The following is a 113,583-nucleotide window of genomic DNA, read 5'->3' as shown; positions in this document are numbered from 1 at the left end:
CCGATCTTCTTCAGGTGGCCGCGTATCAGGTCGGCCAGGTAGTTCAAGGTGGCGCTCGACAGCGGCAGCCGGGCGGTGCAGACAAGTCCGTCAGGCCCTTGACGGTTTCGTTGTTTTTCACACCAAACTCAACCGCCGCCGAGGGCTCGCTGGTTACGCCCTGCCCGGCTACTTCCCCCCGCCGGTCACGGGCGTGCGGTGAAATTTCCGTCGCCCCGCTTGTGCAGCCGGCCGCGGGCGGTGAGTTCGGACGGCTTCGCGCGCGATGGCTCCAGCTTGCCGCGCACCTCCACTCAAGCCCCAGCTTCTCGCCCACCGCCTTGACCTGCACCGGGCCGTCCGCCCCGCGCACGATCGCCAGGATCTATCGGCAGTCCGCGGGCAGCTCGGCCTCGTCAGGAGCTTCACTGCGGTGCGGGACCAGCAGCACCGCACGCCCCGCCACCGCGCGGGCCTCGGGGCGGTAAACGCGGCGGCCTCCTCCTCCGCCCGGTCCCGCTCGGCCAGCCTGTGCAGCACCCTCTCGGCGACCGCCAACTCCTCCGCTCGACCTGGACCTCGGCAAGCCGCGTGGTCAATTCCCCCGCAAGCGCGTCCAGTTCACTCCGGCGAGCCGTGATCCGCTCCATCTCCTGCATCCCCGCGTCCTCCCGCCCTCGCTCCCCCGGTGTACCGACACGGTCACGGATCGCAGGAGCAGCGCCGCGGCGACAGCGGCAGAACCCGAGAACAGCCACGACAGGACCGATCAGACGATCTACAGCGTGGACACCCGCCCACGACCAGCACGAGAATCGGCCTCGCCCCTCACGCCAGAGCCGTGACCTGCAGCTTCACCATGCACACCGCTCGTTGAAGGTTAAGGGTTGTCGCTGAAGGCTGACGATCAGTAGGTTTGCGCCATCATGACGACACGAATTCTGAGGTTCGGCTTGTACGCGGACACGCAGGGGCTGGCATGGGTCAGGGAACTCGTCGACGGGAACGCGGCTTCCCGGAGCGCCCGAATCATCAAGGAGGAGGTTGCACGCACCTATCCTGATAGCGGCCTGACCACCGCTGAAATGTACGATTCCCTTGCGGAACAGTGGGCCTTCGAACACCCTGGTCAGAACAGCGGCGAGCGGGAAGCCGTTGAGCTGCGCGTCAGCTTGGACTGTTCCCTGCGGACATGGCGAGCGATCCGCAAGACAGTGATCAGAGCTTTGTGTCCGGAAGGAATGGCGCCCCACACCTGCCGTGTTCCGTGGTTCGCTGCCTGAGCCGGTGCACGGTTCTCCGCAATGGCCCGAAGCACCGCGATGCCCCCTCAACCTTCGGTGACACAGGACATCTCCCCTATTCCTTCGGCTGATCCCGGCTGATTATTCACCCCAGTCGCCGGCGGCGGATCGCTGTCGTTCGACGGCGACGGCGACGGGGGTGTCGATGAGATGCGACGCCCCACCCCTGCAGCACCGCCCCCGAAGAACTGGGGACGGCTGACAGTTTCGTCCCTCTCACTCAGCTCATGAAGCAGAGCGTCATTCAGCGTCATACCAGGGCTTGTTCGCTGCCCAGTGCTGGACCCAGCCGGCGAAGCCAGGTTCAGCGGTGGTGGACCCGAACTGCTCACCGAAAGGGACAGCACCGACGTCAGTGATCAGCCAGACGTGCCCTCGGTGAGGTCCTGCGACAATGAGATGCCAGTTCATCGCGCATCCGTCGGTGCCGAGCACGATCGTGCCGTGGTTGTAGACATGTTCAAAGATCTCGTCGGCATCCTCGGTCCGGTCCGAGTCCTCCTCCCACATCCATGCCGCCGTCAGCGGGAACGGCTTGCTCAGGTCGCGTTCCTGCTCGTCATCGCCCCAGTCGTCGGGCAGCTCCGCCACCGGCAGCAGTCCGTACTCGGGCGGCCCGGAGTGTGAACCGTCCGCTATCTCAGCGACGAAGGTCCGATACGGCTCGGGCAGCACGATTCCGTGTTCTGCCTCGAAGACATGGACCGCCTCCCAGCCAAGAGCCGGCTTGTCACTTCTATCGACCTCGAACGCCGCACGAAGCGCCGCCAGTTCGGCTGGGTCAGCTTGATCAATGTTCATGTGGCATAGATACCAGCTCGTTGTGACAACGCCCTCGGATGCGTTGGTACTCGGCGACGGACCTTGAGGAGTCCCACACGTTTCGAATGACGCTCCCTGTCGGCCCCTTCCGCACCATGCGCCTACGGTGCCAACTGTGAAGAGGGCCAGGCGCGGCGGCGGACCAGGCATGGTGGTTCAGCTAGGCCGCTTCGGTTGCACGCCTCGCGGCCCAAGATCGGTGGACAGCCCGGTCGACGCCGAGCGCGGCGGCTGTCCAGAGCGATGACTTCGGCGAGAACGATCGCCGGGGTCAAGGTGAGATGCGGCCGGGGGCGGCAGATCAGCAGGACCTGCCCAGCCCCCGGGCCACCCTTGTGGAGCGCTCCGGGCAAGGTGCCGGCGTAGCCGAAACGCGCGTCTGTCAGCAGATCGTTCGCATCCGGCAGACCGACGACGTTCACATCCGGGGGCAGAACGGACTCCCGGACCGGTGTGTCGGCCACCCGACTTCCAAGGCATCCCAGGGGGATCGGACCCGCGACATGGATCTTCGACATGCCGCGGACCCTAACGTACGGAACTCCTCTTTCGTCAATACGAAGGTGAGCAGGAAGCCCCCCGCCAGCCCCGCTCCGGCCCGCTGCGACTTTCTTCGCACCATCCATTGCACACGCCTCACGCGAGAAGTCAAGTGATTCTTGCGCACTGCGACGGCCGCTTCGGATTCGGTCATTCTTCTCTGTGCACACACGGAACACTTTCGTGTCAAGAGCGATATTTCCCGCATCGGAAAGGTGCTCAGGAGCGGCGTTGACCAGCGGTGGCGCGGTGTTACCGTTGATTTTGGCCCGTTCTCCACACCACCCGAGGTTCATGAAGTGAGAAATCGGCTCGTTGTCAAGGGTGCCCGTCAGAACAACCTTCGTGATGTGTCCGTCGAATTGCCTCGGGACGCGTTGATCGTATTCACTGGCGTGTCCGGATCCGGAAAGTCAAGTCTGGCATTCGACACGATATTCGCCGAGGGGCAGCGGCGTTATATCGAATCCCTATCTGCCTATGCCCGCCAGTTCCTCGGGCAGCTCGACAAGCCCGAAGTCGATGCCATCGAGGGGCTGTCGCCCGCGATCGCCATCGACCAGAGGACGTCCGGCCGCAACCCGCGCTCCACGGTCGGCACCGTCACCGAGGTCTACGACCACCTGCGCCTGCTGTACGCCAGGATCGGCCACCCGCACTGCCCCGAGTGCGGCGAACCGGCCGGCCGGCAGACGCCGCAGCGCATCGTCGGCCTGTTGCTGGGCGAGGGCCACGGAACCCGCTTCCAGGTCCTCGCCCCGGTCGTCCGCGACCGCAAGGGCGAACACGCAGAGGTCTTCCGGCAGCTGACCGCCGATGGATTCAGCCGGGTCCGGGTCGACGGCAGGGTCCTGTCGCTGTCCACACCGCCCGCGCTGGACAAGCGCAAGAAACACTCCATCGACGTGGTCGTGGACCGGCTGGCCGTGAATCCGGGTGTCCAGCAGCGGCTGACGGAGTCCGTGGAAACCGCGCTGGGGCTCGGAGGGGGTGTCGTCCGCGTCGAGTTCGTGGACCGTGAACCCGGCAGTGCTGAAAGGGAGTTGATCTTTTCCGAGGCGATGGCCTGCCCGCGTGCGCACGACATCGGCCTGGAGTCGCTGGAACCCCGGCTGTTCTCCTTCAACGCACCCTGGGGAGCCTGCCCCACCTGCACCGGCCTGGGGTCGCGTCTTGAGGTGGACCCTGCACTTGTCGTTCCGGACGGCACCAAGTCGCTGGCCGAGGGTGCGATCGCCCCGTGGGCCAACACCAGTGGCGCCGACTACTTCACCCGTCTGCTGGAAGCCCTGGCCACCGACGTCGGCTTCAGTACCGGCACCCCGTGGGATCAACTACCGTCCGACGTACGGATGATGGTGCTTCACGGGGCCGATCGGCGGTTGCACCTCGCCTACCGGAACCGGTTCGGCCGTGAGCGCTCGTACCGGTCCCGCTTCGAAGGAGTGATCCCGCACATCGAGCGCCGCCATGCGGACGGCACCGAGTCCACGGCCGGCCAGACCCGTTTCGCCGGGTACATGCGCGAGGTGCCGTGCGCGGACTGCGGGGGCGCCCGGCTCGCCCCCGCAGTCCTGGCGGTCACGGTCGGCGGGCGCAGCATCGCACAGGCCGCCGCGCTGCCGCTCGGTGAACTCGCCGAGTTCGTAAGGACATTGAATCTGACGGGCAGTGAATGGCGGATCGCCGATGCGGTACTCACCGAGACCGGTGAGCGCCTGCGGTTCCTGCTCGACGTAGGACTCGACTACCTTTCCCTCGACCGGCCCGCCGCCTCCGTCTCCGGCGGGGAGGCTCAGCGGATCCGGCTGGCGACGCAGATCGGTACAGGACTGACCGGTGTGCTGTACGTCCTGGACGAGCCGTCGATCGGGCTGCACCAGCGCGACAACCAGCGGCTCATCGAGACATTGCGGCGGCTGCGCGACCGCGGCAACACGGTGATCGTTGTCGAGCACGACGAGGAGACTCTGCGGGTCGCCGACTGGGTCGTTGACTTCGGCCCCGGCGCCGGTACGCACGGCGGCAGGATCGTCTGCTCGGGAACCGTACCGGAGCTGACCGAGCACCCCGAGTCCGTGACCGGCGCCTATCTCTCCGGGCGCCGGGCGATCCCCCTGCCCGCGCAGCGCAGAAAGCCGAAAACCGGCCACTCGCTCACCGTGCACCAGGCGTGCGAGCACAACCTGCGCGACGTAACGGTGTCGTTCCCGCTCGGGGTGTTCACCGCGGTCACCGGCGTATCCGGCTCCGGCAAGTCGACCCTGGTCAACGACATCCTGCACACCGCCCTCGCCCAGCGCCTCCACCGAGCACACAAGGTGCCCGGCCGCCACCGCACCATCACCGGCACCGAGCACATCGACAAGGTCGTCCAAGTCGACCAGTCACCCATCGGCCGCAGCCCCCGCTCCAACCCGGCCACGTACACGGGCGTCCTCGACCACCTGCGCAAGCTGTTCGCCCGGACCCCGGAGGCCACGGTGCGCGGCTATCAGCCCGGCCGGTTCTCCTTCAACGTCAAGGGCGGCCGCTGCGAACACTGCTACGGCGACGGCACCATCAAGGTGGAGATGAACTTCCTCCCGGATGTCCACATTCCCTGCGAGGTGTGCAGGGGCGCCCAGTACAACCGGGAAACCCTCGAAGTGCACTACAAAGGAAAGTCCATCGCGGACATCCTCGCCATGACCGTCGCCGAGAGCCTGGACTTCTTCGACGGCCACCGGATCATCTCCCGGCACCTGCGGACCATGGACGATGTCGGACTCGGCTACGTGAAGCTCGGCCAGGCCGCCACCACCCTGTCCGGCGGCGAAGCCCAGCGCGTCAAACTCGCCGCCGAACTCCAGCGCCGCACCCGCGGTCGCACCCTCTACATCCTGGACGAACCCACCACCGGCCTGCACACCGCCGACGTCGCCCGGCTGCTGACGGCACTGCAACGTCTGGTCGACGGCGGCAACACGGTCGTCGTCATCGAGCACAACCTCGACGTGATCAAGGCGGCCGACTGGCTCATCGACATGGGGCCGGAAGGCGGACAGAGGGGCGGCGAGGTCATCGCCGAAGGCACCCCCGAACAGGCCGCGGCCGAGCCCCGGTCACACACCGGCCGGTACCTGAGCTCCCTCCTGGAGTCCCGATGAACGCCACAGACATGCAAGACCCCGAGGTGCTCCTGCTCGCCGAGCAGGACGAGAGCGACGCGCCCGCCCCCCGGCTCTCCACCGGAGGCGCCTCGGCCGACCCGGTGAAGGACTATCTGCGGCTCATCTCCACGTTCCGGCTGCTGACCGCCGAGCAGGAAGTGGAACTGGCCAAGCGCATCGAAGCCGGCCTGTACGCCGAACAGCTCCTCGCCGAAGAGCCCGAACCGGACCCGCGCTACCGCCGGGAGCTGAACCTCCTCGCCGAGGACGGCCGCCACGCGAAAAGACATTTCACCGAGGCCAACCTGCGCCTGGTGGTCGCCGTTGCCAAGCGCTACACCGGACGCGGACTGCAGTTCCTGGACCTGATCCAGGAAGGCAACGCCGGGCTGATCAGGGCCGTGGAGAAGTTCGACTACGCCAAGGGCTTCAAGTTCTCCACGTACGCGACCTGGTGGATCAAACAGGCGGTCAGCCGGGCCATGGCCGATCAGAGCCGCACCATCCGCATCCCGGTACACGCCGTCGAGGTCATCAACCGCGTGGCGCGGGTCCGCCACGAGTTGATCCGCGACTTCGGGGCCGAGCCCACCGCGCAGGAGCTGGCCGAGAAGGCGGAGATCTCGGTGGAACGGCTGACCGAACTCGACGCCTACGCAAGGGAGCCCATCTCGCTGGAATTCAGGATGACCGAGGGCGGGGACACCGCGTTCGGCGAGCTCATCGTGGACAGTGACTCGCCCTCCCCCTGGGACGTGGTCGCCTTCGGCTTCGTCCAGCGGGCGCTCCAGACCGTCCTGTCGGACATGACCCCGCGCGAAGCGGGCATCATCGCCCTGCGCTACGGCCTTCTCGGCGGCCCTCCCGAACGCTGGAGGAGATCGGGCGGGTCTACGGCGTGACCCGTGAACGCATCCGCCAGATCGAGTCCAGAACCATGAGCAAGCTGCGCCATCCCTCCCGCTCGCACGCACTGCGGGAGTACCTCGACAACGAGTGACCGCGCAGCCGAGGCCATGGCTGCGCCAACAGGCGTGCGGCGCCCCACCGAGCTCAGAGCCCGGTGACCTTCGCGCTCGCCGACAGCTCGTAGACCAGGGTGACCGTGCGGCGGCTGCCGGGCGGGAGGGTGACGTCCCAGCGGGCGATGCCTTCGGCATCGACCACGTCGGGCGCCGGGGAGCACGCGTCCTTGTGCAGGCGTATGTCCACCGCCGAGACCTCGGAGACCGGGATCCGCTCCCGAAGGGCGACCACCCGCTCGCCTTGCTCCCCGGGGGCGGAGAACCGGGACAGATGCAGCCGCACCGTTCGGGTGACCACGGTCCGCTGGCTGATACCGGCGGAGTCGCGGGACTCCTCGGCCTGCCGGACCACCCTGTAGTCGTCGCAGCTGCCGAAGGCCAGCTCGACGGGGGCGCCGGGGGCAGTGAAGTCCAGCGTGCCGCGGCCGCTGAATCCACTGGCGCGGACCAGGTCCACGGGCCCGGCGAGCAGCGCGTGGCCGGACCTGTTGTCGAACCGCACCACCTGGGTGACCAGGGGGGACAACTCCGGTGAGCAGGCGTACTCACTGGGCGCGGCCGTGGTGAACGCGGAGAGCGCCACTCGGTGGGCACGGCCGTCACCGGGCACCGAGACCGGCGCGGGGGATCTCAACACCCGTGCCTCGCCGCCGTCGTCCACCCCCGGCAGGCCGAGCACCGGGGCCGGGCCGAGGGCCCCGATCTCCTCCTCGCGCAGCTCGACGTCGACCGTGCGGCGCTCCGCCGCGGAGCGGTCCGTGAGCGTCAGCCGGTCCTCGCCCAACCATGGCGGATCGGTGGCCGGCGCCGAGCGGGCCGTCGACAGCGTCAGCCGTACGTCCGACCAGTCCTCACCGGTGCGCTGCCAGATCATCGCGTCGGTCTCCAGCGTCAGGGAGCCCCCGTCGAGCACGGCCCGGTAGGCGGGCCGCCACAACGCGCACGCAGTGAGGTGGCTCAGGCGCAGCCCGGCCGGCCCGGCGACCGCCGCCTCCACGGTCAGCTCGACATGGCCGACCAACTCGGCGGGCTCCTCCTCGGATAGGTTCAAGGCCCGCTGGACTTCTCCGAGTTCGGCGCCCAAGGCGGCCAGCCGGGCCTCTGCGCTCCGGAGTTGCTCGGCGTACGTCTCGCGCTCATCGTCCACCCGGTCCAGTTCGCGGGACCAGCGGGGCCGGTCGCTCTCCCCGGAGCCGGCTCCTTCTCCGATCTCCCGCAGCAGATCGGCGGCGAGGCGGCCGAGCAGGTCAAGGCGGGTCTGCAGCCGGTCGCGCCGCTGCCCCAGGGTCAGCCGCCCCTCTTCGAGGGTGTGTACGCGCCGGCGCAGTGCGGAGTCGTCGTCGGCGGACGGCAGCGGCCCGCGCGGTGTCCAGGTGCGGACGATCCGCACGTCGAGCACGGTCGCGGGGTGATCGGCGGTCAGTTCGGCATGGAGGGTCCGGTCGACGGCCAGCGCACTGACCGGCCCGAGACGCAGCCGCTGGACCCCGGCCTCCAGGTCGAGCACGACGGTGCGCTCGACGTGGGCACGATCTTCGAGGCACGTGACGGCGGTGACGGGGAGGGCGATCGGCTTCGGGGCCGTGGACATGGTGTGTGTCAGCTCCTGCGGTTGCCGCCGGCCAGGGCCTTGCCGGTCGGGATGCGGATCTCGTAGCCGCCGTCGAAGGCGGCAGTGGCACCTGCGGGCAGGTCCCGTCGCCAGACACGGGTGCCCGGCGCATGACGATCGGGCCCCGTGCCTTCGTCTGGTGCCGTCCAGTCGGCCCGTTCCTCTATCCGTACGTCCGGTTCCGAGGTGACCGGGACCCGCTCGCGGACTTCCACGGTGACGGGCCTGGCGAGCCGATTGGCCAGCTCCACATGGACGCGGTGGTCGAGCACGGTGGTGTTGTTGCGCAGGCCCGAGGTCGACTCGTGCAGGTTGGTACGCCGGGTGACCCGGATGCCCTCGGCCGGCCCGAGCCCCACCCGGCGGACGCCGCCGGGGGCAAGCGTGGGCAGTGCGGCGGTCAGCAGGAAGTCGTCGTCGACGGTGACCTCCACCGGGCCGGCCAGCAGTGCCTGGTCGGTGGCGTTGGAGAGCACCAATGTCGCGAACACGGTCTGCTCCACGGACGGCACGCAGAGATACTCGGTACGCAGGCCGACCGGGATCTCGCCGACGGTGACGGTGTGCCAGGTGCCGTCCGACGGGATGTCGGCGCGGGCGGTGGCATCGAAGCGGTGGTCGAATGATCCCGCCGATTCGCGGGGGCGCACCGCCTGTCCGGGCAACGACAGCGCGGCCACCGCTTCGGCGCGGCGGCGGTACTCGGCCGCCACCGGGTCGAAGGGGGAGTCCGGAAACAGCCGTCCTCTGCGACCGCCCTGCTCGTCGGGACCGCACAGGACAAGGGCGGCATAGTCGAGCTCGGCGCCGCTCGGCTGCGGCGGACCGGCCGCGGGTGCCGGAGGGGGCGGCGGCGCGGACCGGTCGGAGGCCGCTGGAGCCATGGCGGCCGGGGCACCCGCGAAGGACCTGCTACCGGTACGCGGCCTGCGGCCCTGTGGCACCCCGGCCGGAGGCGCGAGAGCGGGCGTCCCGCCGCCGAAGACTTCCGGTGCAGGGCCGAAGCCCTGCGGTGCCGACGGACCGCCGTAACCCGGCAGTGGAGGCGGCGGTGGCGGAACGGGACCGGACGCGGAGCCTCCTGCGGCACCCGCGGACGCGAAGCCGGCCCCGACAGCGACGGGTGCGGCGGATGGGGCGGGTGCGGCGGTCGTAGCTGGGCCAGGGCCTGCCGCGTCGTACCCGGAGAACAGGTCTACGAGCCCGGCCGGGGGCTCGCGCCAGCCGGAAGGCGTGGGGACGGGCTGACTTCGTCCGATCCGGATCGAGCGGAGCCTCGGCAGGTCGGTGCGGCGCCGAAGATCGGCGGTGGCCAGGGCGATGCGCACACCGGTCCAGTCCTCGCCGGTCCGCTGGGCGACCGAGGCGCGCAGCACCAGACGGCCGCTGCCGTCGCCCTGACGGTAGGCAAGACGGTAGGCCGGCACCCAGACGGCGCCCGGCACCCCGTATTCCAGCTCCAGTTCCACCTCCGCATCGCCAGTGCCGTCGAGGACCAGGACCGCGCAGACCTCGGTCTCCACGTGCGCTGACGGTGCGTCGGTGGTGGCACGGTCGAGCCTGTCGGCGGCGACGGTGAGGTCGTGCTCGACGTTGCGCAGTGCCTCCTCCGCCTCGGCGAGGCGGTTGCGCAGTCCCGTCAGCCGCTCGTCGACGAAGTCGGCGAGTTCCAGCCACGCGTCGACCGGGGTGCTGCGGTACGGATCCTCGCGCCTGCGGGCAGGTGCGACCGGATGCAGGGCCCTGACCTCCTCGATCAGGCTCAGCTGTCGGTCCCGGTGTCCCTGTGCCGCCGCGTACTCGTCGCTCAGCCGCTCGAACTCGCGCCGCGACTCGTCGGGCGTGCCCGTGCCGCGCGGCTCGGCCTCGACTTCCACCCGGGCCTCGGTGACACGCACACCGGGGGCGCTCAGGACCCGGGCCCGCAGCGAACCCGGGTCCAGCGAGCGGGGCAGTCCCGTCACCCGCACCCGGCCGTCAGGCGCCGCGCTGCCCCGGGCCAGACGTCGGCAGACCGCGCCCTGCGCGTACACCACGACCGAATCGAGGGTCGATCCCCACCTCTGTGCCGACTGAGCCGTCATCTGCTCCGCCCCGCCCCCTGTCGCGTCCATGCCGAGCGAAGCTTACGCCCGGACGGTCCGCGCGTCCGCGTGGAATCGGGAGGATGGCATCCAGGACGCCCTGCTGGCTGAGCAGCCCTTTCACGGCCTCCCGCGATTGCCCAGCGCTCCGAGGAAGGAGGGCGCTTGTCGTGTGGCAGGTGGCAGGTGGCAGGTGAGCTTTTACGCGGTGAGGTCAGGGACGTGTCAGCGGCCACCGCCCAGCAAACGTCGAGGAACAGCGTGAATCTGACGGCGGAGCGGACCTGGTCGAGCCGGGCCGCGCGCTGCGGACAGACTCAGGCAGGCAGTTTCGCGTCGACGACGAAGCTGATCTCGATGACCTGGCCCAGGAAGGTCAGTTCGGTCACGCCGAGGACCGTGCTCACCGGGCAGTGGCCGCCGAAGTACGCCAGGTTGCCCTCCGCCGCCGCTGCGGCGTTCTGCCGCAGGTTCACCACGTACAGGGTCTGCGAGACGACCTGGTTCCGGGTGACGCCGTAGTGGTCCAGGATCTTGTCCAGGTTGGCGTAGGTCCGCTTGAGCTGGGCGGCGAAGTCGTCCGTGTGGAGGAACTCGCCCGACTCGTCGAGCGAGAGCTGTCCGGAGACGTGGATCAGCTCGCCGGACTTGATCGCCTGCGCGTAGCCGAATTCACTCTCGGCCGGCACGTTGTGGTTGAAGACATCGATCGTAGCCATCGTGATCGCCTTTCCGCCTTGCTCTCTTGTGGTTACTCGGAAACTTTAGGAGAGTGGCGGCCGACCTGGAAGAACGTACTTTTCGGTGATTGAGGAACCTGATGGTGACCAAGCAGCTGCTCAAAGACCTGCCCGAGGACGCGGACCTGAGGCGCGCGGACTCCCTGGCACGGGAGATCTTCTCGGACGTCGCCAACAAGTGGGCGCTCCTGATCATCGAGGCGCTCGGCGAGCGCACCCTGCGCTTCAGCGAACTGCGGAACGAGGTCGAGGGCATCAGCCACAAGATGCTCACCCAGAACCTGCGCATGCTGGAGCGCAACGGCCTGGCCGCCCGGAAGGTGTATCCCACCGTGCCGCCGCGGGTCGAGTACACGCTCACCGAGCCGGGCCGGGCCCTGCGCGCCACAGTCGACGCCATGTGCGGCTGGACCCACCGGTACCTCGGTCACATCGAGGACTCGCGCGGTCGCTTCGACGCCTGACGGGCGCGCAACGCCACGCCCCCGTTGCGCGCTTCCTTGATCAATCGCAAGTTCGCCGCGGCGGCCGGGCGGGGCCCGAACGAATGGTGCTGGGCCCCGCCCGGCCGGTCGGCTGTTGCGGTCAGGCGGGAACGGGCTGGGGCACCGGCGCGGTGAGCCGCCCGGCGCGGGCCAGGGCGAGGACCGCGCCCGCGCAGCCGGCGCCGGTCAGCGTCAGAACGGTCCACACCAGCCACAGCGCCCGGTGCTGCTCTGCGTAGTCCCACAGGGCACCGGTGGCCAGGTTGCCCAGGGTGATGCCGATGCCCGAGACGGTGTTGTAGAGGCCGTAGTGGGTGGCGACGAGACGGTTGCCGGACAGGGAGACGACGGTGTCCATCTCGAAGGGGTAGACGATCGCGCTGCCGGCCGACAGGGCGATCACCGCGGCCGCCAGAGCGGCCAGCGTCATGGCGCCCGGTACGGCTGTGCCGCTCGCCGACGTCAGGGCGAGCGGTGAGAAGGCCAGACCCATCAGAGCGAGCCCGCGGACGAGGGCCTGTTCACCGCCGAAGCGTGATGTCACCCAGCCGGTCAGCCGCAGTTGCCCGGCGACGGCCACCGCCGCGGACAGGACGAACAGCAGGCTGGTGGCCTTCGTTCCCGCCGACCCGAACGCCTCGCCTGCGGCGAGCGGCAACGCGAGGTAGACCTGGAAGGTCAGCACGTAGGAGCCGATCATCGCGCACGAGAACAGCAGGAACGGCCGGTTGGCCACCACCGTGCGCCACTGTGCCAGCACCCCGCTCTCCCGCCCGCCGCTGTCGGCGGCACGGCGGGCGGGCAAGGCCCGGCCCTGCAGAACGGTCAGGGCGGCGAAGATGCCCGCGGCCACGACGCACACCAGGCGGAAGTCGGCCGCCAGCAGGGCGAGGCCGACCAGCGGGCCCAGCAGCATCCCGGCCTGGTAGTAGACGTTGAACGTCGCGAACGCCTCCACCCGCCGCTCCCCCGACTCGGCGGCGAGGTAGGCGCGCACGGCCGGGTTGAACAGGGCGCCGGCGAAGCCGGTGGCCGCCGAGGCGATCACGAGAACGGGCAGGCTGTCCACGACACCGAGCAGGGCGAACCCACCCGTCCGCAACACGCACCCGGCCATGATCGGGACCTTGTAGCCGTAGCGGTCGGCGATCGTGCCGCCGATGAGGAACATGCCCTGCTGGGAGAAGTTGCGTACCCCCAGCACCAGGCCGACCGCCCACGCGGCCAGACCGAGTTCACCGGCGAGGTGCGCGGCGAGGTAGGGCATGAGCATGTAGAAGGCGAGATTGATGGCGAACTGATTGGCCATCAACAGCCGCACTGCGGGCGGGAAGCTCAGGGTCGAGGTCCACAGTGTCTTCATCGGGTCGCTCCCGCCAGGCTCGCCGCACCCGTGTCGCAGGCCGGGGCCGGAGCGGGGTCCAGGACGGTCTCGCACCTCGTCCACCGCGTGACGACCCGCTCGCCGGGGTGGGCGATGCGGTCCGGGGCAGCGGCCGGCTCGCATCCCAGCAGCCGGCGTTCCCGGCACCAGGCGTCGTCGAAGACCGTACCGGCGTAACGGTGCGGGCCGTCGGGGAACACGGCCGCGATCCGGGCCTCGGCCGGGAGCGTTGTGGCGAGATGCCGGGCGACCAGGGCGACCGCGCCCACGCTCCACCCGCCGGTGGCGTACCGGGAGCGGGCCAACGCCCGTGCCGCCCACACCGCTTCACCTGCCGCAACCCAGTGGACCTCGTCGAAAAGGGTGTAGTCGACGTTGCGCGGATAGATGCTGCTGCCCAAGCCCCGCATCAGCCGTGGTGCGGCCTCCTGCCCGAAGATCGTGGAACCGCAGGTGTCGACGGCCACCACCTTCAAGGCGGGGAAGAATCCGCGCAGGACCGAGGCGATACCGGCGGAGTGTCCACCGGTACCCACACTGACCACCAGGGCGTCGATCCGCCCGAGCTGGGCGACGAGCTCCTGGGCAAGGCCCACGTACGCGGTCACGTTGTCGGGGTTGTGGTACTGATCCGGGCACCACGCATCCGGGTGGACCGCGAGGAGTTCACCGACGCGCTCGCGGCGGGCCTGCTGCCAGCCCCCGACGGGATGCGGCTCTGTGACGGTCTGCACATCGGCGCCGTAGGCGGCGAGCAGGCCCGATACCAGGGGCTCCATCCCAGGGTCGGTGACCACGGTCACCGGGTGGCCGAAGACGATCCCGGCCAGCGCGAGCCCAAGGCCCAACGTGCCGGAGGTGGATTCCACGATCCGTGCGCCGGGCAGCAGGTCGCCGCGCTCACGGGCGCGTTCCACCATGAAGAGGGCGGTGCGGTCCTTGATGCCGCCGGGGTTGTGGCCTTCGAGTTTGGCCCAGAATCCGCGCCCGGCCCTTGCGAAGGGCTCACCGACCCACAGCACGGGGGTATCACCGACCAGAGCGGCCGGGGTGTGGGCTCGGCGTGTGGCTCCGGACAGCATCTGGGCCGGGGCCAGGACGGAAGGGGGCATGAGGGATGAGTTCATCGCGCTGCTCTCCTGCCGGCCCGCAGCACCCGATCAGGGCGGGGCGGGCCGGGGTGTTCGAGGACGGAACCGCTGGGGACGATGACGCCACCAGGCTCGCGCGATCACAGGCGCGGCCAGTGGCGCGGTCCGCTCAGGTCCGCCACACCCCGAGTTCGGCGCGCGCACGGCTGTGCTCTGCAGGGTGCGCACCACCCGCGCGGCATCGTGCTCGGCCCTTCGCACCCTGCCACCGGGCACCCTCTCGCGGGAGGAGCCCGTCGTCGGCCGCCGGGGGCGCGGGCAGATCCGCCCGAGGGCCGGCCTCGGCGGGCTCATCCACCCCGGTGCACTCCGCCGCGGCCCCGTGGCCACACAGTGCCGGAGCGGCGACGACGGACGCCCCGGCGGGATGGGCGTTCGGCGAGGTGGTGGCCGCGACGGCGGCCACCGTGTCGGTACGGGGCATCCCGGCGGCTTGCGGACCGTGGGCGCAGCCGAGCACATGCAGCAGCCCGGCCAGCACCGTGATCAGCACCAGCAGCCGCGGCACAGTCCGGGGCACACGAAGACCCGCTCCCACCAACACAGCACACAGGGTATTCGAGTCGTTACATAAAGTGCTTGTTAGTCGCGGAGCGGCCAGCCTTCGCGACCACGGACGAGCCCCATGGGGCCGACGGAACCGGGGCCCGGCGGCAAGGGAATGCGATGCGGTATCCGACGGCGAGCACGAACACGTCGGCCACCCCCTTCGCCCCGTCGGCTGCCCAGCGCCCCGTCGCACGCGAGCTTGCCAGCCATCTCGCGGCGGTCGGCGCCGTGTTGGACCAGGCGGGTTCGCCAGCCGGTGATCGGTTCTCAAGCCCCTCCCCCGGCACGGCTGTTCGGTCACCGGTCGTGAACGAGTTCCGCCACCGCGACGGATGCGCCGGCAGCCGTCCCGATCACGCCCGTGATCGTCCACCGGCGCAGCGGGACCGTCCGTGGATCCCGCCTCGCTCTCCCCGGCCATCGTGCCGCCCGGGTGCAGCCGCGATCTTCGATACGGCGTGACTCTCAGCCGCCGTTCCGCAGGCCGGCCAGGACGAGGTCGACGGTGCGTTCGACCAGGGAAGCGTCCAGCGGGGCGTGTCGGAAAAGGGCCCGGTAGTAGACCGGTGCCGCGAGCGCGTCAAGGGTGAACTCCATCTCGGCGCGGTCGAGTTCGCGGATGTCGCCGCGTGCGGCGGCGGTGCGCAGCACGGCTTCGGTGCTACGCCGACGGGCGCGGAAGACGTCGTCGAGGAAGCTCTCGCGCAGCTCGGGTTCGCGGGCGAGATCGGCGACGAGCGCGGGCAGGACGGGGCCCAGGACCGTGGTCTCGAACGCGGTGACCAGGCTGCCGATGCCGACGAGCAGGTCCGCGCGCAGGTCGCCGCTGTCCACCGTCGGCGTGGTGCCCAGGACCGTGGCCAGCGCGTCGGTGACCAGGTGCTGTTTTGAGGGCCAGCGACGGTAGATGGCCGGCCTGTAGACGTCGGCGTTCTTCGCCACCTGCCCGATCGTGAGGTCGGCGTAGCCGACTTCGGCGAGCAGGTCGAGCGTCGCGGCGCGCACGGCGGCGTCGATCTGCGGATCCTTCTGGCGGCCGGCGGTGCGCGGGGGCGGGGGCACGAGTGAGTCCTTTCGGTCGACTTGCGGACTGTAGCCCGATTTTGAATTGATACAGGTCGTACTGTATCAATTCAAGGGTGACCCCGGCCCGAACCGGCCTCCCTCCATCGAAGGACCTCCTATGTCCACTCCGCCCCCGCGTCCCCCGACGCTCCGCGATACCGCCCCCACCTCCCCCCTGCCGATACCGGCGAGGACCGGTCCGGCGATCGGTGCCCTGATCGCGCTCGCCCTGGTGGCCCTCGATCTACGGGCACCGGTCACCGCGATCGCCCCGCTGCTCGGCCGCCTTCGCGACGACCTTGGCCTGTCGGCCGCGGCGGTGAGCGCGCTGACCGCGCTGCCGGTGCTGTGCCTGGGCGTGTTCGCGTTCGCAGGCCCCGTGCTCGGACGGCGGTACGGCGAGGCGCGCGTGGTGCTCGCGAGCCTGATCCTGCTCGCCGTCGGAGCGACGCTGCGGCTGCTCCCGGGAGCGGCGGCGTTGTTCGTGGGCACGGTGCTGGTCGGCGCGGCGATCGGGCTCGCCAACGTGCTGCTGCCCGGCCTGATCCGGCGGCGCTTCGCGGGCGCGGTGGCCGGGGTGACCGCGTTCTACTCGGCGTTCCTGACCCTGGGCGGCGCGACCGGTTCGGCGGTCGCGCCGCCATTGGCCGACGCGACCGGATGGGCCTGGCGCGGTGCCCTGGCGCTGGTGGCCGTCCCCCTGTCGATCGCGGCGATCCTGGCCTGGTGGCCGGGGGTCCGCGCGGACGCGCGGGCCGTCGACGCGCCGGCGCCGGAGCGCGTGCGGCTGTGGCGGGACGCGACGGCGTGGCGGGTCACGGTCTTCTTCGCGGCCCAGGCGCTGTTGGCGTACGTCGTGTTCGGCTGGCTGCCCACGATGGCCCAGGACCGGGGCATCGGCGAGGCACAGAGCGGCCTCCTGCTGTCGCTGACCAGCCTGGTGGGTGTCGCGGGGGCCGCGCTGCTGCCCGCGGTGTACCGCCGTCTGCCCGACCAGCGCGGGCCCGCCGTGCTCGTGGCGGTGCTCAGCGGGGTGGGTCTCACCGGCATCGTCCTGGCCCCCGCGCCGGCGGGCGTGTGGGCCGCGTCCGTGGTCCTGGGGCTCGGGCAGGGGGCCGGATTCGCAGTCGCGCTGAGCCTGATCGGGCTGCGTACCGGCAACGGCGACGAGACATCGGCGCTGTCCTCGATGGCCCAGGGCACCGGCTTCCTCATCGCCACGATCGGTCCGCTGGGCGCGGGGCTTCTGCACGAGGCGAGCGGCGGATGGGGCGTTCCCTTGGCAACGCTCCTGGCCGTGTGCGCGATCCAGGCAGCCGCAGGTCTCGGCGCGGGGCGCGCCGGGCAGGTCCGGGGCGGGTCCGGCCCGGAAGCGGCCTGACACCTGACAAGACACGGGCGGAGCGGAGCGAGAGCCTGGGCACGGCTTTCCGCCGCCGTCCCGGAGTGCGGGTCGGGGGCGGCCTGCCGCCCGTCCTTGTCGAGGTCGGTGGCGTAATTGAACTGGGTGACGAGGTCGTTGGAGGAGGCGAAGAACAGCTCGCCGGTCACGGAGTAGAACACGGCGGTGCCGTCGGGGTCGGTGACCGAGGTGACGTTGGCGACGATCAGGCCGACTTTCGCGCCATGGCCAGGCGCAGGGGCGATGATCGTCAATGTGCCCTGGGTGAACGGCACGTCCCGGAGTCCTGGTACGGGCAGGGAGGAGGGCAGGGCGCCCTCCGCACCGACGGTCGGTACCGCGATCCCGGCGGCGACCGTGATGACGGTGAGGATGACGGAGGAGTTCGCCGCCGCACTGCGCGAGTGTCTTGGGCACGCTCCCGCCCTCTGACGACACCGCACGACATCCGCGTGAGCATCGCGGCCGCCTGCCCTCCGGCCCCGGCCGGCTCGTTCAAGATCCAGTGCGGTTCCCCGCACCACCGAGGGCCCAAGCCTCGATGTCACGGTAGTGGATCGGTCCGCGGCTCCGGCCGACGTTGCTGCCGACCAGGTGCAGACGTTCGGCAGGCCATCGGCGGCCGGTGAATCCGGCGAACCCCTCGGCGATTTCTCCCGCCGAGGATCGATCTCCTCGGCGGGCACGGGCCAACGTCAGATGTGGGCGCAGCGGCCGATCCTCGAAGGCGACGCCGCAGCTACTGACCGCGGTACGCACATCGGCGGCGAGCATGTGCAGCTCATCGAGGTCTCCCTCGATCCCGCTCCACAGCACCCGGTCGTCGAAGGTTCCGCTGCCGCGCAGTGCCAAAGAGGGTGGCTGGTGGTTCGCTGCGAGGTCGGCGAGAGCCGGGCGCAGGTCCGGGACTGTCTCGGCCGGTAGCTCCCCGAGGAACGCCAGGGTGATGTGCCAGTCCTCGATGCGGTTCCATCGCATGTGAGGGTGCGTGTCATAGGCGGGGCGCAGTTCCTGGGCCAGTTCTTCTTTCGCGTGGTCGGGCGGGGCGAGGGCGATGAACACGCGAACGGTCGCGGGCTGAGTCTGTTCGTTCACACCGCACTTCGTACCGCACCCGGGTGGCCGGTGTGCACACCGGCCACCACCGCCGTGCGGTGGAGCGCCCGCACGGGATGTGGGACCGACGGCTGCGTACGACGGCGGTGCCGCGAGCGCGGGCCGCAGGGGACGGCAGGTTCCCTCACGCCGTCCTGGAGCTGGGCGGCAACCTGGATGAACCGTCAGGGGCCCCGCCACCGTGGCGGCGGGTCCAGAACAGCGGCGACAGCGCCCTGTGGTCCGCGTCGGCGAGTTGGTCCGCCCTGCTCCTGCTGCGGCAGAACTGGGCCTCGAAGTCCTTGGTTCCGCCGTGCCCACCAGCCGCCCGGCCCTCCCCGGGGCCGGCGGCTCAATGCGCTCGTTGCGGCACCGGGCCACCACCGCCGCCGCAACGCGATCCCGTGACAGCTCCACCCGACACCGTTCATCGGCCGGCCACTCCTGGTCCTCCTCGGTGTTCGCCCCGAACCCGTACACCTCCCGGATCGCCTTGCCGTGCCGCTTGATCCGGTCACGCTGCCAGTCGTAGTCCGCCAGGCCCCTGCCATGATCGTCATCATGGGGATACACATCGCGCCGGCCCAGGTGGCCGACTTCCACGAGGTCCTGGCTGATCACCCCCGCTACTGGGGCGAACGCGACCTTCGGTCTCTGCACCTTCTGGCACTGGTGCAGGAGTTCGGCTCCACCTGCCTGGCCGCCCGGGCCGAGGACGGAATCCGTGGGTACGTCTTCGGGTTCGTCACCCCGGGCGGCACCGGGTACGTGCATCTGATCGCCACGCGGGACGATGCCCGTGGCACCGGTCTCGGGCGTCGCCTGTACGCGGCGTTCGCCGAGGCAGCGGACCGTCATGGTGCACGGCGGTTGAAGGCGATCACGTCCATCGAGAACACCGGGTCGATCGCCTTCCATCGCAGCCTCGGCTTCGACATGAAGATCGTCGACGACTACGACGGCCCCGGCCGGGCCATGGCCGTCTTCCACCGAGATCTGCCGCTCGACGTCTGACGTCCCTGACCAGCCAGCAGTCGCCCAGGCGGGCGGGGCGGAGTTCGACGGCCGCCCGCCTTCGGCCTTCCCGCTCAGCCTGCCACCGGTGTTCGCGCCGTGGTCCGGTCGCCATAGCGGTGGGCCCACGGCAGAGCCTCCTCCAGTACGGCCGAGAGGCCGAACAGGAGATCCTCGCGGCCCCATCCGGCCGTGAGCGAGACCCCCAGCGGGAGTCCCTCGGAGCTCCAGCCCAGTGGCAGGCTGACGGTCGGATACCCGGTGGCGTTCCCGATGACGGTATTGCCGGTGAAGGCGGTCATCGCGGCCAGTTCCCCAGCCGGATCGTCATCGTCGCGAAGCCGGCCGATGAGCGTCGGCGGCGTGGTCACGGTCGGGGTGATCACGATGTCGGCGTCCGCGTAGTCGAGCGTCCAGGCTCGCGCGCGGGCCTGGACGACACCGATCGCGGCGGCCAGTTCACCCGAGGTGCACTGCTGCGAGCGGGTCCGCAGGTGGCGGACGATCGGGCGCAGGGCCGTCTCGTCGAACGCCATGACCCTGGCCCCGACCAGCGCGGTGAACATCACCCGGAATCCCTCGGTGAACTCGGGGTCCGGCGCCTGGTCCCGGGCGAACACCTGATGGCCCAGTCCGTCCAGCGTCCGGGCGGTGAGTTCCGCCGCGGCGGCGACCTCGGCATCCACCCGGGACCCCGAGACCGACCCCTGCGCGAGCGCCACGCGGAGCCGCGGCACGGGGGCGTCGCACGCGCGTTCGTAGCTGTCGACGCGGGGCGGATGCACGGTGCCGACTCCCGTACGGGTGGTCAACGCGTCGAGGAACGCGGCCGTGTCGCGTACGGTGCGGGCGAGCGGACCCCGTACGGAAAGCCCCATACCGTCGGAGCCGGCCGGGCCCGCGGTGACGAGGCCGCGGCTGGGCTTGAGCCCGATCACACCGCAGGCGCTCGCGGGGGAACGCACGGATCCCGCGGTGTCGCTCCCCTGCGCGAGCGGAACCAGCAGCGCGCCGACGGCGGCCGCCGCCCCGCCGCTGCTGCCGGCCGCGCTGCGGCTGAGGTCGAACGGGCTGCGCGCCGGTTCCGACACCTCGGGCTCGCTGTAGCAGGCCGCCCCGAACTCCGGAACGGTGGTCTTGCCGAGGCTGATCAGCCCGGCGTCAGCCATGACGTCGACGATCTCGTCGTTGTGTCCGGGAACCCAGTCGCGGAAGAGCGCGGAACCCAGTGTGGTGCGTACGCCCGCCGTCGCCTCCAGATCCTTGACGGCGGTGGGCACGCCGAACAGGCGTGGCAGTCCGGCGCGGTCGGTCGAGCGCAATGCGCGTTCGGCCCCGGACGCTTCCGCGCGGGCCCGGTCGGCCGACACCGTGATGAAGGCGCCCACCCGGTCGCCGCCTTCGATGCGGGCCAGCAGATGGTCCACGACTTCGGTGGGACTCGTTTCCCCGCACTCGTACGCGGCGGCCAGCTGAAGGGCCGAGAGGTCGTGCAACTCCGTCATGGGCACTCCCATTGATGTTTCGTTACGCGTATCGATATGGTGCGGGCATGGTGGGCGAGAAGGCAAGCACTCCGAGGAACGGCCGTCCCCGGGCGGTGACGCTCGACGTGGTCCTGGACGCGGCTACCGAGATGGCCGACGACCGGGGCCTCGACACGGTGACCCTCCGGGCGCTCGCCGACCGGCTCGGTGTGTCGCCGATGGCCATCCACCGCACGACCGGTGGCATCGAGGCCCTCCAGCACGCGCTGGTTTCCAGGATCGTCGGCGAGGTGACCCGGTCCGTGGTCTGGCCGGACGACTGGCGCGGTGTCGTCCGGCTGTTCGCGCACTCGCTCCACGACCTGCTCATGCGACATCCCGTCGTACTGGAGGCGCACCGCCGCGCCCCCCTCGTCGGGCCCGGCGCGGACGATGCCGCGCACCGGGTCGTCGCGGCACTGCGCTCCGCGGGACTCGACGACGAGTCCGCCGCGTACGCGTACGGCACCCTGCACGACTTCGTCACCGGCCACGCGGCGATCCGCCTCGGCCGCCGTGACCCGGAACCGCACCGGTCCCCGCCCGGGAGCGGGGCCCGGTCCGTCTTCGCGGACCACCACGACCACGACCGCCGGTTCGCCTTCGGACTCGACTTCGTCATCGGTGGAATCGCCGCCGCTGCCGCCACCCCCGTATCACCCGAGGAGCAGCGATGACCCCCTCCTCGCAGGACCTGCCCGCGACGGTCCGCCTGACGGCCCCCGGCGGGCGCCGTATCGCCTACTGCTCGTACGGGGACCCCACCGCCCCGCCCGTGATCGTGCTCCACGGCACCCCGGGCAGCCGTTTCGAGGGGGTCGCACTGCGGCAGGCGGCCGCGGACGCGGGCCTTCACCTGGTCTGCCCGGACCGCCCCGGATACGGCGAGACCGATCCCGTGCCCGGCCGGGGCTTCCACCGCTGGAACGACGATTTCGTGGCCCTGCTCGACCACCTCGGCCACCGGCGGGCACCGCTTGTGGCGATCTCGGGCAGCGGCGGGTACGCCCTGTCCGCCGCCCAGGCGCACCCCGTACGGGTGACGAAGCTGATCCTCGCGTGCGCCGCCGTCCCCGGAGCACCCCGGCAGACGTACGCACGCCGGATCCCGATCGTGAAGTGGCTGAACCGGCTGGTGCGCTGGGCCCCGGTGATCGCCCGGCCGATGCTCGCGGGGACGGGAATCCTCAAGCGCACGAGAGGCCGTGAGACGCACCTCGCCGCCTGGCCGCCGGCCGACCAACTGATCATGATGGAACCGGAGTTCCGGGCGTTCTCGGAGCTGGACACCACCGAGGGCAGACGCCAGGGCATGGATGCGGCCATGGCTGATCTCGCCGGATACGCCCGCCCGCTGCCGGAACCGCTGGGAACGATCCGGGTGCCGACCGTGTTCATCCACGGCGAGGCGGACGGCAACGTCCCCATCGAGGTGGCGCGTTGGGCGCACGCACAGATCGACGGCGCCGAACTGCGCTCGATCCCCGACGGCGGGCACCTCTTCCTCCTCATGGACGCGGAACCGCTCCTGCGGGAACTCGCCTGACCGGGGCGCAGCGGCGGAAGGGGATTGCCCCTGACTCTGCGTCAGGGTTGGAGCCTTGTCGCATGACGAACAACAGCACCTCCTCCGATCGGCTCGCTCCGCCGATCGGAGGATTCCAGCAGATCGACGGCCGCCGCGTCTTCGTACACCGGTCGGGCAGCGGCGGACCGGCCGTCGTGTTCCTGCCGGGCGCCAGCGCGGTCGGCCTCGACTATTTCGGTGTCCAGCAAGGGGTTTCGCAGTTCACCACCGCCGTCGTGTACGACCGCGGCGGCACGGGCTACAGCGACCCCCTCCCCCTGCCGCGCACTGCCGCCGCGGTCGTCACGGAGCTGCGCGAGCTGCTGCGCGCCCAGAACATCGCCGCCCCATACGGCTCGCGGCACACTCCCTCGGCGGCCTCTACGCGCATCGGTTCGCTCAGCTGTACCCCCAGGACGTGGCCGGGCTGGTCTGGTTGGACGCCCTCCACCGCGACTGGGACGACTTCATGCCTCCCACGGCGGGCCTGGCCGCGATCGAGCGGATGGCACCTGACCGGGAGCAGCTGGAACAGATGCGCCCGGCCCTGCGCGAGATGAGAGCTGAGCTGCTCGCTGACTACCCGGAGCACATGCGGCAGGCGCTGCTGGATGCCAAAGCGAGTGACGAATGGACCCGCTCCTGCATCGCCGAGCGCACCGAGCTGACCGAACTCGCCACCGAACTGCGGGCCGGGCCGAACGTTCCCGACGTCCCGGTGGTCGCTCTCACCGTGGTGGGAACCGACCCCGGCCAGCAGGCGCTGACGTCGGAGCGGACGTTGCGAGAGATGCGTGACGGCAGGACGAGAATGGACGCGGCCCTGGTGAGCGCGGTCTCGTACGGGCAACAGCGCGTCATCCCCGACACCGCGCACCACCGCCTCTGCTTCGACCGCCCCGATGCCGTCGTTCAGGCGATCCGCGACGTCGTCGACCGGGCCGGTCCGGGGCCGTCGGCCTCGCCGGCCTCGACCACACCGTCGTTGTGAGGACAGCCATACCCGGGACCCCCTGGGTATGGCTGTCGGCTCTCACCGTCCGGTCAGCGCCGGGTGGTGAGCAGTACTCTGGCGCGGTCGAACGCCGAGTCACGGTCCGCCGCGAATTCCTTCTCCGTGAACACCGGTGTGCGCAGGTGTGGGGGGATCCCCGGGCCCTCGAAACTGTGCCCGCGGCGGTTGGTGTACTTCTCGTTGGAGAGGGTGAACGTCCAGCCGTTGGGCAGCGAGCGCGCGAGGGTGTCGGAGAAGACCCCCTGGGTGTGCTCGCCGATCCGGACGGTGGGCGAAGGCCGTTCGGCCAGCGCCTGGGTGAAGGTCTCGCCGGCGCTGACGGTCGAGCCGCTGGTCAGCAGCGCGATCGGACCGGTGTAGCGGGGCGAATCGTCGGCCGGGACCACGCGCATGGTCTGGCGCGGGGTGAGCCGGGTGTCGTCCTGCGGGTCGTTGCGGGTCTGCTTGGCGTAGGCGGTGTACGGGTGGTTGGTGAGCCGGTTCGCGATCTGCAGCCCGAGCCCGTCCAGCCCGCCCATGTTGACCCGTATGTCGATGATCAGCCCGCGCCAGGCGCCGGGGCCCGAGGTCCGGGCCCGGGTGATGATCCGGTCCAGGACCCGGGCGAGCTCGGGGGAGTCGGTCGCGTGCCCGTACTCGCCGGTCGTGTAGGCGATGAAGCGGCTCACCCGCAGATAGCCGATGCCCCCCGGCAGTTCCGCGTAGCCGATCGCGCCGTTGGCGTGCCTTTCCAGCGGCTTTCCGCCCAGGTCACGCCGTTCGACGAACTTCCGGACGCGGTCGTCGTACTCCAGGGAGGGCGAGGTCGTGCCGGGCCGGATCGTCTCGGCGTAGCGGGTGAGTTCGGGGGTGGCCGCCTCAAGTGAGACATGCGAGTCCTGGAGCGGCGCGACCATCGCGGCCAGGATGTCGAAGAGTTCTCCGGGAGGCGTCGCGGCATTGACCCTCGGCCGGTACTTCGCGCGGGCCGCGTCCCAGTCGACCCCCCGGCCGGCAAAAAATGCGTAATTCTCCTTGAACGTCTGCCAGAACACGTCGAACGTCGCCACCGGGCCGGTCGGCTGATCCTGACCGCAGGGGGTCGGCAGGGCGCTGATCCGGCGCATCCGCTGGGTGCCCACCGCTCCGTCGTAGCTGTAGACGGCTCGCGATGCGGTCTGGGGCCGTACGGTCAGGACGGCGCCGTCCTGGGCGAACCGGACGGCACCGTCGGGGCCGGTCGAACCGTCCTGACGTACGGTTATAGCGGGCCGGCAGCTGATGGCCGTGGTGTCCCAGGTGCGCATCACCCCGTCGCTGATGGTGAGAGCGGTCCCGTAACCGTCCATCTGCCAGATCCCGTCCGCCGACAGGCTCTTGCGGACTTCGGGCGCCGAGGGCGCGGCGGCGGCCGTGCCCAGCGTTCCGGTCAGCGCGAGGACGGTCCCCGCCGCCAGGAGCACACCACGCCGGGCCCGCCGCCCAGGTCCTCCGGAGCCGCCGGGTCGCCCGGATCTCTCTGATTCCTCAGTCCCGACGGAAAGCGTCGATAACGTCACTCTGTTCCTCCCCATGGGTGCGGTCGGCCCTCATCGTCCCGTGGGCACTTCCGCCACCGCGTCACCCCAGGAGCACCGGGCCGGTCAACCCAAAGAGGTACAAGAGGGGTTGGAGACCCTTAAGGGCCGGCGCTCGGCCGACGCGGGCCGGGTCCGGCCGGTGGCCAGGACAATGCACTCCGGCGCTCCGCGCCTCAACTTGTTCTTCATCTACCAGGATCGGGTTGATCCGGTCCCGCGCCTGGGCTTCGGCCTTGCCGTAGTTCACGGTGTCGGTGGCCGTGGTGACCGCCGGTTCGGGCCAGGTCTCGGGTTTGGCGAAGCTGAACTCCGGCCCGTGCTTGGGCACGCGCCCGCCTTCCAACCGGGGCAGCGGCAACTCGGCGAGCAGCGCGCGCAGCCGCTCGACACGGCCTTCGGTTGATCCCGAATCTCTGTGACGGAGCACAGGACCGAGCGAGGGCCGTCCGCCTGTCCGGCGCATCCTCAGGTGAGTGATCCAGTTCGAGCACTGTTCAAGACCGGATCGGCTCACGCTCGCAGAACTCATGGTCGTAGGACTCACGGTCGGTCGATCCTGAACCTTTGGGCCGATGCCCCGCCGGGTCACTCCCCCATACGCTGCCGCATCCAGAACATGATTCAGGACGAGGAGCATGACATGCCCGCCACCGGCCAGAGCCATATCCGCATCGCCCGGCCGTCGCGTGACCTCGCCTCGGCGGCGCACTTCTGGGTCGGCGGGCTCGGGCTGAGCATACTTTTCCGGTCGGAGAGCGCAGGTCGGCCGGACAAGCACGATCTGTTGATGGTCGGCTGGCCGGACGCCTCCTGGCACCTTGAGCTCGTCCACGACGCAGCCGTCGAACCGCGACCTACCGAGGAAGACCTGCTCGTCGTCTACCTCGACGAGCAGGTCCCGCAAACGCTGCTCTCCCGCCTGGAAGCCCATGGCGGCAAGCGCGTGCGGGCCCGTAACCCGTACTGGGACACCTGGGGCACCAGCATCGAAGATCCGGACGGTTACCGGTTGGTCCTCAGTACCCGCCGCTGGACCAACTCCTGACCCTCAGAAGCTGGAGATCGTACGGCCCTCTCCCCCGGGGCGAAGGCTGAAAGTCAAGCTGAGGGCTGTCCCCCGTAAACTCATCGCGACCACGTTGCACGAAGATCCGAGGAGGACGGTGCTCACGATCGGCCGGCTCGCGGCAACCGCCGGCGTGACTGTGCGCACCGTTCGCCATTACCACCACGTCGGCCTGTTGCCCGAGCCCGAGCGCGATGCCTCCGGTTACCGCCGCTACAGCGCGCAAGCGGCGGTGGATCTCATCCGGATCAGGACCCTCGCCGACGCGGGGGTGCCACTGGCCCGCATCGACGCGCTGCTGCATGCGCGGCCGACCGAGTTCGCCGCGGCCATCACCGACATCGACGCCGAATTGCAGCGCAAGATCGACCAGCTCGCCGAATACCGCCGCAGGATCGCCGAACTGGCCGGAGGTGAAAGGCTTTTCCTGCCCCCCGAGGTGGTCGCCATCCTGAACCGGATGCGCGGTCTCGGGGTCAGCGAACTGCGGGTACGGCTTGAGCGCGACGCGTGGATCCTGATGCAGGCACTGGATCCGCAGGTCATGCCGCAGCGGATACGGGACAAGAACGCCGCCTTCGACGATCCCGAGACGACGCGCCTGTATCTCGCCTGTGATCAATCGGTCGACTGGGATCCGCACGATCCACGCCTGGACCGGCTCATCGACGACCTGGACGCATGGGAGATCACCCACGAACGAGACAGCAACCGGGCGGGGTACCTGAAGCTGGTCTCGTCCCGGATCTCCGAGGCCTCACCGGCATGGCAACGCATCCTCGATGCGCTCGCCCACCGCGCAAAGCAGCGCCGGTCCGCCGGGCACGACAGCTGAAACCGGCGCCTCCTGCCCAAGTGGTTGCCTTGTGGGCAGCGGCGCCGTACCGAGCCGCAGCTCTCCAGGAACAGGGAGCCCGGAACGTGGCTACCGTGCTGGAGGGATTCGGTAGACCGAGACGTGGGAACGCGACTCGGCGGTGAACGCGGCGCCCGCCCAGTCCGCGTGCCTGGTCTCCAGCTCGAATCCGGCCAGCTGAGCCATGAGGTCGAGTTCGGCCGGCCAGATGTAGCGGTGAGGGCTGCGGAACAGTGTGGCCCGCGTGGTCTCGTCGAAGCGGAAGTGGTGCGATACGACGTGCTGGCGCAGGACGTCGTAGGTGTCCAAACCGATGCAGTCCGGTTCGGACTGCCAGACAGTGGCCGTCTCGCCCGGCGGTAGCTTGCGCAGCTCGGGCACCCAGAGCTCGACCACGAATCGCCCACCGGGCGCGAGGTGGCGGGCGGCGTTGCGGAAGCACTCGACCTGCTCGGCCTGGGTGAGCAGGTTGGAGATCGTGTTGTAGACGAGGTAGACCAGTGTGTACTTTCCGGGCACGACCGTGGTCGCCATGTCACCGATGACGACGGGGATCGTCGCGTCGTCCGCCTTGGTACGCAGTCGCTCCACCATCGGCAGTGACAACTCGACGCCGGTGACGGGCACTCCTCGCCCGGCGAGCGGGACCGCTACCCGACCGGTCCCGATGGCGAACTCAAGCGCCGCTCCCTCCCCCCGCGAGATGGGCGAGCCGGTCCACGGTCGGGCCCAGGACCTCAGGTGCGGACATGCCGGATCCTGGCGTGTCGTAGCGGAGGGCGGTATCGGCGTCCCAGATCTTCTCCTGCCGCATGCCGCCAACGCTCGCCGTCTGCCCGAGCCCTGTCCAGCGATTATTCGCCCCGGCCTGCCGCGCTCTCGCCCGTCGGGTATGGCGCCGGGCAGGTGTTTCCCACCGAGAAACGTGTCAGTCGGTCGTACAGTCGACGCATGCCCGAGCTGAGCCACCGACGGAAAATGCTCGTGCTGGCGATCTGCTGCATGAGCCTCCTCATCGTCAGCCTCGACAACACCATCCTCAATGTCGCCCTGCCTTCCATGCAGCGCGAACTGCACGCTTCCGTATCCGGGCTGCAATGGACGATCGACGCGTACACGCTCGTCCTCGCCGCCCTGCTGATGCTCTCGGGGTCGACGGCCGACCGGATCGGCCGCCGCCGGGTTTTCAAGATCGGTCTCGTCCTGTTCACACTCGGTTCGGCGCTCTGCTCCATCGCGCCGAACCTCGAATCGCTCGTCGCCTTCAGGATGGTGCAGGCCGTCGGCGGTTCGATGCTCAATCCCGTCGCGATGTCGATCATCACCAATACCTTCACCGGGCCCCGTGAGCGCGCCCGCGCCATCGGCGTCTGGGGCGGCGTCGTGGGTATCTCGATGGCGGCGGGCCCCCTCATCGGCGGACTTCTGGTGGACTCCGTCGGCTGGCGGTCGATCTTCTGGATCAACCTGCCGATCGGAGCCGCAGCCCTGCTGCTGACCTGGCGGTACGTTCCCGAGTCCCGCGCCCCCAAGCCCCGTCGGCCCGACCCCGTCGGTCAACTGCTGGTCATCGGTGTGCTGGGCGCGCTGACGTACGCGATCATCGAGGCCCCCTCGGCCGGCTTGACCTCACCGCTGATCGTGTCCTTCGCCGCCGTGTCGGTCCTGTCTCTGACGGCACTCGTCCTGTACGAGCCGCGGCGTGCCGAGCCACTGATCGACCTGCGGTTCTTTCGCAGTGCGCCGTTCAGCGGGGCGACCGTCATCGCTGTGTGCGCCTTCGCGGCGTTGGGCGGGTTCCTCTTCCTGAACACGCTCTACCTCCAGAACGTACGAGGTCTGTCCGCACTGCACGCCGGGCTGTACATGCTCCCGATGGCTGCCATGACCTTCGTCTGCGCCCCGCTCTCGGGCCGGCTGGTCGGCAGCCGCGGCCCGCGCCTCCCGCTGTTGATCGCCGGGACCGCGATGACGGCGAGTGGTGTCCTCTTCGCCGCGTTCGACGCAGAGCGGACGACGGCGCTGATGTTCACCGGATACGTTCTGTTCGGCCTGGGCTTCGGCATGGTCAACGCCCCCATCACCAACACCGCCGTCTCCGGCATGCCCCGCTCCCAGGCGGGCGTGGCGGCGGCCGTCGCGTCCACCAGTCGCCAGATCGGCCAGACGCTGGGCGTCGCGGTGATCGGCGCGGTGCTGGCGGGCGGAGCCGTGGGCGCGGTGGGCTCGGCGCCGTACCGTACGGGATTCATCGACGTGAGCCGTTCGGCCTGGTGGATCATCACGGCCTGCGGTGCGTGCGTCCTGTTGGTGGGCGCGCTGACCAGCGGCTCGTGGGCGGGGCGCACGGCACGACGTACGGCGGAACTCCTGGAGCCCGCGAAGACGGCGGCTCGGACCTCGGCCGACACCGGCACCGGCACCGGGGCTGACAGCAGGTAGTCGTCTCGGTGGAGGGGGCCATCCTCTGGCTGAGCACCGGCCGCTTCGCCCGGCGGGTGGCGGTGAAGCCGGGGCGCGCGGCCCACGCTTCTCGGTGAGGGCCCCGTTTCGACGGCACAGGCCGGCCGGGTGCGCTCCGCCTGCGGTCCTCCCTGGGGTGGCCGCCGCCGGTCCGTCTCTACCTCCGGTTAGAGGCGGCGATCCCCCTTCGGCCGGAGGCATGCCGGGTGTCGGCGACCGTAGCCTCGTCACATCATGCAACGAACCGACGACCGGCTCCTACCGGTCCTCCTGCTCGCCGTCCAGGCCGCTGTATGGCCCGGCGCGGCACTGCTGCGCGGCGTCGAGCCATCCGCCGCCCAGCTCCTCGCGGCCGCTCTGACGGGTGGTCTGGTGACCATCGCGCTGGCCGCCCGGCGGGCTCGCCCCGTGCTCGCCCTGCTGGTGGTCGTCACGGCCTGCGCGCTCGGCGCGGGTCCGCTGCCCGTCGGTGCCGTGGCGGTTCTGGGCACCGGCGGCGTGGCCCTCGCCCTCCTCTCCGTGGCCGTCGAGCGGGACACCACGACCGCGCTGCTGTGTGTGGTGACGCTTGAGGTCTGGCAGGCGCTGCACGGCATCACGCTGCACGGGCTCGGTCAGCGCGACGGCCTCGATCTCCTCCTCACCACCCTGCTCTACGCGGCCGCTTGCGGCACCGGACTGCACCTGCGCCGAGTACGCGCCGCGCGCGACACCGCCGAGCGGCGCCTGCGCCGGGCGGAGACGGAGCGCGACCGTCTCCCCGCGACCGAACGCCGACGCATGGAACGGGAGTTGCACGATGTCAGCGCACATCACCTGACGGCCGTCGTGGTCACCTGCGAAGCGGCCCTGGGGCTGCGGGAGCGCCGCCCCGAGCTGGCCCAGGAGGCGCTGGTGTTCGCCGCCGACACCGGCCGCGAGGTAGGACAGGCGTTGAGCGCCGTCCGGTCCCCACAGCCCACGGCGGAAGACGGCCCGGCCCCTCGGGAGCACCTGAACGCGCTGGTGAACGGCTTCCGCAGCCTGGGACAGCCCGTGTCCAGCGACATCCGCGGCCTGCCGGGCGGCTCCGCCGACGAGGTGGTGTACGGGATCGTCCGCGAAGCTCTCACCAACGCGGTCCGCCATGCCTTCGGCGCCCCCACCACGGTGCGTTGCACCCACGACGACTACCGCACGGAGGTCATCGTGCGGAACGGGCCCGTGGACCCGCCCGCCGGTGCTGCGGCACCCGGCGCGGGCCTGGGCGGCGGGCGCGGCCAGACCTTCCTGCGTGGGCGGGCGCGCGAGGCGGGCGGCACCCTGAGCAGCGGGCCGACGCCCGACGGCGGGTGGGAAGTGCGCGCGCTACTGCCGGGACGGGTCGCGGGGCCGCCGCGGGCGGCTGTGCCGAGGGCGTACCGGGTCGCGCAGTTCGCCGCAGCCGCGGGGCTGTGCCTGCAACCGCTGTTGCCGGTATTGGTCATACGGGCGGACGACGCGTCCGGCGGGTCGGGCGTCTCGCCCGGAGTGCTGTTCGCGTTGCTGGCCACGGCTCAGGCGGTGGCGCTGCTGTGGCTGCGGCGGGCGCCACGAACCGTGCTGGTCGCCCTGGCCGTGCTGGCCGCCCTCTGGCCGGCCGCGATGGCCGCGAGCGGATACGCGGGGCCTGTCGTCCTGCCGCCCCTGATGAGCATGATCGCCACCTGCGCGGCGCTCGTCATGCTCGCGTCCCGCACTCCGTCCGATGCCGACACCGCGGCGCCGCCCCGCCTGGCCGCGCCCGTGGCGCTCGCCGTCGTGCACGCGGCGGCCACGACCGTCGTGGTACTCCTCACCGACCGTGGCGCGGGTGCGGTGGCGGTGGCCGGGCTCGCGAGCGCCGGAGCGGGCCTGGCTGCGGGTGCCGCCTGGTGGGCGGGCGTTCGGTACGGCCGTCGCGAGCGGGCCGCCCGTACCGCGGACGACGACCGCCTCGCCACGTGGACCGGGGAGGCGGTCCGGGACGCCTGGGCCGAACGCCGCCGCATCACCGCCGGACTGGAGACGACCGTGCTCGCGCGCACCGCGGACGTGGTCGAAGCGGCCGAGGCGGGGCGGCTCGCGGAGACGGCGAACCGGGCCCGTGACGCGCTGGCCGCCATGCGCGCCCTGCTCGACTCCGTTCGTGACGGCGCGCCATCGGCCGAACTCCGGCCGCAGCCCACGCTGGAGGCGCTCGATCTGCTCGCCCACCAGTGCCGGGCCAGTGGCCGCGAGGTCGAGGTACGACGTACCGCCAGGGTTCCGCGGCGGCTGCCGGCCGCGGTGGACCTCGCCGCCTACCGCGTCGCGGAGACCCTCCTGGCGGCCGGTGACGACGGCCCCACCTCACTCGTGCTCGACGCGGCGGACGGCGTCCTGAGCCTCACCGCCACCGGTGCCCCGCACGCGACCCGTCCGGGCGTACAGGAGCGGCTGGCGGCGCACGCGACCGCCCTCGGTGGCAGCCTGTCCACCCCACAGCCGGGTACCGCACTCCTGCGCCTGCCGCTGGGGCCCACGGCGAAGAATTCCGACCGGAACAATGACACCTCGGATCCCGGGGCGCCCGCCCCGGAACGGGGAGACGAGGAGGGGCCCCGATGCCCATCACGGTGATGGTCGTCGACGACCAGAGTGTCGTCCGAGCGGGTTTCGCGGCCGTCATCGACGCGGAGCAGGACATGACGGTGGTGGGTGAGGCGGGCGACGGCGCCACCGCGGTCCGGCTGGCCGGACAACTCGCCCCCGACGTGATCGTCATGGACGTACGGATGCCCGAGCTCGACGGAATCGCCGCCACCCGCATTCTCACCGGCCGCGAGGGCGGGCCGCGCGTGCTGGTGCTGACGACCTTCGACCTCGACGCCTACGTCTTCGACGCGCTGCGCGCCGGCGCTTCCGGCTTCCTGCTCAAGGACGTCCAGGCCGCCGAACTCCTGCACAGCATCCGTGTGGTGGCCGCCGGGGAGAGCGTGCTCGCCCCCTCCGCGACGCGTCGCCTCATCAGCCATTACGCCGCCGGCCCGCGCACCGGGCCCCGGGCCGGTGCCGAGCCGGGAATCCTGGACCGGCTGACCGCACGCGAGAACTTCGTCCTCGCGCTGATCGCTTCGGGGCTGAACAACACGGAGATCGCCGAGGAGCTGGGCATCACCGTCGGCACCGTCAAATCCCATGTCAACGCCCTGCTGCGCAAGCTGGGACTGCGCGACCGGGTACAGGCGACGATCCTCGCCTACGACCTCGGCATCACCCGCCCGAACCCGCCCGCCGCGTAACCGCGATTCCCCGGGACGCACTGAACCGAGCCCATCCCCCCGCTCCTGTCGGCGGGTCCACCGGCACGCCGTGCCGGCCGAGTCACCACCAGAAAGGACACCACCCATGAACACGTCCACCACACACGAGGAGCACAGCCCCATGACCGCGTCCGGCAGTCCTTTCCTGCGCACCGTGCGTGAGGCGCTCAGCAGCGTCGTCGCACTCGTCTACCTCGCCGTCTGCGCGATCCTGCTCATTTGGGCGCTCACGGTGGACGCCGGCGACGACGCGTCCTTCGCCGGGGTGATCCCGACGTTCGCCACGGCACCGGTCAGCCTGGTTCTGCTGGTGCTGCCGGACCACATTTCCATGGCGATCTTCGCCATTGCTCTGGGAGCGCTGGTGAACGCCGTGCTGATCGGCTGGTGCGTCCGCACCCTGCGCCGGGGCCGGGGCGATTTCACGCCGACGGCCTGAGAGACCGACAGTCGGCCTTGGGGGGTCGGCACATGGCTCGCCCCCCTATGTCGCCAAAGCGCTTACGCCACTGTGGCGTTCGCCTCGTTCGGCTCGTTCGGCTGTACCCGCTGTACCGCTTGTACGGCGGGTACAGCCGAGGCCGGGCCGCTACGGGCCGTCCTTGCCCGGCTGGGTCCGCGGCCCGCGCCACCTGATCATCAGGAATGAGGCAACCGCCAGCATGCAGCCGAGCACGGCGAGTGCGCCGCCCGCCCATTCGGCGACCTCCCATGTGGTGCTGGTCGAAAGTCGGCATGCCGGGTCGCACTCCCACGAGTTGGCGGAGTGGCGCGTCACGGCCCAGAGGGAAGCCAGACCGAGAAGGAACAGCAGGATCCCGGAGCAGAACATCCTGCGGGCGGCGAGCACATAGCCGCGCGAGTAGGTGTCGACCATACGGGCCACGGTCCCAGGCAACGGGCCCGGCAGGCAACACCTGGGCGGCGAGGCGACCGTTGCCGCGTCACGGTGACTTCGCCGGGCGTGCGATACCGAACGTTCCCCGTCTCCGGAAGCGGGACCGCCGAAGCCTCCTAAGGGGCCGGGTGGCTGACCCGTCGTTCGAGGTGAATCTCGGTGAAGACGGCGACCTTGGCGCGCAGGGCCCAGGGGTCGAAGGGCTTGCTGATGTAATCGACCGCCCCGGCCGCGTACCCACGCGCGGTGTGCTCGGGATCGACGCCCATCGCGGTGAGGAAGATGATCGGTACGTCCCGGTTGCGGGGCCGGCGCTTGATGTGGGCGGCGGTCTCGTAGCCGTCCATCTCGGGCATCTGCACGTCCATGATGATGACGGCGAAATCGTCGTGGTGGAGCAGCGCCTTCAGTGCCTCCCGGCCGGAGGAGACGGTGACGAGTTCCTGGTCCAACGTCTCCAGCACGGCCGTCATGGCGAGCAGGTTGTCGGGCTGGTCGTCCACGACAAGGACCTTGGGCATGGGCATGAGCTGGGGTGCGGGCTGGGGCAGTGCCGCCGGATGCTCGACGGCCTCCAGCTGGCGCTCCAGCAGATCGCAGCGGGCTTCCGCGTCCGCCCGTTGCTCCTGCGCTGCCTGGAGTTCCCTCCCCAGCCGCGCCACCTCCTGCCGCAGGGCGTCACGCTCCCCCAGCAGTTCCGAAACGTCGGGGTGCGCCGCGGCCAGCTGGCCGGCACGCTCGCGCTCGGCCTTGAGCGTCGCTTCCATCTGGTTGAGCCGCACTCCCAGGTCAGCGATGCGGTGCTTGCGGTCCAGCAGGGCGTCGCCCAAAACGTCGCCTCGGACACTGGAGCGGCGCGAGACCCGGTCGGCGTCGGCCAGTTGCTGCTCGATGATCTGTGCCGCGTGTTTCGGGGAGGAGTTGGCGTCGACGGCCGACCCGTAGAGCTCGCGTACGAACTCGATGGTCTCGGCGGTGACGGTGGTGCCGCGGTGCTCGGCCAGGTCGGCGAACAGGTCCATGACCACCGGCCAGGGAGGTAAGCGGGTCCCGTTGAGGTAGCGGGAGAACGTGCCGGGATCACGCTGGTGTCTGGCCGCGTACCGGCGCACGGACACCTCCAGTCCCTCGAACAACTCCCGCAGGGCCTCGGCCAGTGCGCGTGATTCTCTCGTCAGGTCCTGCCCCAGGGGCCGCAGTTCACCCATGGTCCTCCGCCTTCCGACAGACGCCCCCGTTTTCCCCGGGTGCGATCAGGCGGTCGAAGAACGGAATCGCCAGCCCGGCGACGGCGAGGCAGGCGAGCACGCTGCGCGGGGAGCCCTCCCCCGCCAGCCAGGACAGTGCCCCCGCCGCTGTGCCGCTGAGCGCTGCCAGCAGGAAAACCAGAGCCGTTTTCAGCGGCAGCATAGGCCGATCCATGTGAGTCTCCATTCATCTGCCCCGCTCGGGGGCGGGAGAGGTATCCCGCCCGACTGACGGCCAAGTGGGTGACACACAGCATGGTGCGTCACCGGGCCGTTGCGGTACGTGATCAAGGAATAAGGCAACGAAAACCGTCGTTGCCACGGGCCCGCTCCCGGGCGAAGTCGTCGTTCCCGCAGTTCAGAGTGCCGGCCGGGCAGTACGTTGCCAGTGTGTAGCCGTGCAACGTTGCCGGCACGGTGTGGGCAACACCGTCCGGAGCCGGGCAGCACGAAGCCCCGGAGCGATTGTGGCTCCGAGGCCCGGACGGGTATTTCAATCCGGACCGCATTTCAGCCCGGACGGCATTTCAGCGCTTGGGGTAGACACTGGCGACGCATGCCGACGAGGAGGCCCTCCGCGTTCGCGGCAAGCGCCGCACCGGCCGGCAGCCGGCCGCCACCCCGGACACCGGCGACCCATTCTTGGTATGGACACGACCAAATACCCTGGCTAGTCTCGGAGTTGGTCTAGACCTAGTGGAGTGGAGCATGCGCCCTCCCCACTCGTCTCGCAGCGCCCCCACACCTCCCTCAGGAGCGAAGCATGCGCCGAAGGATCACCTCATCACTGCTCGGGCTCGGCATCGCCGCGGCCTCCTTCCTCGCCACCACCGGCAGCGCCCAGAGCCATGGCTACACCGATGCCCCCATCAGCCGTCAGCAGCTCTGCGGCATCGGCACCGTGCACAACTGCGGCCAGATCGAGTGGGAGCCGCCGAGCGTCGAGGGTCCGAAGGGTTTCCCCGCCCGCGGCCCGGTCGACGGCACCCTCTGCGCCGGTGGCAACGGCCGGTTCTCCGAGCTCGACGACCCGCGTGGCGGCGCCTGGCCGGCAACGAAGATCACCGGCGGGCAGAGCTACACCTTCCGCTGGCAGATCGAGGCACGCCACGCCACGACCGACTTCCGCTACTACATCACCAAGGACGGATACGACCCCACCAAGCCCCTCACCCGGGCCGACCTGGAGTCGCAGCCGTTCCTGACCGTGCCGTTCGGCGGCCGCCTGCCGGGCTCCACGGTGTCCCACGCCGGTGTCCTGCCACAGAAGTCGGGCAAGCACCTGATCCTCGGTGTCTGGACCATCGCCGACACCGGCAACGCCTTCTACGCCTGCTCGGACGTCACCTTCTGAGCCCGGCCTGAGCCCGGCCCGCGCCCGCAAGCGCAACGGGCCCGGAGCGGGCGGTCCAGGAAAGTGGGGCCGCCCGCCCCGGCGGGAGCGCCCCCGGGAGGCTTGCACGAGTGACAGCGGAGCCCGGCCCTGTTCTCACCGCCCGGGGCCGACCGGTTCCGACGCGGTCCCGTGGGTGGCGACGCCGCAGAACTCGGCCTCCAGCACTCGGCCCATACCGGCGGAGCTCCAGTCCCCATTGAGGTTGAAGGCCAAAGCGTGGCTGCCGTCATCCGTCGTCGCCGCGTAGGAGAGTGAGCCGATCCAGCCACCGCCGTGCCCCCACAACGTGGTGCCGCAACTCGTCGTCAGCTGCTCGATCCCGAGACCGTAACCGGAATCGAATACGGTGGTCTTCATCGCCTTCAGTTGCTCCGGGGCGAGCAGTCTGCCTCGCATCAGGGCACTGAAGAATCGATGGAGATCGCCCGCGTCGGAGATCATGTCGCCCTCGGCCCACGTCTGGGACGCGTTCTGGACGGTGACGTCGTGGACCCTGGCCGCATCGGTGTCGTCACCGAGTGTCGAGTACGCCCTGCTGCTCGGCTTGGGCATGCGCGAGCTGTCACCCGGCACGAGGGTGGCGTGCAGCTTGAGCGGCTTGATGATCCGCGTACGGATCTCGTGCTCATAGGTACGGCCGGTGACCCTTTCCATGATCAGACCGGCGAGCACATAGTTGGTGTTGGAGTACGCGTACCGAGTGCCGGGTTCGAAGGCCGGGGCGTGCGCCATGGCAGCGTCCACCGCCACCTTCGGAGACCTGGTGTCGTAACGGTGCTTGAGAAAGCCGGTGCCGAGATACCTCCTCGCGTATCCCGGGTCGTCGGTGAAGTCGAAGATGCCGCTCGTGTGGTTGAGCAGCTGACGAACCGTGATCTTCCGGCCGTCGTGACCGTGGCCGCGCACCACTCCAGGAAGCCAGGACTCCACCGTCCCGTCGAGATCGAGCCGCTTCTCTGCTTCCAGTTGAAGCATGACGGTCGCGACAAAGGTCTTGGTGATGCTGGCGATTCGGAATCGGTCGTCGGCACCGCGTGGTGCGCCGGTTTTGAGGTTGCCCACACCCGCCGCCCCCTTCCAGATGCCGTCCTCGGACCGCGACTGGGCCGTGATCCCAGGGATGCCCGCCCGCACAACCGCGTCCAGTGCCTGCCGGGTTTCCTCATGGCCGGTGCGGCCGACGGGCTGACCGGGGCCGCCCGCTGATGCCCGCGCAGGCCCCGTGAGCGCGGTCGTGGCCATCGCCAGCACCACCGCCGACCCCACCACGTACCTGCGCGACCTGGACCGACGTACAGTCATGTGTGCTCCTCGTCATCCCCGGGACCCGCCCCCGCCCCGTCCCGACACGAACCAACGGCGGTCACAGTGCTCAGTCCGTCTTCTCACGCTCGCGACCCGCACTCGGGGATATAGACCGCAAGCGGCACGGCAATGGTTGACCGCAGGCTCCGACGGCGAGAAGCACCGCGCCTCCACCTTCGTCGAGGCGCCACGGTCCAAAAGGCCGGGACCTATGAGACAGCTACCTGTCCACCCCCTCCGTAACAACGCGGGCTCGGGCGCCCCCTGTGTAAGGGAGCGTCCGGGGCCGCGGGTTCAGTGCCCGGCAGAGGCTGGTGGCCCCGGTGTGGCTGTTGCCGGACCCACCTCCGATGCGGTCGCCGGCCTCGCCGGAGCAGGTGCGGGAGAGAGGGACCGCTCGGTACGTGATCTGGCCGGCGAGCGCGGGCGCGTCAGCGCTCTCGCACCGCTGCGTGAAGGTCAGGTACACGAGTGCCGCCGGGCCCGATGCGTTGAACTCGATCCGGCTGACGCCGAAGTGGCGGATACCTCGTTGCACCCTCGGTTGAACGCGGAGGCGTGCGGGCCCGGCGCCCGCCCCGCCGCCAGAGGCAGAATCTACGTTCTCACCCGACCGGCCCGGGACTCCAGGTAGCGACGCTCGGCGATGCTGGCGGTCGACTTCGCGGCACGCCGGTAGCGCTCGTACGCCCCAGTCGTGTCGCCGACCTTCTCCAGCAGGTGCGCCTGTACCGACAGCAGCCGGTGATGCCCGGCGATCCGCTCATCACTGTCCAATGTGGCCAGCAGGGCCAGCCCGGCCGCCGGGCCCTCGGTCTCGGCGAGCGCGACGGCGCGGTTGAGGGTGACCATCGGGTTGGGTGCGATCCGTTCCAGGATCAGGTAAAGGGCGTGCACCTGCGGCCAGTTGGTTTCCCCGGTCGTGGCCGCGTCGGCGTGCGTGGCGGCGATGGCGGCCTGCAGCTGGTACGGCCGCAGCGCCGGGCCTGCCAGCGACGCCTTGACCAGCCCGAGGCCCTCGTCGATCAGCTCGTGGTCCCACCTCGTACGGTCCTGCTCGTCCAGCGGCACCAGGTCGCCGTCCGACGTCGTACGTGCCTCCCGGCGGGCGTGGGTCAGCAGCATCAGCGCGAGCAGCCCGGTCACCTCGCCGTCCTCGGGCAGCTGTGCGTGCACCGTCCTGGCCAGCCGGATCGCCTCCTGCGCGAGGTCGGTGCGGTGCAACTCGCTGCCGGAGGAGGCGGTATAGCCCTCGTTGAAGATCAGGTAGAGCACGTGCAGGACGACCTGTAGCCGCTCCTCCCGCTCCGCGCCGTCCGGCAGGCTGAACGATCTGCCGGCGGCCTTGACGCGCTGCTTGGCCCGGCTGATCCTGGCCGCCATCGTGGCCTCCGGCACCAGGAACGCGCGGGCGATCTCGGCTGTGGTCAGGCCGCCTACGGCCCGCAGCGTCAGGGCGGTCTGGGAGGCCGCGGTCAGCGTCGGATGGCAGCACAGGAACAGCAGAACGAGTGTGTCGTCGGTGTCCGGCACCTCCTCGGGGATCACCTCGGTGGCCGTTGCCGCCTCCCGCTCCCGGCGCGCGCGGTCACTGCGCATCTGGTCGATGAGCCGCCGGGACGCGACGGTCACCAGCCAGCCGTGCGGGTTGTTCGGCACACCTTCGGCCGGCCATTGCACGGCGGCGGCGAGGACGGCCTCCTGTACGGCGTCCTCGCACCCTTCGAACTGGCCGTGCCGACGTACCAGCGTGCCGAGGACCTGCGGCGTGAACTCACGCAGCAGGTCCTCGATGGTGGGCGCTGTCATGCCTCCAATTGTCCGTCAGCGAACATCACCTGGCGCACCTCGACCCCAAGACCCTCGATCGCGGCGTCCGGGATCCGCGATGCCAGCTCGATCGCCCGTTCCTTGTTCTCGCAGTCGATCAGGTAGAAGCCGCCCAGATACTCCTTGGCCTCCAGGAAAGGCCCGTCGGTCACCACCGGCCGGCCGTTGCGTACGGACACCACGGCGGCCTGTGACGGGTCGACCAGCGCCTGCGTGGCAATCAGCTCGCCGGACTTCTTCAGCGCCTCGATGAACGCGCCGTGGCCGTCGCCGATCGCCGCCTTCTCCTCATCGCTGAGCGCGTCCAGCACGGCCGGGTTGATGTGCAGGCCGATCAGGAACTTCATCTCGTACTCCTCGTGGTTCGCGAGCCCCCGCCGGGCCCTTCGACCTGTTGGTCGGAGCCGCCGCCGTCGCCTTGACATCCCTGCCCGAACTCTCGCAGGACATTTTCGCCGTCGCGTCGCCCGGCCCGCGACGACGTCATTGCTCGTGACGCCCCACCGCGGCGGACGCGGGGATCGCCGTCCGTACCGAGGTCAAGAAGCTCTCGACCACTCCGGCCACTCCGGCCAACCGGCGAAGCGTCAAGAAAGCAGGGTGTTTCGGATATGCGAGCCAACCGGGCGCGACTGGGACTGGTCGTCCTCATGCTGCCGACATCGCTCGTCGCGATGGACATAGACAGCATTGCTTCTCGTCCTCCCACAGCTAGCGCCGACCTGGGTGCCACCGATGTCCAGCAGCTGTGGATCAGTGACAGCTACGGACTCGTGGTGACCGGCCTGGCTATCACGATGGGTACGCTCGGCGACCGGGCCGGGCGGCTGGACCTGGCCGTCGTCGGGCTGTTCGCTCGTGGCGAGCCCTTCTGATGGTGTACGGCATCAAGCAGCTGACCGTCGAGAGCATGGCCGTCGTGCCGGCAGTGACGCTTGTCGTCGGCGCGGTCATCGGCATGATCTTCGTACGCAGGAAGCAACTGCGGCCGAAGGCGCCGCTGCTGGACCTACGGCTGCTCAGCAACCGCCCGTTCACGGCCGCACTCGTCGCGCTGGCCTGCGTCGGCGTCGGCGTCGGCGTCGGCGTGGCTGGTACGGGCCTGCTGGTGACCCAGTTCCTCCAGAGCGTGCTGGGCTTCTCCCCCGCCGCGTCGGCGGTGCCGCTCGCCCCCATGGGCCTCGGCCCGGCGACACCACCCCCCGGACCATCATTTCGGTAGACGGGACACCGTCATTCCGGGCCGGAGGCCGACAGCCCCGTTGCAGGGCCGCGAGAAGGATAACGGGGGCGAAGCAATGAGCGGCGGCCGGTGTGGCGTGGTTGTCAGCTTTCACCGGCGGTGAGTTCGAGGAGGCGCCGGGTGGTGCCGACTGGGTCGATGATCTGGTGCAGGTGTGCGCCGGGGAGGTGCGCGGTGCGCCAGCCACGTTCGCGGGCGTCGGTGGCCATGTCGTTGTACGGGGGGCCGAACAGGAGGTAGGCGCAGGGGTGGTCGTCCCAGCCGCCGGGGACCGGGATGTGCTGCTCGTAGTAGGCGAGTGGAAGCCTGGGCTGCTCGGCGGTGACCTTCTGCCGTGTTGCCGGGTCGGCGAACATGGGCGCGATGTCAGCCTCGTCCCACCAGTCGGTCCAGCGCGGCAGTGTGCCGTTCACCGCCATGGGACGGAGGAACTCCAGCAGTTCGGGCGGGGCCACCGGGGTGGGTCCGGTGCGGGCCGGCAGCGCGGCGTCGACGAAGATCGAGCAGATCACTGGCTGGTCGAGCCCGAAGCGAATGGACGGGACGAACAGCCCCGCGTTGCTGTGCGCCACCAGCACGAGCGAGCGACCCGTAGGGATCTCCCCGAGGTCGTCCCGGACGGCCTTGACGATCCGGGGCCAGAACGGTGGTTCACCTGCGCCCACATGCAGCAAGGACGGCACCCGCACCTGATATCCCGCCGCGGTCAGTTGCTCGGCCACCGGATGCCAGGTGGCGGGACCCACCGACGGACTGTGCACAAGAACGAAGATCGGCTGCATACGACCATCCTGTCGCCACGCCACCGCCCGTCGCCACCGCCTCGGCCGACGGCGAAAACCGGGCGGATGAAGCCCTCGTCTGCCTGCCGCAGAAGTGGATCCAGTAGCTTCTTCGCCCTCAGGCGGTGGGTGACGCGGGAAGCCGTGAGGGGTGCGCGGGCATCGGCATGGTGGTGGCCGATCGCCGGGTTGGAGAGGTCTTCGAGATCATCGCTGCCTCCTCCGGAACTCGGGCTCGCCGCGCCCGGTGGAGGTCTTTCCACACAGTCACACGGACGAGACCCTTCGCCTCCCAACCAACCTACAGCGCCTGAATCAAACGAAAGCCCCGTCAGAGCACTTCAGTTGACACTCCCGCTCCCGTCTGCACGTCGCAGGCTTCGCGGTAGCGTTCCAGGATGAGCCCGACCAGTTCAGGCGCGTCGCCCAGCGGCTCGGAGATGCCGACCGCGCCTGCCTCGGTCGACGCGTCGGCTGCCCGGCGAAACAGCAGACCAGGAGCAAAGCAATAGGACGCGACCACGACCCGGCGTGCTCCCGCGAGGCGGAGTTGCGCTACCGCCTCCGCGGCCGTCGGCGACGCGGTCGACGCGAAACCGGCCAGGCACGGCAGACCGAGGTTCGCGCCCAACGCGGACGCCATGGCGGTCACCGACGAACAGGCATCACTATCGCTACTGCCCGCGGCCGCCACCACCACAGCGTCGAACTCGACATCCAGCTCGGTGAGACGGCGCCGCAACGCTGCGATCAGCCGCTCGTCGGGCACCTCCGGAGAACTGCCCAGCACCGGCGTCACCACCGGCACCAGGGCCGGGGGGTCGGTCAGCGCCCTGGGCAGGTCGACTCGGGCGTGAAACGCGGACGTCAACAGCAACGGCACCACAACCACACGGTCGTGTCCGGTCTCGGCGAGCGTGCGCAGCACTTGACGCGCCCTGGGACGGGCATGCCGCAGATACGCGACCTCGACCCGGCATGCCTGGGACAGCCCGACCGCATGGGCGAGCGCGCGAGTGGACTCCTGCGACTGGGGGTCGATACTGCCGTGCGCCAGAAGGAGCAGCGCGCTCGCGCCGGACTCGGCGGCCTGTTGATGCGGCGTCTCAATCACGTTAGTCACTGTCGTACCACTCTCGTCACGCGGCGTGGGCGAAGTTGAGTGATGGCTACCTTACCGTCCGTGACCGAACTTTCGGCGCGATCGGTCAACTCCACAGGCCCGGCCGGAGGCACGTGGCGGGCGGTCAGTCCCAATGACACCGCGCGGTAAGTCCCCGCGATGCCGGTGCCGCGGTTCCTGATCGCCGACAGCCCTTTCACCATCCTCGGCAGCAGCCCCAAGGGCCGGCGGAGGCAGGGCTGCCCGCACCGGAACACAGCACACGGCACACCACCCACAGCCCTGCCGCCGTTGCTGTGGCCCTCGTCCATGCCCCACCCGACATGTTCCCCGACCGAAACCGGGGCGAACTCGTCCCCGCGGCTACCACGTCAACTACTTCGGCGGCTCCATGCTCGCCGCCCGCAGTTCGTGGACGACGCGGAACCGGCAGTGGAGGGCGGATGCCGAGTAACTGCTGCGCGGCCCGGTGTACGTACACGACCACGGCCGTCTGAACTGCCGCCCTCTCCACACCCACGGCTACGAATGGTCAACCCCTCCATCCGCGATGGCCTCCGCAGCGCTGTCGGCGCCCTTTCCGCGGTGTACCCGCCGACGCACGCGGCAGGGAGTGACGAGTCAGGGAGAGGCAGTCGGCGAGCCGCTCCTAGTCGTCCGCGTGAGGAGGCCCGGTCCCAAGTCCGCGTGGGCGACCACGATCAGGTAAGAGGTGTCGGCAACGCGACCCGTCGTATGTGCTCGACCCGGATGCTGCGGAACTGCTCCGCCGCTCCCTGCATGTCACCCCAGGTCAGGCTGACTTGACGAGACTCTCCCTCCAAGTAGAGCCAACGGTCGCCACATTCGAATTGCACGTCTTCATCGCGTTCAACGCGCGGGCGCCGACCCTCCGCCGCCCGCAGCCCAGCAGGCAGCTGACCACGTACAGATGCTGAGCTGATAGGGGAACCCCGCGATGCAACGCGGACATCGGGCGCACGGCGCACTCTCCGACCAGCGGCATCCAGCCGAGTACGACCTCAGCCCACGGCCGCGCCACGTAGCCCCACCGCTACCGGAAGCCGTTCCGCCCACGCCGGACACCGGGTCACAGAGAGAATCAGGCTGACGTCGGCTTCGGCCTGAGTAACCCGGGCCACCAGGTCCGCGACCCGGCCCAGTAGTACGGCAGGGGTCCAGAGCCTCGGAATGATGAGCCGAGTTGGCTGGTAGGCGGCGCTTCACCCATGTCAGCCGACGTTTCTGGCTTGGACGATTTTCGGTCGCACCCAAGCCCGTTGCGAGGTCGGGTCCGAGTTGCTCTACCACGCATCGGTCCGGTGTCTCCGCTTTACTGGGTAACATCAGCCGCTACAACCCGATTGGCGCACATGAATAGACGAGGATCCCATGTCTGAAAACACACCCACGTCCGGTCTCACCGCAGATTACGCGCAGAGGATCGCCGACGACCTTTCAGCCAACCAGACTGAGCAGGAACGCGTACGTGCCGAACTGACTCGGCTGCAGGACGAACTTGTCCAGCTGGAGGAAAGCGAGCAGGTCCTGGTCAAGATGCAGGACGTCCTCGGCGGCGCCACCGCACCGGCCACCAAGACCGGCAAGGGGCGGAAGGCCGCCGCTGTCGCCGCGCCTCTGCGCCCCAAGCGCAAAGCGACTGCCCAGAAGGCTTCGCGCAGGTCAAAGCCTGCGACAGGGGAAGGACACAGCGCCCCTGCCCGGAGTTCCGGTGAGCCGACGTGGCGTGAGCTGATCGCTGAATACCTCGCCGGGCATCACGAGCCCAAGTCCGCGGCCGAAATCGCTGCGGCCCTGACCGAGGCCAATCCGCACCGCGATGTGAAGGTGACCGTCGTGCGCAGCACTCTGGAACAGGGTGTCGCACAGGCACTGCTGGAGCGCTCAAAGCAGGGACGCTCCGTCTTCTACAGCCCGGCCGCTGCCGCGTCCCGCGACGAGGCCGAAGCTGCGGCTGAGTAACTCGCGGTCAACGCTCCAGCAGTGGCCGGCACCCCTGCAAGGATGACGGGCTGTCCCGGTTCGGGCCTCTGCCGATTCCGCCCCGTACCGGCCCGTCGCCCCTCAGCCTGCGGAGACCCCGTACGGACGGAACCGGCGATGGGATCGTAGGAACTGCCCCCGCCGCCCCCAACCTGGTCGGTGGCGATCATAGGCATCAGCTGGGTGACGTCGGTGTGGTTTCGGCCTGTCAGGGACACCGCGAGCGGGATGGCCTGCCCGTCGACGAGGACGTGGTGTCCGCTGCCCGGCCGTGCGCGGCCGACCGGGCCGGGACCACTTTTCGGGCCCCTACGAGCGGCCCGGGACGTGGGCGGAGCCGATCGCCCGCCCTTCTTGGGCCAGCCGCGTCACGATGCGGGCTTGGCGTACCCGCCGCAGACCAGCCCCTCGCCGCGGCGGGTGTTGCGAGTGACCCAGGAGAACCCTTCCCGACGGCTGTCGCTGCTGAAGGTGACCATTTTCGGCACCTGGACGCCGAAGCCACCTCCTCCTTGCCACGCCTCGCCCTGCTTCTCGGCCACCAGTGATGTCGAGCCGTTGCGCAGAGCCGTGATGAACAGAACGACGGCGGCACTGAGCGAGGCCGAGCGGAACGATCTGGCGGCCGGACGGGCCCAGCGCCGCACCCCAGCCCGCCGTCGCAGGGCCCTGCTCTCCGGGCCGTCCACGGCCGTGGCGTTCGCCCTGGTGCTCGGCATGCTCTTCGTCGCGGAACGCCGGAGCGGCCAGGAGCGCGCAGCTCTCGGCGCCTCCCGACGCAGAAGGCCAAGAACGAGTTGCTGCGGCAGTACCTCCACAACACGAACTACGACCGGGTGCTCTCCGGCAGCCTCGGGGAGAACGTCTTCGACACGAGCCGGACGGCAACATGGTCCTCGCGGCGTCCAAGCGCTCCGGGGCCACCCTGTTCGTGCACGCGCTGACCGGGCGGGTGCGCAGCGTACGGGTTCCCTCCGGCGACGAGATCCAGTACGTCATGGTGTCGGCCGACGGAAAACACGCCGCGTACTTCCAGCAGGACGGGAAGGCAACATGGTTCGAAGTACGCGCCGCCGCGGAACGCTCCTTGGGCCCGCTGCACAGACTCCCCGCCGACCCCGGCACCGGCACCGGCACGGACTGGAGCGACACGGTCACTCCCTCGATGTCGCTCGACGGCAGGATGATCGTCACCCACGCGGGGGAGAACGATCTCCGGCGGGCGCAGGGTGCGGCGGCGCAGGCTCACTCACCTAGGCTGGCCGTCTCATCCGAGGCACCACGACGAGGATCAACCATGCCCAGCAGCACCAGAATCCGCCTGATAGAGCCCACCGACGCCGCACCGATCGCCGCGCATCAGGCGCGGGACTTGGAGGCATTCCGGCCGTGGGAACCCGCCCAGCCGGCCGACTTCTTCACCCCGGAGGGCCAGGCGGAGCGGATCGACAGCCTGCTGGCCGGATACCGGGCCGGCACGGTCTGGCCGGGCGTGGTGCTCGCCGACGACCAGGTGATCGGGCAGGTCACCGTCGGAGGCATCCTGCCGCAGCAGCACCTGCGCCGCGGCTCCGTCGGATACTGGATCGCCTGTGTCGCCCAGAATCAAGGGCATGCCGGGCACGCCGTCGGGCTTGCCCTCCGGGTGATGACGGACGAACTCGGGTTGCACCGCGCCGAGGCGTCCACCAATCTGGAGAATCTGCCGTCGCAGCGGGTGCTGCGCCGCAACGGGTTCAGCCCGTACGGCGTCGCGCACTCCTCGATCTTTCTCGACGGGAGCTGGCGGGACGGGCTGCTGTGGGAGCGGATCCTCGGCGACTGAGGGCTCGCAGAGAATCAACGTGTTGCTTCCGGCTGCGCGGTTCGTTGATCTGCTACGAGCGTGTGACGGGAAACGAGGAATCAACTCGCCTTGAGGTTCGGAGAGTTGTTCCCGCATCTGGATGAGCGGGCGGCAGCGGCTCCTGCTGATGCGGGGGCCGAGGCTCGGATGTTGGACCACGGCGGAATCCGAGCCTCTTGGGCGGGTTCGCCGGGCGGCGGCCGAGCGGCGGCCGAGCGGCGGCCGAGCAACGGCCGCAAGCCATGGAACCGGGATTCGGGACGGGGTTCGACGGGAGGTTCGGGGATGAGTTTGCGACTGGCAGCGTATGCCGTGTGCATCGAGGGCGAGCGGGTCCTGCTCGCCCATCACGTACCGCCGAAAGGCGAGACGAACTGGACCCTTCCGGGCGGCAGGGTCGAGCACGGCGAGGATCCGTTCGACGCGGTGATCCGGGAGGTCGCCGAGGAGACCGGCTGCGACGCGCTGGTCGAACGCCTGCTGGGTGTGGACTCGCGGGTGATTCCCGCAGCCGAACGCATCATCCCTGGCGGGCCCGAGCACCAGAATGTCGGCATCTTCTACCGGGTCCGCATCACCAGCGGCCGACTCCGGCCTGAGCCGAACGGTGAGACCGCCGAGTCGGTGTGGACTCCGTTTTCCGAAGTGACTCGCCTCCGCCGGTCATCGCTGGTCGACATCGGCCTCGCGCTTGCCCGGACCGTTCCGGCAACCGGCCACGTCGATCCCGTCCCGGTGGGCGGCCTGATCCAGCACTGAGGCACAGGTGCAGGCACACCAGCACCTACCTCGCGCGTTCGACCGCGCGTTACGGCTGGGCCGGCTGAGGCTGGGTGGGCAGCAGTGCCTCGGTGGTCTCACGGCGGCACTGATGAAGTGGCCGTACTGGGAGAGCAGGCGGTATTCCGTCTCCCGAGGCTGTCGGTGCAGCCGGAACCGGCGAAGGTGAGTTCCCAACCACCTTTGCGTTCGCTGAACTTGGTGCCGACGTTCACGTACAGTGCGGTGAAGTCCGCCCTTCGACAGCGGCTGTTGCCTTCCGGACGCCCGTGGTCAGCGACGAGAAGCGAGGCAGGGATCCGGATGCAGGCGATGGTCGACGGCACTGGGATGCTGCCCGATGAGCGGCTGGCTGCCTATAGCACCGTTTCCACGTCCCTGGCCCTGCACAGTGATCGAGGGCTGGGCGAACTCGCGGACGCTGCCGCATCGCTCGGTTCCGGTATCGGCGGGAGGTCGGCGCTACTGGAGGTTGCGGGTACGCCGGTCTTCGTGAAGCGGGTCCCCCTCACCGAGGTGGAGCTTCGGCCCGAGCATGTTCGGTCCACGGCGAACGTGTTCGGGCTGCCTGTCTTCTGTCAGTACGGTGTCGGCGGGCCGGGATTCGGGGCGTGGCGGGAAGCCGCCGTCCATGCGATGACCACCAACTGGGTGCTCTCAGGGCAGTATCAGGGGTTTCCGCTGATGTATCACTGGCGGGTTCTGCCGGACACGGCCCCGGCTCTTCCGAAGGAGCTTGCCGATGTGGATCGGGCCGTGTCCTACTGGGGAGGCGGGCCGGAGGTACGTCGTCGTATCGAGGCCCTCGCGAAGTCCCCGGCGAGCCTCGTGCTGTTCCTGGAGTACATCCCGCAGACGCTGCACGCGTGGCTCACCGAGCAGGTACGGGTCGGTGACGAGGCGGTCGCCCGGGCCTGTGCCCTGGTGGAGAGGGAACTGGAGGCCGGTACCTCCTTCATGAACGACCGCGGTCTCCTCCACTTCGATGCCCACTTCGAGAACATCCTGACCGACGGCCGGCGCCTCTATTTCGCCGACTACGGCCTGGCTCTGTCGTCCCGCTTCGACCTGACCCCCGCCGAGGCCGAGTTCTTCCAGCGGCACCGAACGTACGATCGCGCGTACACGCTCAGCTACTTGGTGAACTGGCTGATCACGGGTCTGTACGGGTGCGCGCGGGATGAACGGGTGGCGCTGATTCACGCGTGGGCCGAAGGGGCACGGCCGCCCGCGGGTCCGCCGGAGATCGCGGAGGCCCTTGCCCGTCACGCACCGATAGCGGCAGTCGTGACGGACTTCTACTTGAGGCTGCAGCACGAGAGCCGAGAGACCGCGTACCCGCTGGCGGCGATCCACCAGGTCTTCGAGTCGCGCTACAGCTGAGCGTCCCCGAGGCCGCGTGCCGCGAGCGGGGAGTGTCAGGCGTCCGACACTCGGAGACAGCCGATCCGGTGAACCAGGGCGGGCGTGAGGTCGTGCTCACCGGGTCGTCCATGTGAGGCGCGGTTGGCGCGCGAGAAGTACGCCTTGTTCCCGGCCACGGCGGCGGGCCGGGTCGCGGGCGTCCGACGGGCAGTCGGATACGGACCCTTGCGCAGGACGGGGACGAACTGCGGGCTGCTCTCGCACGGCTTCCTCCAGGGCCTCCATGATCTCGGGATCGATGCGCGTCCCGACGGCGCCGTGATGCGCGCGGGCGGTCGTGGAATCCACGCTGACCAGCGACAGGTCCGTCTTCCTCTGTCGCGTGGCCTCGGCGATCAGTCCTTCCAGTAGCGCCGTGAACACCCCCGCGTCCCGCCAGACCCGGAAACGGCCTTGGACGGTGGGCCGGGTGTCGGACTCCTCGGGGGCGTCTCCCGCCACCGAGCACCGGACCGGAAGCGCCAGTTCACCCCCTCGAACTGGTCACGCAGCCTCACCGGGCAGGGGCCGTACTCGCCGATCGGCAAGTACGGCCCAATGAGCCTCCATTGGTCATCGCTGTGCTGTCGGCGCGTCACATCGGCGTTCTACCGCGATCCCCTGACACGGCAGCGGAATACGAACATCGATCACGACCTCACACGCGCCTGGAACCCATGCACCCGGCCGGGGGCCCACCCTCCTCACGCTCTGGTGGGCGCGCCGCCTGCCCCCGGGCGCAGCACCGGCAGTCCGGCCCGCAGCCGTTCCAGGAAATCCGGCACGTCGATGCTTTCGCCTTCCGGGTCGACGACCTCGGCGACGAACGACTCCACGATGTTCTCGCTGCCGAAGTCCGCTTCGTCGTCGTGGCCGTAGTTGTCCACCAGGCGGGCGCCGGGGGCGGAGACGCGGAGATCGTGGTCGTAGTTGATGACCCATGGGGTCTCTATGGTGCGGGTCTCCAGGATGCCGTTGTTGTAGTCGCCGTAGACCAGATGGGTGAAGGTGCCGTTCTGGATGTAGATCTCGCAGTCGCCGCCCTCCAGGGTCTCGGCCCGGGTGGTACCGCCGACGTAGAGCCCCGGCAGAGACCCGTAGAGCGCGATCGGGCCGGACACCGTCAGATCGCCGGTGATCACCACCAGGTCCACGCCGTCCAGACTCCCGATCCCGGCGACGGCGTCGAGGAAGCTCCCCTCCAGTACCAGATCGCCGTCGAAGAGCAGGACGTTGTCGTAGTAGCGCTCGAAGGAGGCGGAGAGAGCCGGCACGAGGCGAGTGTCGGCCTCTGCGAAGGAGAGGCGTTCAGGTGCGGAGTTGTTGGCCATGCGAGCGACGATAGGACACGGGTATGACAGTCCTTCGATGTCCTCACACGTCACCCCGCGGTGGAAAGTCCCACAGGTTGATCATGACTCGATAGGCGCCCAGGGCGAACTCGTACCTGCTTCTCGGTGTTCGGGGAGCAGGTACGGGGTGGTCAGCCGGTGGTCGCCCGGGATGCGCCGAGGGGGGAGCGGTACCGATCCATGATCCCCTCAACGATTCTCATCAGCCGATCCCCCACCTGATCGATGCTTCCGTTCTGCGAGCTGACCTGCGCGCCTTCGAGTACGAAGGTGATCTCGGCCGCGACCTGCTCGGGGTCGGAGAGCCCCGCCTCGGCACACATCCCGACGAGTCTGCGGGTCTGGTGGGCCTTGTGCCCCTCGATCACCTGCCGTGCGGGATGGGAGCGATCGGGCAGCTCGGCGATGGAGTTGATGAACGGGCAGCCCCGGTGCGAGATCTCCGGCAATCCCCCGGCGATGAAACGGGCCAGGCCCAGGATCTGCTCCCTGGGCCGGCCGGGGTATGCGGCCTCGACCCGGTCGAAGGCGGCCTGATAGTCGGTGGCGACGATCCGCAGCCACTCCGCGACCAGCGCGTCCTTGGTTTCGAAGTGCCGGTAGATCGCCATTTTGGTGGTCTCGGCCCTCTCGGCGATCGCCTGGACGCCCACCCGCCGGATCCCCTCGCTCTGGAAGAGCTCTTCCGCCGCGTCGAGGATGCGCTCACGAGGCGGCAGTTTCGCCACCCTGCTCGGCCTTCTGACGGTCGATGCCATGACTGCTCCGTGACGTCCGGTCGGTTGCGGGGCCCCTCACCCCGCACTAAGGTACCAGTCCGTTCCATACGATACCGATGGGTATCGTCAGGGACCCATCGGTATCATCCTTCCACTGGGAGTGACAGTGAGAATTACCGAGTACGTGAGCTTCGACGCGGTCGGGCTCGCGGAGCTGGTGGCCAAGCGCGAGGTGACCCCCGCCGAACTGGAAACAGCCGCACGCGAGGCCGCACAGGCGGTCGATCCGCAGATCAACGCCATCGTGGAGACATGGCCGGCCGACGACGAGCCCGACCCCGGCAGCACATCACTGGCCGGGGTTCCTTTCCTGATCAAGGACATCGGGGTCTCCATGGCCGGGCGACGAATGGAGCTGGGCAGCCGTCTCGCGGTCGGCAACGTCGCCGGCGCCGACTCCTCCCTGATGCTGCGTTTCCGTCGCGCCGGCCTCGTAACGTTCGGGCGTACCGCCACACCGGAAATGGCCTACAGCATCACGACGGAACCGATGCTGCACGGCCCGACCCGCAACCCGTGGAATCTGGAGCGGAGCGCGGGCGGGTCCAGCGGAGGCGCGGGGGCGGCTGTCGCTGCCGGGGTGGTACCGATCGCACACGCCACCGACGCCGCCGGCTCGCTCCGCATCCCCGCCGCCTACAACGGCCTCTTCGGGTTGAAGCCCACCCGCGGCCGGGTCTCCATGGGCCCCGGCGTCGACGAGGGTTTCAACGGCCTGGCCGTGCACGGCAGCATCAGCCGCACCGTACGCGACAGTGCGGCACTGCTCGACCGGATCCGAGGCCCGGAACCGGGTGACCCCTACTTCGCCCAGCAGCCGTCCCGGCCCTACTCGGAGGAAGTCACCCGCCATCCGGGCTCGCTTCGGATCGGTGTCCTCGCCCAGGCATGGGGCGGACGCCGCACCACCACACCAGTGGCCGAAGCCCTCGCTCGCACCATGCGTCTGCTCGAATCCCTCGGCCACCAGGTGGAGGAGGTCAAGGTCGACCTCGGTGCCGACTGGGAGGAGTTCGTCCTGGCCAACGCCCGTCTGTCGACGGCAAATCTCGCGGCCTCGGCCGACGAGCTGGCCGCCGCCCTCGACCGGCCTGTCGACTCCTCAACCCTTGAGCCGGCGACCCTTGCCGGCTATCACTACGGACAGCGGGTCAGTGGCGCCCAATTCGTCACCGCTCTCGCGATCCGGAACCGGGTCGCTCGAAGCCTGGCGCGGTACTTCGACGCTCACGACATACTGCTCACCCCGACCTTGCCGGAGCTTCCCATGCTCCTGGGGACCTATGCCGAGGGCGCGGAGGCGCTGGACGGCCTCGGCTGGATCGACCGCCTCAACGACCGCTCGCCGTTCACCATGCCGTTCAATGTGGCGGGCACACCCGCCATGTCCGTGCCGGTGATGGCCGACGCCGGGACAGGGCTCCCGATCGGTATGCAGTTCGCTGCCGACTACGGGCTCGAAGACCGCCTCTTCCGCCTCGCCGGACAACTCGAACAGGCAAGCCCGTGGTCGGGCCGAACCCCCACGGTGTGGGCAGGGAACCGCACGAGCCACTGAGAAGTGCTTCTGGAGAGCCGGGAGTTCCATGGCCAGGCCTGGCACTGAGCGAGCAGCAGAATCACGTCGTGCGTGCCGTCCCGGTACTCCCGGCGTCCCGGGGCCGGTCCCGAGCGAGGCTCCCGCTTCGGCGATGTCAACCTGGTGGTGTCGCACAATTGGCGAATGACGTACACGGAGGATGCGGCCACCGCACACGCCTGGACGGCCCTGGGGGGCCGGGATCAGCTGGTTCAAGGTGTGTCTTTCAAGGGAGCCGGCGATGTCCTGCCGTCCCGTCTGCCGGTCAGGGAACTGGCGCGGGCCTGCGTAGGGGTGTCCTCGCTGGCGGCGGCGGAACTGCTCGCGCTGCGCAACCGCGTGCCGGTGCCGGCGGTGCGGGTGGACGAGGCGGCGGTGGCCACCGCGTTCGTCAGTGAACGCCACCTGCGGATCGACGGCCGGGCCCCGACGTCCTTCGCCCCGTTGTCCGGGTTCTGGCGGGCGGCCGACGGATGGGTGCGCACCCACGCCAACTATCCGCACCACCGTGCCCGGCTGCTCAGCGCACTGGGCGTCGCGGACACCGGACAGGACCAGGCGCTGGTGGAGGTGCTCTCGAAGGAGCTGGCATCCCGTCCGGCCCTGGAAGTCCAGGAGACCGTCTACGCGGCGGGCGGTCTGGCCGTGGCCGTGGCTTCCGCACCCGCTGCGGCCGGACCCGCCCTCATCGAGACGCGGCGCGTGGGTCGGAGCAGCCCCCGCCTGCCGGGTCCCGCATCCGTACCGGCCCAAGGCGTACGGGTCCTGGACCTGACCCGTGTCATCGCCGGTCCCGTCGCCACGCGCACGCTGGCGCTGCTGGGCGCCGACGTACTGCGCGTGGACACTCCCCGGTTCCCCGAGGACGCGGATGCCCACGCCGACACCGGTATGGGCAAACGCTCCACGCTGCTGGACCTCACCGACCCCGCCGACCGGCACGCCTTCGAGGACCTGCTCAGCCAGGCGGACGTCGTGGTGACCGGCTACCGCCCCGGGGCCCTGGACCGGCACGGGCTGAGCCCCGACGAGCTCCTGGCCCGGCGTCCCGGACTGATCGTCGCCCAACTGTGCGCCTGGGACCGGTCCGGTCCCTGGGCCGGGCGCCGCGGCTTCGACAGCCTGGTCCAAGCCGGAACCGGAATCGCCGCGATCGAGGCCACGGCCGACGGCCGCCCCGGTGTACTGCCCGCGCAGGCACTGGACCACGGAACCGGCTACCTGCTCGCCGCAGCCGTCCTGCGCGCACTGAGCGACCGTCAGGCCACCGGGGGCGGACGGCATCTTCGTCTCTCCCTGGCGGGCACGGCGTCCTGGCTGCTGCACGGCATCCGCCCCGCTCCCGCACAGGACGAAGCCGACACCTACGATCCCGGATCCTGGCGCACCGAGACGGAATCGCCGTACGGTCCGCTACGCCATGCCTTGCCCCCCGTCCACTACGACGGCGCGCCCTCGAACTGGAACCGCGCTCCGACCCGGTGGGGCACCGACCTGCCGAACTGGACCTGAGCCGAGGGCGCTTGGACCGTAGTAGGCATATCGATCCGATCGCATGATGAGGCGGCCGACACCACAACAGATCCACGACACCCAAGGCACCGGCCACTGCGGCGGCTTCTTCGTCATCGACCTTGCCCGGCGCACCCTGGTGCACCGGGCGGACATGAGCGCGGTCAGCAACGGCTTCGCGGCCATGGTAGCCAACGGCGGCGTGGTCTACGGCGTCTGCGATACGACCGTGTCCCGCTTCGACCCGCGCACGTTCGCCATCAGTACGATCGTGTTCATGGGGCGCCTCCGGGTCGTCGCCGTACCATACGTACGCAATGGCGACCTTGGGCGTGTTAGGAGCAGTGACGCTCGGCCAGCTGTATGGCGAGCTCAAGCGGTCAGCGCATCACCGCTGTTCAGAAGGTCAGCGTAGACCTCTGCCGGAAAGTGGTAGCCGTGGGTCTTGCGCGGACGGTGGCTGAGTTCGTGGGCGACGGTGTCCAGGTCGGCCTGGCTGAACGTGCGGAGGTCCGCGCCCTTGGGGAGGTACTGCCGAAGCAGCCGGTTGGTGTTCTCGTTGGTGCCGCGCTGCCACGGGCTCCGCGGCTTGCAGAGGTAGACCGGCATCCCGGTCTCGGTGGTGATGGCCTGGTGCTCGGCGATCTCCCGGCCGCGGTCCCAGGTGAGCGTCCGCCGCAGTTGGGGCGGGATAGCGAGGAGGCTCCTGGTGAGGCTGCGGTCGATCGCCTGGCGCCGGCGCGGGCCGTAGAGCGAGAGGTAGATCGCTTCGTGCGAGATCCGCATGGAGGTGTCACCAGGGAACTGGCGTCGCAGCCAACCTGCGATCTGCTCGGGAGGCCAGCACAGAGCCAGCTTGGCCTCCACCAGGGCACGCAGAGCCGGCCGTTGGGCGAGTTCGGCCCGCTTGGGCCGGCGCCCGGGCGCGTAGGCGGCCTCATCGGCGGAGGCGCACGGTAGCGGCCCCGTCCGCCGTTGCGGGCGATCTCGCGGGAGACGGTCGAAGGCGATCGGCCCAGCCGGCTGGCCAACTGGCGCGCAGATTCCCCGGCGGCGATGCCTCGGGATATCTCTTCACGCTCGCTGCCGCTCAGATGCCGCTCCGATCGCTGCTGCGGGGCAAGGCGGACACCGCCACTCTGGCTACAGGAACCGGCGGGCGTGCCGCATCGGTGCCCCGAGCGCCCGCCCGATCAAGCTGAACGACTGCCCCTCGCGTCAGCGTCTCCAGATCTCATCCTGCTGAGCCGGCGAAAACCCGTAGTCACGCACCTGCGCCTCCACGATCACATGATCATCCGTGGGTGGTGCGTTGATTACTTGAGGGCGCCATGTCTACCGACATGCGCCGCTGAGTGGAGGCGTCGCGGATGTTGAGCATTGCGCGCCAGTGTCAACGTTCCGGCTTCGGGTCAGGCTGGCGGGTCGGGGTGTATCTGGCGAGCATGGTCTGGACGGCCTGTTCGACGGCGTCGTGGATGTCGGAGGCTGCGGGGTTCCAGTCGGTCAGCAGCATGCGGGGCCACAGGACGTAGTTGGCGATCATGCCGAGGAACTGGTTCGCGGCACTCGCCGCGTCCGGGACATCAGCGTTGCCCGCCTCGTGCTCGGATTCCAAGTAGTGCTGAACGGAGGTGAAGTAGGGCAGTTTGCCGAGCTGGAACTGCATCCGTCCCAGTTCGGGGAAACGAGGCAGTTCGGCGATGACGATCCGGAACAGGGCTGTCATGCCGGGCTGGCCGACCAGGTCGGCATAGCGGTGGCCGACGGTTGTCAGTCCGGAGCGCAGATCTCCGGTCTGTGGCCGCGCGGCAGCGTCGCCGGCGTCACGCTGCCAGGACTCGGTGACGATGGCCTCGAAGAGGGCCGCCTTGGTGGGGAACCGCTTGAACAGGGTGGACTTCGAGACCCCGGCCGCTTCGGCGATCCGGGCTAGTGAGGTGCCGTCGTAGCCGCGATCCAGGAACAGTTCTGTGGCTGCGGTGGTGATCGCCTCGCGTTTCTGCTCAGCGAGTCTGCGGTGGTGTGCGGAGAGTTCTGCTGCCATGCGGACAGTATGCCGCAGACCCGAGGCGAGTCACTTGACTCACCTCGGGAATCTGCTTACGGTGCACCAACAAGGCGAGTCGGGTGACTCGCATCTGATCTGTGGCACCTAGGCGCATTCTGGGGTTGTCGCACGGTGGAGGAAGTTCATGACAATCGACGAAATCGCTTTGGTGACCGGTGCGAATCGCGGCCTCGGGCGCAGCGCGGCCATCGCTCTGGCCACACGCGGGGTGCGGGTCTTGGTCACCCACCGCGGTGATGCGGCCGGAGCTGAGAAGACGGTGGAACAGGTGCAGGCGGTGGGTGGGACTGCCGCTGTTCTCCGGCTCGACATCAGCGACGTCTCCTCTTTCGCGTCCTTCACCTCCGAACTGAGCGAGCAGCTGGAGCGCTGGGGTACTTCGCGGCTCGACATCTTGGTCAACAACGCGGGAGTGGGGGTCTTCGGACCGCTGGAGGACGTTACGATCGACGACTTCGACACGGTGATGGGCACCAACGTCCGGGGCACGTCCTTCCTCATCCAGTCACTTGTGCCGCTGCTGACCCGAGGCGGCCGCATCATCAACGTCTCGACGTCACTGACCCGCCACACCAGCCCCGCCACCTCGGTCTACTCCGCCTCGAAGGCCGCCGTCGAAGCCTTGAGCCGCACCCTCGCCGCAGAACTCGGCCCGCGCGGAATCCGGGTCAACTCCATCGCCCCGGGACCGACCGCCACCGATTTCAACGGTGGAGCGATGCGGGACGACGCCGGGATGCGCCAGGTTCTGGCCGGACAGACCGCGCTCGGCCGCGTCGGCGAACCTGAGGAGATCGGCGACGCCATCGCCACGCTGGCCTCCGAGGGCCTGCGCTGGGTCACCGCCCAGCGCATTGAGGTCTCCGGCGGCGCCCTCCTCTGAGCGACCGGGCCACGGCCTAGAGAGACGCAGGCAGCGACGGCCCCGACTCACTCCCAGCCGGTCTCGTCCTCGTCCGGTTCCGGCGCATCAGGGTCCCGAAGCGGGCGCAGGACGTCGGCGGCGGAGGTCGAGGCGGTGAAGCTGTAGTGGCCGAGCAGGTTCTTATCTGGACACTCCCGGGTGGAGTTCACCTTTTCGGCGTCGCGCTCCTCGTCGCCGCTCGTTGATGGTGCTGTGGAGTGCGAACTGCGGGTGGTGAAGGACCGAGACGGCGGCATCGTCCGTCGCGTCCGGTTGATCGACGCATCCGGTTCCGAGGTCGGTCCGGTCTGCCGGTTTCTGGGGCATCTCAGTGATCGGGGGCTGTCGCCGAACACCTGGTGCGCCTACGCCTACGACCTGAAGTGCCTGTTCACGTTCCTGGCCCGGGAAAGCCTGGACTGGCGGGACTTCCGGGCGCCCGACGCGTTGCGGCTGCTGGGCTTCCTGCGCCGTCAGCCGAGCCGCCGGCCGGCCCAGCGTCTCGGGTTGACCGTCGTGGTCGGCGGAGCGGACCTGCCTGGCAGTCTGCTGTCGCCGTCGACGGTGAACCGGATCCTGGCCGCGGTGTCGAGCTTCTACGACTGGGCCATGGTCGCCGAGGAGTACGACGGCGAGAACTCGCCGATGCAGATGCGCCCGGACCCGGCTCTCGCAAGGGTGCCGGGCCGGCATCAGCCGTTCATGGGTAAGGCCAGCCGCCAACAGCCGGTGCGGCGCACGGTCACGGTCAAGCAGCCGCGGCGGCTGCCGCGTCCGATGGACGAGGCGGTGTTGGAGGGCTTCATCGCGAGCCTGACGAAGCTGCGTGACCTGGCGATGTTCCTGTTGATGCTGGACGGGGGGCTGCGGCCGGGCGAGGTGCTGTCCCTTCATCTGGCCGATCTCTCCTACGGGCGGCGACGGGTGACGATCGGCAAGCGTGACGACCACCCCGGCGGAGCCCGCGGGAAGTCGCGCTCCGAGAGGGTCGTCGACCTGCACGATCCGCGCACACTGGACGCGGTCAGCCGCTACGTCATGCACGAGCGGCCCCTGGAGTCCGCCAGCCCATTCGTGTTCCTCATCGGCGGCAACGGAGCCCGCAGGCTGGAGCCGCTGAGCTACGACGCGCTCGTCCGGCTGTTCTCCCGCCGGATGGCGAAGCTCGGCGCGCGCACGCCGGAGGCCACTCCGCACGCTTTGCGGCACACCCACGCCACGGCGATGTGGGAGGGCGGGATGCGCGAGTTGTCGCTGCAGAAGCGGCTCGGACACGCTTCGCCGGAATCGACGAAAATCTATACCCGGGTTTCCGATGAGGCGGTGCTTGCCGACTACACCCGGGCCTTGGAGAACAAGCGGTGAATGCCCTGGCAGCGGTCCCGGGCCTGCCGGACCGGCGGCGCCACGTCCCTCGGGAGGAGTACGCCGCGTGGGTCCGCGCCACCTTCGCCGACGCACGAGGGACGATTAGCTCGCGGCTGTTCTTCTACAACAGGTTCGTCCAGCACTGGCCCGACCTGGAGGACTGGTTCGCCGCCCCACTGCTGGACAGGCTGGACCTGCACGCCGACGCGCCCCCAGGCTCCGGCAAGCACATGGGTATCTCGCACGAAGCAGGGTCCTACCTGGCCTACCTCTCACTGGTCCACCGAATCCCGATGGACGCCGGCTGGGTGTTGGCCCGGAACTTCGACAGCCTGTTCAACCCCCGCGTTGCCCCCACACTCGGGATGGACCTGGACCTGGTCGACGCGCTGGACGAACGTCAGCGGCAGCTCGGCTACCGCAGCGGCCGCTCGCTGCTGACCTGGGGAATTGCTCGCCTCGTCCTATGGAGGGGCGATCCGGACATCACCGCCATCACCTACGACGACCTTGGCGCGTTCGGCGAGGAGATCCGCCGCTGGTGCGCGATGCCGGAAGCCCAGACTGTCCGGGCCGCCCACGTCCACCGAAACCGCCGCGACAGCGACCCTGCCACGCTCACCGCCGAGTTCGAAAAGGCATGCCTGAGCCGCCTGCACGGCCTGCACGTGCTGCTGTTCAACACCGGGCAGGTCAAAGAACCACCGTTCCACGGGCTGAAGACGTGCGAGCTATGGCGCCAGGAACTCACCTCCCCGGAAACCCCGCCCGCGATCGCAGCGCCGGTTAACCGATGGCTGTCCGGACGCCTGCAGACCACCGACCGAGCGGAGTCCGTGCGCAACTGCCGGGACGCTTTCCGCTACTTTCTGCGCTGGCTCGCCCAGTACGCCCCCCAGCTGACGAGCCTCGCCGAGCTGACGCGAACGCACATCGAGGGCTACCTGACCCATCAGCACGAGCGGATCAACCCCCGCAACGGCCAGCCGCTGTCAGCGCGCACCCGCTACACCTACATCAGCCCGCTGCTTCAGTTCTTCCGCGAGACCAGCCAGTGGGGCTGGACGGACGTCCCGGCCAGGCCCTTGTTGGGGCGTTCCGACCTGCCGAAGCTGCCGTCAAGGCTGCCCCGGTTCATCCCACGCGACGAGCTGGACCGACTCATGCAGGCCATCGAGGACCTGGAGGACCCCCACCAGAGGACAGCCTTGTTGCTCCTGCGGTGGAGCGGTGCCCGCCGCGGCGAGATCGCCCGCCTGCCCGTCGACTGCCTCGATGCCTATCCCGACGGCTACCCACGGTTGCGCATCCCGGTCGGCAAGACCTACACCGAGCGCATGATCCCGCTGCACCCGCAGGGCGCCGACGCGCTGCGGAGCCTGATCGAGACGGCCAAGGTCGGCAACGCCGCAGCCCGCCACGACCCATGGGCCCAACGGCCGGTCCGCTACGTGTTCATGCGCCGGGGCAAGCCAATGGGTCGGCAGTTCCTGTTCGACGACGCCCTGGAGATCGCTTGCCGCAAGGCCGGGCTCCTCGACGGCGACGGCAACCACACAGTGACCGCCCACCGGTTCCGGCACTCCGTCGGCACCCAGCTTGCCGAAGGTGGCGCCCAGATCCAGACCATCATGGCCATCCTGGGCCACCGCAGCGCGCAGATGTCGGCAACCTACTCCCACATCACCGACCCCGTCCTGAAGGAGCAGTACGAGAAGGTCATCGCCGCCGGCGGTCGGATTGCGGGCCCGGCCGCAGAGGAACTACTCAGCAGCAGAATCGGCGAGGACACCCTGAACTGGCTCAAGACCAACTTCTTCAAGACTGAGCTGGAACTCGGCCACTGCCTGCGGGCACCAGCCGAAGGACCCTGCGAGTGCGACCTCTACCTGCGCTGCTCGAAGTTCCTCACCACAAGCGAGTACGCCCCGCGTCTTCGGTCCCGACTCGCCCGCGAGCAGCAGCTCGCCCAGGACGCCGTTGAGCGCGGCTGGCCACGCGAGGTCGAACGACATAACGCCATCGCCTCCCGGATCGGGCAGCTTCTCACTGACCTCGGCGAATCTCAGGGCACAGAAACCACTCCGGATAGCGCGGCAGGGCACCTACCATGCGGCAGTGGATCGTAACTGGATGCGGCAACAGCTCGAAGCGTTCGACAACCTGGCCATGCGCTACGAAAACAGCACCAGGCCCGGCGACTACATCGGGGACGAGGCCCTCCTGGAGCAACTGCATCGGGCTGAACCCACGGTGAAGCAGATCCTGCGACGCCTTGACCCTCAACTCGCGCAAGAGATCAACGTCGACGCGATGGCGGGAGAGACACACGCCCGGAACCAGGTGCAGCGAGGGCTGGGCATCCTCACCGACATGGATGAATGGGCAGCCAGGTTGGCACCCGACGCTCCGGCCCTCCCGGCCGACCAGTTCCACCCCTGGGTCTGGGACGCAGCCCGCACCTTCTGGGACTCTCAGCACTACCGCGCAGCCGTGCACGCTGCCGCCAGCGCGATCAACGCTCACCTCCAGGCGAAGCTCGGGCGCCGAGATGTTGCCGACGACAAGCTCGTGCAAGAGGCATTCAGCGACAAGCCGGCCGAGCCGGGCAAGTCTCGGCTCCGTGTCCCCGGCGACGCGACGAGTCCTACCGTCCAAAGCCGGCAACGCGGTGCGCTGCAACTCGGGCTCGGATCGTTCTTCGCCATCCGCAACCCCGCCGCACACGACACGGGCGAGTGGACGGAACAGGAGTCACTGGAACAACTGGCCACCCTCAGCGTCCTTGCCCGCCTCATCGACAGCTGCCAAGTGTCCAGATAAAGGTTCAGGTTGCGGTGCTTGATCGGGGAGAGCCGGGCGATGTCTTCGTCCCGGATCTCGTGGCCCTCGGCCTGGAGCTGGGCGACGGCGGCGTCGATGTAGCGCGTCGTCCAGAGCACGATGGCGTTGAGGACCAGACCGAGCGCGCCGAGCTGGTCCTCCATGCCGTCGCGGTACGCCTGGTGGATGGTGCCGCGCTTGCCGTGGCACACATCGCGGGCGAGCCTGTGGCGGGACTCCTGCACGGTGAGTTGGCGGTTCGTTTGCCGACGGTAGGTGTCGTCGACCGGGTCGACCATCCGCAGCAGGTGTTCGGTCTTGGCGATGCGCCCGTATTCGGCGAACGCCTGCCCCAGCGGGGTGGGGCGTCCCTCGCGGCCGAACATCCGCAGCAGGTCGTAGGCGCGGACCTGGTTGGTCACCAGGGAGCCGGCGGCCTTCAGTATGTCCGGCCAGTGCGTGATCACCTTGTTCAGGTTGACCCGGTTACGGGCCAGGTCCTCCAGCACTCCATACATTCCGGTCTCCACCCCGGGCATGATCGCGCGCCGGAACCGCTGGTCGTCCAGGTCCCGGAACCGCGGGCTGAAGTTGTAGCCGAGGATCTAGAACAGGCCCAACACCATTTCGGAGTAGGAGGCGTTGTCGGTCGCCACCACCTCGGGCTTGACTCCGCCGTCGAGGTTCAGCAGCGCGTCCAGGATGTGCAGGGAGTCGCGCGGGGTGCCGGGCACGACGATCTGCCCGATGCCCGCGACCTGGTCGTTGACGACATTGAGCCAGGTGATACCGCGCTTGAAGCCGAAGTACTTCGGTGATGGCGCCGAGCTGATCGTGCGCACGGGGACGACGAACCGCAGTCCGTTGACCGAGGCGAGTACTCCGCTGCCCCAGAACTGCACGATGGGCACCTGGGCTTGGGCCTCGATCAGCTTCGCGTTTGCCGCGGTGATGGTGTCGGCGCGCAGGTAGTACTGGTCGACGTGGACGAGTCGGGCCCGGGTGCAACCGACGAGCAGTACGAACGCTGGTTCCTGGCCGACTGCTGCCGCTGCGGACGCCGCAAGCACAAGGCCGGCACCTGGCCGGACGGATACATCTGCCGGACGTGCTCGGACCGCGCGGTGCGGATACGTGGCACCTGCCCGGGATGCTGCCAGGACCGGGCGCTTCCCGGCCTCCGCCCCGTCGATGGCGCCGCGATCTGCACGACCTGCGTCGGCTTCTCCCAGACCTTCGACTGTTCGCGCTGCGGCTTCGAGGGGAAACCCCTGGGCGGGCGGCTCTGCGAACACTGCACGCTCGCCGACCGGCTCACCGCTCTCCTGGACGACGGCACCGGCCGCGTCCGGCCCGAGCTGATTCCGCTGTTCGACCTGCTGATCGCCATGGACAAGCCCAGCAGCGGGCTGGCCTGGCTGGCCCTGCGCCACGATCAGCCGGGAAACGCTTCTGAGCGGCTGCGGCAGCTCGGTCTCGGGCAGATACCCCTGACCCACGACGCGTTCCACGAGCTCCAGCCCTGGCGGTCAGCCGCTCACCTGGAAGAACTCCTGATGGCAAGCGGGGCCTTGCCCGCCGTCGACAAGTACATCTGCACTTTCCAGCGCTGGCTGCCCGGCCATCTGGCCGATATCGCCGATCCCGAACACGCGAAGACGATCAAGCTCTTCGCGACCTGGTGCGTCCTTCCCCCGCTGCGGGCACGAGCCGACCGGAGCCGCATCACACCCAGCATCCGCCGGTTCGCCGCCGAGCAGATCAAGTACGCGACCGCCTTCCTCCAGTGGCTCGGCAAGCGCAACACCTCTCTCGCCTCATGCGGCCAGATCGACGTCGACGCCTGGTGGGCCGAGAACAATGAGCACAGCCGCAACGATTTGAGGGCCTTCCTCAACTGGGCCATGCAGAGCCGCTATTGCCGACGCTCGCTCTCTATTCCCGCGATGAAGGCCACCCGACGAGCCTCGCTGAGTGAAGACGAACGCCTGGACGTCCTCGGCCGGCTGCTGACCGGCCAGGACACACCGAAGAACCTCCGCGTCGCCGGCGTCATCGTGCTCCTCTACGCGCAACCCCTCACCCGGATCGTCCGGCTCACCGTCGACGACGTGGTGCACGACGGAGAAGCGGCACTTCTCCGGCTCGGGGAGCCGGCCTCACCCATCCCCGAGCCAGCCGCCTCCCTGCTGCTGGACTACATCGCCGACCGCGACCACATGAACACCGCCACCAACCAGGCATCCTCCTGGCTGTTCCCCGGCCGCCGGGCAGGCCAGCCCTTCCGCCCCGACCACCTGTCCGCCCTCCTCAACGAGATCGGCGTCCCAGCGGCTGCCGCCCGCGGCGCCGCCATCCGGCAACAACTCCTGGAGATACCCGCTCCCGTCGTCGCGGACGCTCTCGGTTACCACGACAAGACAACCACCCGGCTCCTCAAAGAGACCGGAGGAACCTGGAGCCGATACGCCGCTGGAAACCACCTACGGTCACCATCCGGCTGGGCATCACAGAGAACTGACGACAGTTGAACAAGCAAGCTCACCGGTATCAGCCCCCGATCATGTCCCGATCCGGATACTCCACCGGGTGCGGCCGCCGCTGCTGCTATGGTCCGGCGCCATGAACACTGACGACTGGACGGCGTTCAGCGCCATTGCTGCCGCGGTCGGGGTGGTGGTCGCCGCGGTCATGGCGTACTGGACGACCCGCAAAGCGGCGGCGGCCGCCGCGGACTCGGCTTACACCGCGCGAGAGGTGGCGAAGATCGAACGCGATCGCTGGCACCGCGAGCTGACTCCTGAGCTGACCTTCAGCCTGATCCGCGTGGGCCCCAACCGTCTGAGGCTCACCACCACACTCGACGGCCCGGTCGGCCTGGATCACCTCGACACGATCACCCTCACGGTGCGCGACGAGGCCGGACGGGATCACTCAGCCAGACCGCATTACGACGAAGCAATGCGTACGGAGCTGTCGTCGGTGATCTGGGGGCCCGCCCGATTCAGCCCCGGGGTCGACGGGGTTGCCGCGCCCGGCCGCAAGAGCATTATCCGGAGCCTGGAGCGCGGCAACTTCGTGTACCGGCAGATGGATAACTCGGGGCCGCCGAGCTGGTTCCAGGACCCGGGAGACTGGGTGGACGCGTACTGGGACGCGAAACTGCGCCTGCATGCGGTCTGCGAGGTGGAGGGGCGTAGACCCTGGATCGTCGTTGCCGAGGTCGAGAACCCGGGGATGGAGTACATCTCCGACGGCTCAGACGAGATGGAAATTCCGGAGCAGTACCGCTGAATCACGGCTGCCCGGGGTCGAAGCCCGGGCGGCCCCAGCAGCGCCGGAGGACCCTGGCGGCAGGCCCTCGCCGAGCGCCGCTGAACGCCACCCGCCCCGGGCCAGCACAAGCAGCTCACCCGGAGTCCAAACGCCGCTGGAGATCACACACGGTCACCAGCGGGCTGGGTTCCTCGGGGAAATGGCGACAGTTGAATACGCGAGCTCACCAGTACCGAGGCCGGACAACGCGCGGCCGCTCCGCACAACTTGGCGGCGAAGGACTCCAGGCGCGATTCCCTGGAAACCGACGGCTTGATCCCGGCCCGGTGAGACGCGACCAAGGACGGTCTCGCTGAAGCGACAAGGCGTCCGAGGCGGTTCACAGCAGGTCCCCCCACACCGTGTACGTGGCCTTCGGGCACCCGTCGTTCGGCACGGCTCTCTCCTGGTCGGGATAGGTGCCATAACGCTGCTGCCGACAACGAAGTCTGGGTCAGCGAGCCATTTGGCCAGCTGGTCCAAGTCATCATCGGTCGTGGGGGCAAGGCGCGAACATGACCGCACCATGGCCTCGTTGGCCTGAGGTCAGACTCACTGACGACCCCTTTCGCACACCCGGCCCGCGATCGTCGTGCGACCTCACCGAACACTGCCCATGCCTGAAGTCACAGCCACGTTGTCGCCAGCCAGCTGGTCACGGCCCCGGCGACAATGAGCGTGAGGTTGAGGGCGATCCGACGGTCTCCGCGGCTCAGGTGCAACCTGGTCGCGCCGATCTGCAGTGCCTCGAACCCGATGGCCGCAGCCAGGGCCAGCCAGGGCGTGATGCCGGTCAGCGGCGGGAGGATCAGCCCGATCGCGCCGAGCACTTCGATCACACCGATGGCCCTGACGACCAGCATCGGCATGCTGTCCACCCAGGCCATCATCGGTCGGAGCCGCTCACGGCTCTGGACCACCTTGACCCCGCCCGCGTAGAGGTAGAAGACGGCCAGCAGACCGGCAACGATCCAATATGCGATGTTCACGATTCCCCTCCGTGATTGCCAGGGGCGGGTGACCACGTCGTCACCGGGGCGGCGCCGACAACAGGCACACGCGGGTGCGCAAGTGCTTCTGCGGCACGGACGTTCCCAGGCAGGAGCCGCCTCGGCTGTACGGATCCGGCAGGGTCAGCCATGACTGCGTCGCCCTTCCGGCCGCTCAGCGAAGTCGGTGGCAGGCTCGGTGGCGTAACGGCTCATCGTCCGGATGGTCGCCTGTGGGGTCATGGCCTGACCGCCGGCGATCATGTCCTGCAGGTCACGGAAGTACTGCACATACAGGTCGGGCGTGAAAGTGCTGAGCATGACAGCCGGTTGGTCGGTGGTGTTGGCGAAGGTGTGCGGGGCTCCGGGCTGGACCAGCACGAATGTGCCCGCCGTAGCGTCGTGGTCCTTTTCTCCGACCGTGAAGCGCACCGTGCCGGAGATGATGTAGAAACCCTCGTCGTGCTGGGCGTGACGGTGTTGCGGCGGTCCGGGCGTGTGCGGCGCGAGGACGGACTCTACGAGCCCGAGGCGGTGCCCGGTGTTGCTGCCGTCTTCCAGGACGCGCAGTCGCGTGGTGCCCAGGAGGATCGTCTCACCCTCGCCCGGACCGACCACCGATACGGCGGGGTCGGCCAATGTCTCACTGGTCTTCGGTTCGTCAGTCATGCGTCGATTCCACCGCCGTGGCGCTGCGACTGTCCAAGACCTGTTCACCGACATCGATACCGTATGGGTATCGTCGCACTATGGAGCTACGTACGCTGCGCTACTTCGTGGCTGTCGCCGAGGAACTCCACTTCGGACGGGCCGCCACCCGGCTGCACATGAGTCAGCCGCCCCTGAGCCGGGCGATCAAGCAGCTGGAAGCCGAGGTCGGCGCCACGCTGCTCGACCGATCGTCCGCCGGTGTCACGCTGACTCCAGTGGGGGCGGTACTGCTGGATGAAGCGCGCGCCTTGCTCGACCAGGCCGACCAGGTACGTGTACGCGTGGCCGCGGCGGCCGGAGCCGCGACCATCACCGTCGGCATCCTGGGTGACAGTACCGATCCGGGCGCAACCCGGCTGGCCGACGCCTACCGACGGCGGCACCCACGCGTTGAGGTCCGCATCCGCGAGACCGACCTGACCGACCCCACCTGCGGGCTGCACGCCGGTCTGGTCGACATCGCCCTGACCCGCGGGCCGTTCGACGAGACCGGCCTGACCGTTCACGAGTTGCGCGCCGACCCGGTGGGAGCACTCCTGCGCGCCGACGATCCGCTGGCCCGCCGCGACCAACTGAAGCTGGCCGACCTCGCCGACCGCCGCTGGTTCCTGTTCCCACAGGGCACTGATCCCACCTGGCAGTCGTACTGGAACGGCGGAGAACCTCGGGAGGGTCCGGTGGTGCGCGCCGTCCAGGAATGCCAACAAGCCGTCCTCTGGAACGGCACGGTCGGTATGACGCTCCTGGCCCACCAGCCGGCACAGGGACTCACCGTGGTGCCGCTGATCGACATGCCACCGAGCCGGGTGGTGGCGGTATGGAACGCGGGTGACACGAATCCGCTGATCCGCTCGTTCGTCCGTATCGCGATCACCGCGTACCACGCCTGAGCACCTCACAGCGACATACCAGCCCGAACTGCTCTCCCAACCGAGCGCCTGAATCCGCTACCGGTTCCAGCCGCACGTCCGGACGGTCCGGCGCCGCACGCGGACACGGCAGCCCGGAGTCAGTCCCACTCGCCATCGACGTAGCCCAGGCGCCGGTACATCTCGACAGCGCTCGCGTTCGCCGGTTGGTGGATCGTGCGGATCTTCACGGACTACCGCTACTCCGACCAACGGTTCCGGCGCAAATTCCGGGTGGGTTCACTCTCCGTATTCGAACTCAGCAGAGCCGAGATCGATCTTGGTTGGCGTAGAGCGTTCATGAAGACAGCGCGATTGTTGGCTGTGTGGTCGTGTTCACGCCGGGACCAGTCGATCCGGGCGAGAATCTGCTCGCTGTCAGCCACGCGTGGCTCTGGGGTATTGAGGTGCTGGTGCCACCGGAGGGCGTTGCGGTTCTGGCGGTCAAGAATGGCGTCGACGAGGTTGAAGCGCTCGGAGGTCGCCAACCCGTAGGAGTTGGCGAGAAGTCGTACCTGGTCTGCCTGTGCGCGGGGAGGTGGGGCTTGCGACCTGGAGGAGACGCACCAGGTCCAGGCCATGTATCCAAGATCTTCCAGGGTCGCCGGGGGCCGCGGTGTCGAAGTCGATGAAGGCCATCGGGCGATCCTGCTGGAAGACGACATTGTTCGGGCCGGGATCGTGATGGCAGACGATCGGAGAGGTTCCGGTAAGGCGACTGCTGCGCGTGGCCTCATGCAACGAGCGCACAAGAGCGCCGGCAGCCGCAACCTGATCGTCTTTCCAGAGCTGGAATCTGGCCGGCACTCGGCCGGGCACATAGGTGAACGTGTCGCGACCCGCACCGTCGAGTCCGAGATACCGTGGCGCGCCTGTGAACCCGCATTGTTGCAGGTGATTCAGCAATTCCGCGACGAAGGACGATCTAGCTGTGACGGGGCGCCGCACGGTGTCGTCAACGCGTACCACCCCCGGAGTGATCCGGCCTCCGGACAGTGGCACTTCGCCCTCTCCTGTGTTCATGGCACCAGCTTCTCGTCCCTCGGCCGCTTCAGATGGCATCTGCCTGAGCGCCGCGTTCACGGAGCGAGAAGTACGCGTTTCCGGAGGAGCTGGAAGCCTGCTCCTCCGGAAACCTGACGCTTGAGCATCTTGATCCGGTTGACGTGCCCTTCGACCACGCACCAGCTCCAGCTCCAGCTCCAGCTCCAGCTCCAGCTCCAGCTCCAGGGCAGGGTCAGACCGGCGAGGGTGTAGAGGCTGGGCAGTTCGTCCTTGCGGACGGTGTCGAACCACCGGGCCGATCGCGTCGGCGAGCGACCGCGCGAAGGCCGAGCGGTACTCGTCCTGCTGGACGCAGAAGTACTCTCCAGGTGAAGAAGGTCGGCCTACCGTCAGGCTCCCTCACGCAGCCGTGTGCGAAGTGGTAAGCCAGGAGCGCCGATCGCGCTGCCTCACCCGCGCCTCATCACATCGGCCAGAAGTTTCGCCGTGGCTTCGGGGGCCTCCACGGGGAAGTGGTGGCTGCCCAGGTCGACGAGCACGATGTCGAAGCGGTCCCCGTAGCGGTCGATCGCCTCCTGTGTCACCAGGTCGCGAATACCGAACACGGTGATCGGCTGCTTGGTCTCGCGCAGCGCCGCGTCCATGTCCCAGTGCACCAGGCCCTCGATGGCACGCAGTCCTGCGGGCTGCCGCACCACGACCATCTTCTCGAAGTAGGCATCCCTCAGAGCCGGGTCGGTCCCGGCCGGAGAACCCCCTTCGACGAGGCCGCGCACCGCCGCGGCGAAGTCGTCGCGGAACATGCCCAGCGTGGCTCGGGTCTGTTCCTCGCTCTGGGCCGGGAACAGGGACAGGTAGTGCAGCGCGTCGAGCGCGATCACATGCGAGACGGTGTCGGGGAGCAGCCGGCCGACTTCGACGGCGACCGCCGCGCCGTGGGAGTGCCCGGCAACGACGGCCGTGGTCACCGACTCGGCCTCCAGTACCGCGGCGACGTCGCGGGCGAATTCCTCGATGGTCCACACGTCCCGCGTCGACCGGGACTCGCCGTGCTCGGCGAGGTCGACCGCAAGGACCCGGTAACCGCCGGGCAGATGGCCGGTCACCGCGTCGAAGTCACGCCGGTCGCATGCCCAGCCGTGGACGAGGACCAGGGCCGGCGCGTCGGCCGGGCCGGCGGCCGTGTACCGGATCGTTGTGTGGTCCGCTCGCCGGACGACGAGGTTCTCGCTGGTTCCGCGGCTTGTGGTCGTCATGGTGTTTCCTTCTTTCGCACGAGTAATTCCGTGTCGGTTTCGGTGTCGGTGTTGGTGTCGGGCGGGGAGGGATCCTGCGGGCAGGTGCGTGCGGTGCGTGCGGTCCGGGTGGTCCGGGTGGTGCGGGTGGTCCGGGTGGTGCTCACTCACCCGGGGCCGCGACGGCGCGCCCCCGCAGCTGGTTCAGGCGCAGGAGGAAGGCAGTGGAGACGATCGCCGCGATCGCCAGTGCGTAGATCTCGGTGGCGGTCCGCAACCCCATGGTGGTGACGGCGATGCCGCCGAGCACGGCGGGCACGCTGTTGCCGAGGTAGTTGATGATGTTCGCGGAGGCGAAGACCGCGCTGCGCTCGTGTGGCCTGGCGATCCGGGCAAAGGTGCCGAACGTCGCCAGAACCGAGCCGCCGAAGCCGACGCCCGCCACGACGGTGCCGACGGCGGCGAGCAGGACGAGATCCGCCATGATGCCGGCGAGCGCGGTCAGGACGCCGAGCCCGAGCAGCGCGGACGAGGGAGCCAGCAGCGAGGACGCGGAACGGGAGCGGAGCAGGGCGACCGTCAGTGCCCCGGTGCCCGCCAGCAGTGTCACGACGACTCCGCCGGCCAGGTGGCTCCGCAGCCCCAGCAGTTGGGCCGCGACGGACGGGCCGAGGGAGAGGAACAGCCCGGCCAGCGCCCAGCTGGCGATCATCGCCGGCACCACCGGGACGATGTCCGCGCGCAGATGCGCGGGCAGCGCCGCCCGTGGGCGCAGCGAGGCGACGGCTCCGGGCCGGCGCGGGGAGGTCTCCGGCAGAAAAGCGGTGAGCGCCCCCGCTACCACCATGGCGCCGAGCAGCAGGGCGTAGACCAGCCGGGTCGGGGCGGGGCCGAACTCCACCAGTACACCGGAGCCGAGAGCGCCGAGCGCGAGCCCGGTCAGCGGGGCCACCGAAGTGACGACGCCCGCGCGCCCACGGGCGTGGGACGGTTCCAGGTCGACGAGGGCGGCGCTCAGGGTGGTCGTCGCCGCTCCGGTGGCGATGCCCTGCAGCACCCGCGCGGCGGCCAGGACCACCACGTTCCCGGCGGTGAGGAACAGGACGAGCGCGAGCATCTCCAGTGTGATCGCCGCGGCAAGCACCGGCCTGCGGCCGAGGTGGTCCGACAGCGCGCCGACGACGAGCAGCGAGCCGAGCAGGCCAACCACGTACAGGGCGAAGACGACGGTCAGCACCCACGCCGAGAAGTGCCATCGCTGCTGGTAGATCGGGTAAAGCGGGGACGGCACGCTGGATGCGGCCAGAAAGACGACGAAGACGGCGGCCACACCGGGGAAGGCCGCCCCGCGCAGCACACGGCGGGTGCCCGCGTCGGACGGCACGGTGGATACAGCAGAGTCAATAGGCATGCGATTCTCGCAGTGATCGATGCGTTAGTTGCTTGACGCTAGCATAAACGCAGAGATCACTGCGTTACTCCTGACGCAGTGATCAATGCAATACTGGTCGGGTGTTCACTACCGCTTCCACCGCCCCGCAGACCGGGAGCCGGCCAGGGGGCCGCTCCGCCCGGGTCCGCGCGGCCGTCCACCAGGCCGTCAAGGAACTGATCGCCGACGAGGCCGGCGAACCAGTGACGATCCCCGTCATCGCCACCCGCGCGGGCGTGCACGCAACCACGGTCTACCGCCGTTGGGGCACCGTCGCCGAACTGCTCGCAGACGTCACGACCAGCCGCTTCTCCGGCGACATCGTGGTGCCCGACACCGGCAGTCTCCGCAGCGACCTGGAACGCTATGCGTACGACCTCGCCAAGGACCTCTGCGACCCGGACACGCTCGCCCTGGTACGCGCCACCATCGGCACGGGCGGAGAACAAGGCGCCGCCGTATGCCGCGGAGAACGCCAGCGACAGCTCGAAGCGATCCTCGAACGGGATCAGGCCCGGGGCAATCTGCCCCCGCCCCTGGAACGCGCCACGGACGCCGTGCTCGCCCCCCTCTACTACCGGGCCGTCTTCACCGACGAGCCCCTCACCCCCGAATGGGCACAGACCCTCGTGTCACATCTGCTGCCGGACTGACCACGACGGGGCGAGATGTGGGCGATGGATCAGGCGCCCGCCTCGTCGGCGTACGAAGGAACGCACACCCCCTCGTACGGATGTGATCACACCGATGTCGATGCCGTGACCGGGGTGTGTCCGCTGTTGCGTGAGAGCAACGCCCACCCGGAGCATCCCGGTTTCCTCGCGTACATACCGAGCGCCGGAACCTTCACCGGTTCCCCGGGAGCCGCTTTGGCCACCGGGTTCGCCGTGCCCACCGGATGGCGCCCGACGGGGCCCGCCGCCAGTGCGATCGAGTCGGCCACCATCGGCTGGTTGGTGGACCGCTGGGTCTCTCCGCAGGAACGTCGGGTCTGCTCGTGCCCGGTGTGGCTTCGTAGGTGGAACGGGTTCTGGCTCAACTTCTGGGCTCTGTCGCTATTTCGGTGGCAGGTGGGCAGCTATCAGGCGTGATGGGTGGGGTTCAGGTCGCGGATCTTCTGCTGCCTGGTGTCGGGGTGAAGGTCGAGCAGCTGGTTCCGACGAACGCGGACAGCGGCTTGGGCGTGACCGCGGGCCGGCCGGTTCCCGGAAAGCGACTGCCCGGTCAGGCGTCGATGGGAGGAGCTGGAAACGGCCGGGCCGTCCGACACCCATGTGCCGCACTCCTCCCACTCGGTGGCAGGGGCAGCGAGGACAGCCTCGGCGGCCGCCCTCAGCCCGTCATCGGATTCGGCGGCGAGCCAGGCTCAGGAAGGCCCGGTGCTCGGGCAGGTAACAGCTGATGGCCGGCTCATCCGCCAGTACCAGCGCCTGCGCGCCACGTCACCGACGGCAATCACGCCTGCCGGAGCGTCCACCGCACAGGCACCGTCGTAGTCGTCTGCAGCGGTGGAGTTCCCCACGATGGCACCGGTCTCCGTGCACCCGCGCCGTGCGGCCAGCGCGGAAGCGGGAATGACGAACAAAGGGCCGCCCATCGACTCCACTCAGGCAGGGGCGGCATCGGGCGCGTCGGCTGAAACGGACGAAGAGGCGCTCATACCGTCAGTGTGCCCCCACCCACTGACACCCCCTCGGGGGACCGGCAGTCCGGAAGAGAAACGACTCAGCTCCTCCAGCCGGCAGTTGCGGGACAGCCTCTCCGGGGAGAGCCGGTAACGGACTTCGGATACAGACAGGCCGTCGTGGTCGTCGGCCTGGACTGCACCATGTGCATCAGCCTGGGGCGTGGCGCCGGAATCCTTCAGTTCGCCCACAAGGGCGGCACCGCGATCTTGAGACCAAGCACGACGAGGCGTCGGCCAACGCTGAACGGGCAGCCTGAGGGCTGTCCCGAAAACCCTGGTGGAACAACGCGCGCCAGGTCGGATCCGGCCCCGACCGCCTCTACAGCCAGTCGTGTTCACGCGCGTAGCGAGCCGCTTCGTGCCGGGTCCGTGTCTGGGTCTTCTGCATGGTGTTCGAGAGGTAGTTCCGCACGGTGCCTTGCGCCAGGCGGAGGCGGGTGGCGATGTCAGCGACGGAGTACCCGCCGCCGGTCTCCCGCAGGACGTCGATCTCCCGGTCGGTGAGTGGGCAGTCGTCGACGACGGCGAGCGCGGAGACGTCCGGGTCGATCCAACGCTTGCCCTCATGCAGAGTGTTGATGACCGCCGTGATGTGCGCGGGTTCCGCCGACTTGCTGACGAAGCCCTGGACTCCGAGTTTCAGGGCTTTGCGGAGCACCCCCGGCCTGGCATGGCGGGTCACCATGAGGATCACCTGGTCCGGCCGTGCGCGGCGGATCTCCGCGACAGCGCCGAGTCCGTCCAAACCGGGCATCTCCAAGTCGATGACCAGCACGTCGGGCCGGTGTCGCAGTGTGGCCCGGACGGCCGATTCGCCGTCCTGCGCTTCGGCGAGCACCGTGATCTCGCCTTCGAGAGTCAGCAGCGACGCCAGTGCTCTTCGGAGAAGGGCCTCGTCGTCGGCGAGCACCACGGTCACGGTGGTCATCGATCGTCCTCCTGCCCTGCGGAGGGCATCGTCGCGGAGCGGAGGTACGGAAACGCCGCTGCCGTGAGGAAGCGCCCGTTTTCCTGCTCCACCGTCAGCTCGCCTCCGTTGTCGCTCACTCGTTCCTTGAGGGTGGCCAGTCCGCTGAGCGCGGGAAGGGGAACCTCCCGCGCGCCGTCGTTGACGATGGTGATGCCCGACTCCGAGAGAGTGATCCGCACCCGCGTGGCTTGCGCGTGGCGCAGGATGTTGGTCGTCGTCTCACGGAGGACCTGGCCGAGCAGTCCGTTGACGCTCTCGTCGACGTCAGCTTCGCGGTTGACGCGTACGCGGATGTCTGCGGCTTCGAAGAGGTTCTTCGCGTTCTCCAGCTCCACGGACAGGTTGAGCCGCCGCTGTGCGTAGGCGAGCTCCTTGGTCTGGGTAATGGTGTCGCTGACCAGAGCGCGTACCTCCTGCAGTTCCTCTTCCACTCGCCCGATGTCGCTGCGCAGCAACTTCTCGGCCAGCATGATCTTCAGCTTCACCACATGCAGTGTGTGGCCCTGAATATCGTGCAGATCACTGGCGAAACGAATGCGCTCCCGGATGACGGCCAGTTCCGCTTCGCGTTCTCGTGATTGCTCCATGATCTTGTAGAACAGCTGGTTGGCGACCATGAGGCCGGTCGCCACCACTGTGGCGCCCGTGGGGATGACGACGTACCGGATCAGAACACCGGAAGCGTCATCCTGCGATTCCATCAGCCTCGCCGTGCCTACCGCGGCGACAAACGTGATGAGCGCCAGAGTTGCCACGCCTCGATAACGGGACAACTGAGAAACGAGGTAGGGGCCCACGATCAGAATGCCGTAGAACGCCGTGTGACTGTCGGCCACCAGCACTCCGAACGGCCACACGGCCGCGGTGATGATCAGGCAGGGGAGCGCGACGCGGGAGGTGTCACCCGCTGTCCACCGCTCGACGACCATCAGGGCCGCTATCACGCTCAGGCTCAGGACGACGGCGTCCCACCAGGTCCGGGCATCGATCGCCACCAGCATCGCCCCTACGGCAGCGAGCGGCGGGACGAACGCGATGAGGTTCCATCTGCGCAGCCGTCCCCGCGTCGTCTCGCTGTGCTCGGACATCTCGTGCGCCGCTCGCGGGGCCGGCCTCACCGATCGCCACCCAGCCGCTGAGTACGCAGGCTGAGTGAAGGGGTCGCCTGAGCGCTCACCACGGCGAGGGCGGCGGCTGTCCACATCAGCCACTGGCTGTTCTGGAACCAGAACGCCACGCCATCAGGGTAGAAGCCGACGCCAAGGCAGTGGAGGAAGAAGACCGCGCAGACCAGGAGGAATGCGGTGGTATTGGCCGTCGCCAGAATATGCGGGGGTCTGGTGTCCATGTGCGGCTCTCTCCGGGATCGAACAGCAGAGTCTGCCACGCAGTATTCTTCCGGCTCGGTGGGTGACAACAGTGACACTGCGTCATGCCTTCATCCCAAGGAATGTCATGGCGCAGTGATGACACCATGCCACTGCCGGACGCGCGCGATGGCGACTGAGATCGATGCATGACCTCGACACCAGTCATCGACGTTGAACGTCTGAATCTCAGCTACGGCGACTTCCACGCCGTGAAAGACCTGTCCTTCCAGGTGGAGAAGGGGGAGCTCTACGCGCTGCTCGGCACGAACGGGGCCGGTAAGACCTCGACCCTGGAGACGGTCGAAGGCCACCGTAGGGCCACCTCGGGCACCGTGCGGGTCTTCGGGCAGGACCCCCGCGACCGGCGCGCGGTGCGGCCCCGGATGGGCATCATGCTGCAGGAGAGCGGGTTCTCCCCGGATCTGACCGTGAAGGAATCGGTCCGGCTGTTCGGAAACCTCTCCCAGCGTACGGACAGGGTCGAACGCGTACTCGACATCGTCGACCTCACGCACAAGTCCGACATCCAGGTGTCCCAGCTCTCCTGTGGTGAGAAGCGCCGTCTGGACTTCGCCACCGCTGTGTACGGGAACCCGGAGCTGATCTTCCTGGACGAGCCCACCACGGGCTTGGACATCCAGTCGCGGGACGCCCTGTGGGACGCCGTGGACAAACTGCGCCAGGACGGATCCACCATCGTGCTCACCACGCACTACCTGGAGGAGGCTCAGCAGCGCGCCGATCGCATCGGGCTCATGCACAAGGGCACCTTCCACCAGGAAGGGACCGTCACCGAGCTGACGCAGACCCTGCCGGCCGCCATCCGTTTTTCCCTCCCGGCCCCCGCACCGGCACTACCGCTGCGGGCCACGCGCGAGCTGGACGGAAAGGTCCTGATCAAGACCTTCGGCCTGCAGAGGGACCTCCACACCCTGCTCGGCTGGGCGCACGCCAACGCGGTAGAGCTACGGGAACTCCAAGCCGGACCGACGAGGCTCGACGACGTCTTCCGCTCCATCAGCAGCGAATAGGCCCTCCTGTACTCCCCGCACTCCCCAAGAGAGAGACCTTCACCATGCTGTCAATCGCTCTCAGCGAGCTGATCCAAATCTTCCGGAATCGACTGGTTCTGGTCACCAGTTTCCTCATTCCCATAGCGGCCTGCGCGTACTTCGTCTACAAGCACGAAGCCATCGCGGACCTGCGCAGCCTCGGATACATCGCGGCGGTGGTGATGTTCACCGTGGGCGCGTTCGGGCTCTACACCACCGCGGTGACCACGCTTGCCTCGCGCCGTCAGACCCTCTTCCTCAAGCGGCTGCGCTCCACCCCGGCGGGCGACGCCAGTATTCTCTCCGGGCTGACGCTCCCGGTCACCGTCCTCGCGCTGGTCCAGATGACCGCGATCCTCGCCGTACTGGCCGCGGTCGCCGGCGGGCCGGCCAGTGTTCTCCTCCTGGCGGCGGCGGTTCTCGCAACGGTGCTCATGATGCTCGGCCTGGCGCTGGCCACGGCGGGGGTGACGAACTCCCCCGAGCACGCCCAGGTGACCACGCTGCCCATCAGCCTCGGCGCCATCGCCGTCTCCAACTGGGTAGCCATCACCGGCACCGAGGAGCTCCCCCTGCTCAAGCGGCTGCTTCCCGGCGGCTCGGCCACCGAACTGGTCCTCAACGCCTGGAACGGCGGCGTTCCCGTGGCTGACTCCCTGCTTCTGCTGCTGCCCACCCTGAGCTGGGTCATCGTCGCCGTCGCGCTGGCCTCGCGCCTCTTCCGCTGGGAACCGCGCCGATGACCGCGCTTCGGACCCGTTTCCCCATGTGGGTCTTGGGTCTTGGGTCTTGGGATACGTCGCACTGAGGCACTCCGGGCCGGTACATCTGTTCCCAGACCGGCCTGACAGCGCTCGGCCTGGGAAGAGGGCTGCGGTACCGACGGGCGGCCGAGGTCACATATCCGGAGTGTGGAGCGCCCAGACCTGCAAGGCGTCATGGGACTCCGACAGAGTCCACCAGGCGCCGTTGCCCAGCGCGGTCGGCTGGCAGGAGACCGGCGAAGGATAGGTGACCTGCACGAGCCCGCGCGTACCCGTGGTGTCGACCAGCCAGTGCCGGCTCCGGCCCCACTCATCGTCGCTCTCGCCGGTCGAGACGATCAGGGTCGTCTCATCGACGAAGCCACCCGCCCAATCCCAGCAGACAAGCATCTCGTCGTCATCGCCCGAGGGAGCGTCAGGGTGCCTGGGAACCACTGCCCCGGCGTCCCACTCCAACCCCTCCACCACGGCGCCGTGGGAGTCGCGAACGGCGAGCGAGTCCTGATCATGGGCGACCGTCATGAGCCGCTCACCCGAGGGGCTCACACTCAGCAGGCACAGATCGCCCTCCACGTAGTCGACGTCCACGCCTGCCCCGTCCCACCGGCCCCAGCGCAGGGGCGCCCCGTCCTGCCCTTCTCCGATGCTCAGCCCCATCTCATGCGGGTCGGTCGGGTGGGCAAGGTGAAAACTGCCGGCCGCCGCGGCCTCGGCGTCGACCCGCGCGAGTACTCGGCCGTCCTCGGCGTCGAGTACCAGCCACTCGTCGGCTGCGTCAGGGCTCAGCCTGCCCGAGGGCAACGGGCCGCGTATGTGCGCCCAGACGAGTCTGCCGTCTGCCGAGAAGCCGACCGAGCCGCCGTCCGGGTACCGATGGTCCTGGCGATCCGCGTACTCGCCGTACGACTCGTGCATCTCCCGGCACCCACCGCTCCAGCATCCATGCCGAACCTCCCAGCGCGTCGCACCCGACGGCTCCACCGCCCGTACGGCATGAACCCCGGCGAAGACAGCGACACTTGCGTCTGGCGCCACCTCCCACGTCCCGCAGCGGCGCGGCCAGGGCGCGGGAATGGAGACCCTCGGCGCAGAGGGTACGACGAAGGCCTCGTCCAGCGGCCGGGCCACGACCTCGTCGTCGCTCCGCTGGACAAGCATCCTGTGCCCCAACAGCCCGGCGATGTCTGGCGGACCGGCCTGTGACACGGGCATGAGCGCGGGAACGGTGGCACAGAGCCGGGCACGACCAGACACGCCAAACCTCCGAGGGCAGTGAAACTCCGCGAACACTACGGCACACATCAGACATCCGGACGTGCGCCCCTACATGGCCGAGTTGGCGAACCAGAGGGACGAGATCGGCCGACGTCCGGTCGTACGCAACGGTTTCCGCCTGCCGAGGAAGGCCATCACGGCGGCCGGAACAGTCGAGGTCGAGGTCCCACGGGCGTTCGTCAAGCAGTACGGGGCGAAATCCCCAAGGCCGTCAAGCGGATCAACGACGCCGAGGACGAGCTCCCGGCATGCTCCGATTCCCCCGCCAGGCACTGCATCCACTGCGGGCCAAGAGCCCACCGACCCAGAGGTCCGTGGCGGCGGACTGGGTGTCGCCGTCGCACGTGTCATCGATCGCTTCGAGGCTTGAACGAGCCGGTCGAGGTCGCGACGAGACATGAACAGAAGAACCGCTGCGGCCCACCGCCACCCGCCGGACCCAAGGTGACGACTCTGACCCCCAACTGGCCAAGCCGACTCGGCGAGTTACCCGAACAGTTCGTGACGTGTTCAGCGCATAGTCGCCGGGAGGCCCCAGACTTTGCCGGGAGCATGAACACGCTCCCGCCTGCCCGACCCCCTCAAGAGAAGGACCGGCCACCTTGCGTACCCACTGGCGTAGACAAGCCCACATCACCGCCGTCGCCCTGACCTTCCTCACCCTTGGCCTGTCCGGTGCGCCGGCCTCGGCGCAGGAGCCGTCCACGGTACGGATCAACGAAACCGAGTCGAGCGGCGGCAGCCCGGGTGACTGGGTCGAGCTCGTCAACACCGGAACCGCCGCGGCCGATGTGTCCGGATGGATCGTCAAGGACAACGACGACTCCCACTCCTACAAGATCGGCAAGAACACGTCGATCGCTCCGGGTGCTTTCCTGGCCCTGGACGTCGACTCCTCGTTCGGCCTGGGCAGCTCGGACTCCGCGAGATTGTTCCAGGCGGACGGTTCCACGCTGGTGGACTCCTACACTTGGACCGACCACGCCACCACCACCTTCGGGCGTTGCGGGGACGGCAGCGGCGCCTTCACGACCACCACCGCCCCGACCAAGGGCACTGCGAACGCCTGCGGCGGGGGCGGTTCCGACGCCGTGTGGCCGGGCGGCGGGGCGGTGACCGTCGCCGACGGCTCGAACGTGTTCGGGGAGAACCTCAGCGGTCTGTCCTTCGAGAGCACGGGCGTGCTCTGGGCGGTACAGAACGGCCCCAGCAAGCTCTACCGGCTCGTCCCCAACGGTACGACGTGGCGCCCCGACCCGGCCGGCGGATGGGCATCCGGCAAGAGCCTGCGCTACGCGGGCGGCAGCGGCGAACCTGACGCCGAGGGTGTGGTCGTCACCCCCGACGGCATGTTCGTCGCCACCGAGCGGGACAACAGCAAGAGCTCCACCAGCGCGCCGAAGATCCTGCGCTTCGACGCCTCCTCCACAACGTCCTCGCTGAACGCGACCGAGGAGTGGAACCTCACCTCCGACCTGCCCTCCCTGCCGGCCAACGCCGGCCCCGAAGCCATCTCGTGGATCCCGGACACCTTCCTGACCGCGCACGGCTTCCGTGACGAACGCACCGGCGCCGCCTACGATCCGGCCGGCTACCCCGGCCACGGCAGGGGCCTGTTCTTCGTGGGAGTTGAGGCCAATGGCACCGTCTACGCCTACGCCCTCAATCAGTCCGGTGGCGGATACACCCGCATCGCCACGGTCACCAGCGGCTTCGCCGGCGTGATGGACCTGGAGTTCGAGCCTGCCACCGGACACCTGTGGGCCGTCTGCGACGACACCTGCCAGGGCCGCACCGCGACCCTCGACATCAGCGCCCAGGGCAAATTCGCCATCACCCACACCTACGACCGCCCCGCCGGCATGGCCAACTACAACAACGAGGGCTTCGCCATCGCCCCCAACACAGCCTGCACGGGCGGCCACAAACCGGTCGTCTGGTCCGACGACAGCAACGACGGCGGCCACGCACTGCGCGCCGGAACCCTGAACTGCACCCCCTGACACCAGCCACTCGACCTTGGCCCCGATGAACCCCGGTGGACGATCCGCCGGAGTCCGGCAAACAGAGAGACCGACCCCGGTGGCCACCCCGCCGCCGGGGTCCCCTCGGCCATCCGGGCCCCATCAACACCCGCGGGGGGCCCCAACGCTCCCCCAACGCTCCCCGACACCGCTGGAGGAGCAGCTCCTCCGGGAACCGCCGCTTGACCCGCAGGCTGTACACGGCGAGGGGAGCGGACTCGCGGGAGTCCCGCCTCGGCCCACGCTGTACGCAAGGCCCAGAAGGCCGTCCGCCTCAACGACGACGGTCCGGACCCCCCTCCGCCCTCCCCCGCCGCGCTGAGCGATAGTCACGCGCCCGCAGGCACTGTGCGTACGGCCTGACGATCTCTTCGCGCATACCTGACACCGAAAATCGGTGGGCCTGTTCGAGCATCACAGCCCCGCACAGTGGCCCGAGTGGCTTTGCGATCTTCCGAGCGTCGACGGTCCGGCCAAAGCCGGCCCCCGACGCTGTATCCGACGTCCGTCGCCCAAAGACCGCACTCGGTAGACCGCACACGGCGGGAAGCGGGTCAGGCGCGGGGGCGGCGCTCTGCGGGAGTCGGTCAGGAAGCCGGGACGGGGCCGCCGGGCCGGAACCGCTCCACCCCGACGATGTGCCGCACCTTGACCGGGCGCACGATCACCGCGACCCGTTGCTCCCCCGGCATGATCCACTCGAACCGCTCGCTGCCCAGGTACTTCCGGGCCAGCCGGTCCATCCGGTCCTGCGACTCCTCGCCCTCGATGAAGCGGGCCACCTCGCCACTGATCTGTACTCGGTCGAAGGGATCGGTGGCGTCCGCGTGCGAGAGATATACGCGGGGGTCGCGGCGCAGGTTCTCCTCCTTCACCCGGCACACCGAGGTGTTGAACGTCAGCTCCCCCTCCCCCTCAAGGTCCACCCACATCGGGCTGACCTGCGGCGCTTCGTCGGCGAACACGGTGCCGACGGACCAGATGTGAGGGGCTTGCAGCCGGGCACGGACAGCTTCGTCGAAAGTCGCGGTCATCCTCGCAGGCTACCAACCATGATCGGCGGGACGGCCGGTCGACGACGGGCAGAACGGGGCACAACACGCCGCCAAGCAGTCCGACACCGTCGGCACCGAGGTACGGGCCAGGCACCTCACCCGATCTACGGCTGGAGCACCGTAGGCGCGGCCTCCGTGATCGGCGGTACGGGGAGATCCGCTTCATCGGCTCGGGCCGGACCTCAAGCGGTTGCGGCGTCGCCCGGCACAGCAATTGATCACATACACAAATGCGCGCCGACCGTATCGATCTACTGATCTTGCCCGTTCGGTCCATGAAATGGCGCGGATGACTGGTACAGAGGGGCAAGTGCCCGCTGCTCCTTTTCGGTGAAGGTGGTCTTGATCGGATTCCTTGAGTGGTGGTGTACTGCTCGGCGCACCGCCGCGTGAAAGCGCGTCAGGCCAGCTTTTCCCGTTGGGATCTCTTGTTTCGCCGACGGGGTACGGAAGACGGATCGGCCGGATTCAGGCTGGCCAGATGGGGGAACGTCATGTTCGACGAAAGCTACGCATTCCCGTCCGACCTGCGGGAGCGGGTACGCATGGGCGACGGCTTGGGCCGGGTGGCGGTGATCGGCGCCGGTGTCGCCGGACTTGTGGCGGCCTACGAGTTGCAGCATCGCGGCTACGACGTCGTGGTGTACGAGAGGGCGAGCCGACCTGGGGGCCGGGTCCGCACCCATCGTTTCTGGGACGACACGCACGCGGAGTTGGGCGCGATGCGCATTCCCGACAATCATCACTGCGTGTTGCGCTATGTCCAAGAGTTCAGCTTGAGAGTTCGACCATTCATCAACTCGAATCCGGACGCCTACTATCATTTGCGAGGGCGGAGAGTCCGGATGCGCAACGCGCATCATCTCTATGCGGGTTTCGACTTGCGAAGCACCGAGGAGCAACCCCCTCTGCTCCTTCTCGACCGCCTTCTGCGGACGGTATGGGAAACGCTGAACTTCGAGCAGCAGCGCCGCGTGCTGCAAGGTCAGTGGGATGATCCGGCTCTCGGCCGACTGGTCTCTGTATCCTTGTGGCAGTTTGTGCACGAACACATGTCAAGGGACGCCTGGGACTTCGTAGGACATGCCACAGGACTGGTTCACTACGAGCACTCTTCGCTACTGGAGGTGCTCGTCGACCATTTCGGCCTGTTCCACACCACCCAGTTGGAACTGGTTGACGGAATGGATTCCCTGGTGCGCGCTTTCGTGGAGCGGCTGGCCCCGAACACGGTCCGGCTGTCCACCGACATCAGGGAAATCGTTCTGACCGGCCGCGGGGCGTCGGTGCGCGGCCAGCGGACGGGGACGTCGTTCGAGAAGGATTTCGACTTCGTCATCTGTTGCGTCCCCGCTCCCGCACTCGACCAGATCGCGTTCCTGCCCGGTCTGCCTCACCATCAGCGTCAGGCCATCCGGGGTATCAGTTACGCCAGCAGCTCCAAGACCCTGCTGCACCTGACGCGCCGCAGGTGGGAGTCGCGCGACGGCCTGTTCGGTGGGGGCAGTTTCACCGATCTCCCGATCCAGCAGTGCTGGTATCCCTCGGACAACGCCCGCCCCACGGGGGAGAGTTCCGACGGCCTCGCCCCACGCTGGACCGCCCGGGACCCGCAGCGCTCCGAAGCGCCCACGGCCCTTCTCGGGGCCTACCTCTGGGGGGCCAATGCCCGCCGCTTCGCCGCGATGCCGTCCGACGATCGCGACCGCCTGGTTCTGGACGGTCTGGAACAGCTCCATCCCGGCATCGCCGAAGACGTCGATGACATCGTCCACTGGAACTGGGGTGAGCAGGCGGGAATGGGGGGTGGCGCCTTCGCGCACCTGCGACCGGGCGAGCACGGCCGCCATCTCGAAGCGCTCGGCTCTCCCCATCCCGTCGAGAACCCACGCGTCTTCTTCGCCGGTGAGCACCTGTCCGGTGCGCACGCATGGTGTCAGGGCGCGGCGCAGTCAGCTCTCCATGTCGTCAGCCAACTACTCGGTATGCAGCAGCACGCAGAGGCCGCCACCCCTGTGGGGGCGGCGTGACCGGAAGGGCCGCCTTGAACCACGAAGACCTCTCCACTGTCATGGCTCCGTCGCCGACGGCGACGGAGCAGGTGGGCATCGAAATCGAGTCCGGCCTCGTCTCACCCGACACCGGACGCGCCGCTCCCTATCAGGGCAAGAACGGGGCGCTGGCAGTGCTGGAATCAGTTCTTGAGGAGTGGGGCGGTGAGCGTCTGGAGGATGCGGGACTACTGACCGGCATCCGGCTGGAGAGCGGCACCCAGATCACCCTCGAACACGGCGGGCAGGTGGAGTACTCATCGACCCCCGCGCCCAATCTGCAGAGCGCGGTGGATGACGCACGCGACACCTTGCAGCGGCTCGCGGATCTTGTCGGCCGGTTCGGTCTGGCGCTCCTGCCCGGCGCCAACCTTCCCTTCGACGACCCCACCACCATCAGCTGGGTGCCCTCCACCCGTGGGGCGCTCATGCGTGACTTCTTCCAGCGCCTGGGTACCGCCGGGAGCGGCGCCGAACAGATCATGACGAGATCACTCTCCACCCAGGTCCACGTGGACTACCTGGACAGGCAGGACTTCACCCACAAACTGCGCATGCACACGGCCGCCGCCCCCGTAGTAGCCGCACTCTTGGTCAACTCGCCTCTACAGGGAGGGCGTTCGTACGGACTCCTGTCGCACCGCTCGGACGCGTGGCTGCGCATGGACCCACGCCGCTGCGGCACGCTGCCCCCTGCCCTGCGCCCGGACGTCGGGATCGACGATGTCGTCGACTGGGCCCTGCAGGTTCCCATGCTCTACCACCGGGCCGCCGACGGCGCGTACCACGCGGCTCCCGACCGCTCCTTCGCCACCATCCTGGACAACGGCTTCGACGACGGAACCATGCCCACGATGCACGACTGGATCTCTCATCTGTCGCAGATCTGGACGAATGTTCATGTACGCAGCACCCTCGAACTGCGCGGTGCCGACGGACCTCATTACGACCACATCCCAGCCGTGCCCGCCTTGTGGGTAGGTCTCAGCTACCACGCACCGTCACGCGAAGCCGCCTGGAACCTGCTCGGCCACCACACTCTGCGGGATCACGAGGATGCCCTGCGCAATCTCCCACGCGAGGGGCTGCGGACGAGGCTGGGCAACGACCGCATCCACGATCTCGCCGCAGAACTGCTCCGCCTGGCCCGCCAGGGTCTGACGGCCCGGGTCAGAGCCGGCCTGGAACCCGCCCAGGTAGTGGACTACCTCGACCCGCTCGACGAAATCCTCGCCACGGGACGGACCTTCGCGGAACAGACGCTGCACCTCTGGGACACCGGTCTGCGCCGAGACCCCCAACGATATGTGACGGCATTCCGCGTCTGAGAGGGTGTTATAGAGGGTGCTATGAGGCTCTGTTGCCGTTTCTGATATCGTTCGGCCCCCATCTCGCCGACGAACTCCCCGCCGCCGGCACCGGCCGGCTGATGCGGGCCGGAGACCTGCGCGAGGCCCTCGACCTGCCCATCCTGCCGGAGAGCACCGAAGGCGAGCCTGAACCCGGCTTGTTCACCCAACCCCACCCGTAGCACAGGCCGCGAACCCGCCACCGGCCGACCTTCCCCAACCGCAGGGAAGGATCAGACATTGAGCCCCGTAATTTCCTCTCAGTAGACGAAGAGGCTCTTGCGCGCCAGCTGTTCGGCCTCCATCACCGCAATTGCGTCACGGCAGGCATTGGTGAACTTCCAGAAGTCCGCGTTGGTGGTGGCCGCGCGGTTGCTCGCACCGGAGAAGTTGCCGAAGAGGCTCTGACGGAGTTCGGTGGTGATCTCCAGCTGGCCGCCGCCTTCGCCCGTCAGGGTGCGGTTGCAGATGTTCTCCGGCAAGTCGCCGTTGATGGCATCCGGGTCACCGCCGAGCACCTGGAAGCCCGCGCCGCTCAGCTTCGTGGACAGCAGCCGGCGGAAGCGGGTGTTGAGACCGCCGACCACGACCGCCTTGGGCTGTCCCGTGGGCGCGCCGGCCTGAGCCGCGGTGCAGCCGTGCAGGCTGAGGACATTGGCGCTGCCCGCGGCCATGGACCGCGCGACCGGGTCGTCGCAGTGTGACGCGGTGACGTGCAGCTCGCCGTTGTTGGAGGAGCGCAGTCCTTCGAGCATCCAGTAGTCGTATACCGGGGCGCCCGCCGTGACGGGGGCGAGGCTGTCGGGCCGGTAACCCGCTATGCCCAGGCAGAGTTCGGAAGTGCCCATCTCGATTCCACCGCCGTGGATGGCCAGCACACTGGTCAGACGAGGAGGAGGGGTGGTGGTCTTGTCGTTGTCGACAGCCTCGTGCCGCTTGAACCGGCGGGCGAAGTCCTGGCCCTCGATCGCCTTCGTGTACAGGTCCGAGTTCGATGCGTAGAGGTCACCGCCGGCGGCGGCGGCCGGAGTCGCGGCGAGGCCGGTGAGAAGCGGACCACCCGCAGCTACGGCCACGAAGGAGGCGAGGATGGTCCTGCGACTGGCATGAGACTGGGACATCGTTGTTCCTTGAGTGCTGTGCGGGCCGATCCGCGGATGCGTGCGGCGCCGGGTTCCCGGCCCGGAAGCAGGAAGGACGGCGCGTGCCACACGATGGCGCGGCTGAAGAGTCGGATCCCCCTTCCGATGGCCGGAATTCTAGCGGCTGATTCGAGGAGGCGGAATGCGAGCGAAGGGCTCTCGGTACCCTCCCGCACTGGTCAGGTGCATCCCGGCCGAGCGTTCGTCGGATAAGTCGCCCTGGTACGGCCTGCGTTCGCTCACACAGCCACCCCAGCAACCCCAAGCCCATTGACCGGCATGAGCACCTCGGAGCCACTCGGGCCCCGGCGGACCCGCGACGGTCCGTCCCGCGAGGTGGGGCAGGCCCTACCCCCGAACCTGCGGTGTACCCCAGTGACCGGGCGACCGCCCGTACGAAATGGTGAGGGGCAGGACAACAGGTCCGAGATGTCGTTCCAGCCGGTCCAGCGTGCTGTGGCGGAACCGCGCATCGAACGTCCTGGCTCCGGGACCCTGCCGCGCCGAACTCCTCAACTGGCGGATCTGCAGGGACCGGCGCGCCGTCCCGCACACTCCAGCGAGCCGAAGGAACCTCCTTGCGCAGCCCCGTAGCCCCGCCGCGATCCGCCGGAATATCCGCCCGCACACTGGCTGTCCTCGTCACCTGCGCCGTGGCCCTCGTCGCCGCCTTCGTCGTCGCCCCGGGCACGCTGGCAGCGAGGGGGGCGGACGGCGGCCTCGCCGATAGTCACCGCCTCACCGAAGCCGTCCGCCAGGCGCTCGTCGGGTATTGGAGTTCCGGCGACCGGGAATTCACCCCGGGCTTGGAGAGAGTTGTCGATTACTGGTTCCGATACCACGTCGCCAAGGCCGTGATCGCTGCGATCTTGCTGATCGTGCTCGTTGCGCTCGGCGTTCTCCTCTGGAAGGCGTTCCTGAAGGCCGGCGGTCTCGGAGCGGGAAGGAGGGTCGCCCTCGCGTCGGCCGGCGTTCTTGTCACGATGCTCGCGCTGCTCTCGTTGGTGACGGTCATGGCCAACGTCCAGGGGGCGGTGGCGCCCCTCTCCTCGCTGTTGCCGCTGCTGGCGGTCGGCACAACCGACGGAGAGCTCGCCGATACGCTCGATCACGTCAGGCAGCGACTGGCTGACTCCCTGGGCACCGGTGGCCAAACGCCTCCTGCCCTTGAGGTGATGATCAGCGACTTCGCTCGGTACCACGTGGCGATGGCCGTGGTTGGTTCGATCGTGGCGGTCGTACTCATCGGCATGAGCGTGGTGTCGTGGATGAGGTTTGCGAGAACGGAGTTGTCCGACAGGCGCACCAGGCGCGTGTGGGGGTCGTTCGGCGCTCTCTCGGCGTTGTTGTCGCTGGTCGTCATCGTTGTCGCGGTGGCAAACACGACCACCGCGGCAGATCCGGCGCCGGCGCTCCTGGCCTTCTTCGAAGGCGGATGGTGAGTCGCCTCGTGGGCGATCAGCTTCCTCCCCGGACCCGGCAGTCAGCGATGGCGCCGGCGAGGGCTCCCAATGCCGCTGAAACATGCAGCGGGTCCGGTGCAGTGCCTGGAGGCGGCCTTCGCCGGCTGTCCCGACCGTGACGTACGGGAGTGGGCACGTGCATGCGTACACCGACAGCCGTACCTGCGGTTGCCCCTCGCGTCCCCTCACAGCCCCTCACGGCGCCTATCGATCGCGCCGGGCGCGGGCGGGGAGGTCAGGCGGTGGGCGCGCCGGCCACGCGGCGCTCGCCGCCGTTGCACTGCTGCCACGCCTTGTAGACATCGGTGGCGGCATCGCGTGCCTCGTGGCGCATGGGCAGGCGTCGCTCGGTGTAGTCCTTGGCGAACTCGCCGTAGAAGGATTCGAGTTCGAAGTACTTACGGTCGTCGACGTAGTGCGGCTCGTACGCGTCCCGAGTGGTCAGGAAGACGACCTCGTCGGGAGAGCAGTAGTAGAGCGAGCCCAGGCACATCGGGCACGGGTGCGCGAGGACGTAGATGGTGGTGCCGGTCAGGTGCTCGGTGCCGAGCTTCGTGCACGCGTCGCGGATGGCGAGGATCTCGGCGTGCGCGGTGGGGTCGCTGGTCTGCGCGACCAGGTTCGGGCTCTCTGCCAGGATCTCGCCATTCTTGACGATGACGGTGGCGAACGGGCGGCCGCCCTCTTCGACGTTGCGGCGGGCTATGTCGATCGTGCGCTGTGCGAAGTCCATGGAGGTTCCTCCGGGAAAGAGCGGCGGGGCCGCTCGGTGGGGTGATGAAGAGGGGGGCCGGGGCGGGCCGATGGCATGTGGCCCGCCCCGGGTTTGGCCTGACGGCAGTGCGGTCAGAAGGGCTTGGTCGGCAGGTACTTGCCGTCCAGGGTGATGACGGCGCGCTCGCCGCCGTCGGGGTCGGCGACCTTCTTCACATCGAGCTTGAAGTTGATGGCGCTGATGATTCCGTCGCCGAGCTCCTCGTGGACCAGCGCCTTGAGGGTGGTGCCGTAGACCTGGAGCATCTCGTAGAAGCGGTAGATGGTCGGGTCGGTGGGGATGCCGCCGGGAATGGAGCCGCGGGTCGGAATGGTCTGCAGGATCATCGCGTCGTCGGCGTCCAGGTCCAGGAGCTCGGCGACGGCCTTGGCCGAGGCCTCGGGCAGCGGGTGCTGGCCGAGCACGGCGGCGGTGACGAACGCGACGGAGAAGCCCGCGGCGTCGGCGATCTGCTGCCAGGACAGGTCCTTGCGCACCTTGGCGTCGACGGCCTTGATGGACAGGGCCTGACGGGCGGAGTTGTCGAACTGGGCGTGCACCATGAGAAGTGTTCCTTTCGGTTGTGCCGCTCGCCGAGAGAGAGAAAGGGGAACGGCAGGTACTGGGGGGCAGGCGGTGCTCCCGGGACAGGCCGGGGCACAGGAGCAGGTTTCGAGGCCCGGTGTCAGGCGGCGTGGGCGGCCGGCCGGGAAGCCTCAAGTTCCTCGACGGCGCCTGTGGGTATGTCGTAGACCCAACCGTGCAGGGTGACCGTGTTCGCGGCCAGGGCGCGTGCCACCGAGGGGTGGGTGGCCAGGTTCACCAGCTGGGCGCGCACGTTCGCCCGCACCAGGGCATTCACCCGCTCGGCGCCGGTCTCGGCGGCGGTGCGGGCCCGGGAGGCGTCGGCGTGACGCAGCCAGTCCGCGATCGCCGGGGCGGCGCTGAGGTCGTGGTGCTCGGCGAGGGCGGTCATCGCGCCGCAGGCGGAGTGCCCGCAGACCACGATGTCGCTCACTCCCAGGACGGCGACGGCGTACTCGATGCTGGCCGCTACGCCGTCCGGGCCCGGCGTGTAGGCGGGGACGAGATTCCCGGCGGTACGGATGACGAACAGCTCGCCCGGCTCGCTCTGGGTGATCAGTTCCGGCACCACACGGGCGTCGGAGCAGCTGATGAACAGGGTGGTCGGCCGGTGAGTCTCAGCCAGGTGGGCGAAGAGCTTCTCCTTGGCCGGGTAGACATCCCGCTGGAATCGCGCGACGCCCTCGGTGAGGTCTTGCATGGTCACTTCCTTCGGTGGGTGTCGGCCCCGTGGGGCTGACGAGATCCACCATGCATGACCTGTACCTATAGTGTCCAAGACGCAATATCAATCCTTGCTATCGATGACATCTATAGTTGAGTCATGACCCCGGACCTCCGTCACCTGCGGTACCTGCTCGCCGTGGCCGAGCACGCCAGCTTCACCCGGGCCGCCGAAGAACTGCATATCTCCCAGCCCACGCTCTCCCAGCAGATCAAACAGCTGGAACGCGCCGTCGGCGCACAGCTCCTTGACCGCAGCGGGCGCACCGTACGGCTCACCGACGCCGGCGAGGCCTACACCCACTACGCCCGCCACGCCCTCCACGACCTGGCCACCGCCGAGCGTGCCGTCCTGGACGTCGCGGACCTCTCCCGCGGCCACCTCCGCCTGGCACTCACCCCCACCTTCACCGCCTACCTCATCGGCCCCCTCACCGCCGAGCTCCACTCCCGCCACCCCGGCATCACCCTGAACGTCAAGGAGATGACTCAGGACCGCATCGAGACCGGCCTGCTGGCCGACGAACTCGACCTCGGCATCGCCTTCCACGGCCCCCACCTGCCCGGCATCACCGCGACCCCTCTGTTCACCGAAACCCTCAGCCTCGTCACCGGCACCGGCACCGGCACCGGCACCGAGCAGGCCCGAACCGCTCCCGAGGAGCCGATGCCTGTCCACGATCTCGGCGACCGCCAACTCGCCCTGCTCAGCGGCGACTTCGCCACGCGCAACCATATCGAGGACTACTTCAGCACCCACCGGGTGAAGCCGAGCATCGCTGTGGAGGCCAACTCCATCCAGGCCCTCACCGAGATCGTCCAGCGCACCGAACTGGCCACCGTCCTGCCCGACGCCATCACCCACGACCATCCCCACCTCACACCCATCCCTCTGGAACCGGCCCTGCCCACCCGCACCGTCGCCCTCCTGCGACGAGAGAGCACGTACCAGAGCGCCGCCGCCAGTGCCTTCACCCGCCTCACCCAGCACATCGTCCACGCCCGCCACTACACCCCCGCCTGACCCGTACACCGCAGGACCAGCCGGGCGCACAAACTGACATCGAGGCGCGCGCCGACCGGGTCACCGCCGCCGGTGCCCGGCGATGACCCGGTCGGATCTCGCGAGCAGCGGCGCGACCGCGGGTGCGCCTCGAGGGCGCAGATGCTGGTGACGACGGGCCTGGGCCGGGACGTGGAATGCGGTGGTCACCGCAGGATGTGGGTGCGGTGCACCCGCGTGAGACAGGGCAACGTGAAGCGCGTACGGCGTCGGAGGCCGGGGCTGGTGTCGATGAGCCGTCCGAGATCGCGCTCCGGGCGGGCACGTCGACGGTTGTCGGCAGAGATGTCGACGGCTGTCGGCGGGGACGTGGAAGGAGTGGCTGCGGTACGGGTCGAGGAAGCTGCCGCGGGCGCGCTCGACGCCGAAGGTGATACGGCGTTCGCCGAACGACACCGCGCACCCGCCGTCGCGAAACGGGGCGCGGGCACATGCCCGGACAGTGTTCGCCAACGGATTCCCCGTTTGCGGCAGGCGCCTGTGACGCGGACGCGTACACGCGGCAGCGCCTCACCATGGCCCGCCGAAGAGAACACGTCCACCAGCTCAACCCGAAGCAACCCTCCGCTATGGCCTTTCGCGGTGAGTCACTCTTCCTCGGTGGCCCCGCGTCCTGCCGCCGGGGGCGTTGCCGCCGGAGGTGAAGTGTGCTGCGGATGAGGCCGCGACGGTGCCGGCGAGCTCAGCTGTAGTCGTTCTTCTTGAGCTCGATCACCCAGGCGCGGCGCTCGCAGATCTTCGCGTCACGCATGCGGAACACCTCGGCCATCGACATGCGCATCACCTCTCCCGTCTCGCGCCTCACCGTTCCGGTGAGCTCCGCCATGACCACGTCGTCCTCCTCGACCATGCGCACGACCTCCAGCTGCGGCGGCGGGACGAAACCCGGACCCTCGATGGCGGCGTCGTACGCCTCCTTGCCGGTCAGGCGGAAGCCGCCGAAGACGGTCCACTGGATGTCGTCGGTCAGGCAGCTCAGAATCTGCGCGTGGTCGTTCTTGCGGAAGCCGTCCAGGTAGGTCTCGACGGTCTGCTTGTTCGAGGACATGGTCCCGCCTTCCTCTTACCGCTCGTGCTTTGCAACCACTAGAAACACTAGTCAAAGGTGCTGGTACGTGATGTCCGGTGATCGTCGGCATTTCCGGCCGCTGCAGTCGGAGTCGGAGGAGGGCATCGCCTCCAACATCCTGGCAGACCGGCTGCGGAAGCTGGTCGAGGCGGGGCTGCTCACCCGCGATGATCCCGGTCCCGGCCGCCGCGCCACCTACAGCCTCACCGAGCCCGCGGTCCAACTCGTCCCGGTCTTCGCGCAGCTCGGCGCCCGGGGCCTGCGCCACCGCCCCACGGCCCCGGCCCCGCGCGTCCGCGCCGAGCTCCTGGAAGCCGGCGGTCCGGAACTGTGGGACGACTTCATGACCGAACCGCGCGAACCAGACGCACACCCCGCACGGGCTGGAGTCGCGGCACACCTGCGCCCCGCGACTCCAGCCCGCCCCGTCGCGGCCTGTTCCGATTCGTAGCACCCGAGGTCACGTCACATCCGTGTGCCGACCGCTCGGAGGACTCCCCTCAGACTGGTGAGGCTGCTGTCGGCATGCCCCGCCGCCACACCGCGCCGGAACACGTCGAGCACCGCTTCGGGCAGAGCGACGCCCACCCCTGCGGCCCGCACCGTGTCCACCACGTGTTCCATGCTGGCCACCCCCTGCGGCGTGTCGGAGCTGAGGTTGGCGACGACCCTGCCCGGCAACGCGGCGGTCATCGGTTCGAGGATGGCGTACATCGCGTCGTAGTCCGTCAGACTCAGGATCACCAGGTCATTCGCGGTCAACGCGTCTTCGGCCGAGGGAGCGAGCACCGCACCACCGGCCACGAGGCCGTCCGCCTTGCTCGCCGTCCGATTCCACACGGTCACCTCATATCCTCGCGGCCTCATTGCTGCTGCAACGGCAGGGCTACGACGACACAGGGATCAAGCAGATCGCCCAGGAGGCCCGAGAGGCCCAAGCCACGCTCGGCTCCGTGTACCACTTCTTCCCGGTCGGGAAACAGGAGTTGGCAGTCGCCGCGATCCACCACGGCGACCAGGAGTTCTTCGAGATGCTGCGCGCCGTACTCGGCCACGAGGAAGACCCGGCTCGGGCCATCGCCGCCCTGTGCCGCACCCTCACCGAAGGTCTGCGCGCCTCCGACTGGATCGACGGTTGCCCGATCACCACGACATCACTCGGCACGGCAGGCCGCGTTCCGGACGTGCAGGTGACCGCCGCGGAGGCGTTCGCCCGCTGGCGAGGCCTCGTACACGACAAACTGCGCGCCTCCGGCATAGGCGAAAGTGACGTACACGACCTGGCCCATACGGGTGATCAGCACGATTGAGGGCGCCGAACTGGCAGCCCAAGTTTCCCGAAGCAAGGAGCCACTGGAAATCGCGGGCAAGCACCTGGTCCGTTTGATCTCCCTGCACCAGTAGCAACGGACACGCCCCCTCGGCCAGCCCGATGACTGCCACGTCGCGGTTGATGAACCCGAGTTCGGACCCGTAGAGGGTGCGGCCGTCCGGCGCGGCATCGCTGTCTTCCATGCCCGCAGCGGCCGGATTTTCCACGACTGCTCGCCTCGCGCCGACCGCCCGCTCCGACCGCCGCGCCCGCGCCTCCTGCCGCCCCTTGCCCCCCAACACGGCTACGCCTCGGCCTGCGGTTCGTGGGCATGCTTCAGCGCCATCCGGGCAGCCACCACATCCCCGGAGCCCACGGTCTCCCAGAACGGGTGCGTCGACACCGTGATGGACAGCTCCAGCAGTCGGACCCGGTAGTCGGCGATCCGCCGCACCTGCTCATCCGAGTAGCCAGGACTGTCGGGCTTGGCGGAGACGTAGGTGCTGTGGAGCTGCTTGTCCGTCTCCCACCCCGGCATCGGCTCCACTGACCACGGCAGGGTCCGGGCGTACTCCTCGTACTCGGCACGGGTCTGATGGAGGGCGAGCTGAGCCTCCCGCAGATCCTGCGGGAAAGGGAAAACGACACTGGTCTTCGGCACACGTGAATGCTCTGCCTGTTCGAATACGCAACACGAGCAGGCGCGCCGAAATATCTCATAACGCACGAAAATCGGCGCATCCGCTGCCAGTCAGCCGTCAGGGCATCACTCCACGCAGCACCCGACGCGGGTCGACGGTGGAGAGCGCTTGTTCCAGCGATCGGCCTCGCAGCCGTTCGTCCGGCCGAAGCGGGCAGGGAGTTCGGCGGCAGGCCGGGCCACAGTCACTTTCGACACGATCGGCGACGGGCAGGGCAGGGCAGGGCGGGGCTGCAACGCCCGCGGCACCCATGTACCGGCGACCCGACCGCCGTCGCCCGCCCCTCCCCCTCCCCTCCCCCCTCCAGCCTCGCCAACATCCCAGGCCCAGCCCCTGGCTGAGTTCCCGTCCGGGCGACACGTCGCCGGGACGGGAGGGAGCCCGATGCGGCCCTCAGATCCACCTGAGCACCGCCTCAGCACAACCTTCCTACGACACGACACTGTCACCGGGCTGTTCGCAGCCGACGAACCCGACGACGATCAACGTGCCCGGATGTTCGGCGTCCACGGCACTGCTGAGGAGGGCGCACTTCCAGACGACGTCGGAGTCGGCCAGCTTGATCTCCCCGGCGCCCTGATATCCGGCCGGACCGCCGGTACAGCCCACCCCGCCGATCCGGTTGATGTCATCAGCCACGACGGACTGACAGGTGTAGACGGGGTCAGCCGCGGACGCGGTACCGGTACCGGCCAGGACGACGGCCGCAGTCAGACCAGCAGCGATGATCATGGTGCGCGAGCGCATGTGTTCTCCCGGAAAGCGATCGGACATGGAACTCTGATCGGACCAGACCCCGCGCACTCCGGACCGGGATTCAACGCACCGTGGGCGTTTCGGCCCAACGACGAATTCCCGCACCGCCACCGGCCCCGACCGCGCCCGGCGGCGGACGGCGGAACGCCTCGGCCGAACGGGCGCGGGACGCTGGTGGTCAGGAACAACCGGAGCTGATTTCGCGGAAGTTGGTGTAGTGGTCGCCGGTGTACCAGACGGTGTGGGTGCCGGGGTCACGGATGAGGCGTTCGGCGTCCCGGTGCTGTCCGGGCGTGCGGGGGTTGACGTCGTACTCGCGGTAGGAGCCCTGGACCGGGAGGTCCTGGGAACGGTTGTAGAACTGGTTGCTGCCGCGGATGACGAACGGGGTGTTCACCACCGGGTAGTCGGTGGGACGGGCCGCCTGCGGCCAGTCCAGCTCCTTCCAGATCCCGCAGGCTTCCTTCACCTGCCCCGGGAACGCTTCCACCGGCAGGGGCGGCCCGATCACGTCGGCCCGCACCGACAGGTGCTGGGAAGCGTTGAGGGGCGTCCCGGCGGATGCCGAGGACACAGCCGGAGCGGCGAGCGCGGCCACGAATACCGTGGCGGCGGCCGCGTACCTCAGATTGCGCAGAAGAATCATAGACAGCCCAACCACTCACCAGCCGCTCGGGTTACGCACCGTCATCCATCCCGATGCCCCGAGCCGGGCAGCCGGCCGCGGGATCGGAGCGGGACCGACAGTGGTCAGGCACCTTCGAGGGGAGACTGAACAGCCGCCCGCAGAGACATGGCGCGGGTTCACACCGGCGGATGGAGGTGGGTGCGCTGCCCGTCGTGATCGAGGATGCACAGGATTTCCGCCGGTCCACCGTGCGCCTTGATGGCGTGGGGGATCATGGTGGAGAACTCCGCTGCCTGGCCCGCCTCGACCCGGATCGAGCGCTCGCCGAGGATCAGCGTGATCGTTCCCGACAGGACGGTGAACCAGTCCTTGCCGGGGTGGACTCCGAGTCGGTCGCCCCCAGGGCCTTGCCCTTCATCGGTGATCCGCATCTTGGCTACAGTGATGCTGGCCGGCCCGGATCCGCGGTTCAGCAGCCATGTGGTCAATCCGCGCTGTTCGTCGCGCTGCGGCCTGATCACGACATCGTCGTCATCGACGGTTTCCACCAGCTGGTCGAGCGAGGTTCCCAGGGCGCGAGCCAGTGCCGTGAGCTGGTCGAGGCTGATGCGCCGGTGGCCGGTCTCGATGCGGCTCAAGGTGGACGGGCTCAGGAAAGCGCGCTCGGCAAGGTTGTCGAGCGACCAGCCGCGCGCCTGCCTCAGGCTCCTGATCCGCATGCGGACCGTACTGTCCAAGTCGCTTTCTTGCGTCATACGCAAGAGTGTATGTGTTACACGCAAGGTCGGGTTAGCGTCGGAGCATGAACACCACCGAGACGAGCACCGTTCACTCGCACCAGAACCACACCGGGGCCGACGCCGACACTGTCGCCATGGCCGAAATGCTGGAACTGGACGCCGAGGTTCTGGGTACCTACCTGTCGGAACTGACGGCCTGGCTGGATGAACTGACCGACCGGGAACCTCGCCGCATAGTCGATCTGGGCAGCGGGACCGGGACCGGTGCCATCGCCCTGGCGCGGCGTTTCGCGCGGGCCGACGTGACGGCCGTGGATCTTTCCCCGCAGATGCTCCACCGGCTGACGAAGAAGGCGTCCGCACTCGGTCTCGCCGACCGGGTCATCGGCGTCCAAGCGGATCTGAACGACGGCTGGCCGACCCTCGACACCTGCGACCTGGTCTGGGCTGCCGCCTCCCTGCATCACATGGCCGACCCCGACCATGTTCTGGCCGGAGCGTTCGATGCCCTGCGGCCGGGCGGACTTCTGGCCCTGACCGAAATGGACTTCTTTCCCCGCTTCCTGCCCGACGACATAGGCGTGGGCAGCCCCGGCCTGGAGGCCCGCATCCATGCCGCCCTGTCCCCGGGCCCGGCCGTCGACTGGACCGATCACCTGGCCCGCACGGGCTTCGCGCTGGAAGCCAGGCGTCCCTTCACCATCGACCTGCCCGCCCCGCTGCCGACCGCCGCCGCCCGCTACGCCCAGGTGTGCCTGCGGAAGCTGCGCTCCCACCTCGACGAACAGCTGCCCGCCGAAGACCTGGCCGCACTCGACGCCGTCCTCGACAGCGAAGGCCCCCACAGCGTCCTGCGGCGCGAGGACCTCACCGTCCGGACTACCAGGACCACGTGGGCTGCCCGCCGCCTCTGACCGGCAGCGGGCAGCGGGCAGCGGCACCGTACGGTCGCGCCGACAGCGCGGCATACGCCGACGCGATGTCGGGGTACGCCGCCCTGGAGCGGGACGAACTGGGGCCCGTGACCCAGGCGTTGTGGGCCGAGCGGACAGGGCGAAGGGGCTCGCTCACAGCCTGACCGGCAGGCTCAGCAGGTGGAAGCCGTGGGGGCGATCCCCGTGTCGATGAGCAGGAAAACGATGCCGACCAGCTCGTCGTCGCTGAGCGGGTCCTCGCTCTTCCGGGCTCCTTCGACGAGGGCGGAGATCAGATCCTCGGCTGGGGCGGCCCTGCGACGGGCGATGAGTTCCTTGCAGTACTCCACGATCCCGGCCAGTGCCTTGCCCGCACGGCTTCCGTCGCCGCACGCGAAGTCGCGGATCCACGCGCAGACCTGGTCGCGGTCCCGTTCGTCGACACCGACCAGTTCGCAGATGACTTGGGTGCTGAGGGGATACGCGAACTCCCCCAGCAGATCCGTACGGCCGCCGTTCCGTTCCGCCGCGCCCAGCAGCCCGTCGGCGGTGCGCTCGACGAACTCGCGCAGGGCGGCGATCCTGCGGGCGGTGAAAGCCTTGGTGAGCGGGGCGCGGCGGCGAGCGTGCTCCTCGCCGTCGAAGAGGGCGAGATGTCCGGCGAAGTACTTCACGTACTCGGCGGGCAGGCCGGCGGAGGCGGCCTCCCGCCAACTCGTCCTGCGGGTCCGCCTCTTCGCGTTCGCTCGTGATCGCCCTGCGGTCGCGGACGAGCCGCGGCTCCGTGAGAGCGGCTTGACGTCGGCGTACCTGGTGACGAGCCGGACGGGGGTCCGGAGGCCAGGGAGGACGACATGGGGCAGTTCGGGGCGCTCGCGGAGTTCGGCGTAACCGTCGACCGTGCTCTGGACCTGCTCGGGGGTGAGATGGACGGTGGTCATGACGGTCTGCCTTTCGCCCGCGTACGGAGTGGGGAGGGGCCGGCGGGGGCATGGGAGAGCCGCTTCCTCGACCGGACGCCACCTGTGGGGTTCGAGGTGGAGAGGATGTGGACGGTGGCTGTCCTGCCGACGGCGATGGCCGGCGGTGCACCGGGCCGGTGTTCCGGGGTGGAGCCCCGTCGTGAGGTCATGCGGCAGAGCTTGGCCGCACCCGGCTTCAGCCCGGCTACACCTCGGTTTCACCCCACACGCCGCGGCTTCAGCCCCGGACCATTCCTGATCCCGCTCCGGGCAAAGGGACCCTTGCGAGGACTGCCGGGCTCCGCGGTCACACCCACTTCGCGGACTCCGGGTCGACGCCGTGGGCTGCGGCGTTCGCGAAGATCACGTCGCGCAGCCAGACGGTGAGGCCCGGCGCGAGTGCCTCGTAGGCATCGGCATACCCGGCATCGCTGACGTACATCCGGCCCATGCACGCCTGCATCGAGTGCGTGCAGTCGAAGTGCCCCGAGATCAAGGCGCGGTGCCGCTCCGCGAGGGCGTTCGCTTCGTCGGATCCGGGTGCGACACCGGCGTACTTCGCAGTGGCGAGGTCGGCGTTCAGGGCATCGGTGGCTGCCGCGACCGTCTTCCAGTCCTGCGGCGTCGTCCCGGCGGCCCGCTCGGCGTACTGCGTCCACTGTGCGCTGTCGCCCCATCGTGCCTCGGCCTGCTCGGCCCAGGCGGGCTGCCAGTCGGCACCGAAGATCTCGACCTGTTCCTCCGGGGTCAGTCTCATCCCGGGTTTCGATGCCTCCATCACGCGATCGACCGCGCCGACCATCTTCTGCAGGCGGGCGATACGTTCCACGAGCTGTGACCGCTGCCGACGCAGGTGCTCGCGCGCATCGGCGTCAGGGTCGTCGAGGACCCGGCCGATCCCGGCGAGCGGAGACCCGAGCTCCCGGTAGACAAGGACGCGGTGGATGCGGGCGATGTCGTCGCCCGAGTACACCCGGTACCCGGCCCAAGTGCGCCCGCTGGGACGCACGAGGCCGATCGCGTCCCAGTGGTGCAGCGTCTTCACACTGACGCCGACGAGCGCAGCCGCTCGGCCGACGGTAAGCCCGTCGGGACCGAGCGGTTCGGCGCCCTCCCCAGTGAAGGTCGGCTCGTGCTCGCGGGCATCGCTCGTCATCGGCTCAGTGTCGCTCACCTCGCCGATGCCCGGACTTCCGGGACCCGCACTCCCGAAGCGGCCGCAATGTGGCGAGTGGTTCAACGTGCTGCTCCTCTCTCGAATCACGGTGTGGTGCCCTTCCGTGTTCCGGTCGCTGCGATACCCGCAGTGCACCGGTCGTTCGCCTCCGCCTCGCCGCACGGTCCGGCCGAACGGGTCACGCGCCGGTCGGCACGCCCGCGTTCGTGAGGATGTCGCGTGCCGGCAGCGCGGTGCTCCGGGCAGCCGTCAGACCGGAGGCCGCCAGGTGGGCGTCCACGATGCGCAGGCCGCCCGCGTACCCGGCGAAGTCAGGCAGTCCGACGGGCTGCTGTCCCATGCTCCGTGCGGTGGCATCGCCGTACACGTACGCGGGCAGGTTCTGCATCCCGGCCACATCGATCCCGGCCGAGAGCTTCTCGTGGACGTCGTCCAGTTCCGCACCGGACAGCGCCGTCGCCCAGGGCCCCATGGCCTGCTCGCCCGCCAGTTCCCGGACGAACGCCTCGGCCAGCCCTTCGGCCACGACCTGCTCGCCGACCGTGACCGTCAACGGGTTCCAGACGACATTGGCGTAACGCACGTTGTGGTGGAGCTCGTGTGCGGCGGCGTAGCCGATCTTCGCCAGACTGGTCTCGGTGGGCCACATCGTCAGCTGGATCGCCCCCGGGATACCGCCCATGCCGAAGTAACCTGCGTTGCGGACCCTCAGGAGGTCGTCGTCGGGGTCGCCGAGCACCAGGACGACGTGCACGGTCTCGGCGGTCCTGATTCCGGGCACCTCACCGCTCAGTCGCTCCCACGCCGCGGTGAGGCAGTTCTCGATCTGGTTCCAGACCTCCGCGTCCCGCATCTGACTCAGGGCTGTCAGATAGCGCGGGTCCTCACGATCGATCCGGAAGCCACTGCCCATCCGATGCATCTGGACCATGTCCAGATCACCCACCGCGGACATGGCGCTCTGCAGCTGACTGAGCAATTCCCGCAGGGCGTCGGGCCGCTCCTCCAACGGTCGATGCAGCAGATCGAACATGGCGGACGCTGTGTCATGAACAACAATCTTCATGGCCTGGGACCGTAGGGCCTCCTGTTACAGGAGGGTCAAGCCGCGGCGCGGGACGAAGCGTCGAAGCTCAGTCACCCGTTGCCCCGTCGGTGCGCTCCCGTAGGAGGTCGGCGTGGCCGTTGTGGCGGGCGTACTCCTGGATCATCAGCACGTACACCCAGCGCAGGCTGAGGGAAACCCCGCGGGAGGACATGAAGGTCTCGTCGAGGTCGTGCCCGGCCACCGCCGCGTCGCATGCCGCGACCTCGGTCCGCAACAGTGCGAAGTCTCTCTTCGCATCGGCCTCGTGAACTCCGTCGAGTCCCTCATCGCCATCCGACGGGCCGGTGAAGACATCGCCGACAGCCTCACCTGCGAAGCTTCGCCGGAACCACCATCGCTCCACCTCCGCCATGTGCCGGACCAAGCCGAGGAGGGTGAGGTTCGATGGCTCTACGGCCGTCCGCGCCAACTGGGCCGGCTCAAGCCCGGCACACTTGGCCAGCAACGTTTCCCGGTGCCAGCTCAGCCAACCCTCCAGCATCTGACGCTCGGTTACGGTACCCAGATCGCCCAACTGTTCGCTGCGCTCGACCGGCGGTGCTGTCCATGTCATGGATCCACCCTGCACCGCCGCTCAGGAGGGTTCAAGCAGGCTTGACGGCAGCGCGGCAAGGCCGGATCCGGCGTTCTTCGACCGCTGCGCGGTCGGCGCGGTGGCGGGCGTCGGTTGCGACGCGGCTGAGGTGTCTTGGCTGCGGCGGCACGGAGGTGTCGAAGAACCTGGTCTCCGGTCCCGTCCGGCGTACAGATCCCAGTGGTCCAGAGCGATCGCGTCCGGGGAGCGGTAGGGAAATCCGGTATCGGTGAGGGTGGCCGAGGTGGAGCGCCCGTGGGACGGATCCGGATAGCGGCGCACTCACCCGCGGTTCTCGTGGCGGCCGACCGTGTTGGACAGCCGGGAGAGGGTACTGGCGGTGAACCGGGCCGCCTCGCTCATCCACAGCGTGCACTCCGGCGCCATCGGACAGCACCACGTAGTCGACGTGGCCCATGTTCGCATCGCGCTCCATCCGGGCCTTCAGGGCAGACGGCAGCAGGGGCAGCACATGGGCGAACGCGTACCACTGCTGCTGCTCGTCCGAGCCGAGCCAGCGCGGCGCGGCGCGGCGCCTGAGGAGCTTCCCGAGGTTCTTCCATGCCCCCACGTCAACTTCACACATGAAGTGAAGCAAGCGAAGGATCACTTTGAGCATGAGGTCATCCCAGGGCGTGACGTCGGAGTTCGTCGTTAGGATGCGGGGTGTCCTGCGAGTAGATGATCTCTCGGTGCCGCCGTGGCCATGGCCGGAGCAGGAGTGTGTGCGATGAGGACGTCGACGAGGCCCTGGAAGCCCGGGTTCGCGGAAGTGGCCCTGGTGTCGGTTCTGCTGACGACGGTGGGGTGCGCCGGCGGGAGCGGAACCGAGCCGGGCGGCGGGATGGCGCCGAAGGCCAGGACCTATCTCGCCTCCGCCCTGGACGTGATGGAGAAACACTCCCTGGTCACAGCGGACGTGGACTGGCCGAAGGTCCGCCGGGACGCCTTCACGCGCGCGGGGAGTGCGCGGACGCCTGCCGAGACGTACGCGCCGATCCGGCAGGCGCTGCGGGACCTGGGCGACCGGCACAGCACCTTCTTCGACCCGGAAGAAGCCTCCCAAGCCCTCAACGCACCGGCTGACGACCTGATGCTCCCCGAAGGGCGCCGACTGCCCGGCGGTATCGGCTATCTGATGCTGCCCCCGGTCCCGTCCGACAGTGTGGCCGCGCCGTACGTCCGCTCGGCACGCTCCACCGTGGGCAGGATGGACGGCCAAGGGGCCTGTGGCTGGGTTGTCGACCTGCGGCACAACAGCGGCGGGGACATGTGGGGGCCGCTCGCCTCCGTGGGGCCGATACTCGGGGACGGCATAGTTGGCGCAGCTGTCCACGCGGACGGCGAGAAGACCCCGTGGACGATCGAGAACGGCACCCCCCGTCAGCACACGGACGACTGGGGCCCGGCCGAACCTCTCGCCCGGCCGGCGCCGCCGGTGGCTGTCCTGACCAGCCGCAGGACCGCGAGCGCCGCAGAGGCCGTGGCCATCGCGTTCCGGGGGCGCCCCGACACCCGTACGTTCGGAAAGGCGACGGCCGGTGTCCCCACCGCGAACGCGCCCCATCGTCTGTCCGACGGCGCGTTGGTCATCCTGACCGTGGCACGCGAAGCCGACCGGACCGGGCACCTGTACAACGGGCCCATCACACCCGACGTGGAGGTCCCGGAAACACGCGGAGACGACCAGGCCCTCGAAGCCGCCACGGACTGGCTGAAGACCCAAAAGGCCTGCCGGACGCCCTGACCTCCCGACCACGCAACCCACGAGACCATTGCCCGACAAGCCCTGACCGACGCCTGCGATCGGGTCTCGCCGACCCGGGCGGCGGTCTCGGTCCCGCGGACTGCAACTCGCCGCGCGTCGCACGTACATCGCTGGAGGTTGGCGCAGGGTGATGCGGTCCCAGGCCGAGCACACACGCGATGACCACCGGCCACCGGCGGCCGGTGCTTTGACCGGTGATGACGTAGGCCGCCCACACCCGACACCGGCACTCAACACACCCTGAAGCACAGTCGGTTCAGGGCGGCCCCTTGCCGGTCCGGTGAAGGGTCGTCCTGTTACGTCCCCACCATGTGCTCATCAAGGCGCCATCATGCGGGGCCGGAACAGTGACGCGCATGAACACGAGCATGCGTGTGAACACAGCCCCGAACCCGAACCTGAGACGAGGGGTACTTTCCATACTCCTGGCCCTGTCCGCCTCGGCCGCCCTGGCCGCCTCGGCCGCCCTGTCCGCACCCGGCACAGCCGCCGCCGCCCAGGAACCGGCCGACGCCACCGCCCCTGTCCCGCGCATCAGTTGGGGCCCCTGCCCCAAGTCCGAGCCGCCCTACCCCGATCCCAGCCCGAAGGCACAGTGCGCGACGGTCAAGGTGCCACTCGACTGGTCGAAGCCGACGGGCCCGAAGATCGGCATCTTCGTCGCCCGCTACCGCGCCACCGACCCCGCGCGGCGGATCGGTGTCCTGATGTCGAATCCGGGCGGCCCCGGGGCGCCCGGAGCCGATGACGCGCTGTACGCGGACGACCCCATCGGGGGCTACTCCCCGGCCATGCTCCAGCGCTTCGACATGATCGGCTTCGACCCGCGCGGTATCGGCCGCAGCCAGGGCGCCCGTTGCGACGAGAAGGTCGACGGCCCGGTCCCGGCCCGCCCCCGCGACGCGGCCGGGTTCGAGCGGCTGCGCGCCCTGAACGGCCGACTGGCGGACAGCTGCCTCAAGCGGACGGGCCCGCTCGCCGCCCACATGGACGGCGAGAGCGTGGCCCGCGACATGGACGCGATCCGCGCCGCCCTCGGCGAACGCCGGATCAGCTTCCTCGGCCACTCCTACGGCACGTTCCTCGGCGAGCGTTACGCACGCCTGTTCCCGGGGAACCTGCGCGCGCTGGCCCTCGACAGCGCGATGGACCCCGACCGGCCGGACGCCGAGCGCTACCTCACCGACGGCAGTGTCACTCTCAACAGCACCCTGAAGAAGCTGGCGGCCTGGTGCACGAAGGACGCGGCCTGCGCGCTGAAGGGCCAAGACCTCACGGCCGTCACCGACCAGCTGTTCGCCCGCGCCGACGCGGGCACGCTCCGCGAGCCGGGCCCGGAGGGACCGACACGGACAAAGGTCGACGCCGATCGGCTGTCCGACTTCCTCACCGGCGAACTCCGCGGATGGAACCCGGAGGGGACGGCGCGGCAGCTGGCCGCCCTGCACACCGGAAGGGGCGAGATCCGCTGGACCAGCGGCGGCGCCGACCTCGCCGCGCAGCTGGTGCTGTGCCGGGACTACGACTTCCGGATCCGCGACCACGCCCAGTACCGGGCCATCCGCGAGCGGGTCGCGAAGGCCGCCCCGCACGTCCGTCACAACACCCAGGCCCTGGACCTCGTCCTCGGCTGCCAGGGCTGGACCATGCCTCCGAAGCCCCGGCCCGCCCAGGCGGATGGCGAACTCCCGCCCGTGCTCGTGGTCAATGCCAGTCATGATCTGGCGACCCCGCCGGCGGGTGCGCACCGCATGACGAACGCCTTCCCGAAGGCGTCCCTGTTCACGATGGACATCGTGGGCCACTGGCTCTACCGCAGGGGCGCCCCGGAGGAAGCGATGCGGGTGATCGACACCTACCTGACCAGCCTCAAGGGATGAGCCGAGAAGGCCGGAAGCTGCGGCGCACCGGATACGCCGTACGCCTCCTCTACCCGCCTTCTGCTGCCGCACCTACCGGTCACCGGCGTCGTGCACCCGTGCACCAGTTCCTTGCGGTCACACGCGTCCAAGTCTCCGTGCATGGCGGTCATTTCGGCGGCATCGGGCGTGGGGAGGTCTCCGCCCCGGAAGGCGGGGCGGAGACCTGCACCGGTCACTGGCGTCAGGTCCAGACGACCGGCGACACCCACGACTCATTTCTAACACATTGATGTTTATTTGAACAGTGCAATGTGAGAATGTGGATTCGGGCAGGACGGACGAGCGGGCCGTCAGGTCGCACGCGACGTGGCGCCTTCCCGTGAGATCCGGCCAAGGTGGTGGCGAGTCCTCCTCCGGAGTGGCGAGAGTGGCTCCGTACCCACAGGGCTACGGAAGGCGGGGAACCGTGCCGCGTGACACCTTCGATGAGGCCGCGGAGCTGTACGACCGGGCCCGCCCTGGCTATCCGGCCGCACTGGTCGGGGAGTTGGTCTCGCGATCCGGGCTGTCCTCGACCGGCAGGGTGCTCGAAGTGGGAACCGGAACCGGTCAGTTGACCGTGCCGTTGGCCGGATTGGGCTGCTGGATCACAGCTGTTGAGCTGGTCCCCGCGCTCGCGGCCGTGGCTCGGCGCAACCTTCGGCCGTTCCCTCGTGCTCACGTGGACGTTTGCGCCTTCGAGCGGTGGGACCTGCCGCAGGATCCGTTCGATCTGGTGGTGAGCGCGACGGCCTTCCACTGGATCGATCCAGTCGTGCGCGTGGCCAAGGCGGCTGCCGCGCTGCGCCCGGACGGAATGCTCGCCCTCGTCACCACCCATCATGTGGCGGGAGGCAGCGGCGACCTCTTCGCGCAGGCCCAGCGTTGCTACGAACGCCGGGACCCTGCCACGTCGGCCGGCCTGCTTGTCGGACGGGGCCGCGGTAACTTCGATACGCGCGAGGCGGGCCGTTCCTCCGAGTTCGGTCCGGTCGAGGTGCACCGGTACGCGCAGGAGATCACCTACTCCACGTCTGCCTACCTCGATCTGCCGCTGACCTATTCCGGGCATCGCGCCCTGGAGGCATCCGCTCGCGAGGGTTTGCTGAGCTGCATCGGGGACTTGACCGACCGTCGCCATGGAGGCAGTGTCACCAAGCGTTATCTGCATGAGCTGATCACGGCGAGGCGCACGGCGTGACGAGCCGTCTCGAACTCGCTCCCCTGCCGCCCCGGATGTCGCAGACAGGCACGTGGCGAGAACGGGGTACGGCCGAACGGAGCAGTGGGCGGGCCCGTCGCAGGAATGAACCGGAGAGCGACGTTTCCGGGACAGTTTCGCCCTGATGCCCGCAAGCGGGCCGACCGAAAGCGGCCCGGATGTACGGACGGAAGACCCGCACATCCCGGGCCGGGCATGACTCGATCAGGTGATCTTGACGTGTTGTAGCGGGTCGCTGCTTGCGGAGCCGTGTCCCGACTGCCCGGTGCTCGGTTGTGCGGGGCGGCCGTGTCTCCGCGCGGCCGCTCGTGCCCGTCCGCCCCGCAAGGAGACAACGTGGTGCCCGTCTCTCCTCCGAGCCTCATCGGCTCCGAGTCGTTCGCCATCCCCCGAGTGCGCCTGCCCTTCGGCACACCAGGTGAGCGGCCTGACAGTGAGGCGCTGCGGGCGCACGCCATCCGGTGGGGAGAGGACTTCGGGCTGATCGGCCCACGGGGCGGGGCGCGGCTGGCCGAGACGTCGCTGCTGGGGCTGGGGGTGGCGCTGACCGGGGCGGCTCCCCGGGCCGGAGCGACCGTACTGATGGACTGGTTCCTGTGGGCGGTGGTCCTCGACGACCGCGTCGATGACGGCCCGTGGGCGGAGGACGGCGCCCTCGACCGGTTCTCCGCCGCGGTGGACGCGATCACCCGCGGGCAGGAGGGCCAGGCCGGCGTTCACGACCCGATGCTGACCGTGCTCACCGACGACCTGTGGCCGCGCACGGGCCGCCTGGCCGACGGGGCGTGGCTGGAGCGGCTTCGCGGGCATCTCCTGCACCATCTCGACGCCCAGCGTGATCTGGTGCGGATGCGGGAGACTGCGGCCGACATCGGGTCCGACGAGTACGTACGCATCCGTCGGCACACGTTCGGTGCGCCGCTGTTCTTCGACTTGATCGAAGCCGCCGACGGCGTGGTGCTGCCGGCCGACCCGTGCGGGCAGGGCTGCTGGCCAGTACTGCGGGACCGGGCGGCCGACGTCGTGTCGTGGACGAACGACATCCATTCCGTGGCGAAGGACGTCGTCCTCGGCGAGCGGTTCAACCTGGTGACGGTCCTCGCGCGGGAACGGAGCCTGGCTCCGCAGGCGGCGGTGGACGCCGCACACGAGATGCTCGCGACGGCGGTGAGCGACTTCACCGCCGTCAAGCGGCGCCACCTCGGGCACGAGGACCTCCTGGAGGCCGACCGTCCGGACGTGGCGCGGGCGGCCGACCGGTTGGAGCAGGTGATGACGGCCTGCGTGGACTGGCACCGCACCACCTCCCGCTACCACCTCCGGTCCGGCAACCCCGCGCAGGACGGTCACGGGTCCGTACACACCGGGGAGGCGACGCCGACGCTGAAGTCCCGGCAGTTCGAGAGGGACCCGTATCCGCTGTACGAACAGCTGCGCACCGACTTCCCCATCGCCTATGACGAGCCGACCGACACCTGGCTGCTGAGCCGCCACGCCGATGTCCGCGCCGCTTTGACGGACCAGCGGTTCACCAACGCCAACTACACCTGGCAGATCACCCCGCTCCTGGGCCACAGCATCGTGTCCATGGACGGCCGCGAGCACACCGCGCACCGGGCCCTGCTCACCCCGGAGTTCCGCAGCCGGGCCCTGGCCGTCATGCATGACTCCATCACCGAGGTCGCCACCTCGCTGGTCGAGCGACTCCGCGGCCATGACACCGCCGACCTCATCACCGAATTCACCACTCCCCTGCCCGTCCAGGTGATCGCCCGCCTCCTCGGCCTGCCCACCGACACCCCCGAGCAGGTCGCCCGGCTGCGCAACTGGACCAAGGTCGGTTTCTCCTATCTCGGCAACTATCGCCAGGACCCCGGCCTGCTCACCTACGGGCTGGCCAGCCGGGACGATTTCTACGCCTATCTCCAGCCCTACCTGGACGCCCGCCGCGCTCGGCCGGGCAACGATCTCATCTCGGTGATGTTCGACTCCGTCGTCGACGGGCAGCCCTTGTCCGAGGAGTACATCCGCGGCTGCTGCGCCATCCTGCTGACCGCGGGCAGCGAAACCAGCAACGCGGGGCTGGCCAACCTCATCGTCAACGTCCTCGACGAGCCGGGCGTCCGGGACGCCGTCCGCCGCGACCCCGCACTCGTCGATCGTGCGCTCACCGAGACCCTGCGCCGGGACGCGCCCATGCAACTGGTGCTGCGCCAGACGTCCGAGGCGGTGGCGCTGCCTTCCGGCAGCGTTCCGGCCGGAGCGACGGTCGCCTGTCTGATCGGGGCGGCCAACCGCGACCCGGAACGCTTCCGACTGCCCGACGAGTTCGACCTCCACCGCACCGACAGCGTCGACCGCGAGTACAGTGCGGCCTCCTCCCACGTCGCGTTCGGCGCCGGCCGCCACTTCTGCCTCGGCTCCCACCTGGTCCGTGCCGAACTGACCACCGGCCTGCGCATCCTGCTCGACGCTTTCCCCGACCTGCGGTGGGCGCCCGGATTCACCCCCGAACCGGCCGGCTTCGTCAAACGCTGCCCCCCGCGCCTGGACGTGGCCCTGTGACCACACGCGTCGAGGCCGCCTCCGACCGGCCCGCCGTGCCCACCGGGTACGGCAGCAGCTACGTGGCCCATCACACTCCGGGCGAACGGTCGCGCCTGGGAACGCTCGAAGCGGCGTTCGACCCCGCCACCATCCAGGCCCTCACCGGCCTGTCCCTGCCCGAGACCGCGGTCTGCCTGGAACTGGGGGCCGGTGCCGGATCCATCGCGGCCTGGCTGGCCACCCATCGCCCCCGTGGTCACATCGTCGCCACCGACACCGACATCCGTTTCCTCCGCTTCCAGCCCGGTGCGCCTGTGCGGGTCCTGCGGCACGACATCGTCACCGAGGACTTCCCGGCCGCCTCCTTCGACCTCGTCCACGCCCGCGCCCTGCTGTGCCACTTACCGGACCACGACCGGATTCTCGAACGCGCGGCACACTGGGTCCGTCCCGGTGGCTGGCTCGTCGTCGAGGACCTCACCGTGCAGCCCGTCGACGCCTCACCCCACCCGATCCTCCGCAAGATCACCCGGGCGGGCGAAGTCCTCTTCCGTACGACCGTCGGCACCGATCTGCGGTGGGCCCAGACCCTCCCACAGCGACTGCGCGGCATCGGCCTCCATGATGTCCAGGCCCGGACCACGCCCGGAACGATCGGTGACGGCGGTGCCACCGACGCCTTCTGGACGGCCACCTTCGAGCAGTCCCTTCCCGCGCACCTCGCCGCCGGCACTCTCCGGCACGAGGACATCGAGGCCATGCGCGCTCTGCACCGCACTCCCGGCTTCACCGACACCGCCGTGGCCATGGTGAGCGCCTGGGGCAGACGGAAATGACCCGTCTCCCTGTGCATCGGGAGAAGGAGCCTGCCTCGGGCTTGACGCCATCCGGCCGCGGCTCGAATCTGCTCGACAGGACCTATCTCTCGTACAACGGCCGCGACCAGCCGGTCATCACCTTGGCCATGGACTATCGCGGAACTCCGCCCACCCTGGATCTGCTCGTAGGGCGCGTGAAGGAGCGTGCGGCGCACATTCCTCGTCTCCACACCGGCACCGCCGCCCTCGGAAGCAACGTCTTCGGCACCGACGTGAGCGATATCGACAAAGAGACGGGCCGCGTCTCCCGCAGCCCGTTCGATCTCGTCGGCGGACTGCCGCTCTGGGACGTCCGGCTCCTCGCGGGAGATCCCGGGAGCGCGTTCTTCCGGGTCTGTTTCAGGGTCCACCACGGCTTCCTGGACGGAGTGGGCGCGACCCACGCGGCAACGGCCCTGCTGCCGGACGAGCCCGGCGAGGGCGCCCGGCCGCATCCCCCGGAAAGCCCCGGCGTCCGTGGCATGGCTCGCGTTCTCAAGGACATGGCCTCCTCCTTGGTGCACCGGTCCGCATGGTCACCCCCGCACTCCACCGCTCCCCACCACACGGACGGGCGCTCCGTATACCGGGACGTGCCCGTCGCGGTCCTGCGGGCCTACGCCGACACCTACGGCGTGAGCGTCAACGATGTGAGCCTGGCCGCTCTCGGCCTGGCGTTCGGCGATTGGCAGCGCGACCGCGTTCCCGCGGAATCCCGGCGCGACATCGTGGCAAGCGTGGCGGTGTCGACCAGAACCCCGGAGGAACGGCACCACGCGGGAAACCGCCTCGGGGTGTACCGCCTGACGTTCCCCCACCGGATCGAATCGTTCGCGGAAGCCGTCTCCCTTGTGTGCCGGCAGACGGCGCGAGTCCGGGACACCCGGCAACGCGATGCCCTGCGGAAGGCACTGGGTGTCCCGGTCCCGCCGAAGCTCGGTGTGCGGGCCTTCAGTTCCATGCTGAACCCGCAGGCGACCCCGTTCGTGATCAGCAGCGTTTCCCTGCCGGAGAACCACACCTTGTTCGGCGCCGAACTGCGTGCGGCCTCGATGACGCTGAACGTGTTCGAGAACTTCCCGGCCTACATCTCCTTCACGCGAACCCCTGAGAACGTCCGCTGCGCCGCAGTCTCCGACCCGAGCCGGAACTCCGTCCTCGCCGTGCCGGACCACTGGGCGAACTGCCTCGCGTGAAGGCGCACGGCGGCCGGGTCCACCTCGTTCCGGGAGGTAGCCACGCCTGGTGACGGTACAGCGGCTGCGGAAGCTCGAAAATCGCCGATCGACCCATTTGAGGCGTGCGCTGAGACACGTTCCCGGATTGCTGGAACGTAGGTTGGACGCTGAACAGTTCACGCATCACGCATCACGCATCGGTTGAAAGACGGACGGTACCCATGACTGACCACGCCAGAACGCCCGGACCGGCGGTGCATCAGAAGATCGACACGTCGGTGCCGCACTCGGCCAGGATCTGGAACTACTGGCTGGGCGGGAAGGACCACTACCCCGTCGACGAGGCGGCCGGCGACGCGTACAGCGCCGTCTTCCCCGGCATCGTCACCATCGCCCGCAGCAGTCGCGCCTTCCTGCGCCGCAACATCACGTATCTGGTCAACGAGGCGGGCATCAGGCAGTTCCTTGACGTCGGGACCGGCCTGCCGACCGAGGACAACACCCATGAGGTCGCCCAGCGACTCGCTCCCGAGAGCAGGATCGTCTACGTCGACCACGACCCGATGGTCCTCGCGCACGCCCGCGCCCTGCTCACCTCCACCCCCGAGGGGGCGACCGCCTACGTCGACGCCGAACTGTCCGACCCGGATCGCATCCTGGCAGCCGCCGCGAAAACGCTGGACCTCACCCGCCCCACCGCCCTGATCCTCAGCAACATCCTGGGCCACGTCGCCGACTACGACCAGGCACGCACCACCGTCACCCGCCTCATGAACGGACTGCCGCCCGGCAGTTACCTTTCCATCAATGACGGTTCACGCGGCACCGACGCCGACTACGAGCAGGCCCAGGACGCCTACAACGAGACGGGCGCCGTCCCGTACTTCCTGCGTCCCGTCGACGAGATCGCGGCGTACTTCGACGGTCTGGAGCTCCTGGACCCCGGGGTCGTCTCGGTTCCCTTCTGGCGCCCGGAACTCACCTCCACCGCCCCGGAACCCATCGGCGAGCACGGCGGCCTCGCCCGCAAGCCCTGACGCCCCGAACGTCCGGAGGGCCCGGGGGGGGGAATTGCCGCAACGCTGGGCGATCCTGAGCCGGCGGCCTACGGCGTCTCCGTGGTGACGCGGGCGCCCCGGTGACCGGCAGGGAACTGGTTTCAGGTCACCGGGGTTTCCCGCACCTCACCCTGGCCGATCGGAGGATTCCTCCCTGTGGTCGTTGCGGACCGCAGGCCGGGGGCGGCGGACGTCCGAGGTCAATGGTCAGCGGCCCCTGGCGCACAGGGCCGCGTCCACGGCCCCCTGGAGGTGACGCAGATTCTCGCCCTCGGCCGCCCAGGTCGTGGTGTAGACCGTCACGGTGCCACGGTTGTCCGTGGCCCGGCCGCCGCCCACCGAGTCGCCGGGCAGATCGCCGCCATGGCCCCAGTAGACGCCGCCGCAGCTGAGCGGGATCGAGGCGACGCCGTAGCCGTAGCGGCTGCCCGCCGGGTAGACGTCACGGTCGCCGACGGCGGTGGTGTCGTGGGTCATCAGGCGCAGCGCCCAACCGGGCAGGAGCCGCCCGCCGAACAGGCCGTCCCAGAAGGCGTTGAGGTCCTTGGGCGTCGAGACAAGGCCGCCGGATGCGCCGAACTCGTACCCGGGAAGCTCGGTCACGTCCACCCGGCCGTCCTCCGGACGCGCCGGGTGGACACCGTAGTTACGGGCATGCGGCCCGCGCAGGGTCAGCTCGCCGGGAGCGGGCCAGTACGTGTCGTCCAGGTGCAGCGGGCGCAGAATCGTGCGCTCGATGTACGTACGGAAGTCGACGCCCGACGCCCTGTCGATCACCATGCCGAGCACCAGGTAGTTGGTGTTGGAGTAGCCCCAGTCGGCGCCGGGCTCGAAGACGGGTTTCTCCTTGAGCGCGAGGGCCAGATAGTCCTCCGTCGTGCCGGGCCGGGTCCAGTCGACCAGCGCGGAGTACTCCGGCAGCCCGCTGGTCTGCTTGAGCAACTGACTTACGGTGATGGCGCGTTCGGAGAGCTGCGGGACGTAGGTGCCCGCGCGGTCGTCGAGTCGGATCCGCCCGTCCGCCACCAGGTTCATCACGGCGGCCGCGGTGAACGCCTTGGTGTTGCTGGCCAGCCGGAAGCGGCCCTGCGCGTCGGCCATCGGACGGCCCGAGACCACGTCCGAGACACCGGCGGTACGCGTCGCCCTGCCGTCGTACGCGAGAGCGCCCGGCACCCCGCCCCGGTCGACCAGCAGGTCCAACTGCCGCTGCACCGGGTTGGGTTGGTGGGCCACTGCCGCGGGCGCGAACGCCCCGGTCAGCGTTGCGGCGAGCAGGGCTGCGACAGCCGGACGCTTGCGATGCATAGAAGTTTCCCCCTGGTCGTGGCCCGCCCCGCGCGGGCCGATCGGTCGCTCGCCGACGACTCTGGCAGGCTTCCGGCTCAAGATCCGTACGCCTGGCCCCCCGAATCAGAGGTGTTGCCACACCCCCTTGACACGGCGCGGAACGCCTCGCCCGGCACCGCGGGGCTCCGGATCACCGGTGCACGGGCCGTGCGAATCCGTTCGTTCGCGGGTGGCGCCGGCAGGGGCGGGTTTCACCGTTCCCTGGAAGACAGCCAGGTGAGGGCTGCTGTGGTCATCGCTTCGATGCCGGTGCTCAGCGTGGGTTCGATGAGCGGGGCGAAGTGCGGGGAGTGGTTGGACGGGATGTCCCGGGCCGTTGTTCCGGCGGCGGCGGCCTTCCGGTAGGTGTCGGGGTCGGTGCCGCCGAAGAACCAGTAGCAGACCGGTGCGCCCGACGCGGTGCCGAAGAACCCACAGTCCTCGCTGCCGGTCACGGGTCCCGGGTCGAAGACCCGCTGTGCGCCGAAGTGGCCGCGGAAGGCCGTGACGGTGCGCCGGACGGCCGCCTCGTCGTTCACGAGAACGGGGAAGGTGGCGATCGGATCGATGTCGGGCGAGCGGGTGGCACCGGATGCCTCGGCCTCGGCCCGCACGATCCGTTTCACCGCTTCCAGTACTCGGGCCCGTACCTCATCGGTGTAGGTACGGATGTTGAGTTTGAGCTCGGCGGTGTCCGGGATGACGTTGTCCTTCGTGCCGGCGTTGAGCGCGCCGACGGTGACGACGGCGGTGTCGCCGCCGGCGATCTCGCGCGAGACGACGGTCTGCAGGCGCATCACGGTGGAGGCGGCCATGACGACGGGGTCGATGGCGGCCTCGGGGCGTGACCCGTGCGCGCCCTTCCCGTACATCGTGACAGCGAGCGCGTCGGCGGCGGCGAGCGCGGGACCGGGGTGGCAGCCGACCGTACCGGCCGGAAACGGGCCGACGTGCTGGCCCAGGACGACATCCGGTGTACCGAACCGGTCGAAGAGGCCGTCGTCGACCATGGCCTGGGCTCCGCTGCCGATCTCCTCGGCGGGTTGGAACACGGCCGTGATGGTTCCGGACCAGTGGGCCCGGCCGCCGGCCAGCAGGTCGAGTGCGCCCAGGAGGCAGGTGACGTGCATGTCGTGGCCGCAGGCGTGCATGACGCCGTCCACCGTGCTGGCGTAGGGCAGGCCGGTCTGTTCGGTGACGGGCAGCGCGTCGAAGTCGGCGCGCAGCAGGACGTGGGGGCCGTCGCCGTTCGTGAGAACACCGACCACGCCGGTGCGGCCGATGCCGGTGGTGACCCGCAGACCGAGCTTCCGCAGGCGCTCGGCGACGATCCCGGCCGTGCGTGTCTCGGCGAAGGACAGCTCCGGATGCTTGTGCAGGTCCCGGTAGAGGTCCGCGAGTCCGTCCCGCACGTCCGGCAATAGCGTCGGCGGAGGAGAAGCGGCCGTCGCGTCGGAGGCACTGTCAGGGGCGCTGTCGGTGTCGCTCATGTGTTCATGGTCGGGGGACCACGCGGGCTCGGCCTGTGGGCTGGGCCATTCGTGGGCCGGGCATCAGGACTGCGGCGACGAGGGCCCCGGCGAACGTGTGGACGGGCGTGGCATCCCCCGCGGCCGGGCGTGGAAACGTCGCGCACGGCGTGCGACACCCCCGAGCCGCGTGGCTCGGGTTCTACTGGTCGTCACGGGGGCTGTGGTCCGCGCTTTTGGGCGGGGTGGCGGGACCGTCATCAGGTTCGACCGTCAGTCCGAGCAGGCGCAGCTCTCGGGTGGACTTTCCGGCGATCTTGCGACCGAGCAAGGGGCGCCCGTCGTCGTGGCGGTAGACGCCCGCGGGTTCGGCGGCCAGTGGTTCCTC

At 69.2% G+C, this 113,583-nt stretch carries 101 protein-coding genes and 10 pseudogenes (2 of these 111 only partly in view); 51 read left to right on the top strand and 60 right to left on the bottom strand.

Annotated features, from left to right (window positions below):
• Positions 1–68 (bottom strand): annotated as a pseudogene (locus OG413_RS47035) (transposase family protein) (it extends 715 nt beyond the left edge of the window).
• Between the two features lie 837 nt (positions 69–905).
• Between OG413_RS47035 and OG413_RS38615 the strand changes: the two are divergent.
• A complete protein-coding gene (locus OG413_RS38615) occupies positions 906–1,262 on the top strand; it encodes a hypothetical protein (RefSeq protein WP_266813891.1) in 357 nt (118 codons plus the stop codon).
• Between the two features lie 261 nt (positions 1,263–1,523).
• Here OG413_RS38615 and OG413_RS38610 read toward each other — a convergent pair whose 3' ends face one another.
• The gene (locus OG413_RS38610) at positions 1,524–2,084 is read right to left on the bottom strand and encodes an SMI1/KNR4 family protein (protein WP_266813889.1); all 561 of its coding nucleotides are present in this window, start codon (positions 2,082–2,084) and stop codon (positions 1,524–1,526) included.
• An 860-nt stretch (positions 2,085–2,944) separates the two neighbouring features.
• Between OG413_RS38610 and uvrA the strand changes: the two genes are divergently transcribed.
• Both uvrA and OG413_RS38600 read left to right on the top strand, forming a co-directional pair.
• On the top strand, positions 2,945–5,794 hold the full coding sequence (gene uvrA / locus OG413_RS38605) for an excinuclease ABC subunit UvrA (protein ID WP_266813887.1): 2,850 nt from the start codon (positions 2,945–2,947) through the stop codon (positions 5,792–5,794).
• Positions 5,795–5,826: 32 nt separating this feature from the next.
• A pseudogene (locus OG413_RS38600) lies at positions 5,827–6,797 on the top strand (RNA polymerase sigma factor); the annotation flags it as partial.
• A gap of 53 nt (positions 6,798–6,850) precedes the next feature.
• Here OG413_RS38600 and OG413_RS38595 read toward each other — a convergent pair.
• The 3 genes from OG413_RS38595 to OG413_RS38585 all read right to left on the bottom strand — a co-directional run bounded on the left by OG413_RS38595 (position 6,851) and on the right by OG413_RS38585 (position 11,237).
• Positions 6,851–8,413, bottom strand: a complete 1,563-nt coding sequence (locus OG413_RS38595; protein ID WP_266813885.1) for a mucoidy inhibitor MuiA family protein — start codon at positions 8,411–8,413, stop codon at positions 6,851–6,853.
• 8 nt (positions 8,414–8,421) lie between these two features.
• Positions 8,422–10,518, bottom strand: coding sequence for a DUF4139 domain-containing protein (locus OG413_RS38590; RefSeq protein ID WP_266814294.1), 2,097 nt, complete (start codon positions 10,516–10,518; stop codon positions 8,422–8,424).
• Positions 10,519–10,835: 317 nt separating this feature from the next.
• Positions 10,836–11,237 (bottom strand): RidA family protein, encoded by a 402-nt coding sequence (locus OG413_RS38585; RefSeq protein WP_266813883.1) that lies wholly within the window; start codon positions 11,235–11,237, stop codon positions 10,836–10,838.
• A 101-nt stretch (positions 11,238–11,338) separates the two neighbouring features.
• On the opposite strand from OG413_RS38585, the gene OG413_RS38580 reads away from it, so the two are divergent.
• Positions 11,339–11,722, top strand: coding sequence for a helix-turn-helix domain-containing protein (locus tag OG413_RS38580; protein ID WP_266813881.1), 384 nt, complete (start codon positions 11,339–11,341; stop codon positions 11,720–11,722).
• Between the two features lie 121 nt (positions 11,723–11,843).
• On the opposite strand, the gene OG413_RS38575 is transcribed toward OG413_RS38580, so the two are convergent.
• The 4 genes from OG413_RS38575 to OG413_RS38560 all read right to left on the bottom strand — a co-directional run bounded on the left by OG413_RS38575 (position 11,844) and on the right by OG413_RS38560 (position 15,889).
• The gene (locus tag OG413_RS38575) at positions 11,844–13,106 is read right to left on the bottom strand and encodes an MFS transporter (protein ID WP_266813879.1); all 1,263 of its coding nucleotides are present in this window, start codon (positions 13,104–13,106) and stop codon (positions 11,844–11,846) included.
• A complete protein-coding gene (locus OG413_RS38570) occupies positions 13,103–14,254 on the bottom strand; it encodes a PLP-dependent cysteine synthase family protein (RefSeq protein WP_323138005.1) in 1,152 nt (383 codons plus the stop codon). Before OG413_RS38570 ends, OG413_RS38575 begins: the two co-directional genes overlap by 4 nt.
• A gap of 133 nt (positions 14,255–14,387) precedes the next feature.
• A complete protein-coding gene (locus tag OG413_RS38565; protein WP_266813877.1) occupies positions 14,388–14,798 on the bottom strand; it encodes a hypothetical protein in 411 nt (136 codons plus the stop codon).
• A gap of 494 nt (positions 14,799–15,292) precedes the next feature.
• The gene (locus tag OG413_RS38560; RefSeq protein ID WP_266813875.1) at positions 15,293–15,889 is read right to left on the bottom strand and encodes a TetR/AcrR family transcriptional regulator; all 597 of its coding nucleotides are present in this window, start codon (positions 15,887–15,889) and stop codon (positions 15,293–15,295) included.
• A gap of 121 nt (positions 15,890–16,010) precedes the next feature.
• On the opposite strand from OG413_RS38560, the gene OG413_RS38555 reads away from it, so the two are divergent.
• On the top strand, positions 16,011–17,273 hold the full coding sequence (locus tag OG413_RS38555; protein ID WP_266813873.1) for an MFS transporter: 1,263 nt from the start codon (positions 16,011–16,013) through the stop codon (positions 17,271–17,273).
• 206 nt (positions 17,274–17,479) lie between these two features.
• Here the strand turns inward: OG413_RS38555 and OG413_RS38550 are convergent.
• Positions 17,480–17,677: pseudogene (locus OG413_RS38550) on the bottom strand (sodium-independent anion transporter); the annotation flags it as partial.
• A gap of 112 nt (positions 17,678–17,789) precedes the next feature.
• Complete coding sequence (gene thpR / locus OG413_RS38545; protein WP_266813871.1) at positions 17,790–18,389, bottom strand: RNA 2',3'-cyclic phosphodiesterase; 600 nt, start codon at positions 18,387–18,389, stop codon at positions 17,790–17,792.
• A gap of 549 nt (positions 18,390–18,938) precedes the next feature.
• Here thpR and OG413_RS38540 point away from each other — a divergent pair.
• Entirely contained in the window at positions 18,939–19,403 is a 465-nt protein-coding gene (locus OG413_RS38540; protein WP_266813869.1) for a GNAT family N-acetyltransferase, read from the top strand.
• Between the two features lie 74 nt (positions 19,404–19,477).
• Here OG413_RS38540 and OG413_RS38535 read toward each other — a convergent pair whose 3' ends face one another.
• Positions 19,478–20,908: an amidase gene (locus OG413_RS38535; protein ID WP_266813867.1), complete on the bottom strand. Its 1,431-nt coding sequence runs from the start codon at positions 20,906–20,908 to the stop codon at positions 19,478–19,480.
• A 47-nt stretch (positions 20,909–20,955) separates the two neighbouring features.
• On the opposite strand from OG413_RS38535, the gene OG413_RS38530 reads away from it, so the two are divergent.
• Genes OG413_RS38530 through OG413_RS47030 form a run of 3 tightly spaced genes read left to right on the top strand, consistent with a single transcriptional unit; the run spans position 20,956 to position 23,487 of the window.
• Positions 20,956–21,606, top strand: coding sequence for a TetR/AcrR family transcriptional regulator (locus tag OG413_RS38530; RefSeq protein WP_266813865.1), 651 nt, complete (start codon positions 20,956–20,958; stop codon positions 21,604–21,606).
• Positions 21,603–22,475 carry an alpha/beta fold hydrolase gene (locus tag OG413_RS38525; protein WP_266813863.1) on the top strand — a complete coding sequence of 291 codons (873 nt, stop codon included), beginning with the start codon at positions 21,603–21,605 and terminating at the stop codon, positions 22,473–22,475. Before OG413_RS38530 ends, OG413_RS38525 begins: the two co-directional genes overlap by 4 nt.
• Before the next feature lie 55 nt (positions 22,476–22,530).
• Complete coding sequence (locus OG413_RS47030) at positions 22,531–23,487, top strand: alpha/beta hydrolase (RefSeq protein ID WP_323138003.1); 957 nt, start codon at positions 22,531–22,533, stop codon at positions 23,485–23,487.
• A gap of 53 nt (positions 23,488–23,540) precedes the next feature.
• Here OG413_RS47030 and OG413_RS38515 read toward each other — a convergent pair whose 3' ends face one another.
• On the bottom strand, positions 23,541–24,953 hold the full coding sequence (locus OG413_RS38515; protein WP_266813859.1) for a S41 family peptidase: 1,413 nt from the start codon (positions 24,951–24,953) through the stop codon (positions 23,541–23,543).
• 310 nt (positions 24,954–25,263) lie between these two features.
• A pseudogene (locus tag OG413_RS47025) lies at positions 25,264–25,407 on the bottom strand (transposase); the annotation flags it as partial.
• Between the two features lie 303 nt (positions 25,408–25,710).
• Here OG413_RS47025 and OG413_RS38505 point away from each other — a divergent pair.
• Positions 25,711–26,115: a VOC family protein gene (locus OG413_RS38505; protein WP_266813855.1), complete on the top strand. Its 405-nt coding sequence runs from the start codon at positions 25,711–25,713 to the stop codon at positions 26,113–26,115.
• A gap of 118 nt (positions 26,116–26,233) precedes the next feature.
• Positions 26,234–26,971 (top strand): MerR family transcriptional regulator, encoded by a 738-nt coding sequence (locus OG413_RS38500; protein ID WP_266813853.1) that lies wholly within the window; start codon positions 26,234–26,236, stop codon positions 26,969–26,971.
• A 90-nt stretch (positions 26,972–27,061) separates the two neighbouring features.
• Here OG413_RS38500 and OG413_RS38495 read toward each other — a convergent pair.
• Positions 27,062–27,806: pseudogene (locus OG413_RS38495) on the bottom strand (class I SAM-dependent methyltransferase).
• Positions 27,807–27,943: 137 nt separating this feature from the next.
• Between OG413_RS38495 and OG413_RS38490 the strand changes: the two are divergent.
• The 4 genes from OG413_RS38490 (at position 27,944) to OG413_RS38475 (ending at position 33,196) form a co-directional block, all read left to right on the top strand.
• Positions 27,944–29,434, top strand: a complete 1,491-nt coding sequence (locus tag OG413_RS38490) for an MFS transporter (protein ID WP_266813851.1) — start codon at positions 27,944–27,946, stop codon at positions 29,432–29,434.
• A gap of 255 nt (positions 29,435–29,689) precedes the next feature.
• A complete protein-coding gene (locus OG413_RS38485) occupies positions 29,690–32,074 on the top strand; it encodes a histidine kinase (protein ID WP_266813849.1) in 2,385 nt (794 codons plus the stop codon).
• Positions 32,059–32,736, top strand: coding sequence for a response regulator transcription factor (locus tag OG413_RS38480; protein WP_266813847.1), 678 nt, complete (start codon positions 32,059–32,061; stop codon positions 32,734–32,736). The genes OG413_RS38485 and OG413_RS38480 overlap by 16 nt, the downstream gene beginning before the upstream one ends.
• Before the next feature lie 106 nt (positions 32,737–32,842).
• Entirely contained in the window at positions 32,843–33,196 is a 354-nt protein-coding gene (locus OG413_RS38475) for an SCO4225 family membrane protein (protein WP_323138002.1), read from the top strand.
• Positions 33,197–33,346: 150 nt separating this feature from the next.
• Here OG413_RS38475 and OG413_RS38470 read toward each other — a convergent pair whose 3' ends face one another.
• The 3 genes from OG413_RS38470 to OG413_RS38460 all read right to left on the bottom strand — a co-directional run bounded on the left by OG413_RS38470 (position 33,347) and on the right by OG413_RS38460 (position 35,077).
• Positions 33,347–33,634, bottom strand: coding sequence for a hypothetical protein (locus tag OG413_RS38470; RefSeq protein ID WP_266813846.1), 288 nt, complete (start codon positions 33,632–33,634; stop codon positions 33,347–33,349).
• 137 nt (positions 33,635–33,771) lie between these two features.
• A complete protein-coding gene (locus OG413_RS38465; protein ID WP_266813844.1) occupies positions 33,772–34,863 on the bottom strand; it encodes a response regulator in 1,092 nt (363 codons plus the stop codon).
• A complete protein-coding gene (locus tag OG413_RS38460) occupies positions 34,856–35,077 on the bottom strand; it encodes a hypothetical protein (protein WP_266813843.1) in 222 nt (73 codons plus the stop codon). The genes OG413_RS38465 and OG413_RS38460 overlap by 8 nt, the downstream gene beginning before the upstream one ends.
• A gap of 588 nt (positions 35,078–35,665) precedes the next feature.
• On the opposite strand from OG413_RS38460, the gene OG413_RS38455 reads away from it, so the two are divergent.
• Positions 35,666–36,256 (top strand): lytic polysaccharide monooxygenase, encoded by a 591-nt coding sequence (locus tag OG413_RS38455; RefSeq protein ID WP_266813841.1) that lies wholly within the window; start codon positions 35,666–35,668, stop codon positions 36,254–36,256.
• A gap of 135 nt (positions 36,257–36,391) precedes the next feature.
• Here the strand turns inward: OG413_RS38455 and OG413_RS38450 are convergent, their stop codons facing one another.
• The 3 genes from OG413_RS38450 to OG413_RS38440 all read right to left on the bottom strand — a co-directional run bounded on the left by OG413_RS38450 (position 36,392) and on the right by OG413_RS38440 (position 39,780).
• A complete protein-coding gene (locus OG413_RS38450; RefSeq protein ID WP_266813839.1) occupies positions 36,392–37,600 on the bottom strand; it encodes a serine hydrolase in 1,209 nt (402 codons plus the stop codon).
• A gap of 600 nt (positions 37,601–38,200) precedes the next feature.
• Positions 38,201–39,412, bottom strand: a complete 1,212-nt coding sequence (locus tag OG413_RS38445) for an RNA polymerase sigma factor (protein ID WP_266813837.1) — start codon at positions 39,410–39,412, stop codon at positions 38,201–38,203.
• Positions 39,409–39,780, bottom strand: a complete 372-nt coding sequence (locus tag OG413_RS38440) for a YciI family protein (protein ID WP_266813835.1) — start codon at positions 39,778–39,780, stop codon at positions 39,409–39,411. Before OG413_RS38440 ends, OG413_RS38445 begins: the two co-directional genes overlap by 4 nt.
• A 264-nt stretch (positions 39,781–40,044) precedes the next feature.
• On the opposite strand from OG413_RS38440, the gene OG413_RS38435 reads away from it, so the two are divergent.
• The gene (locus OG413_RS38435; RefSeq protein ID WP_266813833.1) at positions 40,045–40,308 is read left to right on the top strand and encodes a hypothetical protein; all 264 of its coding nucleotides are present in this window, start codon (positions 40,045–40,047) and stop codon (positions 40,306–40,308) included.
• The gene (locus tag OG413_RS38430; protein ID WP_266813831.1) at positions 40,308–40,655 is read left to right on the top strand and encodes a hypothetical protein; all 348 of its coding nucleotides are present in this window, start codon (positions 40,308–40,310) and stop codon (positions 40,653–40,655) included. The genes OG413_RS38435 and OG413_RS38430 overlap by 1 nt, the downstream gene beginning before the upstream one ends.
• Positions 40,656–40,759: 104 nt before the next feature.
• Here OG413_RS38430 and OG413_RS38425 read toward each other — a convergent pair whose 3' ends face one another.
• Both OG413_RS38425 and OG413_RS38420 read right to left on the bottom strand, forming a co-directional pair.
• Complete coding sequence (locus OG413_RS38425) at positions 40,760–41,458, bottom strand: alpha/beta hydrolase (RefSeq protein ID WP_266813829.1); 699 nt, start codon at positions 41,456–41,458, stop codon at positions 40,760–40,762.
• Between the two features lie 331 nt (positions 41,459–41,789).
• The gene (locus tag OG413_RS38420) at positions 41,790–42,572 is read right to left on the bottom strand and encodes a sirohydrochlorin chelatase (RefSeq protein ID WP_266813828.1); all 783 of its coding nucleotides are present in this window, start codon (positions 42,570–42,572) and stop codon (positions 41,790–41,792) included.
• Between the two features lie 1,401 nt (positions 42,573–43,973).
• Between OG413_RS38420 and OG413_RS38415 the strand changes: the two genes are divergently transcribed.
• The gene (locus OG413_RS38415; RefSeq protein WP_266813826.1) at positions 43,974–44,564 is read left to right on the top strand and encodes a hypothetical protein; all 591 of its coding nucleotides are present in this window, start codon (positions 43,974–43,976) and stop codon (positions 44,562–44,564) included.
• A 185-nt stretch (positions 44,565–44,749) separates the two neighbouring features.
• Here OG413_RS38415 and OG413_RS38410 read toward each other — a convergent pair.
• Both OG413_RS38410 and OG413_RS38405 read right to left on the bottom strand, forming a co-directional pair.
• A pseudogene (locus tag OG413_RS38410) lies at positions 44,750–44,893 on the bottom strand (IS5/IS1182 family transposase); the annotation flags it as partial.
• A gap of 60 nt (positions 44,894–44,953) precedes the next feature.
• On the bottom strand, positions 44,954–45,304 hold the full coding sequence (locus tag OG413_RS38405) for a hypothetical protein (RefSeq protein WP_266813824.1): 351 nt from the start codon (positions 45,302–45,304) through the stop codon (positions 44,954–44,956).
• A 578-nt stretch (positions 45,305–45,882) separates the two neighbouring features.
• Between OG413_RS38405 and OG413_RS47020 the strand changes: the two genes are divergently transcribed.
• The 3 genes from OG413_RS47020 (at position 45,883) to OG413_RS38390 (ending at position 48,594) form a co-directional block, all read left to right on the top strand.
• On the top strand, positions 45,883–46,410 hold the full coding sequence (locus OG413_RS47020; protein WP_323138019.1) for a GNAT family protein: 528 nt from the start codon (positions 45,883–45,885) through the stop codon (positions 46,408–46,410).
• Between the two features lie 306 nt (positions 46,411–46,716).
• Positions 46,717–47,190, top strand: coding sequence for an NUDIX hydrolase (locus OG413_RS38395; protein WP_266814289.1), 474 nt, complete (start codon positions 46,717–46,719; stop codon positions 47,188–47,190).
• A 333-nt stretch (positions 47,191–47,523) separates the two neighbouring features.
• Positions 47,524–48,594 carry a protein kinase family protein gene (locus OG413_RS38390; protein WP_266813821.1) on the top strand — a complete coding sequence of 357 codons (1,071 nt, stop codon included), beginning with the start codon at positions 47,524–47,526 and terminating at the stop codon, positions 48,592–48,594.
• 234 nt (positions 48,595–48,828) lie between these two features.
• Here OG413_RS38390 and OG413_RS38385 read toward each other — a convergent pair.
• The 3 genes and pseudogenes from OG413_RS38385 to OG413_RS38375 form a co-directional block, all read right to left on the bottom strand.
• Positions 48,829–49,214 (bottom strand): annotated as a pseudogene (locus tag OG413_RS38385) (transposase); the annotation flags it as partial.
• 105 nt (positions 49,215–49,319) lie between these two features.
• A complete protein-coding gene (locus OG413_RS38380; protein ID WP_266813819.1) occupies positions 49,320–49,946 on the bottom strand; it encodes a hypothetical protein in 627 nt (208 codons plus the stop codon).
• Positions 49,947–50,098: 152 nt separating this feature from the next.
• Complete coding sequence (locus tag OG413_RS38375; RefSeq protein ID WP_266813817.1) at positions 50,099–50,725, bottom strand: TetR/AcrR family transcriptional regulator; 627 nt, start codon at positions 50,723–50,725, stop codon at positions 50,099–50,101.
• Between the two features lie 127 nt (positions 50,726–50,852).
• Here OG413_RS38375 and OG413_RS38370 point away from each other — a divergent pair, with 127 nt between their 5' ends.
• Complete coding sequence (locus OG413_RS38370) at positions 50,853–52,304, top strand: amidase (protein WP_266814287.1); 1,452 nt, start codon at positions 50,853–50,855, stop codon at positions 52,302–52,304.
• A 315-nt stretch (positions 52,305–52,619) separates the two neighbouring features.
• The gene (locus tag OG413_RS38365; protein ID WP_323138018.1) at positions 52,620–53,837 is read left to right on the top strand and encodes a CoA transferase; all 1,218 of its coding nucleotides are present in this window, start codon (positions 52,620–52,622) and stop codon (positions 53,835–53,837) included.
• Between the two features lie 372 nt (positions 53,838–54,209).
• Here OG413_RS38365 and OG413_RS38360 read toward each other — a convergent pair whose 3' ends face one another.
• Complete coding sequence (locus tag OG413_RS38360) at positions 54,210–54,881, bottom strand: IS30 family transposase (protein WP_266814285.1); 672 nt, start codon at positions 54,879–54,881, stop codon at positions 54,210–54,212.
• A 349-nt stretch (positions 54,882–55,230) separates the two neighbouring features.
• The gene (locus tag OG413_RS38355; RefSeq protein ID WP_266813813.1) at positions 55,231–55,884 is read right to left on the bottom strand and encodes a TetR/AcrR family transcriptional regulator; all 654 of its coding nucleotides are present in this window, start codon (positions 55,882–55,884) and stop codon (positions 55,231–55,233) included.
• Positions 55,885–56,032: 148 nt separating this feature from the next.
• On the opposite strand from OG413_RS38355, the gene OG413_RS38350 reads away from it, so the two are divergent.
• Positions 56,033–56,791, top strand: coding sequence for an SDR family NAD(P)-dependent oxidoreductase (locus OG413_RS38350; RefSeq protein ID WP_266813811.1), 759 nt, complete (start codon positions 56,033–56,035; stop codon positions 56,789–56,791).
• A 47-nt stretch (positions 56,792–56,838) separates the two neighbouring features.
• Here OG413_RS38350 and OG413_RS38345 read toward each other — a convergent pair whose 3' ends face one another.
• Complete coding sequence (locus tag OG413_RS38345; RefSeq protein WP_266813810.1) at positions 56,839–56,982, bottom strand: hypothetical protein; 144 nt, start codon at positions 56,980–56,982, stop codon at positions 56,839–56,841.
• On the opposite strand from OG413_RS38345, the gene OG413_RS38340 reads away from it, so the two are divergent.
• The 3 genes from OG413_RS38340 to OG413_RS38330 are packed head-to-tail and all read left to right on the top strand — an operon-like array spanning position 56,972 to position 61,003.
• Positions 56,972–58,177 carry a tyrosine-type recombinase/integrase gene (locus tag OG413_RS38340; protein ID WP_266813809.1) on the top strand — a complete coding sequence of 402 codons (1,206 nt, stop codon included), beginning with the start codon at positions 56,972–56,974 and terminating at the stop codon, positions 58,175–58,177. The genes OG413_RS38345 and OG413_RS38340 overlap by 11 nt on opposite strands.
• Positions 58,174–60,309, top strand: a complete 2,136-nt coding sequence (locus OG413_RS38335) for a tyrosine-type recombinase/integrase (RefSeq protein WP_266813807.1) — start codon at positions 58,174–58,176, stop codon at positions 60,307–60,309. The genes OG413_RS38340 and OG413_RS38335 overlap by 4 nt, the downstream gene beginning before the upstream one ends.
• A 4-nt stretch (positions 60,310–60,313) precedes the next feature.
• Positions 60,314–61,003, top strand: a complete 690-nt coding sequence (locus OG413_RS38330) for a TIGR02391 family protein (protein WP_323138017.1) — start codon at positions 60,314–60,316, stop codon at positions 61,001–61,003.
• Here the strand turns inward: OG413_RS38330 and OG413_RS38325 are convergent.
• A pseudogene (locus OG413_RS38325) lies at positions 61,003–62,007 on the bottom strand (transposase); the annotation flags it as partial. The gene OG413_RS38330 and the pseudogene OG413_RS38325 sit on opposite strands and share 1 nt — an antisense overlap.
• A 120-nt stretch (positions 62,008–62,127) precedes the next feature.
• Here OG413_RS38325 and OG413_RS38320 point away from each other — a divergent pair.
• Together OG413_RS38320 and OG413_RS38315 are read left to right on the top strand one after the other, a co-directional pair.
• Positions 62,128–63,534 carry a hypothetical protein gene (locus tag OG413_RS38320; RefSeq protein ID WP_266813805.1) on the top strand — a complete coding sequence of 469 codons (1,407 nt, stop codon included), beginning with the start codon at positions 62,128–62,130 and terminating at the stop codon, positions 63,532–63,534.
• 91 nt (positions 63,535–63,625) lie between these two features.
• Entirely contained in the window at positions 63,626–64,297 is a 672-nt protein-coding gene (locus OG413_RS38315; protein WP_266813803.1) for a hypothetical protein, read from the top strand.
• A gap of 647 nt (positions 64,298–64,944) precedes the next feature.
• On the opposite strand, the gene OG413_RS38310 is transcribed toward OG413_RS38315, so the two are convergent.
• Both OG413_RS38310 and OG413_RS38305 read right to left on the bottom strand, forming a co-directional pair.
• Positions 64,945–65,307 (bottom strand): DoxX family protein, encoded by a 363-nt coding sequence (locus tag OG413_RS38310; RefSeq protein ID WP_266813801.1) that lies wholly within the window; start codon positions 65,305–65,307, stop codon positions 64,945–64,947.
• Positions 65,308–65,451: 144 nt separating this feature from the next.
• Positions 65,452–65,976 (bottom strand): cupin domain-containing protein, encoded by a 525-nt coding sequence (locus OG413_RS38305; RefSeq protein ID WP_266813799.1) that lies wholly within the window; start codon positions 65,974–65,976, stop codon positions 65,452–65,454.
• A gap of 80 nt (positions 65,977–66,056) precedes the next feature.
• Between OG413_RS38305 and OG413_RS38300 the strand changes: the two genes are divergently transcribed.
• Positions 66,057–66,908: a LysR substrate-binding domain-containing protein gene (locus OG413_RS38300; protein WP_266813797.1), complete on the top strand. Its 852-nt coding sequence runs from the start codon at positions 66,057–66,059 to the stop codon at positions 66,906–66,908.
• A gap of 462 nt (positions 66,909–67,370) precedes the next feature.
• Here OG413_RS38300 and OG413_RS38295 read toward each other — a convergent pair whose 3' ends face one another.
• The 3 genes from OG413_RS38295 to OG413_RS38285 all read right to left on the bottom strand — a co-directional run bounded on the left by OG413_RS38295 (position 67,371) and on the right by OG413_RS38285 (position 70,577).
• Positions 67,371–67,949, bottom strand: coding sequence for a phosphotransferase family protein (locus OG413_RS38295; protein WP_266813795.1), 579 nt, complete (start codon positions 67,947–67,949; stop codon positions 67,371–67,373).
• A gap of 431 nt (positions 67,950–68,380) precedes the next feature.
• Positions 68,381–69,187 carry an alpha/beta fold hydrolase gene (locus OG413_RS38290; protein ID WP_266813794.1) on the bottom strand — a complete coding sequence of 269 codons (807 nt, stop codon included), beginning with the start codon at positions 69,185–69,187 and terminating at the stop codon, positions 68,381–68,383.
• A 142-nt stretch (positions 69,188–69,329) separates the two neighbouring features.
• Entirely contained in the window at positions 69,330–70,577 is a 1,248-nt protein-coding gene (locus tag OG413_RS38285) for an MFS transporter (protein ID WP_266813792.1), read from the bottom strand.
• Between the two features lie 101 nt (positions 70,578–70,678).
• On the opposite strand from OG413_RS38285, the gene OG413_RS38280 reads away from it, so the two are divergent.
• Both OG413_RS38280 and OG413_RS38275 read left to right on the top strand, forming a co-directional pair.
• Entirely contained in the window at positions 70,679–71,251 is a 573-nt protein-coding gene (locus OG413_RS38280) for a TetR/AcrR family transcriptional regulator (protein ID WP_266813790.1), read from the top strand.
• 24 nt (positions 71,252–71,275) lie between these two features.
• Positions 71,276–71,689 carry a hypothetical protein gene (locus OG413_RS38275; protein WP_266813788.1) on the top strand — a complete coding sequence of 138 codons (414 nt, stop codon included), beginning with the start codon at positions 71,276–71,278 and terminating at the stop codon, positions 71,687–71,689.
• On the opposite strand, the pseudogene OG413_RS47180 reads toward OG413_RS38275, so the two are convergent.
• The 4 genes and pseudogenes from OG413_RS47180 to OG413_RS38260 all read right to left on the bottom strand — a co-directional run bounded on the left by OG413_RS47180 (position 71,680) and on the right by OG413_RS38260 (position 74,603).
• Positions 71,680–72,195 (bottom strand): annotated as a pseudogene (locus OG413_RS47180) (Imm21 family immunity protein). The gene OG413_RS38275 and the pseudogene OG413_RS47180 sit on opposite strands and share 10 nt — an antisense overlap.
• 409 nt (positions 72,196–72,604) lie before the next feature.
• The gene (locus OG413_RS38270) at positions 72,605–73,213 is read right to left on the bottom strand and encodes a DNA-binding response regulator (RefSeq protein WP_266813786.1); all 609 of its coding nucleotides are present in this window, start codon (positions 73,211–73,213) and stop codon (positions 72,605–72,607) included.
• Positions 73,210–74,256 (bottom strand): sensor histidine kinase, encoded by a 1,047-nt coding sequence (locus OG413_RS38265; protein WP_266813784.1) that lies wholly within the window; start codon positions 74,254–74,256, stop codon positions 73,210–73,212. Before OG413_RS38265 ends, OG413_RS38270 begins: the two co-directional genes overlap by 4 nt.
• Before the next feature lie 113 nt (positions 74,257–74,369).
• Entirely contained in the window at positions 74,370–74,603 is a 234-nt protein-coding gene (locus tag OG413_RS38260; protein ID WP_266813782.1) for a hypothetical protein, read from the bottom strand.
• A gap of 168 nt (positions 74,604–74,771) precedes the next feature.
• Between OG413_RS38260 and OG413_RS38255 the strand changes: the two genes are divergently transcribed.
• Both OG413_RS38255 and OG413_RS38250 read left to right on the top strand, forming a co-directional pair.
• Positions 74,772–75,656 (top strand): ABC transporter ATP-binding protein, encoded by an 885-nt coding sequence (locus OG413_RS38255; protein ID WP_266813780.1) that lies wholly within the window; start codon positions 74,772–74,774, stop codon positions 75,654–75,656.
• A gap of 44 nt (positions 75,657–75,700) precedes the next feature.
• Positions 75,701–76,420, top strand: a complete 720-nt coding sequence (locus OG413_RS38250) for an ABC transporter permease (RefSeq protein WP_266813778.1) — start codon at positions 75,701–75,703, stop codon at positions 76,418–76,420.
• Between the two features lie 153 nt (positions 76,421–76,573).
• Here OG413_RS38250 and OG413_RS38245 read toward each other — a convergent pair whose 3' ends face one another.
• A complete protein-coding gene (locus OG413_RS38245; protein WP_266813776.1) occupies positions 76,574–77,356 on the bottom strand; it encodes a hypothetical protein in 783 nt (260 codons plus the stop codon).
• A gap of 962 nt (positions 77,357–78,318) precedes the next feature.
• Here OG413_RS38245 and OG413_RS38240 point away from each other — a divergent pair.
• A complete protein-coding gene (locus OG413_RS38240) occupies positions 78,319–79,719 on the top strand; it encodes a lamin tail domain-containing protein (RefSeq protein ID WP_266813774.1) in 1,401 nt (466 codons plus the stop codon).
• Positions 79,720–80,327: 608 nt separating this feature from the next.
• Here OG413_RS38240 and OG413_RS38235 read toward each other — a convergent pair.
• A complete protein-coding gene (locus OG413_RS38235) occupies positions 80,328–80,774 on the bottom strand; it encodes a TIGR03618 family F420-dependent PPOX class oxidoreductase (protein WP_266813772.1) in 447 nt (148 codons plus the stop codon).
• A gap of 515 nt (positions 80,775–81,289) precedes the next feature.
• On the opposite strand from OG413_RS38235, the gene OG413_RS38230 reads away from it, so the two are divergent.
• The 3 genes from OG413_RS38230 to OG413_RS38220 are packed head-to-tail and all read left to right on the top strand — an operon-like array spanning position 81,290 to position 84,377.
• On the top strand, positions 81,290–82,825 hold the full coding sequence (locus OG413_RS38230; protein ID WP_266813771.1) for an NAD(P)/FAD-dependent oxidoreductase: 1,536 nt from the start codon (positions 81,290–81,292) through the stop codon (positions 82,823–82,825).
• Positions 82,826–82,839: 14 nt separating this feature from the next.
• Positions 82,840–84,174 (top strand): glutamate-cysteine ligase family protein, encoded by a 1,335-nt coding sequence (locus tag OG413_RS38225; RefSeq protein WP_266813770.1) that lies wholly within the window; start codon positions 82,840–82,842, stop codon positions 84,172–84,174.
• Between the two features lie 32 nt (positions 84,175–84,206).
• The gene (locus tag OG413_RS38220) at positions 84,207–84,377 is read left to right on the top strand and encodes a hypothetical protein (RefSeq protein WP_266813768.1); all 171 of its coding nucleotides are present in this window, start codon (positions 84,207–84,209) and stop codon (positions 84,375–84,377) included.
• Positions 84,378–84,455: 78 nt separating this feature from the next.
• On the opposite strand, the gene OG413_RS38215 is transcribed toward OG413_RS38220, so the two are convergent.
• Positions 84,456–85,316: a poly-gamma-glutamate hydrolase family protein gene (locus OG413_RS38215; RefSeq protein ID WP_266813766.1), complete on the bottom strand. Its 861-nt coding sequence runs from the start codon at positions 85,314–85,316 to the stop codon at positions 84,456–84,458.
• Between the two features lie 674 nt (positions 85,317–85,990).
• Here OG413_RS38215 and OG413_RS38210 point away from each other — a divergent pair.
• Positions 85,991–86,779 (top strand): hypothetical protein, encoded by a 789-nt coding sequence (locus OG413_RS38210; RefSeq protein WP_266813764.1) that lies wholly within the window; start codon positions 85,991–85,993, stop codon positions 86,777–86,779.
• Positions 86,780–87,035: 256 nt separating this feature from the next.
• Here OG413_RS38210 and OG413_RS38205 read toward each other — a convergent pair whose 3' ends face one another.
• The 3 genes from OG413_RS38205 to OG413_RS38195 form a co-directional block, all read right to left on the bottom strand.
• Complete coding sequence (locus tag OG413_RS38205) at positions 87,036–87,533, bottom strand: nucleoside deaminase (RefSeq protein ID WP_266813762.1); 498 nt, start codon at positions 87,531–87,533, stop codon at positions 87,036–87,038.
• Positions 87,534–87,646: 113 nt separating this feature from the next.
• Positions 87,647–88,117, bottom strand: a complete 471-nt coding sequence (gene cynS / locus OG413_RS38200; protein WP_266813761.1) for a cyanase — start codon at positions 88,115–88,117, stop codon at positions 87,647–87,649.
• A gap of 122 nt (positions 88,118–88,239) precedes the next feature.
• On the bottom strand, positions 88,240–88,839 hold the full coding sequence (locus OG413_RS38195) for a carbonic anhydrase (protein WP_266813760.1): 600 nt from the start codon (positions 88,837–88,839) through the stop codon (positions 88,240–88,242).
• A 123-nt stretch (positions 88,840–88,962) separates the two neighbouring features.
• Here OG413_RS38195 and cynR point away from each other — a divergent pair, with 123 nt between their 5' ends.
• Complete coding sequence (cynR, locus tag OG413_RS38190) at positions 88,963–89,886, top strand: transcriptional regulator CynR (protein ID WP_266813758.1); 924 nt, start codon at positions 88,963–88,965, stop codon at positions 89,884–89,886.
• A gap of 721 nt (positions 89,887–90,607) precedes the next feature.
• Here cynR and OG413_RS38185 read toward each other — a convergent pair.
• Positions 90,608–90,973 carry a nuclear transport factor 2 family protein gene (locus tag OG413_RS38185; protein WP_266813756.1) on the bottom strand — a complete coding sequence of 122 codons (366 nt, stop codon included), beginning with the start codon at positions 90,971–90,973 and terminating at the stop codon, positions 90,608–90,610.
• Positions 90,974–91,040: 67 nt separating this feature from the next.
• Between OG413_RS38185 and OG413_RS38180 the strand changes: the two are divergent.
• A pseudogene (locus OG413_RS38180) lies at positions 91,041–91,304 on the top strand (winged helix-turn-helix transcriptional regulator); the annotation flags it as partial.
• A gap of 155 nt (positions 91,305–91,459) precedes the next feature.
• On the opposite strand, the gene OG413_RS47015 reads toward OG413_RS38180, so the two are convergent.
• Positions 91,460–91,861 carry an NAD(P)-binding domain-containing protein gene (locus OG413_RS47015; RefSeq protein WP_323138001.1) on the bottom strand — a complete coding sequence of 134 codons (402 nt, stop codon included), beginning with the start codon at positions 91,859–91,861 and terminating at the stop codon, positions 91,460–91,462.
• On the opposite strand from OG413_RS47015, the gene OG413_RS38170 reads away from it, so the two are divergent.
• Positions 91,861–92,304: a TetR/AcrR family transcriptional regulator gene (locus tag OG413_RS38170; RefSeq protein WP_323138000.1), complete on the top strand. Its 444-nt coding sequence runs from the start codon at positions 91,861–91,863 to the stop codon at positions 92,302–92,304. The two genes, OG413_RS47015 and OG413_RS38170, sit on opposite strands and share 1 nt — an antisense overlap.
• 306 nt (positions 92,305–92,610) lie before the next feature.
• Here the strand turns inward: OG413_RS38170 and OG413_RS38165 are convergent, their stop codons facing one another.
• From OG413_RS38165 to OG413_RS38150, 4 genes are all read right to left on the bottom strand, one after another.
• On the bottom strand, positions 92,611–92,967 hold the full coding sequence (locus OG413_RS38165; protein WP_266813754.1) for a hypothetical protein: 357 nt from the start codon (positions 92,965–92,967) through the stop codon (positions 92,611–92,613).
• 469 nt (positions 92,968–93,436) lie between these two features.
• Positions 93,437–93,754 carry a hypothetical protein gene (locus OG413_RS38160; RefSeq protein WP_266813753.1) on the bottom strand — a complete coding sequence of 106 codons (318 nt, stop codon included), beginning with the start codon at positions 93,752–93,754 and terminating at the stop codon, positions 93,437–93,439.
• A 187-nt stretch (positions 93,755–93,941) separates the two neighbouring features.
• Positions 93,942–94,409: a ribonuclease domain-containing protein gene (locus OG413_RS38155; RefSeq protein ID WP_266813752.1), complete on the bottom strand. Its 468-nt coding sequence runs from the start codon at positions 94,407–94,409 to the stop codon at positions 93,942–93,944.
• Between the two features lie 158 nt (positions 94,410–94,567).
• Positions 94,568–95,146, bottom strand: a complete 579-nt coding sequence (locus OG413_RS38150; protein WP_266813750.1) for a helix-turn-helix domain-containing protein — start codon at positions 95,144–95,146, stop codon at positions 94,568–94,570.
• 47 nt (positions 95,147–95,193) lie between these two features.
• On the opposite strand from OG413_RS38150, the gene OG413_RS38145 reads away from it, so the two are divergent.
• Positions 95,194–96,045, top strand: coding sequence for a trans-aconitate 2-methyltransferase (locus OG413_RS38145; RefSeq protein ID WP_266813748.1), 852 nt, complete (start codon positions 95,194–95,196; stop codon positions 96,043–96,045).
• A gap of 173 nt (positions 96,046–96,218) precedes the next feature.
• Here OG413_RS38145 and OG413_RS38140 read toward each other — a convergent pair whose 3' ends face one another.
• The 4 genes from OG413_RS38140 to OG413_RS38125 all read right to left on the bottom strand — a co-directional run bounded on the left by OG413_RS38140 (position 96,219) and on the right by OG413_RS38125 (position 99,845).
• Positions 96,219–96,986: a hypothetical protein gene (locus tag OG413_RS38140; RefSeq protein WP_266813747.1), complete on the bottom strand. Its 768-nt coding sequence runs from the start codon at positions 96,984–96,986 to the stop codon at positions 96,219–96,221.
• A 328-nt stretch (positions 96,987–97,314) separates the two neighbouring features.
• Positions 97,315–98,163 (bottom strand): MerR family transcriptional regulator, encoded by an 849-nt coding sequence (locus OG413_RS38135; protein ID WP_266813745.1) that lies wholly within the window; start codon positions 98,161–98,163, stop codon positions 97,315–97,317.
• Positions 98,164–98,362: 199 nt separating this feature from the next.
• Entirely contained in the window at positions 98,363–99,250 is an 888-nt protein-coding gene (locus OG413_RS38130) for a DUF2268 domain-containing protein (RefSeq protein ID WP_266813743.1), read from the bottom strand.
• Positions 99,251–99,317: 67 nt separating this feature from the next.
• Complete coding sequence (locus OG413_RS38125) at positions 99,318–99,845, bottom strand: DinB family protein (RefSeq protein ID WP_266813741.1); 528 nt, start codon at positions 99,843–99,845, stop codon at positions 99,318–99,320.
• Between the two features lie 751 nt (positions 99,846–100,596).
• Here OG413_RS38125 and OG413_RS38120 point away from each other — a divergent pair.
• The 7 genes from OG413_RS38120 to OG413_RS38090 all read left to right on the top strand — a co-directional run bounded on the left by OG413_RS38120 (position 100,597) and on the right by OG413_RS38090 (position 110,376).
• Entirely contained in the window at positions 100,597–101,613 is a 1,017-nt protein-coding gene (locus tag OG413_RS38120) for a S41 family peptidase (RefSeq protein WP_323137999.1), read from the top strand.
• 377 nt (positions 101,614–101,990) lie between these two features.
• Positions 101,991–103,514, top strand: a complete 1,524-nt coding sequence (locus OG413_RS38115; RefSeq protein ID WP_266813740.1) for an alpha/beta hydrolase — start codon at positions 101,991–101,993, stop codon at positions 103,512–103,514.
• 448 nt (positions 103,515–103,962) lie between these two features.
• Positions 103,963–104,736: a class I SAM-dependent methyltransferase gene (locus tag OG413_RS38110; RefSeq protein WP_266813738.1), complete on the top strand. Its 774-nt coding sequence runs from the start codon at positions 103,963–103,965 to the stop codon at positions 104,734–104,736.
• Positions 104,737–105,096: 360 nt separating this feature from the next.
• Positions 105,097–107,322, top strand: coding sequence for a cytochrome P450 (locus tag OG413_RS38105; RefSeq protein WP_266813736.1), 2,226 nt, complete (start codon positions 105,097–105,099; stop codon positions 107,320–107,322).
• Complete coding sequence (locus tag OG413_RS38100; protein WP_266813734.1) at positions 107,319–108,140, top strand: trans-aconitate 2-methyltransferase; 822 nt, start codon at positions 107,319–107,321, stop codon at positions 108,138–108,140. The genes OG413_RS38105 and OG413_RS38100 overlap by 4 nt, the downstream gene beginning before the upstream one ends.
• 41 nt (positions 108,141–108,181) lie before the next feature.
• Complete coding sequence (locus OG413_RS38095) at positions 108,182–109,357, top strand: wax ester/triacylglycerol synthase domain-containing protein (RefSeq protein ID WP_266813733.1); 1,176 nt, start codon at positions 108,182–108,184, stop codon at positions 109,355–109,357.
• Positions 109,358–109,560: 203 nt separating this feature from the next.
• Positions 109,561–110,376 (top strand): SAM-dependent methyltransferase, encoded by an 816-nt coding sequence (locus tag OG413_RS38090; RefSeq protein WP_266813731.1) that lies wholly within the window; start codon positions 109,561–109,563, stop codon positions 110,374–110,376.
• A 228-nt stretch (positions 110,377–110,604) separates the two neighbouring features.
• Here the strand turns inward: OG413_RS38090 and OG413_RS38085 are convergent, their stop codons facing one another.
• From OG413_RS38085 to OG413_RS38075, 3 genes are all read right to left on the bottom strand, one after another.
• Entirely contained in the window at positions 110,605–111,705 is a 1,101-nt protein-coding gene (locus OG413_RS38085) for a serine hydrolase (protein ID WP_266813729.1), read from the bottom strand.
• Positions 111,706–111,938: 233 nt separating this feature from the next.
• The gene (locus OG413_RS38080; protein ID WP_266813727.1) at positions 111,939–113,216 is read right to left on the bottom strand and encodes an amidohydrolase; all 1,278 of its coding nucleotides are present in this window, start codon (positions 113,214–113,216) and stop codon (positions 111,939–111,941) included.
• Positions 113,217–113,397: 181 nt separating this feature from the next.
• Positions 113,398–113,583, bottom strand: partial view of a trimeric intracellular cation channel family protein gene (locus tag OG413_RS38075; RefSeq protein WP_266813725.1) — the end only. Its footprint extends 651 nt past the window's final position; only the last 186 of its 837 coding nucleotides appear in the window; the start codon falls outside the window, past its right edge; the stop codon is at positions 113,398–113,400.

Source organism: Streptomyces sp. NBC_01433, from assembly GCF_026340105.1.
GTDB lineage: Bacteria > Actinomycetota > Actinomycetes > Streptomycetales > Streptomycetaceae > Streptomyces.
This window is presented reverse-complemented; position numbering and strand designations above follow the sequence as displayed.

Excerpts from the sequence above, each read along its gene's own strand:
- OG413_RS38615 (WP_266813891.1), top strand. The coding sequence starts at position 906 with ATGACGACACGAATTCTGAGGTTCGGCTTGTACGCGGACACGCAGGGG.
- OG413_RS38610 (WP_266813889.1), bottom strand. The coding sequence starts at position 2,084 with ATGAACATTGATCAAGCTGACCCAGCCGAACTGGCGGCGCTTCGTGCG.
- OG413_RS38595 (WP_266813885.1), bottom strand. The coding sequence starts at position 8,413 with ATGTCCACGGCCCCGAAGCCGATCGCCCTCCCCGTCACCGCCGTCACG.
- OG413_RS38590 (WP_266814294.1), bottom strand. The coding sequence starts at position 10,518 with ATGACGGCTCAGTCGGCACAGAGGTGGGGATCGACCCTCGATTCGGTC.
- OG413_RS38585 (WP_266813883.1), bottom strand. The coding sequence starts at position 11,237 with ATGGCTACGATCGATGTCTTCAACCACAACGTGCCGGCCGAGAGTGAA.
- OG413_RS38580 (WP_266813881.1), top strand. The coding sequence starts at position 11,339 with ATGGTGACCAAGCAGCTGCTCAAAGACCTGCCCGAGGACGCGGACCTG.
- OG413_RS38575 (WP_266813879.1), bottom strand. The coding sequence starts at position 13,106 with ATGAAGACACTGTGGACCTCGACCCTGAGCTTCCCGCCCGCAGTGCGG.
- OG413_RS38570 (WP_323138005.1), bottom strand. The coding sequence starts at position 14,254 with ATGAACTCATCCCTCATGCCCCCTTCCGTCCTGGCCCCGGCCCAGATG.
- OG413_RS38555 (WP_266813873.1), top strand. The coding sequence starts at position 16,011 with ATGTCCACTCCGCCCCCGCGTCCCCCGACGCTCCGCGATACCGCCCCC.
- OG413_RS38540 (WP_266813869.1), top strand. The coding sequence starts at position 18,939 with ATGATCGTCATCATGGGGATACACATCGCGCCGGCCCAGGTGGCCGAC.
- OG413_RS38535 (WP_266813867.1), bottom strand. The coding sequence starts at position 20,908 with ATGACGGAGTTGCACGACCTCTCGGCCCTTCAGCTGGCCGCCGCGTAC.
- OG413_RS38530 (WP_266813865.1), top strand. The coding sequence starts at position 20,956 with ATGGTGGGCGAGAAGGCAAGCACTCCGAGGAACGGCCGTCCCCGGGCG.
- OG413_RS38525 (WP_266813863.1), top strand. The coding sequence starts at position 21,603 with ATGACCCCCTCCTCGCAGGACCTGCCCGCGACGGTCCGCCTGACGGCC.
- OG413_RS38505 (WP_266813855.1), top strand. The coding sequence starts at position 25,711 with ATGCCCGCCACCGGCCAGAGCCATATCCGCATCGCCCGGCCGTCGCGT.
- OG413_RS38490 (WP_266813851.1), top strand. The coding sequence starts at position 27,944 with ATGCCCGAGCTGAGCCACCGACGGAAAATGCTCGTGCTGGCGATCTGC.
- OG413_RS38485 (WP_266813849.1), top strand. The coding sequence starts at position 29,690 with ATGCAACGAACCGACGACCGGCTCCTACCGGTCCTCCTGCTCGCCGTC.
- OG413_RS38480 (WP_266813847.1), top strand. The coding sequence starts at position 32,059 with ATGCCCATCACGGTGATGGTCGTCGACGACCAGAGTGTCGTCCGAGCG.
- OG413_RS38475 (WP_323138002.1), top strand. The coding sequence starts at position 32,843 with ATGAACACGTCCACCACACACGAGGAGCACAGCCCCATGACCGCGTCC.
- OG413_RS38470 (WP_266813846.1), bottom strand. The coding sequence starts at position 33,634 with ATGGTCGACACCTACTCGCGCGGCTATGTGCTCGCCGCCCGCAGGATG.
- OG413_RS38465 (WP_266813844.1), bottom strand. The coding sequence starts at position 34,863 with ATGGGTGAACTGCGGCCCCTGGGGCAGGACCTGACGAGAGAATCACGC.
- OG413_RS38460 (WP_266813843.1), bottom strand. The coding sequence starts at position 35,077 with ATGGATCGGCCTATGCTGCCGCTGAAAACGGCTCTGGTTTTCCTGCTG.
- OG413_RS38455 (WP_266813841.1), top strand. The coding sequence starts at position 35,666 with ATGCGCCGAAGGATCACCTCATCACTGCTCGGGCTCGGCATCGCCGCG.
- OG413_RS38450 (WP_266813839.1), bottom strand. The coding sequence starts at position 37,600 with ATGACTGTACGTCGGTCCAGGTCGCGCAGGTACGTGGTGGGGTCGGCG.
- OG413_RS38445 (WP_266813837.1), bottom strand. The coding sequence starts at position 39,412 with ATGACAGCGCCCACCATCGAGGACCTGCTGCGTGAGTTCACGCCGCAG.
- OG413_RS38440 (WP_266813835.1), bottom strand. The coding sequence starts at position 39,780 with ATGAAGTTCCTGATCGGCCTGCACATCAACCCGGCCGTGCTGGACGCG.
- OG413_RS38435 (WP_266813833.1), top strand. The coding sequence starts at position 40,045 with ATGCGAGCCAACCGGGCGCGACTGGGACTGGTCGTCCTCATGCTGCCG.
- OG413_RS38430 (WP_266813831.1), top strand. The coding sequence starts at position 40,308 with ATGGTGTACGGCATCAAGCAGCTGACCGTCGAGAGCATGGCCGTCGTG.
- OG413_RS38425 (WP_266813829.1), bottom strand. The coding sequence starts at position 41,458 with ATGCAGCCGATCTTCGTTCTTGTGCACAGTCCGTCGGTGGGTCCCGCC.
- OG413_RS38415 (WP_266813826.1), top strand. The coding sequence starts at position 43,974 with ATGTCTGAAAACACACCCACGTCCGGTCTCACCGCAGATTACGCGCAG.
- OG413_RS38405 (WP_266813824.1), bottom strand. The coding sequence starts at position 45,304 with ATGCCGAGCACCAGGGCGAACGCCACGGCCGTGGACGGCCCGGAGAGC.
- OG413_RS47020 (WP_323138019.1), top strand. The coding sequence starts at position 45,883 with ATGCCCAGCAGCACCAGAATCCGCCTGATAGAGCCCACCGACGCCGCA.
- OG413_RS38395 (WP_266814289.1), top strand. The coding sequence starts at position 46,717 with ATGAGTTTGCGACTGGCAGCGTATGCCGTGTGCATCGAGGGCGAGCGG.
- OG413_RS38390 (WP_266813821.1), top strand. The coding sequence starts at position 47,524 with ATGGTCGACGGCACTGGGATGCTGCCCGATGAGCGGCTGGCTGCCTAT.
- OG413_RS38380 (WP_266813819.1), bottom strand. The coding sequence starts at position 49,946 with ATGGCCAACAACTCCGCACCTGAACGCCTCTCCTTCGCAGAGGCCGAC.
- OG413_RS38375 (WP_266813817.1), bottom strand. The coding sequence starts at position 50,725 with ATGGCATCGACCGTCAGAAGGCCGAGCAGGGTGGCGAAACTGCCGCCT.
- OG413_RS38355 (WP_266813813.1), bottom strand. The coding sequence starts at position 55,884 with ATGGCAGCAGAACTCTCCGCACACCACCGCAGACTCGCTGAGCAGAAA.
- OG413_RS38350 (WP_266813811.1), top strand. The coding sequence starts at position 56,033 with ATGACAATCGACGAAATCGCTTTGGTGACCGGTGCGAATCGCGGCCTC.
- OG413_RS38330 (WP_323138017.1), top strand. The coding sequence starts at position 60,314 with ATGCGGCAACAGCTCGAAGCGTTCGACAACCTGGCCATGCGCTACGAA.
- OG413_RS38315 (WP_266813803.1), top strand. The coding sequence starts at position 63,626 with ATGAACACTGACGACTGGACGGCGTTCAGCGCCATTGCTGCCGCGGTC.
- OG413_RS38305 (WP_266813799.1), bottom strand. The coding sequence starts at position 65,976 with ATGACTGACGAACCGAAGACCAGTGAGACATTGGCCGACCCCGCCGTA.
- OG413_RS38300 (WP_266813797.1), top strand. The coding sequence starts at position 66,057 with ATGGAGCTACGTACGCTGCGCTACTTCGTGGCTGTCGCCGAGGAACTC.
- OG413_RS38295 (WP_266813795.1), bottom strand. The coding sequence starts at position 67,949 with ATGAACACAGGAGAGGGCGAAGTGCCACTGTCCGGAGGCCGGATCACT.
- OG413_RS38290 (WP_266813794.1), bottom strand. The coding sequence starts at position 69,187 with ATGACGACCACAAGCCGCGGAACCAGCGAGAACCTCGTCGTCCGGCGA.
- OG413_RS38285 (WP_266813792.1), bottom strand. The coding sequence starts at position 70,577 with ATGCCTATTGACTCTGCTGTATCCACCGTGCCGTCCGACGCGGGCACC.
- OG413_RS38275 (WP_266813788.1), top strand. The coding sequence starts at position 71,276 with ATGGATCAGGCGCCCGCCTCGTCGGCGTACGAAGGAACGCACACCCCC.
- OG413_RS38270 (WP_266813786.1), bottom strand. The coding sequence starts at position 73,213 with ATGACCACCGTGACCGTGGTGCTCGCCGACGACGAGGCCCTTCTCCGA.
- OG413_RS38265 (WP_266813784.1), bottom strand. The coding sequence starts at position 74,256 with ATGCTGGTGGCGATCGATGCCCGGACCTGGTGGGACGCCGTCGTCCTG.
- OG413_RS38260 (WP_266813782.1), bottom strand. The coding sequence starts at position 74,603 with ATGGACACCAGACCCCCGCATATTCTGGCGACGGCCAATACCACCGCA.
- OG413_RS38255 (WP_266813780.1), top strand. The coding sequence starts at position 74,772 with ATGACCTCGACACCAGTCATCGACGTTGAACGTCTGAATCTCAGCTAC.
- OG413_RS38250 (WP_266813778.1), top strand. The coding sequence starts at position 75,701 with ATGCTGTCAATCGCTCTCAGCGAGCTGATCCAAATCTTCCGGAATCGA.
- OG413_RS38245 (WP_266813776.1), bottom strand. The coding sequence starts at position 77,356 with ATGCACGAGTCGTACGGCGAGTACGCGGATCGCCAGGACCATCGGTAC.
- OG413_RS38235 (WP_266813772.1), bottom strand. The coding sequence starts at position 80,774 with ATGACCGCGACTTTCGACGAAGCTGTCCGTGCCCGGCTGCAAGCCCCT.
- OG413_RS38230 (WP_266813771.1), top strand. The coding sequence starts at position 81,290 with ATGTTCGACGAAAGCTACGCATTCCCGTCCGACCTGCGGGAGCGGGTA.
- OG413_RS38215 (WP_266813766.1), bottom strand. The coding sequence starts at position 85,316 with ATGTCCCAGTCTCATGCCAGTCGCAGGACCATCCTCGCCTCCTTCGTG.
- OG413_RS38205 (WP_266813762.1), bottom strand. The coding sequence starts at position 87,533 with ATGGACTTCGCACAGCGCACGATCGACATAGCCCGCCGCAACGTCGAA.
- cynS (WP_266813761.1), bottom strand. The coding sequence starts at position 88,117 with ATGGTGCACGCCCAGTTCGACAACTCCGCCCGTCAGGCCCTGTCCATC.
- OG413_RS38195 (WP_266813760.1), bottom strand. The coding sequence starts at position 88,839 with ATGCAAGACCTCACCGAGGGCGTCGCGCGATTCCAGCGGGATGTCTAC.
- cynR (WP_266813758.1), top strand. The coding sequence starts at position 88,963 with ATGACCCCGGACCTCCGTCACCTGCGGTACCTGCTCGCCGTGGCCGAG.
- OG413_RS38185 (WP_266813756.1), bottom strand. The coding sequence starts at position 90,973 with ATGTCCTCGAACAAGCAGACCGTCGAGACCTACCTGGACGGCTTCCGC.
- OG413_RS47015 (WP_323138001.1), bottom strand. The coding sequence starts at position 91,861 with ATGAGGCCGCGAGGATATGAGGTGACCGTGTGGAATCGGACGGCGAGC.
- OG413_RS38160 (WP_266813753.1), bottom strand. The coding sequence starts at position 93,754 with ATGCGCTCGCGCACCATGATCATCGCTGCTGGTCTGACTGCGGCCGTC.
- OG413_RS38155 (WP_266813752.1), bottom strand. The coding sequence starts at position 94,409 with ATGATTCTTCTGCGCAATCTGAGGTACGCGGCCGCCGCCACGGTATTC.
- OG413_RS38150 (WP_266813750.1), bottom strand. The coding sequence starts at position 95,146 with ATGACGCAAGAAAGCGACTTGGACAGTACGGTCCGCATGCGGATCAGG.
- OG413_RS38145 (WP_266813748.1), top strand. The coding sequence starts at position 95,194 with ATGAACACCACCGAGACGAGCACCGTTCACTCGCACCAGAACCACACC.
- OG413_RS38140 (WP_266813747.1), bottom strand. The coding sequence starts at position 96,986 with ATGACCACCGTCCATCTCACCCCCGAGCAGGTCCAGAGCACGGTCGAC.
- OG413_RS38135 (WP_266813745.1), bottom strand. The coding sequence starts at position 98,163 with ATGACGAGCGATGCCCGCGAGCACGAGCCGACCTTCACTGGGGAGGGC.
- OG413_RS38130 (WP_266813743.1), bottom strand. The coding sequence starts at position 99,250 with ATGAAGATTGTTGTTCATGACACAGCGTCCGCCATGTTCGATCTGCTG.
- OG413_RS38125 (WP_266813741.1), bottom strand. The coding sequence starts at position 99,845 with ATGACATGGACAGCACCGCCGGTCGAGCGCAGCGAACAGTTGGGCGAT.
- OG413_RS38120 (WP_323137999.1), top strand. The coding sequence starts at position 100,597 with ATGAGGACGTCGACGAGGCCCTGGAAGCCCGGGTTCGCGGAAGTGGCC.
- OG413_RS38115 (WP_266813740.1), top strand. The coding sequence starts at position 101,991 with ATGAACACGAGCATGCGTGTGAACACAGCCCCGAACCCGAACCTGAGA.
- OG413_RS38090 (WP_266813731.1), top strand. The coding sequence starts at position 109,561 with ATGACTGACCACGCCAGAACGCCCGGACCGGCGGTGCATCAGAAGATC.
- OG413_RS38085 (WP_266813729.1), bottom strand. The coding sequence starts at position 111,705 with ATGCATCGCAAGCGTCCGGCTGTCGCAGCCCTGCTCGCCGCAACGCTG.
- OG413_RS38080 (WP_266813727.1), bottom strand. The coding sequence starts at position 113,216 with ATGAGCGACACCGACAGCGCCCCTGACAGTGCCTCCGACGCGACGGCC.